The following is a 115,343-nucleotide window of genomic DNA, read 5'->3' as shown; positions in this document are numbered from 1 at the left end:
TGGATAATTCTACTTCATTAAAAGAAGAATTGATAGTGGCTTTAAAATCACCATTAATATTGTTAAAATCAAGTGTTTTTAAATCAATATCAGCATTTACATCGCCAAATGCTAAAACTTTTTGTCCAATTAAAGGGAAAAGTTGTTCTAATTTTATATTATCAACTTTCGCTTGCAAACTTTTTCCATTGGATTTTGCATTGATAAGCCCTTGCATGATTTTAATATTTGCATCAAGATTTTGAATTTGATTTGCCTTAAGATCAACTTTGGCATCTAAATTTAAAGGTCCATTGAGATTTTGCTTGGTTAAAGGTTTTAATTTGTTAAGATTATCTACAAAAGCACTAATTTGGGCTTTTAAATCTTTGTTTGTAAGATTATAAGAGCCTTTTAGTTGAGGTATTTTTGCTATGTTTGAATCAAGCAAAGCTTCATAATCAATCAAAGAATTTTTCACATTTGCTTTAGCTTGTAGATTAAAAGTTGTTTTTGGAAAATCAAGATTGCTTAGTTTTTTAAATTCTACAACATTTATATTTGCATTGTTTAACCTAGTATTTAGATTGAAATTTTTAAAATCAAGTCCTTGCGCTTTTAAATCTAAAATTAATTTAGAATTAATAAAAGCAGGCATAGAGATAGTCTTTAAAAGCTCTGCTACTTCTATATTGGTTGTGTTGATATTAAGATTATTATTTTCTAAAATAGCTTTTAAGCTACCACCAAATCCAAGCAAGTTAGCATCTAATTTTTGTAATTGATTGCTTGTAAAAAGTAAATTACCTTGAATTTGACTTTTGCCTTGGAGTTTTATTTTAGCTAAAGATGAAAATTGATTAAAATCATCTATTTTGATGTCAAAATCACTAGTTAAGCTTTGTTTTGCTATATCATAAATACTTTTTTGTGTATAAAGTTTGAAGAAGTTACTTAAAATTTCACTTTTAGATATAACTTCATTGTTTTGGATTAAAGATCTTATCTCGCCTTTTATATAGCTTTGTTTTGGTAGGCTTAGATTAAAATCTTTTTCAATTAGAGTATTGTTGATAGAACTTGTGTAAAAATTAATCAAAGCATTACCATTTGGTTTTAAATCTTTAGCTTGTATATCACTTATAATACTAATTTTTCCTTGAGCATATCTTGGTAAATTAGCAAAATCTAAAATTTGAGCTAAATCTATATTTTTTCCAATAAATTCAAGATTTATAGGAGAAAAATCAACAATTTTTGCATCTAAGCTAAGATTAGAATCAAATAAAAATCCATTACCTTTTACTAAAAAATCACTACTTTTACCTACAGCACTACCTTTAAATGTAAAATCTTTATCGCTTTTTAAGCCAAGATTTTGAATATAGTTTTGTTTAAGTCCTAAAAGATAGTTTAAATCAAATCCTAGTCTTAAAGGTGATATGCCACCTTCTATATTAGCAAAAAATTTATCATCAATATTTGCTTTAATGTCAAGTTGTGAAAAACTAATTTTAAAATTTTCAAATTTAACATTCATACCACTTTTTTGAGCAATAATCGTTTCGATTCTTGGCTTTAAAAAAGCATTGCCCATGCTTGTAAATAATAATGTATATATAGCTAGAAATGCTATACACGCTACACCTAAAAGAATGTAAAGAATTTTTTTCATGAGAAACCTTTATAATGATATATCATATAAATTTAGTGATATAGACTAAACTTATATGATATATTTTACTTAATTTATTGACAATTAACTTTCTTTAATGTATAATTCTATCACTCAAAAACAAAGAGTGCTAAAAATGGCACATTTTAGAAAGGATAAAAAATGAATTTTCAACCTCTAGGAAAGCGTATTTTAGTAAAACGCTTAGAAGAAATGAAAACTACTGCTTCTGGGATTATTATACCAGATAATGCCAAAGAAAAACCATTAAATGGTGAAGTTGTTGCAGTAAGCAAAGAAATAGAAGATATTAAGGTAAATGATAAAGTAATGTTTACAAAATACGGTGGAACTGAAATTAAACTTGATAATGAAGAGTATTTAGTTCTTAATGTTGAAGATGTTTTAGGGATTATTAAATAAAAAAGGATAAAAAATGGCAAAAGAAATATTTTTTTCAGATGAAGCGAGAAATAAACTTTATGAAGGCGTTAAAAAACTTAATGATGCTGTAAAAGTCACTATGGGACCACGCGGCCGTAATGTATTAATCCAAAAAAGTTTTGGTGCTCCAACTATCACAAAAGATGGTGTGAGTGTGGCTAAAGAAGTGGAATTAAAAGATTCTTTAGAAAATATGGGTGCTTCTTTAGTTAGGGAAGTAGCTAGTAAAACAGCTGATCAAGCAGGTGATGGAACAACAACGGCAACAGTTTTAGCGCATGCTATTTTTAAAGAAGGTTTGAGAAATATTACAGCAGGTGCTAATCCTATCGAAGTTAAAAGAGGTATGGATAAAGCTTGCGAAGCTATAGTAGCTGAACTTAAAAAACTTTCTCGTGAAGTTAAAGATAAAAAAGAAATAGCTCAAGTTGCGACAATTTCTGCAAATTCAGACGAGAAAATCGGAAATTTAATCGCTGATGCTATGGAAAAAGTTGGAAAAGATGGTGTTATTACTGTTGAAGAAGCAAAATCAATCAATGATGAATTAAATGTAGTTGAAGGTATGCAATTTGATAGAGGTTATTTAAGCCCATATTTCATCACAAATACTGAAAAAATGACAGCTGAATTGCAAAATCCTTTTATTTTGTTATTTGATAAAAAAATTGCTAATTTAAAAGATTTATTACCAATTTTAGAGCAAATTCAAAAAACAGGAAAACCACTTTTAATTATAGCTGAAGACATTGAAGGTGAAGCTTTAGCAACTTTAGTTGTAAATAAATTAAGAGGTGTTTTAAATATTTCAGCAGTTAAAGCTCCTGGATTTGGCGATAGAAGAAAAGCTATGCTTGAAGATATTGCTATTTTAACAGGTGGTGAAGTGATTTCTGAAGAGCTTGGAAGAACTTTAGAAAGTGCTAGTATCCAAGATTTAGGTCAAGCTTCAAGCGTGATTATTGATAAAGATAATACAACTATTGTAAATGGAGCAGGTGAGAAAGCAAATATTGATGCAAGAATCAACCAAATTAAAGCTCAAATTGCTGAAACAAGCTCAGATTATGATAGAGAAAAATTACAAGAAAGACTTGCTAAATTAAGTGGCGGTGTAGCTGTAATTAAAGTTGGTGCTGCTACGGAAACTGAAATGAAAGAGAAAAAAGATAGAGTTGATGATGCATTAAGCGCTACAAAAGCTGCTGTTGAAGAAGGTATAGTAATAGGCGGTGGTGCTGCATTAATCAAAGCAAAATCAAAAATCAGCTTGAATTTGCAAGGTGATGAGGCTATTGGTGCTGCTATTGTAGAAAGAGCTTTAAGAGCACCTTTAAGACAAATTGCTGAAAATGCTGGATTTGATGCTGGTGTAGTTGTTAATACAGTAGAAAATAGTAAAGAAGAAAATACCGGTTTTGATGCTGCAAAAGGTGAATATGTAAATATGCTTGAAAGCGGTATTATTGATCCTGTTAAAGTAGAAAGAGTGGCTTTACTTAATGCAGTTTCAGTAGCTAGTATGCTTTTAACAACTGAAGCTACAATTAGTGAAATCAAAGAGGATAAACCTGCTATGCCTGATATGAGTGGCATGGGCGGTATGGGAGGCATGGGTGGTATGATGTAATACCATCTTTTTGTTGCTTTTGAGTTGCTTTTTATATAAAGCAACTCACTCTTTTTTTATTTTTCTGCACTGATTTTTATTTTTGTTATAATAGATGTAAAATTATAAGGATTTTACATGAAAAACTTACAAGAAGAGCGATTTTCCAACTCAAAATACATTAAACCTAAAAGATATACTTATATAGGCAAAGATAATAAAAAATATACTTGGGATTTTATAGAAGCATTAGATAGTGTTTCTGTTTTTTTATATCATACTCAAAAAGATTCTTTTGTCTTTGTAAAACAATTTAGAATTCCTTTATGGGATTATCAAAAACGTAATGATTTAAAATTAGATGAGATGGGATTTAGCATAGAGCTTTGTTCAGGACTTGTTGATAAAAATTTGAGTTTAGAGGAAATAGCTAAAGAAGAATGTATTGAAGAGCTAGGTTATGCTCCTAGGGTTGTAGAAAAAATAGGAGAGTTTTATACAGGTTTTGGTTCAGGTGTAAGTAGACAGTTTTTATTTTATGCTGAAATTACCGAAGATGATAAAACTGGTCATGGTGGTGGAATTGATGGAGAGGATATTCAAGCAGTATGGATAAAAAGAAAAGACTTTGAAAAATTTTCTAAAGAAAATCCTATCAAAACCCCTTTACTTGAATATGCGTATTTGTGGTTTAAAGGTAAGAATTAATCTTACCTTTTATTTTTCTTCTTTATTTTCAATGTTTGGGTCTTTTTCATCAAGCATTTCTTTAAAGATTACAAATAAATCTTCAGAGGCTTTTTCAGCATTTGAGCATTTATCTAGAATTTGATTTTGAACTAATTCATTGCCTGTATTTTCATTATGTGCCAAGGCAACAGCTTGGTTGATATTTTCATGCACCTTTTGGTGTGGTAAATTTAACTTACCAAAAGCTCTTCCGCTAGAAAATCTTTCTTTGCCCACACCTGCAATCCATTTTGCAAGTCTACAACTTAAATGATCAGAGAGTGCTTTACCTGAAGCATGAATGATTTCATTATAACCATTTAATTTAAAAGCAACATGATCTAATTTTGCTAAGGAAACAAAAATTTCAGAAGCAATACGTTTAGCGTGCGAGCTAGTTGAATTTGCATTAGAGATTAATTGAGCAAAATTACTAGAGAATTTTATAATATGTTCATTTGATTCTAATGATACTTTTTCTACTTGTTCACTTTGTCCATACATTTCATCTGCATTTTGCTTTAATAGATTAATATTTAATTCTACTTCAGAGGTCGCTTTTTGTGTTTTTTCAGCAAGTTTTCTAACTTCATCAGCAACAACAGCAAAGCCTCTGCCGTGTTCTCCTGCTCTAGCAGCTTCAATTGCGGCATTTAGTGCTAAAAGATTAGTTTGATCAGATACATCTTTGATTAAGTTAATAACATTAGTGATTTCATCAACGCTACGGTGTAAATTACCCGCTGTATCTCTTGAACGGTTAGCTGATTCAATAATGCTTTGAAGTGAAGATATAATTGAATGCGTAATTGCATTTAATTCTTGCATATCTTTTAATGATGAGTCAGAATACTGGGAAATCATTTCAGCTTTATTTACATTTTCTTGCATATCGCCTTGTACATTTGAAATGCCTTTTAACACTCCAGTTAATAACATCTCCAAAAGACGAGTTTCAAGTGCAGTTTTCCCACAATCTTCTTGAAGTTGCTTTTCGTATTTTTCGATTAATTCTTGTTTTTCTAAAAGAAGTTTTTTGTTTTCTTCTTCTAGTTCTTTGATTTTATTTTGTAAATCTTCAAAGTCTTGTTTTGATTGACTTTTTTTTCCAAACATAGTTTTTCCTTGAAAGTTAAAATTAGAAAGAAATTATTTTTTATAATTTGATAAATAAGTGTTTAGCTCATCTTTTAATCTTAGTTTTTCTTTTTTAAGATTTGCAATTTCCAAGCTATCTAGATGAATTCTACCTTCTTCTGCGTCTTTGATTTTGTGATCAAGTTCATTGTGCTCTTCAAACAATTTATCAAAGTGCATGTCTTTACCTTTTAGCTCAGTGATTAAATCTCTAAATTCATGTAGCATATAAGCCTCCTTTTTAAAATTAATATTTGATTATAGCTTAAAATAAGTTAAATATATTTTAACTCATCGGGTTTTTGCTTGTTTTTTATAATCTTTTTGGCTATTTTTATGCTATCTGCTGTACCTACGATTAATAATTTTGCTCCAGTACCTATTAAAGTATCACCTCTTGGCATAGGTGTGAATTTTTTATTTTCTAAAATTCCTACTATACTTACGTTTGCCATATCTCTTAAATGAATTTCTTTTAATCTTTTAAATCTCACCCAGGATTCATCAGGAATTTTAACCTCTTCTAAATCAATAGGGCTATTTTTTTTATAAAGATAATTTTCTAATAAATTTTCCATATCTGGTCTTGCTGACATCGCACTAAGTCTTTGTGCGACTAATTTTGTAGCAGAAACAATAGAATTTGCTCCAAGTTTTTTAAGTTTTTCTGTTTCATCTTCGTTGCTTGAACTAGCTAGTATAAAATAAGGATTAATTCTTTGTAGTTCTTTTTCAAATAATCTTACTGAGGCAATGATAGCAATATTATCTGCTATGTTATTACTAAGGGTTATTACGCCTTTTGCGCTAGAAAGATTGGTTTTTAAAAAGGCTGTATTAGTATGAGGTGCGCTTTCTATATAATAAGGATAATTATATTTTTCAGCAATCTCGCTGAAATTTTCAACTTCATCAACCACAACAAAAGGAATATGATTTTCTCTAAATTGCTGTGCTAATTCTATGGTAAAATCATTATGGTAGCATATTACAAAATGATTTTTTAATCTTGCAACTTTATGCAGCATTCTTCTTTCCTTGATGATTTTAGACAAAACACCTTTTTTTACTATTTCTATTACTAAACCCATACAAAAAGTAAATATTGTAAAAGTTAATAGTACATATACAACAGTAAAAATTCTACCTGCTGTTGGTATGGGATTAACTTCAGTATAACCCAAAGTGGTAAAAGTCATACCGGCTTGATAAATAGCATCGTTAAGGTTATAATTACTTGTGAGCATATAACCAAAAGCCCCAATTAATGTCATAACAACAACGGCAATAAGAGGAATTCTTAAAAATTTAAGTTGCTCATAAAGCTCATCATTGAGATTAATTGGAGGTTTTGGAGAGGGAGACCAATTGAGGAATTTTTGTAGCTTTTTTAAAAAAGACATAGTAATTCCTCATTTACATTAAGGATTATTTACTACTTTGCTTTTTAAGTGTTCTTAAAGTTGAAGCAGCAACTCTAACTTTTCTAGTAGTTCCATCTTCTAAAGTAATACGAACTGTTCTTAAATTTGGCAAAAAGCGTCTTTTTGTTTTATTGTTAGCATGGCTAACATTGTTACCTACCATAGGTCCTTTTCCTGTAATTTGGCAAATTCTTGACATAAATTTTCCTTATGAAATAAAAATAATTTTTAGCATTGTATCTAAAACAAGCTTAAAAAAATCAAATATTATCAAAAATACATAAAGAAAATTTGATAATAAGTATGATAAAATTATTTTTTACTTTTATTGGAGATATAAAATGTATGTAGCACCAAGTTTATTGTCTGCAAATTTTTTAAATTTAGAAAATGAGATTAAAGAAGTGTGCGAAGCAGGGGCTGATTTATTGCATATTGATGTGATGGATGGACATTTTGTGCCAAATCTTACTTTTGGTCCTTGTGTGGTTGAAAATATTTCAAAAATTACTTCAGTGCCTTTAGATGTGCATTTAATGGTGCATAATGTTAGTAGTTTTGTAGATTTATTTATCCCAGTTAAACCAAAATTTATTAGCTTTCATTTGGAAGCTGAAAATCATCCTATTAGGGTATGTGAGTATATAAGAAAAAACGGTATTCATCCTGCTATTGTTTTAAATCCACATACTCCAGTTTCAAGCATAGAGCATATTTTAGAATTTGTAGATATGGTACTTTTAATGAGTGTTAATCCAGGCTTTGGTGGGCAAAGTTTTTTACCTTTAGTGTATGATAAAATTAGACAGTTAAGAGAAATGATAGATAGGAAAAATCTTAAAGTTTTTATAGAAGTAGATGGTGGGGTAAATGGTTTAAATGCACCTGATTTAGATGAAGCAGGAGCTGATATTTTAGTCGCAGGTAGTTATATCTTTTCCTCACAAGATAAAAAAACAGCAATTAATTCTTTAAAGCTTGAATTTTGAGTCAACAACAAATCGATGATTTGATCATCAAGCTAAGCAAAGAAAACAAACCTTTTCCTTGGGTTTTAAAAGAACTTGCAAAAATAGAAGAATTAAATCATTATGAGTTTGATTTATATATTTTTGAGCTTTTAGGACTAGGAGTGGAGCTTAATGCGCAAAATTGCTTGTGCTTAAAAAGTAAAAATACAAAAATAAAAGATGAGATTTTTTGTGTAGTAGATATCGAAAGCACTGGCGGGATAAAAAGTGGTCAAATTTTAGAAATAGGTGCGGTTAAAATTCAAAATTATAAAGAAATTGATAGATTTGAAAGTTTTGTAAAAGTAGAAAGCATACCTGAAAATATTACAGAATTAACTGGGATTAGTTTAGATATGGTAGAAAATGCTCCTTCTTTAAAAACTGTGTTAAATGATTTTAAATTATTTTTAAAAGATAGTATTTTTGTAGCACACAATGTGCGTTTTGATTATCATTTTATATCTAAAGCTATGTATGAAAATGATTTTGGGGTGCTTTTAAATAGAAGATTATGTACTATTGATTTAGCTAAAAAATGCATTGAAAGTCCAAAATACGGTCTTGATGCGCTAAAAGAGTTTTTGTGTATTGAAAGTAAGCATCATAGAGCCTTAAGTGATGCTTTGGCTGCAAGTGAAATTTTAAAATACTGTCTTAAAAAAATTCCTTTTTATATAAAAACTACCGAAGAATTGTTACATTTTAGCAAGCAAGCTAAAAATCAAATAAAAAAATAAACTTTGTTTTGTATTTATTGCTATACTTGCTTTGCATAAATGACGGGAGCTTGTGATACAGGCTGAGAGTAAGCTAAAAGCTTAGACCGCACCAGAACTAGGTAATGCTAGCGTTGGGATAATTTATCAACTACTCACATACCCTTCATTTATCCAAATTTTATTTTAAGGATAAATTTAAATGAAAACTCAAATGTCTTATGCAAAAGAAGGAATTTTTACAAAACAAATGCAAATTGTTGCACAAAAAGAGCAAGTAAGTGAAGATTTTTTGCTTGAAAATATAGCATGTGGAAAAATTATCATTCCTGCAAATATCAACCATAAAGCACTAGACCCAAATGGTATTGGCTATGGACTTAAAACAAAAGTAAATGTTAATTTAGGTGTTTCAAATGATTGTGTAGACTATAGTGAAGAAATTAAAAAGGTAGAGTTGGCTCATAAATTTAATATAGAAGCTATTATGGATCTTAGTAATTATGGTAAAACTAGTCGTTTTAGAGATGAGCTAATTGCTACTTCAAAAGCTATGATAGGCACTGTACCTGTTTATGATGCGGTTGGATTTTTAGAAAAAGATTTAAAAGATATTAAGGCAAAAGATTTTTTAGATGTAGTATATCATCATGCCAAAAGTGGAGTGGATTTTATGACAATTCATGCAGGGATAAATTCTCGTGCTGCTAGGGTTTTTAAAGAGTGTGATAGGATTACTAATATAGTTTCAAGAGGAGGCTCAGTTCTTTATGCTTGGATGCAAATGAATGATGCTGAAAATCCATTCTATGAATATTATGATGATTTACTCGCTATATGTAAGGAATTTGATGTGACACTTTCTTTGGGTGATGCGCTAAGACCTGGTTGCACTCATGATGCAAGTGATGCGGCTCAAATTACTGAACTTATAGAACTTTCATCGTTAACCAAAAGAGCATGGGCTCAAGATGTGCAAGTGATGATAGAAGGACCTGGTCATATGGCTATTAATGAAATAGAAGCTAATATGCAACTTGAAAAAAGAATTTGCAATGGAGCTCCATTTTATGTTTTAGGACCATTGGTTACTGATATAGGCGCAGGATATGATCATATAAGTGGAGCAATCGGCGGAGCAGTTGCAGCAGCAGCTGGTGCTGATATACTTTGCTATGTAACCCCTGCTGAGCATTTAAGACTTCCAAATTTAGAAGATGTAAGAGATGGTATAGTAGCAACTAAAATAGCAGCTCATGCAGGAGATATAGCTAAACTTCCTAAAGAAAGAAAAATAGATGATGCAATGAGTAAAGCTAGACAAGATATTGATTGGGAAAAAATGTTTAAATTGGCAATTGATGGAGAAAAGGCTAAGAAAATGTTTAATGAAAGAAAACCTGAAGAACTTAATTCTTGCTCAATGTGTGGAAAAATGTGTGCTATGAACACTATGAATAAAATTTTAAAAGGCGAAGATGTAAGTTTGATAAAAGAATAAACCCTCGATTGTGAGGGTTTATTTTGATTAATCTATTACTTTATAATTATAAGGTTTTAGATTTTTATCATCTTCAAGAAGTTTTGCTGGTGGATTACCATTTACTTCTTGATGTTTGTAGTAGCGATCGCCTGCTTTGTTGCCATTTAGATCTACTTTATAGTGAATTTCACCTGGATTTAATTTTTGAATATCTTCAAAACCTAAATTTGAAGTTTTGAAATCTTTAATACCATTTTTGGCCGCAATTTCTACTAATTTAGTTTGTCCTTGTCTTGACATATCAACTGATTGTAAAAGCATTCTTGAAGCTTCTCTAGGATTGTGGAATCCTGTTGAGTTTTCAGCGCCTACAAAGTCTGCTCTTACTTGAGATTTTCTATGAAGTTCTAATACTTCTTTTAATTCAGCTGAAATTTTAGCATCATCTGCTTTGCCATTAGTTTGGAATTTAGGCATTTTTCCAAGCTCTACGCGAATAGTTTCTACATCTTTAATCAAGCTTACTAAAGAATATTCAGCTGTTCTTAAATCATGAGCTACTGAATTTTGAATATCTTTTACTTGTTTAGCTAGATAGCTTTCGCTTTGAGTATGGCAAGTTTTACAAGCTGAATTAATATCAACTAAAGGCGAGGTGATGTTATGGTTGGTAACTTTTTTTGCACCTTTTCTAATATAAGGCATGTGACAATCTGCGCAACTTACACCATTTGCAGCATGTACTCCACCACTATAAAGTTCACTTTCTGGGTGTTGAATTTTTAGCATAGGTGCTTTAGTGATTTTATGAACCCAATCACTTGGGAAATTTTCTCTATTTTTTTCATAATAATCATCAAACATTTCTATTCTAAATGGCTCACCTTTTTTCCACTCACTCCATGGATAGGTTAACTCTATACCATCAACCTCAATTTCAATTGGTTTATTTCCATCTCTCCAAGAGTCAAATTCATCATAAGTTTTTTGTGTACCATTCCACCATTTTTTAGAACTATCATTAGCAATACTTTCACCGATAGTTTTTACTTTAGTACCTGTTGGTTTGAAATAATATTCAACGTGACATTGAGAGCATACTAAAGTTCTCATCTCGCTTCTTGAAGCTTTAATGCCTTGTTTTTTATCTGCCTCATAGCCTCTTGAAATTAATGCATTAATTAAAGCTGGTCTTGTAAGTCTTAAACTCATATCTGTTGGGTTGTGACAATCTGCACATGTTACACCCATTCTTTTTCCACCATGAGGTCCACTGTGCTCAGGCGAGTTTTCTTTAGCTCCATTTACCGCAGGAACTGTTTTAATCATAGTCCAATATTTTGCAGAGTTAAATGCCACCCAATCACCTTTTGCAGTGTTGTTTAAAAGCCAAGGAGTCCATCCGCTATGGCAATTCATACAAGCTGTTGGTTGACCACCAAATCCTGCAAAGCCATGTGCATTTAAGAAATCTTTGTTATTTCTAGCTGTATCCATTTGATCTACTTGAACCCAAAAGTGTCCTCTTTCTTCATTAGCATCAATGCTAAATGGATAACCCGCCCAAAGAACAGTTAGTTGTGGATAGCGGATTAGTTTTGAATAAGCTAAATTTCCACCAAATTCTGTTGCATTAGGTGCTTGTTTTTCCACTGCTGTATGCATATCTAAATAATCAGGAAAATTCTTTCCCCAATAATCAAAAGTAGGATTTTCATCGCCAAGTTTTACAATTTCTTGAGAAATGATTCCACCTACTGAATCATTTGTTTTAGCTGTGATATCTTGATTTAACCACAATACGCCCGCAATAGCTACTATAGTAGCACTTATAGCACTATATAAAATGCCTTTATTATTCATTAATTACTCCTTTCATTTAAAATCCTCTCTTATGGCCAACACCTTGGTGACAAGATACACAACTTAAGGAATTATCTTTATGTGGATCTAGAGTAGGGTTGATAGTGTTGCTCGCAATTTCTTTATGACATTCTATGCAGTTATTTTGGACTATTTCTTTACTTTTTGCATTTGCACTTAAATGTGTAGGTAAAGAATCAAGTTTAAAAGTAAATGCATAAGCATGTCCTAAACCACTTTGAGCTTTAGCAATCCATTTTTCAAAAAAGCTATGTGGTAAATGACAATCATTACAGGTTGCTCTTGGTTTACCATCAACTTCTTTAGAGTGTGAAGCTTTTAAATAATCATTATAAACTTCGTTCATAATATGACAATTATTACAGCTTTCACTGGCATCGCTAAAATAAGAAGTGCCTTTAGCATTATGGAAAGTATACATTCCAACTCCTGCTAAAATTACAAGCAAGAAGAGGAAAACAGCAAAAAGTTTTGAGTTTGCTTTTTTCAAAGTCTCTCCTTTGAATGAAGTTTAAGTTACAAGAACTTAAGTATAATTATATTGCATTATAAAACCTAAAAAGTAAATATAAATTTATTAATCATTTATTATTTTTTTAATAAGAGAAAAAAAGTATTATTTTTTTATATAATTTTATTTACTATTATAAAAATAAAATAAATTTTAATAAAAGAAATACTAAAATATTACATACTAGAAAATAAGGCAGGTGTATTATGCAAATTCAACCATCAATGTATATTAATAGAGAACTTTCTTGGCTTGCATTTAACTCCCGTGTTTTAGATCAATGTTCCAAAGATCTTCCTTTGCTTGAAAAACTTAAATTTATAGCTATATATTGTACAAATTTAGATGAGTTTTATATGATAAGAGTGGCTGGATTAAAACAGCTTTTTATAGCAGGAATAAGCACAGCAAGTAATGATGAAATGACCCCACTTGCACAGCTTAAAGCTATTAGAAATTATTTACATGAAGAAAAATATGTAGTAGAGCAGTATTTTACTAAAATAACTCAAGATTTAGAAAAAGAAAATTTGTTTATTCGTTTATATGAAGAACTTGATGAGGATTTAAAACAACAATGTAATGAGCATTTTTTCTCTAATATTTTTCCTGTAATAGTGCCTATTGCGGTTGATGCAACTCATCCTTTTCCGCATTTAAACAATCTTTCGTTTTCTTTAGCGGTAAAACTTTGCGATCCTATGCATCCTGAACTTTTAAAATTTGGTATGATACGCATACCTAGGGTTTTACCAAGATTTTATCAAGTAAGTTCGAATATTTATGTGCCTATAGAAAGTATAGTACGTCATCATACAGAGCATATTTTTCCTGGTTATAAGCTTTTATCTTCTGCTGCTTTTAGGGTAACTAGAAATGCAGATATGGAAATAGAAGAAGAAGAGGCTGATGATTTTATGTTGATTTTGGAGCAGGGTTTAAAGCTTCGTAGAAAAGGTGCTTTTATACGCTTACAAATAGAAAAAGGCGCAGATGAGCAGTTGATCGAATTTTTAAGCTCTCATATGAATATTTTTCATAAAGACATTTACGAATACAGCATACTTTTAAATTTACCATCATTGTGGCAAATCATTTCTAATAAAGAATTTACACACTTACTAAGCCCTGTATATACACCAAAGATTTTACCGCCTTTTGGAGATAATGTGTCTATTTTTAGTGCAATTGATAAACAAGATATATTGGCTATACAGCCTTATGAAAGTTTTGAGCCTGTGTATCAATTTATCAAAGAAGCAAGTAAAGATCCTAAGGTTGTTTCTATAAGAATGACTCTTTATAGGGTAGAAAAAAATTCAAACATAGTCCAAGCTTTAATTGATGCAGCCAGTGATGGCAAGCAAGTTACAGTAATGGTGGAATTAAAAGCACGCTTTGATGAGGAAAATAATTTGCACTGGGCAAAATCATTAGAAAATGCAGGGGCTCATGTGGTGTATGGAATCACTGGTTTTAAAGTGCATGCAAAAGTAGCCCAAGTGATTAGAAAAGAAGGGGATAAATTAAAAATTTATAATCATTTAAGTACAGGCAATTATAATGCAAGTTCAGCTAAAATTTATACTGATGTGAGTTATTTTACTTCTAAAGAAGAATACTCTCAAGATACTACAACTTTTTTTCATATACTTTCAGGATATAGCAAAAGCCGTCGTTTAAAGACTTTATCAATGAGTCCAAAGCAAATCAAAGAAAGAATTTTAGATATGATAGCTACTGAAGCAAATCATGGAAAAGATGGAGTAATCATAGCTAAAATGAATGCTTTAGTAGATGGTGATGTGATTAAAGCTTTATATGATGCTTCAAATAAGGGTGTTAAAATAGATCTTATTGTACGTGGAATTTGTTGTTTAAGACCTGGGGTAAAAGGGTATAGTGAAAATATAAAAGTTAGAAGTATAGTGGGAAAATATTTAGAACATGCTAGAATTTTATATTTTAAACACACTGAGCCAAATTATTTTATTTCAAGTGCTGATTGGATGCCAAGAAATTTAGAAAGAAGACTAGAATTAATGACTCCTATTTTTGATGAGCATTCGCGTGCAAAGTTAGCTCAAATTTTAAAATTACAATTAAGCGATAATGATTTGGCTTATGAGTTAGATAGCGAAGGAAGATATCGTAAGATTACTTTAAATGAAGCAGAAAAAATTAATAATTCTCAACAAATCTTAGAAGAATATATTAGTAGAATTTTTAATACCTTGAAAAAAGATACTGATCATAGTAGAGCAGCGCATTTAGCAACGAAACTTTTTAGGGATAGCTAATCCTTGCTTTTTAGCAAGGATTATTTCCAACCTTCTATGTAATTTTTAAGTTTTCTACCAACTTTTGGGTGTTTGAGTTTTTTTATGGCTGAGCTTTCTATTTGTCTTACCCTTTCTCTTGTGACATTTAGTTCTTTGCCGATTTCTTCTAAGGTTCTATCACTTTCATCATCCATTAAACCAAAACGCATTCTAATAACAGCTTTTTCTCTGTCATTAAGCTGATCTAAAACTTCATCAATTTGTTCTTTTAAATCATCTTTTAAGATGTGATCCATAGGTGAAATTGAAGTTCTATCTTCTACAAAATCTCCAAATTTACCATCATCTTCATTGCTAATAGGTGCTTCTAGAGAAATTGGTTCTTTAGTGATTTTAATCACTTGTTTTACTTTATCTACGCTAAGTCCTACTTCTTTAGCAATAATGCTTACATCAGGTTCTTTACCTTCTTTTTGTAAATATTCACGAATGATTTTATTGATTTGATTAATAGTTTCTATCATATGAATAGGAATTCTAATCGTTCTTGCTTGATCGGCAATTGCTCTTGAAATGGCTTGTCTAATCCACCAAGTTGCATAGGTTGAAAATTTATAACCGCGTTTATATTCAAATTTATCTACCGCTTTCATTAAGCCTATATTGCCCTCTTGGATTAAATCTAAAAATGGTAATCCGCGGTTAGTATATCTTTTAGCAATACTTACAACCAAGCGTAAATTTGATTTTGCCATTCTGGTTTTAGCCTCATCAGATATTTTTTTACCGCGTTTGATTTGCTCTAGAATTTCTTTTAATTGATCTTTTTCTAAATCAAAAGAATTTTGACTAGCTTCTTTGGTTTGAATGAGTTTTTTAATCTCCATATAAGTGCTTACCATGGTAGTTTCTAAAGCACGCTCGGCTATTTCTTCTTTGCTAAGTTTGGTAATATCTTTTAAAATATCTTGGTGTCTTTGTTTTAATTCTTCTGAAAACATCGGTAAGCGATATTCTAAGCGTTTTAATTCTTTGTCAAATTCCTCATCACTTTTTAATGCTGTTTCCATAGATTTTACTATTTCAGAAATAAGTTTTGATGTTGGACCTAGATCCATTAGTTTTTCTTTTAGTATATTTTTCTTAAAAGCAATTATGAGTTTATCTAATAGTTCATCATCATTTTTTTCTGCATTAATAGTAGATATAGTTTTTAACCATTCTTTTTTTGCTTTTTCTAATGCTTTAAAGCTTTCTATGACTTTTAAAGTTCTTTCGTCTTCTTTTTTACTTACTTTTTTGGGTTTTTTTTCACTTGAGTTTTCATTTTCCTCGTTTTCATTTTCCTCTTCAGAGTCTATTTCATCATCACTTTTATCATCATCACTTTTATCATCATCTTCAAAGCTTTTAAAAAGCTCTTTTACTCTTCTTTCTCTATTGATTAAAGGTTCTTTATAATCAAGTATAAAATCTATCAAATAAGGCACAGAACAAAAAGCATCGATGATAATGTCTTCGCCTAGCTCAATCTTTTTAGAAATTTCAATTTCTTCATCTTTGTTTAAAAGAGCAATTTGTCCCATTTCTCTTAAATACATTCTTACAGGAGAGTCTGATCTGCTCCACTCGAGTAAATCATTTTCATTGGCTAAATCAAATTCATTTTCCAAACTTGTATCTTGTAATTTTTGTTTTTCCTCTTGTAGCTTTTTTGCTTCTTCTAAATTTCTTTTTTTGGCAATTTCAGCTGAAGAGATTAATTCTACTTTATATTTATCCATTAGATCACGGATTTTTTTTGCACTTGTTGCGTTTGGAAGCTTTGCAAAATACTTGACAAGTTTTTCATATGTGATATAATCTTTAGAATTTTCTTTGAAAAGTTCTTCTAAAACATTAGTTTCATTAGCCATGGATACCCCTTGTATTTAAGTAATGAGTGTAAAACTAAATATTATGCCTAAAAATTAATTAAAAACAAATAAAAACATTTTGGAACAGCTTTTGCTTTGTTAGTGAAAAATTAAGATTTTAGTTAGGAAAAACAATGCAAAATGGGTATTATCAAGCCACTGGTGCTATGGTTACGCAGTTTAATCGCTTAGATGTTGTAACTAATAACCTAGCAAATGTAAATACAAGTGGCTATAAAAGAGATAATGTTGTTATTGCAGATTTTAAAAGGATTTTTAAAGAAACTCAAGATGAGTTGCCTATACAAAATCACACAAGAGATGCTGCAAGATTTGCAAATACAACTATAGATAGAGTTCCACAAGTTAATCACGTCTATACAAATTTTAGCGTAGGCTCTATGAAAATGACGCATAATCCTTTGGATTTAGCTCTTACTCGTGAAGATACTTTTTACTTAATTAAAACAAATAATGGCGAAGTAAGATTAAGCCAAGATGGAAATTTCCAGCTTGATGATGAGGGTTATTTGGTAAATCGTCAAGGGTATAGAGTTTTAAGCAGTGATTATTTTAACAATCCTGAAAATGATGGTATACGCATAGGAGATTCTACTTCTTTTATTAATGTGGATAAAAATGGAATCATCAGTGCGTCTAATCAAGATATAGCAAGATTATTCGTAGCGCAAGTTGATGACTTAAGAGATTTGCAAAAAGATGGCGATAATATGTATAAAATCGATAATTTAAACAAAATTAGAGATTTGCCAAATTCAAATGCCATTAAGCAAGGTTTTACTCAAGGATCAAATGTTAATCCAGTTACAGAAATGGTAGGATTAATCGAAGCAAATAGAATGGTTGAGATGTATCAAAAAGTTATGACATCTCATATGGATGATTTAAATCAAGAAGCTATTAACAAATTAGCAAGTACTAAATAAAACTAAGGATAGGTAAAATGTTAAGATCATTATATACAGCAGCATCAGGGATGGTATCACAACAAACACAAATTGATGTAACGTCAAATAATATTTCAAATGTTAATACAGTAGGTTATAAAAAATCGCGTGCAGAATTTGCAGATTTGATGTATCAAACGATGAAATACGCAGGTACTTCAACCTCAAGTACCACAAAACACCCAAGTGGTATAGAAGTGGGTCTTGGCTCAAGAGTGACAGCTGTGAGTAAAATTTTTAGTGAAGGTAGTTTAAAACAAACATCAACTTCAGGTCTTGATATGGCAATTGCTGGTAATAATGGCTTTTTTCAAATTCAAATGCCTGATGGAACTATAGCTTATACTAGAAATGGTCAATTTACTAAAGATGCTGAAGGAAATATAGTAAATTCAGATGGTTATAGACTTTTGCCGGAAATGACTATACCTGAAGATGCTACAGCTATTAACGTAGCAAGCGATGGAACAGTTTCTGTTATGCAACCAGGAAATACAGCAGAAACTCAAATAGGTCAAATTGAACTTGTTAATTTTATTAATCCCGCAGGTTTACATGCTTTAGGGGATAATCTTTTGGTAGAAACTGATGCAAGTGGAGCGCCTATTGCAGGTATAGCTGGAGAGAATGGATTTTCTGTAATCAAACATGGCTTTGTAGAGCTTAGTAATGTTCAGCTTGTAGAAGAAATGACAGATCTTATCACAGGGCAAAGAGCTTATGAAGCTGGCTCAAAAGCTATTACTACAAGTGATGATATGCTTGGAATTGTAAATCAATTAAAACGCTAGAATTAACTAGCGTTTTATAATATGCAAAAAATATTAAAAAATACTAAAAAACTCCTATTTATAAATACTTGTAAAATATTCTCTATTATAATTTAAATTTAAACTAATCATAGTAATATTTTATTTATGTATTCTTTATATACATAAATAAACAATAACGAGGGATATAATGAACAGAAGGGACTTCATTAAAAATACCGCTATTGCTAGTGCTTGTGGTGTTGCAGGCCTTAGTGTTCCAAGTAGTGTACTTGCAAATACTGAGAATAAATGGCGTTGGGATAAGGCTGTTTGTAGATTTTGTGGTACAGGCTGTGGAATTTTAGTTGCAAGTTTAGATGGTAAAATTGTCGCTGTAAAAGGAGACCCAGCAGCTCCGGTAAATCGTGGATTAAATTGTATTAAAGGTTATTTTAATGCAAAAATTATGTATGGAGAAGATCGCTTAGTAACACCTTTACTTCGTGTAAATGCAAAAGGTGAGTTTGATAAAAAAGGAAAATTTCAACAAGTTTCTTGGCAAAGAGCTTTTGATGAAATGGAAAAACAATTCAAAAAAGCCTACAAAGAAAAAGGTGTTGAGGGGATTGGAATTTTTGCAAGTGGTCAATATACTATACAAGAAGGATATGCTGCTGCAAAATTAGTAAAAGCTGGTTTTAGATCAAATAATATAGACCCAAATGCACGTCATTGTATGGCTAGTGCTGTTGTTGGTTTTATGCAAACTTTTGGGGTTGATGAGCCTTCTGGTTGTTATGATGATATAGAGCTTACTGATACTATTATTACTTGGGGTGCAAATATGGCAGAAATGCATCCGATTTTATGGTCAAGGGTAAGTGATAGAAAATTAAGTAATTTAGATAAAGTTAAAATCGTAAATTTATCTACTTTTTCTAATAGAACTTCTCATATAGCAGATACTGAAATCATTTTCAAACCAAATACTGATTTAGCTATTTGGAATTATATCGCTAGAGAGATTGTTTATAATCATCCTGAAGCTATGGATAAAGAATTTATTGAAAAACATTGTATTTTTACAACAGGTTATGCTGATATTGGTTATGGAATGAGAAATAATCCAAACCATCCTAAATTTAAAGCAAGTGAAAAAGATACCGTAGCAAAACAAAATGCTATTATTGTAGATGAAGAAGAAGCAGTATCTTTGGCTTATTTGGGTGTAAAAGCAGGCGATAAATTTGAAATGAAACACCAAAATGCTCCTGATGCGCATTGGGAAATTTCATTTGAAGATTTCAAAAAAGCTTTAGAGCCTTATACACTTGATTATGTTGCTAAAGTTGCTAAGGGTAATGAAGATGAAAGCATAGAAGAATTTAAGAAAAAACTTCAAGAATTAGCAAATTTATATATAGAAAAAAATAGAAAAGTTGTAAGCTTTTGGACTATGGGCTTTAATCAACACACAAGAGGTACTTGGGTAAATGAGCAAGCTTATATGGTGCATTTTTTACTTGGTAAACAAGCTAAGCCAGGAAGTGGTGCGTTTTCATTAACAGGACAACCAAGTGCTTGTGGAACTGCAAGAGAAGTAGGGACTTTTTCGCATCGTTTACCTGCTGATATGGTGGTTGCAAATCCTAAACACAGAGAAATTAGTGAAAAAATTTGGAAAGTTCCTGCAAAAACAATCAATCCTAAACCAGGTGCTCCATACTTAAAAATCATGAGAGATTTAGAAGATGGAAATATCAAATTTGCTTGGGTGCAAGTAAATAATCCTTGGCAAAATACAGCTAATGCAAATCACTGGATAGCAGCGGCTAGAGAAATGGATAATTTTATCGTTGTGAGTGATTGTTACCCAGGAATTAGTGCTAAGGTGGCAGATTTAATTTTACCAAGTGCTATGATTTATGAAAAATGGGGTGCTTATGGTAATGCTGAAAGAAGAACTCAACACTGGAAGCAACAAGTGCTGCCTGTAGGTGAAGCTATGAGTGATACTTGGCAAATCATGGAATTTGCAAAACGCTTTAAATTAAAAGAAGTTTGGGGCGAAACTAAGGTAAATGATAAGCTTACCTTGCCAAGTGTTTTAGAAGAAGCTAAAGCTATGGGTTATAGCGAAGATGATACTTTATATGATGTATTATTTGCTAATAAAGAAGCAAAATCTTTTAAAGCTAAAGATAATATTGCAAAAGGATTTGATAATTCTGAAGTATTTGGTGATGAGAGAAAAGTTATAGGTAGTGATGGTAAAGAATTTGAAGGTTATGGATTTTTTGTACAAAAATATCTATGGGAAGAATACCGCAAATTTGGTTTAGGTCATGGACATGATTTAGCTGATTTTGATACTTATCATAAAGTAAGAGGTTTAAGATGGCCTGTGGTAAATGGTAAAGAAACCCAATGGAGATTTAATACTAAATTTGACTATTATGCTAAAAAAGCTGCTCCAAATTCAGACTTTGCGTTTTATGGTGATTTTGCTAAAGAATTACCAAAAGGAGATTTACTAGCTCCACAAACTAAAGAAAAATACAGTTTAAAAAACAAAGTAAAAATTTTCTTTAGACCATTTATGAAAGCACCTGAAAAACCAAGCGAAGAATATCCATTCTGGTTATGTACTGGTAGGGTTTTAGAGCATTGGCATAGTGGAACTATGACTATGAGAGTTCCTGAGCTTTTCCGTGCAGTACCTGAAGCACTTTGTTATATGAATGAAGATGATGCTAAGGCTATGAAAATTAATCAAGGTGATATCGTATGGGTAGAATCACGTCGTGGTAAAGTAAAAGCTAGAGTAGATTTTCGTGGTAGAAATAAACCTTCTAAAGGCCTTGTGTATGTGCCTTGGTTTGATGAGAATGTATATATAAACAAAGTTACACTAGATGCAACTTGTCCGTTGTCTAATCAAACAGATTTCAAAAAATGTGCCGTAAAAATTACTAAAGCATAAAAATGAAAAATAGAAGAGAATTTTTAGCCTTTGCTTTTAAGCTTTTATGCATAGGAAGCGGAAGTGCATTTTTAGCAAGTTTAGCATTTAGCTCAAATCAGGAGTATTTTTTAAGACCTCCTGGGGCAGATGATGAAAAAGAATTTTTATCAAAATGTATACGATGCGGACTTTGTGTAAAAGCCTGTCCTTATGATGTTTTAAAGTTAGCAAATTTAGAAAATAGTGCTAAAAATGGTACGCCTTTTTTTGTAGCAAGAGAAAATCCTTGCAGGTTATGTGAGGATATACCTTGTATAAGAGATTGTCCTACAAATGCGCTAGATCATAAATATCTAGAGCAAAATAATGGAATTTATAAAACAAAAATGGGTATAGCTATAATTGATAGTGCAAGTTGTGTTGCTTATTGGGGAATTCAATGTGATGCTTGTTATAGAGCTTGTCCTTTAATGGATAAAGCATTAAAACTTGAAACAAAACGCAATGAAAGAACAGCAAAGCATGCATTTTTACTACCTGTGGTAGATCATGAAGTGTGTGTTGGATGTGGGATTTGTGAAAAAGCTTGTATAACACAAAAAGCAGCCATTAAAGTTTTACCTAGAGAATTTGTTTTAGGAAAAGCTGGGGATAATTACATCAAAGGTTGGGATGAAAAAGATGAAAAGCGTTTGCAAGATGTAAACACAGATAAAAATTTCAATAAAAATAAGGCTAAAGATTATCTTAATGATGGAGAATTGCTATGAAATATCTTATTTTAAGAAGGGTAATGCAATTGTCTATTTTAACTTTTTTTTCTTTTGGTGTATTTAATTTTATATTAAAAGGAAATTTAAGCTCTTCGGTTTTATTTTCTTCGGTGCCACTAAGTGATCCTTTTGCATTTATTCAACTTGCTTTAGCAAGTTTGCAAGTAGATTTAATGGCTTTAAGTGGTGCTTTGATAGTATTTTTGTTTTATGCTATTTTTGCTGGAAGAGCGTTTTGTGCTTGGGTTTGTCCTGTCAATATCATTACTGATTTTGCTTATTTTATTAGAAATAAATTAGGTTTTAATCAAGCAAGAGTTTTTAATGTAAATAAAAATTTGCGTTATTATGTTTTAGCTTTTGTTTTGATTTTTTCTTTTCTTTTTTCTTTTCCTGTTTTTGAGGAATTTTCTTATATAGGAATAATCCAAAGAGGGATTATTTTCGGTGGTGTTTCTTGGCTTTTTATGGCTTTGATCATTTTTTGTATAGATACATTTTTTAGTCCAAGATTTACTTGTTCGCATTTTTGTCCTTTAGGGGCTTTTTGGGCTTTAAGTTCGTATTTTTCATTGTTAAAAGTAAGATATAACTTACAAAAATGCACTAAGTGTTATAAATGTCTTGGAGTGTGCCCTGAAAAACAAGTGCTTTGGATGATAGGTAAAGAAAATCAAGATGTAAAATCAGGTGAATGTATAAGATGTGGAAAATGTATTGATATTTGCGGTGATGATGCTTTAGGTTTTAGTATAATAAATTTAAGGAGAGAAAATGAAAAATAAAATCTTTTTATCCTTAGCAGCAGCTGTTTTAATAAGTGCTTGTGGGCTTGCTGTTAAAAGTGTTGATTCAAAAGATATAGGTTTAAGAAAAACAAGTTTAGAAAGTGAAAATGTAGAATTATTGGATGCAAAATATTCTCAAGCAGTGGCTGGTGAGTCTGTTTTGATTGAAAGATCGTTTGAAAATGCTCCGCCATTAATCCCGCACACTTTAGAGGATATGCTTCCAATTACTAAAGATAATAATATTTGCTTAAGTTGTCATGATAAGACTATTGCTAAAGATGTTGGAGCTACGCCACTTCCAAGTAGTCATTATTTTGATTTAAGAAAAAACAAATCTACTAAAGATATGATAAGTGATGCAAGATTTAATTGTACACAATGTCATGTGCCACAAAGTGATGCTAAACCTTTGGTAGGAAATAGCTTTGAAGCAAAATTTAAAAGCGAAGAATCAAAGAAAAAATCTAATCTTTTAGATGTTTTAAATGAAGGTGTAAAATAAAATTATGAAAAAAATGTTTTTAATCTTACTAATGAGTATTTATGCATTGAGTTATGAGCTTAAGCTTGATTCAAATTTAAACGCTTTAAAGCTTGCTGATAATAGTTTGCTTATAGGACTTGATAATGGAGAGATAAAACAATATTTCCTTAAAGATAAAAAAATGCAAAAAATCACTCAGCTAGATAAGATTAAAAATTTTTACGAAGAAAATCTTAGCCCCAGAATTTATAGCATTGATTACTTAAATGGGGCTATTTTGATTTTAAGTGAAGGTGATTTTGGAAGTAAAAAATTATATGTTTATAAAAATAAACAACTTTTAAGCTATGATTTAGCTAATGATGGAGCAAAAAAAGCTTTGTTTTTAGATGATAATACTATTTTATTAGCCTTGCTAGGTTCTAATATAGAGCTTTTTGATCTAAAAACAAAAAGCGTTGTAAAAAATTTTACTTTTTCTAGTTCAAGCTTAAGTGATGTGGTTTTAAATGAAACTAAAACTCAATTAGTGGCAGGTTTTGAAAGTGGCGAGCTAATGCTTTTTGATGTGAAGAAATGGCAAAAAATAAAAAGTTATAAGAATATTCACAAGGATAATATTTATCAACTTGATTTTAAAAACACAATTATTGCAAGCTGTAGTACTGATAGAAAATTGGGCATAGTGCAAAATGATCAAGAAAAAAATATAGAAAGAGATTTTTTGATTTATACTTGTGCTTTAAATGAAAATGGTTCTATAGCGGCTTTTGGAGATAATGAAAAAAATATTATAGAACTTGTAAATACTAAAAACCTAAAAACAATAAAAAGATTCCAAAATAAAGATTTTTTGCTAGAATATCTTATATTTTTAAATGAACATGAGCTTATTAGTGCAGGTTATGAAGATAAAATTATATTTTGGAGTATAGATGAATCTTTCTAGTGTGTTGATTTTAACTAAAGAAGAAAAAGTAGAAAAACTCAAAGAGCAAATTCAAAAAACACCTTGTTGTAGTGTGGAATTAGCTCAGGATGAAAAAATTATAGTAGTAATAGAAAGTGAAAATTTAGATGATGAGTTAAAAGCATATAAACAATTAGAACAGCTTGATGGGGTAGTGAGTATTAATATGGTTTTTTCTTATCAGGATTTAGACGAAGAAAGAGAAAAAATTTTAAAAGCAAATTTTGAGGCAAATGTTTTTGATGAGAATTTAAAAAAAGATAATATAGAATACTATGGCAATGTCTTTAGAAAGTATTGATTATGGTTTTTTTGATTCCTTTGATTTTTATCATTTCTTCTGTTTTTATTATTGATCATTTTTATTTTTCTAAGGAAAATGAAGTAGTAAAACAACAAAAGCAAATAGAGCAAAAAAATATTAAGCAAGATAAACAAAAATACCTTGAAAATATATTAAATCAAAAATAATCATGTATACACAAATTTCATATAAAAAATTCTTTTGGATTAATATTTTAGTTGTAATTACCCTTGCTTTAAATTTAAGAGCACCTATAACCTCTATAGGTCCTATGATAGAATACATTCAAGAATATTATAAGATAAATTCAGCCCTAGCAGGAATGCTTACAACTTTACCTTTGATAGCCTTTGGGCTTATATCTTTTTTCGTGGCGTATTTTTCGCAAATTAAAGCTTTGTTTTTTGCTTTGTGTTTAATTGTTTTTGGAGAGTTTATTAGAAGTTATGGGGGTAATATAGGTTTATTTTCTGGGGTTTTTCTAATTGGGGCAGGCATTGCAATAGCTAATGTTTTATTACCTTCTTTTGTAAAAGAAAAATTTGCAAAAAATGCTTATAAAATTATGGGCTTATATGGATCAATTATAGGTTTATCTTCAATTGCTGGAGTGGCCTTATCGCTTCCTTTGCTTAAAATTTTTGAAGTGCCTCAAGCTATGTTTTTTTGGGTTGTTTTAGCTTTGATTGCTTTGATTTTTTATTTTCCACATTTGAAAAACAAAAGATTATTGCGTCCTAAGAAGAAAAACATCAATAAAATAAATCTTTTTTTGAATTTAACAGCTTGGAAAGTTACTATTGTAATGGGACTGCAAAGTTTTTTATCTTATAGTCTTTTTGCTTGGCTTAGTGTGATGATAAGTGAAAAAGGTTTTGGAATTGATTTTGGTTCTAATGTTTTATTACTTTCTCAAATCATAGGTATGCCTGTGGCGTTTTTATTACCTATTGTTTTAGGAAAACTAAGAGCTCATGCTAAGGGTTTTGTTATTATAACATTGGGTTTTTTATATGTTTTAAGTTTTATTTTGGTGTTTTTTTGTGATGTAAAATTAGTATTGTTATTAGCAGCTATTTTCTTAGGTTTTGCATCTAGTGGGGTTTTTACAATTTCATTATTGTTTATTGCTATAAAAAGTTCAACTTCTTTTATAGCAGCTAAACTTTCTGCCATGTCACAAGGCATAGGGTATTTAATAGCAGCTCAAGCACCTTGGATTATAGGTATGCTCCATGATAGTTTTGGAAATTTTACTTTAGGCTTTATCATGCTTATTACAGTAGCTATAATACTTAATATTTTTGTATTTTTAGCATATAAAGCTCCTGTGATTAAGTAAAAATTAAAATAAATTAAAGTCTTTTTTGTTAGAATTTTGACATTTTATTTTTTGTGAGTTGATAATGCGATATACAGTAACAGAAGCCTCTATTTATGAAGCACAAGGTTTAAAAGATGAAGCTTTGGAGATTTATAAAAATATATTAAAGCAAGATCCGCAAAATAAAAATGCTATTGATGCTATAAGGCGTTTAAGTGGTTTGCGTTCTAATCATGAAGATTTAAATTATGATATGCTTGATTTTTTTGTTAATATGAAAAGCGAAGAAGAAGTTAATGAATTTAAAAGGTGGTTAATAAAACTATGAATATAGAAGATTTAGCAAAAATGGCCATAAGTGAAGTTAATTCAGAGTTAGATAATAAAAAAAGTAAAAATGATGAATTTACTCCTATGGTAGAGGAAATTACTCAAGAAAAAAATATTAATATCCAAGAAGATGAAATAAAAAAAGAGATTAATCAAGTTGCACAAGAATTGATCCAAGAATTAGATGATTTAGAAGTAAAAGTTAAAGAAGATAAGCAAGCTATGGCTATTAAAGTTGAAGCTTTAGAGGAAAAAGAAGAAAGTATTATAAATAATGAAGAATTTTTCTTAAAAAATATCAGAGAGCGTATTTTGGTTTTATTTGAAGGATTAAAAAATACTAAAGATGAGCATATAGAAAAAAGACTAGATATAACAATTACTTTTTTAGAGTTTTTACTTGCAAAGATTGAAGATAGACTTAAAAAATGATCATGATTTTTTAAGAATTAAAAATATACTTAAACCTTACACTCAAAGAGCTTATTTAGTAGGTGGTTGTGTAAGGAATTCTTTTTTAGATTTATCTAGTGATGATTATGATATAGAAATTTATGATATTGAGCCTAAGTTTTTTGATGAGCTTATGCAAAAACTTGGTGCAAATGGAGTAGGAAGAAGTTTTTTTGTATATAAATACAAAAAATTTGATTTAGCTCTAGCACGTTATGAAAATAAAATTTCTACAGGTCATAGAGGTTTTGAAGTTAAAGTTTGTAATGATGAACAAGAAGGAGCTAAAAGAAGGGATTTTACCATTAATGCATTGATGGTAAATATTTTTGATTTTAAGTTTTTAGATTTTTTTAATGGTTTGCAAGATTTACAAGCAAAGATTATAAGACATATTGATGATATAAGTTTTGTTGAAGATAGTTTAAGAGTGCTTCGTGGAATTTCTTTTGCATGCAGGTTTGATTTAACAATTGCAAAAGAAAGTTTAAAATTAATGCAAACTATGGATATAAGTGATTTATCTAAAGAGCGTATTAATAATGAACTTTACAAAATTTTTAAAACTTCAAGACTAAATAAAGCTTATGAGTATTTTAAAATTTTAAATTTAGAAGAAAAAATATTTTTTTATCAAAGCTGTAATGAAGAATTTGAAAGACTTTTAGAGCGTAGTCAAAAATTAATTTATGATGAGGCTTTGTATTTATATTTGTATTTGAATTTTTTTCATATAAATAAAGAGGAATTTTTCAATAAAACAAAATTAAAAAAAGAACTATTAAAAAAATGTGAACAAGAGTTTATTTTAGGTAAAATTGATGATTTTAATTTAGCTAAAATTGCTTTGAAAATGCCACTTTGTAAATGGCTTGGGCTTTGGGATAATGAGCGTATAACACAAGCAAAGAAATTAAATTTATATCATCATGCTTTTGAAAGTAAAATAAGTGCAAATGATTTACTAAAGGAAGGATTTAGTGGGAAAGAGCTTGGGGTTGAGCTTGAAAAAAGAAGATTACAAGAATTAAAAAACTATATAAAGGAGTAAAAATGAATGAATATATTTTAAAAATTTCAAGTAGTGATGAAAAAGGATTGATTTATAGAATTTCAGATGTTATTTTTAAATATAGAATCAACATTATAAAAAATGATGAATTTGTTGGAGAAAATCGTTTCTTCTTTAGGGCGCATTTAGAAGGTGATCTTGATATAAAAGCTTTTAAGGGAACGCTTGAAGCTATGCTTCCTGATAATGCACAAATTGAAATTACACCAAAGAGAAAAAAAGATATTATTGTTTTAGCTACCAAAGAAACTCATTGTTTGGGCGAATTACTTATCCGCCAATTTAGTGGGGAATTTAACGCAAATATTAAAGCAGTTATTGCAAATTATGAGGTGTTAAAACCTTTAGTAGATAAATTTAACATACCTTTTCATACTATTTTAGCGCAGGATTTAAGTAGGCAAGAGCATGAAGAAAAATTACTAGAGTGTTTAAAACAATACGAGTTTGATTATATTGTTTTAGCAAAATATATGAGAATATTGTCTCCATCTTTTGTGGAGCATTTTGAAGGAAAGATTATTAATATCCACCATTCTTTTTTACCTGCATTTATAGGAGCTAATCCTTATAAGCAAGCTTATGAAAGAGGAGTGAAGATTATAGGCGCAACAGCACATTTTGTAAATAATAACCTAGATGAGGGACCAATTATCACTCAAGATGTTATACCAGTTACTCATGAATATTCTTGGCAGGCTATGCAGCAAGCAGGACGTAATGTGGAAAAAAATGTTTTTTCTAAGGCTTTGGATTTAGTGTTTGATGATAGGATTTTTATACACGAAAATAAAACGATAGTGTTTTAAATTTTTGATGCCAAAAAGGCATCAAAAATTAGCAAGAATAACAAGTTTTAAACTCATATGCAGTTGGTCTAGCTTCTACAGGCCATACTTGGGTTTCAAATTTCATATGTTGATAATCATCAATAAACACATCACTCATAACAGGTTTTAAGAAAGCATTTTTTCTAATGAGTGCTTCTAAAGATCCTCTTAAAGTGTGAGGTAATTGCTCTATACCTTTTTCTCTAATCTCATCTAGGGTTAGTGCAAATAAATTTTCATCCATAGGGCCAACCGGTATGGTTTTGTTTTTAATACCATCAAGTCCTGCCATAAGCAAGCTTGTAAAAGCCAAGTAAGGATTAGAAGTGCTATCAGGAAATCTAATTTCTACTCTTGCGCTTTTTTCGTTAATACCATAAGGAACGCGACAACTTGCAGAGCGATTTTGACAAGAATAAGTTAAAATGCAAGGTGCTTCAAAACCTGGAACTATTCTTTTATAGGAATTTGAGCTAGGATTGGTAAATGCGGCAACACTTCTTGCATTAGCTAAAATTCCACCGATGTAATTAATCGCACATTCGCTTAATTTTCCATAGCCTTCTTTATCATAGAATAAATTTACTCCATCTTTCCAAAGACTCATATGTACATGCATACCACTTCCATTATCTCCATAGAGTGGCTTTGGCATAAAGGTTGCTGTTTTTCCATTTAAATGTGCTACCATTTTTACTACATATTTGTAAATTTGTACATTATCAGCAGCTTCAACTAAATTTCCAAATTCTACACCAATCTCAGCTTGTCCTTGTGCTACTTCATGGTGATGTACGAAAGTTTTTAAACCCACTCTTTCTAAAACTTGCACCATTTCAGCTCTAATATCTACACTAGAATCAATAGGACTTACAGGAAAATATCCGCCTTTATTTCTTGGGCGATGTCCGCTATTGTAACTATCTGTGAAATCTTTATTATCATTCCATTCACCTTCTTCAGTATCTACTTCATATTTTGCACAATGAGAAGAATCAACTATTTTTACATTATCAAAAATAAAAAATTCATTTTCAGGACCAAAATAAGCTGTATCGGCGATATTGCTTGTACTTAAGTGTTGCATTGCTTTTTTGGCAATACTTCTTGGACATTTTTCATACATTTGATCTTTATAAATATCATATACATCACAAATTACTATGATAGTAGGATCTGCTGTAAATGGATCTAAGAATGCGCTTTCTACATCAGGTTTTAAAATCATATCCGATTTTTCTATAGGTTGCCAACCGTGTAAAGAGCTTGCATCAAAAGGAATTCCATTTTCAAAAGTTTTATCATCAATTGCTTTTATATTGTAAGTAATATGGTGCCAAGTGCCTATCATATCAGTAAATCTAAAATCAACAAATAAAACTTCATGTTCTTGACAATAACTAAAAAACTCACCAATGTTATTTACAAACTTACCCATTTCCTCTCCTTTTTAATAGGTATTAATTTATTTTTTAAGATTGTAGTATATTTTTATTAAATTAAGTTTAAATTAATATTTTTTTTATGGTCAAATACAAAAAAATATTAATTTATATAATTAATTAACAAAATTAATATTGGTTTATATTTTTTTATAATATAATTTCACATTAGTTTTTTATATTAAAAAGGTGTAAAAATGACTCAAGAAGAATTAGATGCTTTAATGAATAGCACTGAAGATTTAGATCTTGATTCTGTAGAAGAAACAGAAACAAAGCCTGAAACAGAGTATGAAGATGAGGAAAAAAATAAACAAATTGTTGATGCAATGATTAATGGTGATTATAAAGCAAGAGCAGATATGGCATGGCCACCACCACCACCTAGCAAAGAACATAAAGTTGTGCATCAGCTTGATGATGTTACAAGAGATAGTGAAATCAAAGCTACTGAAATGATGGAAAAGTTAGAAATTATTAATGATTTCTTTGCAAATTCAGAAAATGAGCTTTGTGTAATTAGTGATGCTCTGAATAAAAATATAGAAATTTTTGAAAAGCTAAATGCAAAATTTCCTAATGTTGTAAGCTTTAAAGAAGCCATAGAAACTAACAATAATGCTAAAAATATTATAGATGAGATTACAGGTTGTTTGCAAACTGGACAAGATGAAGTTATGATGGCAATGGATGCTATGCAATATCAAGATATTCATCGTCAAAAAATCGAACGTGTTATTAATGTTATGAGAGCTTTAAGTAGATATATGAGTAGTTTATTTGAAGGTAAAATTGATGATGAAAAACGCGTAGGATCGGCTGTGCATATTGAAGGTGATACAACTACAGATGTTGTAAGCAATGATGATATTGAGGCATTAATCGCAAGTTTAGGCAAAAAATGATTATTCCTGAAATAGTAGCTCCTGCGGGAAATTTTACAAAATTAAAAATAGCGTTGGCTTATGGAGCTGATGCTGTTTATGCGGGAGTGAGTAATTTTTCATTAAGAGCAAGAACTGCTAGGGATTTCAATTATGAAACTTTTAAAGAGGCTATTGATTATACTCATACAAGAGGAAAAAAAATTTATGTAACCATTAATGGTTTTCATTTTAGTTCACAAATTGAGGGTTTAAAAAGGCATATTTTAAAATTAAAAGAAATGAAACCTGATGCTTTTATAGTAGCTTCTGTAGGTGCTATGCGTTTAGTTAAAGAACTTGCACCTGAAATCAATCTTCATGTATCCACTCAAGCTAATATTTTAAACTATTTAGACGCTCAAGTCTATAAAGACATGGGAGCTAAGCGTGTTGTTATAGCAAGAGAGCTTGGCTTAAAAGATGCAAAAGATTTAAAAAATAATTGTGATATCGAGCTTGAAAGTTTTGTGCATGGCTCTATGTGCTTTGCATATTCTGGTAGATGTTTAATAAGCTCAGTACAAAGTGGACGCATGAGCAATCGTGGTTCTTGCGCAAATGATTGTAGATTTAATTATGAGCTTTATGCGAAAAATCCAGAGACAAATACACTTTTTAGATTAGAAGAAGATGAAAATGGCACACATGTATTTAATTCTAAAGATTTAAATTTAAGCTCATATATTCAAAAGATTATGCAAGAAAATTGTATTCATGCTTTTAAAATAGAAGGAAGAACAAAAAGTGAGTATTATGTAGCTTTAACTACAAGAACATATAAAATGGCAGTGCAAGATGTATTGGAAGACACTTTTGATGCTGCTAAATATGAAAAAGAAATCCATACTTTAAAACACAGAGGTTTTACGGATGGATATTTAGTCTCAAGAGCCTATGAAAAAACCGATTCTATTAATCACAATACAAGCATAGAAGAAGGAACTCATCAAGTGCATGCTATTAGTGAAGGTGGCGAGTTTTTTAAATGTAAAGGCAAGATAGAATTAAACAAAGAATATGAAATTTTAGCTCCGGTTAATTCTAATATAGAATTAGGAGAAAATAAACTAGGTTTAATCTATGAAAATGATGGTAAGAAATTTATAGTTTTTAAGCAATTATTGGCCAAAAATAATAAAGAATTTAGTGAAATTCATAGTGGTAATGAAAATGAAATTACTTTACCGTTTAAGCTTCCAGAATTTAGCTTTTTAAGAAGGAGTGTTGAATGAAATTTGTTTCTATATTGATGGGAAGTAAGAGTGATTATGATGTAGTGAAAGAAGCTTTGGGAATTTTGGAAAAATTTGATGTTAAATATGAAATTTTAATCACTTCAGCACACAGAAGTCCTCAAAGAACCCAAGAATACATCAAAAATGCCGAAGAAAAAGGTGCAAAAGTATTTATTGCAGCAGCAGGTATGGCAGCACATTTAGCAGGAGCTGTTGCAGCACATACAACAAAACCTGTTTTAGGCATACCTATGCCAGGAAGTAATTTAGCAAGTATGGATTCTTTATTTTCTACTGTGCAAATGCCAAGTGGAATTCCTGTAGCAACTTTGGCTATAGGTAAAGCAGGGGCTATTAATGCAGCTTATTTAGCTGTGCAAATTTTAGCTATAGAGGATGAATCTTTAGCACAAAAATTATTAGAAGATAGAAAAAAACAACAAGAAAAATTAATTCAAGATTCTAGTACAATTGAAGTTTTTCTTTAAGGAGTATTTATGCAAACTTACTTGAAGTTAAAAGAATTTTGTCAATTAGTGCATTTATCTGAAGATGTTGTAAAAGGAATGATGGCAAATGGTGCTTTAAATTTCAAAGAAGAAGAGGGTGAAATTTATATTGAGGCTAATCAAGGAACATTTAGTGTGGTTCCAACAAGCTCAAAGCAACCTGCTATGGTAAATTCTATGACTTTAGCAGGAGAAAGTTTTGTAGAAAAAACCATAGGAACTATTTTAAACTTACACGAAAAAGTTCTTGATGCTAAAGATGAGACCTTAGAAGCTTTAAAGGGTGAGAATAAATTTTTAAAAGATGCTCTTTATTCTATGCAAGAACTTTATGATGAAGATAGAAAAACCATAGAAAATCTTAACGAGCAACTCAAATATGCGCGCAATGAAGTGGAATTTCTAAAAAGAAAATATAAAATGATGTGGAATAAAACAGTAGAACTATATGCGAATTCACCTGAAAAGCCAGAAGAAATAAAGGAAGAAAAATGACTTTTTCTCAAATGATATTAAATTTACAAGAATTTTGGCAAAAGCAAGGTTGTGCTATTATGCAACCTTATGATTTTCCAGCAGGTGCAGGGACTTTTCACCCTGCAACTTTTTTAAGAAGTTTGGGTAAAAAACCTTGGGCAGCTGCTTATGTAGCACCAAGTAGAAGACCAACTGATGGAAGATATGGTGAAAATCCTAATAGACTAGGTGCTTATTATCAATTTCAAGTTTTGATTAAACCAAGCCCTGATAACATCCAAGAATTATATTTAAAAAGTTTAGAAAATTTAGGTTTTGATTTAAAATCACATGATATTCGTTTTGTTGAGGATAACTGGGAGAGTCCAAGTTTAGGTGCTTGGGGTCTGGGTTGGGAAGTTTGGCTTGATGGCATGGAAGTAACACAATTTACTTATTTTCAACAAGTTGGCGGTATAAGCGTAGATTTAGTAAGTGCTGAAATTACCTATGGCTTAGAAAGACTTGCAATGTATTTGCAAGATGTAGATAATGTATATGACATAGTTTGGAATGAATTTAACGGTGAAAAAATTACTTATAAAGATGTTCATAAGCAAGGTGAGTTTGAATTTAGTAAATATAATTTTGAAGTAAGTGATGTTAAAACTTTAAATGTGCAATTTGAAAATGCCTATAATGAGTGTAAAAATGCATTAGAAGCAAAGCTTGCTTTACCCGCGTATGATTATTGTATGTTAGCAGCGCACACTTTTAATTTGCTTGATGCAAGAGGAGCTATTTCAGTAACTCAAAGACAAGATTTTATGCTTAAAATTAGAGAATTATCTAAAAATTGTGCTTTGGTGTATAAAGAAAGTTTAGATGAAAATTAAAGAAATTTATGATTATTTGGATACTATTAGCCCATTTAGTACGCAAAGTTCATGGGATAATAGTGGCCTATTACTTGGAACTTTAGATCAAGAAATAAATCAAATTTATCTTGCTCTTGATGTGGATATGCATTTAATTGAAAATGCACGTGAAAATTCACTTTTTATAGTTCATCATCCTTTGATTTTTAAAGGTTTAAAAAACTTAAGCGGGGTGTTTTATCCGCAAAATATTCTTACTAAAATGATACAAAAAAACATAGCTTTAATTGCTATGCACACGAATTTTGACTTAAGTCATTTAAATGCTTATTTCGCTCGTGAAATTTTAGGTTTTAAGATTAAAGAACAAAATGAGTTTTTAATTTATTGTGATGTTGATTTTAAATTTAGTGATTTAATTACTCATGTGAAAAAAAGTTTAAAGCTTGATTGTATAAGAGTTGTAAATGCAGGTAATAAGAAAATTAAAACTTTAGCAATATGCACAGGCAGTGGAGGAGATTTAATTTCTAGTGTTAAGGCAGATTGCTTTTTAAGCGGAGATTTTAAATATCACCAAGCTTTGGAAAGTTATCATAATAAACTTAGTTTGATTGATATAGGACACTATGAAAGCGAATCTTGTTTTGGTAAAATTTTAGCAAAAGATTTGCAAAAATTTCATTTAGAAGTTATAATATCAGTTTCAAAAAATCCATTTCAATATTTTTAAGGAAAATTTCAATGAGTAAATATTTAGAACAACTTATAGCTTTATCGCAAATTGATAAAGAACTTGATGGTTTTGCAAATAAAGTAGAAGATGCTACAAAAGATTTAAAAGAAAAACGCAATTTACTTGATAAAACAGAAGAAGAAATTGCAGGTTTTGAGAAAGATATTAAAGATATAGAAAATCAAAAAATTCAAAACAACAACCATATTGCAGAATTTGGTGTAAAAATTAAAGAAATAGCTAAAAAAAGTGCTGCGGTAAAAACTGAAAAAGAAGCAAATGCTTTAAAAATTGAAGAGGATATAGCCAAAGAACAACTTGATGCAGCAAATGAAGAAATAGAAAGATTAGATAAAATTTTAGAAAATAAAGAAAAATTCATACAAGAATTGCAAGCTAAAAGAAGCGAACTTGAAAATGAAGTGGATCAAATCGATGCTCAAACTAAAACTGTTTTAGTGGATATTGAAAAAGAAAGATTACAAATTTATGATAAAAAGGTAAAATTAGTAGGTGAAATAAATCAAAAAGTTTTAACTTTTTATGAAAAAATTAGAAAATGGGCGGGAAATACTGCAGTAGTTCCTGTAAAAAAACATGCTTGTTATGGCTGTTTTATGAGAATTTATGATAAAACTTATTTGGCTGTTTTAAAAGGTGATGAAATCATAACTTGTCCACATTGTGGAAGAATTTTATACAAAGAAAAAGAAGAAAATCAAAATTGATTTTTTTTTATTATATTTTTGCTGTGATTATATATATAATTGCAGCTCCTTTTTTGTTGATTTTAAGTTTTTGTAAGGAAAAGTATAAAATATCATTAAAATCAAGATTCTTTCTTTACAAAAATTTAAGGCAAAAACAAGGTGACGTGTATTTTCATGCTTGTTCTTTTGGTGAAATTAAAAGCCTTATTCCTTTAATAAAACTTTTTCCAGCTTGTAAAATTTCAACCATAACTCAAACTGGTTTTAGTGAAGCTTTAAAATATTCTAAAAAAGTAAATTTTTTCCCTTTTGAGATTTTTGTACCTTTTTGGATGAGACCTTGTAAAGTTTTGGTTATTTTTGAAGCAGAGTTTTGGCTTATGCTTGTGTTTATGGCTAAATTTTATAATGCAAAAGTTGTTTTATTAAATGCTAGAATTAGCGATAGATCTTTAAAAAACTATAAGCGTTTTAGCTTTTTTTATCGTTTGATTTTTAAATATATTGATGTTGTGTTTGCGCAAAGTCAAAAAGACAAAGAAAGATTAGAATGCTTGGGCGCTAAAAATGTTATAGCATATAAAAATATCAAAGCTAATATAAAACAAGAACAAGTGAAAAACTATTCCAAGCCCAAAGCTAGGATTATTATATTTGCTAGTACACATGAAAATGAAGAACGATTATTACTTAATGAAATTAATTTAGAAGAAAACGATAAATTGATTATCGCCCCAAGACATCCAGAGCGTTTTGGTGAAGTTGAGAAAATTTTAAAAGATTTTTGTCAAAAAAACCACTATAATATGCAAAAATTTTCAGACTTTACTTTAAGCGAAAATAATTTTGCAAATTTTTTTAATGCCAAATGTTTATTGCTAGATACTTTGGGTGAGCTAGAGAATTTTTATAAGATTAGTGATGTGGTTTTTTTATGCGGCTCTTTCATAAATAATATAGGTGGGCATAATCCTATAGAGGCGGCTAGATGGAATAATGCTATTATCTCAGGGAAATATTATTTTAATCAAGAAAGTTTATATCAAGAAGTTGATGGTTTGTATATTTGTGAGAGTGCAAAAGATATAAATGTTTTTTTAAAGCAAAAATTATCACAAGCACAACTTAAAGAACAAAGTGACTTAAGTGAAGTTATATTAAGTATAAAAGAAGGTTTAGATGCAAGAAAAAGCTTATAAATTGCTTGCAATGCAAGAAAAAATTTCTAATAACGCAGCAAAAGATTTGATTGACAAAGGTTGTGTTTTTGCTATGGGTAAAAAGGTTGTTATAGCTAGAGCTTTGATGAGTTCTAAAACAAGATTTGTTGTGCAAAAAATAAAAAAAGCAAAAATACTTTTTGAAGATGATAAAATCATAGCCTTAAATAAGCCTTATGGAGAGATTAGTGAGAATTTAGAAAGTGTTTATAATGCTAAATTAATCAATAGACTTGATAAGGAAACAAGTGGAGTTTTACTTTTAAGTAAAGATGAGGAATTTAGACTAAAATGTATTCAAGAATATAAAAAGCAAAATGTTTATAAAAGTTATTTGGCTATTGTTGATGGGGTGATTGCTGAAGAACTTGAAATTTGTGAAAAAATAACTACTATAAAAAATAAATCCGGAGCTTTTAGTAAAATCGATAAATTTGGCTTAGAAGCTCATACTCAAGTTATACCTTTAATGGTAAATGCTAAAAAAACCTTAATAAAAGCAGTCATTAAAACAGGTAGAACACATCAAATTAGAGTACATTTAAATCATATAAAACATGGTATTATCGGTGATGAAAAATATGCAAAAATCAATTCATCAAGAATGTATTTACACTCTTATGAAACGCATATTTTTGATTATCAATTTAAAGCCTTGCTTGATGAGAGCTTCAATGCTTATGGTTTTGAAATAAAAAATTTAAATTTTTAAAGGCGTTTAAAGCTAAAAGGGTTTATAATTTAGCTTTTTAAAATTTTAATAAAGGGAAAATAAAGTGTTTGAAATAGTTGGTGAGTCATTTAAATCCGCAGTTAATAAACTTCGTTTTGTTGATGATGAAAAAGCTTTAAAAAATGCTCTTGACACTTTAAAAAAAGCCCTTTTAAAAGCAGATGTACATCATAAAGTTACTAAAGAATTACTTACTTTAGTAGAAAATGATGTAAAAACTAATGGCATAGGTCAAAAACAATTTTTAGACTCAATTAAGAAAAATTTAGAAGAAATTCTTAGTGTTAAAGGTAAAAATCAAGGTTTTGTATTTGCTAGTAAGCCGCCTACGGTTGTTTTGATGTGTGGTTTACAAGGTGGTGGTAAAACTACTACTACGGTAAAAATTGCTAATTACTTAAAACTAAGAAATAAAAAAGTACTAATTGCTGCATGTGATTTGCAAAGATTAGCTGCGGTAGAGCAATTAAGACAACTCACTCAAGCTAATGAGCTTGATTTATTTTTTATAGAAAATGAAAGTAATCCTTTAAATGTTGCTAAACAAGCTTTAGAAAAAGCAAAAAATTCTATGTATGATGTTTTGCTTGTAGATACTGCCGGCCGTTTAGCAATTGATACGGCTTTGATGAATGAGCTTAAAGAAGTAAAAGCTATTTTAAATCCTGATGAAGTATTTTATGTAGCTGATGCTATGAGTGGTCAAGATGGAGTTAAAACTGCAAGTAGTTTTAATGAGGCTTTAGAAATTACAGGGGTTATTTTAAGTAAATTTGATGCAGATACTAAAGGTGGTGTTGCGCTAGGTATAGCAAAACAAATTGGTGTGCCTTTAAGATTTATAGGTGTTGGTGAGAAAGTAGCTGATTTAGAAGTGTTTATCCCTGATAGGATTGTTAATCGTATCATGGGTGAGGGTGATTTAGCGACTTTGGCTGAAAAAACTGCTACCATTATTGATGAAAAAGAAGCAAAAAAACTTAATAAGAAAATTAAAAAAGGTGAATTTAATTTTAATGACTTTTTAAATCAAATGGAAAGTGTTAAAAAACTTGGTAGTATGAAATCAATCATTGGTATGATACCTGGTTTATCATCTATGGCAGCAAATATTAAAGATATTGACTTGGATAATTCTAAAGAAATTATTCATATTAAGGCAATGATTTCATCAATGACGCCAAAAGAAAGAGAAAATCCTGATTTGTTAAATAACGCAAGAAAGCGTCGTATTGCAGAGGGTGCTGGTTTATCTCAAATGGAAGTAAATCGCTTTTTAAAACAATTTAGTAATGCAGCTAAGTTGGCAAAGAAATTTTCAAACAAAAAAGGAATGGAAAACTTTATGAATATGTTGCAGCAAGCTAAAAGACCGCAATAATTAAAGCTTTTTTATGGATATATGAGTTAAAATATCTATAACAAAATTTTAATTTTTTTAGGAGTATTAAAATGACAGTAATCAGACTTACAAAAATGGGACGTAAAAAAAGACCATTTTATCGTATAGTTGTAACTGATAGTAGAAAAAGACGCGATGGTAGTTGGATAGAAAGCATTGGATATTACAATCCTATGGTTGAACCTGAAGTGGTAAAATTTGATGCTGAGCGTTTAGCTTATTGGAAAAGCGTAGGTGCTAAATTAAGCGATAGAGTAGCAGCTATTACAAGCAAATAAAAATGGTTGAAAATTTTTTAAGAGAATACGCAAAATTAATTGTTGATTTTCCTGAAAAAGTTGATATACAAAGACAAAATTTAGAAAACAATTTTGCTGAAATTATCATTTATGTCGATCCATCTGATACTGGTAAGTTGATCGGAAAAAATGGAAAATTAATCAACGCAATAAAAACAGTCATTATGGCTTATAAAGTTAAAGATGCAACTTCATATCGTATAACGGTAAAAGCCATTGAAGAATGATTTGATCCAGGTTGCTAAACTTGGGAAAAGTGTTGGTTTAAAAGGTTATGTAAAATTACATAATCTTAGTGATTTTTATGAGCAGTTTAAAATAGGTGCTAAATTTTTTGATATTAATCAAAAAATTTACACCATAAAGGCTTTTGATAAAACTAGATCTTTAGTTTTATTTGAAGGTTTTGAGAGTGTTGAAGCTGCCAAAACCTTAACTAATATTACTCTTTTTCAAACTATTGAAGCTACAAAAGAAACTTGTAAATTAAAAAAAGATGAGTATTTTTATTTTGACATAATTGGATGTGATATTATTGAAAATGAGCAAAAATTAGGTGTAGTTGAAGACATTTTAGAAAATGGAGCAGGATTTTTATTTTGTATAAAATGTGATGAAAAACTACAGACAAAGATTAAAAACTTTTATATTCCTTATGTTGATAAATATATTCAAAAAGTTGATGTAGAAAATAAAAAAATATTCACACAATCTGCTTTGGATATTTTAGAAAATTCATGAAATATACTTTTGTAAGTTTATTCCCAGAGCTTATTGAGCCTTATTTCCAAACTTCTATTTTAGCAAGAGCAAAAGAAAAGGGGATATTAGAATTTGCTTTTGTTAATCCTAGAAATTTTACCACAAACAAGCACTTTAAAGTAGATGATTATAAAATAGGAGGAGGCGCAGGGCTTTTATTACAAGCTCAGCCTTTGTATGATTGCTTAAGGCATATTAAAAAGCAAGATAAAAATGTTCATTTTGTTTTTCTTTTGCCTTGCGCTAAGACTTTTAAACAAGCTGATGCTAAAAGATTAAGTAAGAAAGATCATATTTGCTTTGTAAGTAGTAGATATGAGGGTTTGGATGAGCGCATTGTGGAAGAATTTGCTAATGAGGTATTTTCTATAGGTGATTTTATACTTACAGGTGGAGAGTTAGCGTCTTTAGTAATGTGTGATGCTATTAGCAGAAATATTCAAGATGTTCTTGGAAATAGCGAAAGCTTAAGTGAAGAAAGTTTTGAAAATGACTTATTGGAAGCCCCATCATTTTCTAAGCCATTTGTTTTTGAAAAGGAAAATAAAAAATTTTATGTGCCTTCAGAGTTTTTAAAGGGAAATCATGCTAAAATCACAGCTTTAAAAACTACTTTGGCGTCTTGCAAAACGAAATATTTTCGTCCTGATTTGTATCAAAAGCATGAACGCAAATTTTAAGGAATATCGTTATGAAAAATAAATACATTGAGCAATTTGAGCAAAAACAAATTGAAGGTAAAAATGTTCCAGAATTTCGTGCTGGAGATACTTTAAGACTTGCTATTCGCATTAAAGAAGGCGATAAAACAAGAATTCAAAATTTTGAAGGTATTTGTATAGCACGTAGAGGAAATGGTGTAGATGAAACTTTCATCGTACGTAAAATCGGTGCTAACAATGTAGGCGTTGAAAGAATTTTCCCTATTTATAGTGAAAGTTTAGAAAGTATTACAGTGTTAAGAAGAGGTCGTGTACGCCGTGCTAGATTATTCTACCTAAGAGATAGAAGAGGTAAGGCTGCTCGTATTAAAGAACTTAAAAAATAAAAGTGAAATTTAGAACTCAAATATATGAAGTAATTTCCTGGGAACAAGAAATTCAAAACGGCATAAATATATCTAAGAAAATAGAAAATGCTTATGCTAAAGAAATCTGCATAACTATGTCAAAAGATAGCTTTATGAAAGATCATAAAGCGCCTTTTGATATTACCATACAAGTATTAAAAGGCTCCATTGATTTTGGAGTTTTAAACCAAAAAATTCTACTTAAAACACTGGATAGTGTAAGTTTAAAAGCTCATGAAATCCATAATCTTTTAGCGTTAGAAGATTCTATAGTGCGCTTAACTTTATATAAGCAAGATAGTCTTGAACGTGTTGAAAGTGTTTTAAAATCTTAATTTAAGCCTCATTTTGTATAATTTTAGCTTACTAAAATGAGGAAGTTAAGCTATGAAATGGACTAAAGATTCTTGGAAAAATTATAAAATTCAGCAACAACCACAATATCCCGATGAAAATGAATTACAAGGTGTTGTTGAAAAATTAGAAAAATTACCACCGCTTGTTTTTGCAGGTGAGGTGGATAGATTAAAAAAATCCCTTGCTAATGTTGTAAATTCACAAGCATTTTTACTCCAAGGAGGAGATTGTGCGGAGAGTTTTGTAAATTTTGGCGCTGATAATATAAGAGATATGTTTAAAGTTATGCTTCAAATGGCTATAGTACTTACTTTTGCAGGATCTTGTCCCATCGTTAAAGTAGGGCGCGTTGCAGGACAATTTGCAAAGCCAAGAAGTAGTGATTTTGAAGAAATTGAAGGAGTAAAGCTTCCAAGTTATCGCGGGGATATTATTAATGGTTTTGAATTTAATGAAAAATCAAGAATAGCTGATCCTAAAAGAATGCTAGAAGCATATTATCAAAGTGCTACAACTTTAAATTTATTAAGAGCTTTTTCAAGAGGTGGTTTAGCGGATTTAAGAGTAGTGCATAAGTGGAATTTGGGTTTTTTAAAAAAGGCAGAACTTGGGAGAAAATATGATGAACTTAGTGAAAAAATCACTCAAGCTTTAGCTTTTATGCAAGCTTGTGGTATCACTGATACTCCAAATCTTTCTCAAACAGCCTTTTATACTTCTCATGAAGCCTTGCTTTTGCCTTATGAAGAAGCTTTAACTAGGGTAGATAGTTTAAGTGGGGAAATTTATGATTGTTCAGCACATATGCTTTGGATAGGTGAGCGTACTAGAAAAGCAGATGAAGCACATGTGCATTTTTTAAGTGGAGTGAAAAATCCACTTGGTGTTAAACTTAGTGCTAATTATGATTTAGATGAGATTAAAAAGTTAGTAAGTATTTTAAATCCACATAATGAAGCAGGAAGATTAAATTTTATCATTCGTATGGGATGTGATAAGATAGAAAATGCCTTGCCAAAATTATTTAAAGAGTTAAAACAAGAAGGATTTAATATACTTTATAGCATAGATCCTATGCATGCAAACACAGTTAAATCAGGTAATTTTAAAACAAGAGAATTTGATAAAATCATTCAAGAAGTGCGTGCATTTTTTGAAATAGCTATGAGTGAGGGAGTATATCCTGGTGGGGTACATTTGGAAATGACAGGGCAAAATGTAACAGAATGTGTAGGAGGCTCTTTAAATATCACTCAAGAAGAGCTTTCTAAACGCTATGAAACACAATGTGATCCAAGATTAAATGCTGACCAAGCTTTAGAATTAGCATTTATCATAGCAGACTTAGTTAAAAAGGCAAGAAAATGTTAAAATTTTATGGTATTAAAAATTGTAATAGTGTTAAAAAAGCTATGGATTATTTAAATTTTAAGAAAATTGAATTTGAATTTTTAGATATTAAAAAATTAGATGAGGAAACTTTAGATTTTTGGCTTAGCAAAAGGAGTGTTTTAGAGCTTGTAAATACAGCGGGTATGAGTGCTAGAAAATTAGGCTTAAATAAAGAAAAACTTCAAAATTTAAGCCAAGATGAGATTAAAGCGATGATTTTACAAAGTCCAACGCTCATAAAACGCCCATTGATTGTAAAAGATGATAAGGTTTTTATAGCCAAAGAATATGAGAGTTTTTAATTAAATTTTCTCTCTTTGGTAGATTTTTTTAATTTTCACATCTAAATTATGAGCAAATTTAAATAAAGCTGGCACTACTAAAAGTGTAAGTAAGGTTGAGCTAATAAGACCAAATATAATAGCAATGGCCATAGGAGAATTTCCTTCAAAACCAGAACCCCTTGAAAGTGCTAGTGGAAGCATGGAAAAAATCATCGCAAAAGTTGTCATTAAAATGGCTCTTAAACGACTTTTTCCTGCATAAATTAGTGCTTTTTCTACTTCCATACCTTCATCGCATTTTTTATTAGCTACATCTACTAATAATATAGCATTTTTTCCTACCATTCCAAAAAGCAAAATAATAGCCACAAGCACAAATAAAGAAAAGTGATTTCCTGTGATAAAAATTCCAAAACAAGCTCCACCAAAAGCCAAAGGCATGCTTATCATGATGATTAAAGGAAGTATTAAACTTGAATACAAAGAAGCAAGGATTAAATAAATCAAAATCATCCCCAAAGATATAGAAAACAAAAATCCACTAATGGTATCATCTAAAAAGTCCAAAAAACCAGAATAAGCAAAAGATAGGTTATTTTTTCCTAAAATATAAGCTAAATTGGACTCAAAAATTTTTCTTACTTCATCCAAAGAAATGTTTTCTATGCTTGAAGTGAGTTTTATACTAGTAGTTTTATTGTGTCTGTTAATTAAAGAAAGATCTTTTTTATAAGAAAAGCTAGCAATACTAGCAAGTTTTATACTTTCATTGTTATGATTTTTAAGTTCTATTAGCTCTAAACTAGTTGGATTTTGCTTAAAAGCTTCATCAAAGCTAAGGATAATTTCATCTTTAAAATTTTTATAATCCATATTTCCAACACTTAAATTTCCAAAGGAATAAGCCAAGACATAAGCAAGTTCTTGAGGGTTAATACCAAGTTTGGCAGCTTTTTCTCTATTGATATTAATAGCAATTTCTTCTTTTAAATCCCCTTCATTATCATCTATAGCAACAAAGCCTTCGTGTTTTGAAAACACTTCTTTCATTCTATTAATAGCTTCTTTTATTAGCTTTAAATCATCACCTAAAATTTGAATTTGAACTGGATCTTCAATGCCTGCTCCTTCTATTTTAGGGAGTTCTAAAACTTTTATCTTTAAGTCTTCATAGGAGTTTAATTTTTCTTGAAAAAGGCTAATAAGCTTAGGTTGTCTGAATTTTCTTTCATTTAAAGATTTTAATTTTACATAAATTTTTGCTTTTTTAATTTCTTTTGCGTCATTATATCCTATAAGTAAATATGCATAAGCAACACTTGGATCTTGCTTTATATTTTCATATACTTTTAAACTTTTTTCTTTCATAGCTTCTAAAGATAAGTCGTTTTTGCTTTCTAATAAAACTTGTATTTCACTATCTTCTTCTATAGGTAGAAAATCTAAGCCTATTTTAGGAGCTAAAGAAAAACATAAAACAATTACAACAAGCGTTGATAGGATAAATTTAATTTTATTAGCTAAAACTTTATAAAGTAGCTTTTTATAAAATAAGTCAAGTTTTATAAATAAAAATTCACTTTTTTTATAAAATGTGCTTTCGCTAGTATTTAAAAATCTAGCACTTAAGGTAGGTATTAAAAATACACTTACAAGATAGCTTATAATCACACCAGAAGCAACGCTAGTAGCTAATACATTAAAAAATAAACCAGGAACTGAATTCATATAAGCAATAGGTATAAACACACACAATAAAACCGCACTAATGCTTAAAACACTAAAGCCTATTTCTTTGATCCCTTCAAATGAAGCTTGTAAAGGAGGGAGTGTTTTTGCTTTTTTGGCTATACTTTCAATGATGACTATAGCATCATCTATAAAAATTCCTATACTTAAAGTAAGAGCTATAATGGTTAAGCGATTAATATCATAACCTAAAAGATTAATGAGAAAAAAACTAGAAATAATTGAAGTTGGTAAAACAATAAAAGCTAAAATAGTCGCGCTGATATTTCTTAAAAATACATACACTATTAAAAGTGTCAAAATCACGCCAAAAACCATATCAAAAATAACCTGATTGATATGTTTTAAGATGTTTTGGCTTTTATCATAAACTATTTTAATTTCTACCTCATTGCCTGCTATTGTTTGTAATGTTTTTAAAGAATTTTTGATATTTTCTATAACTTTTAAGGAGTTATAACCAGAAATTTTATTAAGCTCAAGTAATACCCCATCTTTTGTATCAAGTATTGCAAACTGCTTTTGATCTTCTAAGCCATAGCTAATATTTGCTATATCTTTTAAAAATATTCCACTAAAAATGCGTATATTTTCTAACTCTTTTAAATTTTGTGCTTCAAAATATCCTTTGATGGTGAAATTATCTTTTGAATTTTCAAACTCACCTAGATATTGTTTAAAATTATGACTTTGGATGATTTTAGCTACATCAAGTGCATTAATGTGGTATTTTTGCAAGGCATTAGGCAGGAGTTTGATTTGAACTTGTGGTTTTAAAAAGGCTATATCATTGATCGTTCCAACTCCTGAAATTTTTTGTAAAAATGGTTTTATATCATTGTCAATCTTACGCATAAGTTTTAAATGATCTTTGGAACTTAAAAATAATGATACAACAGATCCTGCATCAGGGGATATTTTTTCTAAGGTTGGCTTTGCTGGAAGATTAATAGTATTAAGTTTATCTCTAATATCATTTGCAGCTACTTCTAAGTTTTTGCCTAATTCAAATTCAACAACAGAAATAGAAAAATTATTATAACTTGTAGAATTGATATTTTTTATCCCCTGTACATCTGAAATTGCATTTTCTATTTCTTTGGTTATTTTAGATTCTATGAATTTTAAATCCCCATTAGCGGTTGTGGTGATTTTAATCAAAGGAATATCTACTTTTGGATAAAGATTAATGGGCATACTAAAAATAGAAAAAGTACCAAAAATCACTAAAGCGATAAAAAACATCAAAACAGCAATAGGATTATTAATAGCAAAACGATACAAGATTAATCCTTGGTGATGATTTTTCCTTCTCCAAAAGAACCTGGAGTAAAGTTTAAGGCCTCAACTTCTGCATAAATTTTTCGTGTTTTTATGTCTATACTTGGATAAATAAGTGTGATTTTGCCTTGGTATTCTTTTTCATTTGAGTCTATTTTATAAATAAAAATATCATCAATTTTTACCTTATCTTTAAATTTCTCATCAAAACTTAAAAGCAATTTTACTTTTGGATAAGAAAAAAAATCAAATAAAACATGAGAAATTCCCCTAGCTCCATCGCCTATGTCGATATATTTGTTAGAAATAATCCCATCATAAGGTGCTTTTAGAGTTTTTTTATCAATTAAGTCTTTGTAATGTTGTATATTTAAAAAGGCTTTTTGTTGCAAGCTTTGTGCTTTTTGAAACTCAAATAAAACATTTTCATAACTTTGCTTATCTATAACTTCTTGTACCTTTTTAAATTTTTCTAAAGAACTTTTAGCATGTTCTAGCGCAAGAGTGGCAAGTTTGTATTCATTTTGTGCTAATTTTAAGGCTATTTGCTCGCTAGAATCTTCAAGTTTAAGTAAAACTTGATCTTTTTTTACCTTATCATTAACATTCACATAAATTGCCTTAACTATACCAGCACTTTGCAAGGATAATTTTGATTGATTTTGTGCAAGCACATCAAAACTAGCATAAATTTCTTCAGCTTTTAAAGTGAGTAGAGAAAATAAAATTAAAAATACTAATTTCATTCTAAAACCTTTGTTTTTATATCAATTCCAGCTGTAAAATAATACCTTGCTTTCGTGATTTCATATTCATTTTTAGCTAGTTCAAGTTGACTTTGACTTTTGTATTTTAATTCTAATGCATTTAGGTATTCTACATATGAGCAAAGCCCTGCGGTGTATTTTTTCTCAATGGCCTCAAAAGCTAAATTAGCCGCCTTAAAACTTGCATTTAATGCTTTTATTTTAACTTTGGAAATTTCAATTTCTTGTAAAAGATTATCTAGTTCTATATCTACTTTTCTTTTAGTTTTTTCAAGCTCTAATTGAGTGATTTTGCTTGTATATTTTTGAGATTCTAGAGCTTTTTGATTAGCCCCAAAATCAAAAATTTTCCACTCAAAAGTTAAAATAAAACGATTACTTTGTCCATGCTCTTTTAAAAAGCTTTCGCTTGTTGATTTTAGCTCATGTGGTAATTTAGGATTGTAGTTCATATCATAAAAACTAAAACTATTTTGTAAAAATATTTTTGGAAACAACTCAGCTCTAGCAGAGTCTATTTTTAAATTTTCTAAATTTAATTTTTCTTGCATAAGGGCTATTTCATAGCTTTTGTTTTTTTCTGCACTTGGTTCTTGTAAAATATTTTGAAAAGAAGGCGTAAAATGCGTTTTGCTAAGATTATAAATTTCATTTTTTAATTCATATAGTTTTAATTCATTTTGAGCTAATTCATAAGAGCTTAACTCAAATTTTGCTTTTATGCTCTCAAGCTCACTTTGGCTAGCAAGTCCAGCTTGGTAAAAATTTTCTAAGCGCTTGAGTTGATTTTGCAGAGTGATTTCTTTTTGTTTATCACTTGCTATAATACTTTCTAAGCTAAGATAATTAAAATACAAAACACTAGCACTAAGTGCCATATAATTTGTCATGTTTTCTTTTTCAAGATGAGCAAGTTGTTTTAGACTTTGCATGCTAGCGATTTTTGCTTCTCTATTGCCCCCATCAAAAAGTAAAAATTTAAGCGAAAGAGTACTCATTAGACTTTCTTGGGGTTCTATGATAAAGCGATCTTTGTTTGAGCCAAGATAAGAAACACCTAAATGTAAACTTGGCAAATAAGCATTTTGCACACTTTCTTGTTCTAAAATACTTTTTGAAAATTGAAGTTGTTTTTGTAAGTAATTTTCATTGTTTAAACTTAAATCTATAAATTCTTTAAGATTATTAGCTAGCAAAAATAAAGGCAAGAAAAGTAAATATAAAATTTTCATTTTTAAACTTTTTGTTTTATTATAGAAAATATAACTTAAAGTAATTATAAAGCAAGAAAATTTTTAAGTAGCTTTTTACCATTTTGACTTAGTATGGCTTCTGGGTGAAATTGAACTCCATAAATGTCGTATTTTTTATGTTTTAAAGCCATGATAATATTATCTTCACTTTGGGCTAAAATTTCACATTTTTTACCTATATGGCTAACATAAAGAGAGTGATATAAACAAATTTTAAAATTTTGCTTAAGATTTTTAAAAAGTGGGTTTGGTTTAAATTTTATAGTTTTTACCTTACCATGAGTTGGATTTGGAAGTTTAGAAATTTTACCACCAAAAACATGTGCTATGCATTGGTGTCCTAAACAAATTCCAAGAATTTTTTTATCTTTTTTAAAATATTTTATAGCTTTTAAGCTTAGCTTTGATTCTTTTGGAGAATTTGGTCCAGGGGAGATTAAAAGATGGGTAAAACCATATTTTTTAAGCTTTTTTGGGTTTTTAAATTTATCGTTTTTGATGATTTTATAAGTAATATTTAATTCTTTTAAATAAAAGGCTATAGTGTAGGTAAAAGAATCATAATTATCTATAATTAAAACTCTCACAAAAACACCCTTTTTAAGCCTCTTAAAGAATTAATAGCATAAATTTCTTTAGCATTTAAAAGCGCATCTTTAGTGATATCTTTTTCTTTGATGAGCTTGTGTTTTAAGAGTGCTTGTCTATAAATGCCATTGAGGCAGTTTTTGGCATAAGGAGTAAAATACTCATCATTTAAATTTATGATAATATTAGTTCTTGAACCCTCACAAAGTATGCCTTTTTCATCAAAAAAAACTATGTCATAGCAAATATTTTCTTTCCATAGATATGAATTTGCTTCATATAAACTACGCAGAGAAGTTTTATGGTGTGTTAAAAGATTTACTTTTATGATATCTTTACTTATGAGTAGTTTTTTGCTTGAATTTTCTTGTATATTGCTAAAATCAAACTCATAAAGACCATTTTTGAAAAGTTTTAATTTAATAGCTTTTGAGCCTTTTTGAGTAAAATTACTTTTTGTAAAAAAATGATGATGATTGAAAACAAAATTATTAAAATTTTGTAAAGATTTAAAATGGAATTTTTTATCTTTACTCTCTAGTATATTTTTAAAATCATTTATTAATCTTTGAGTATCAAAGCCAAAAAATTTAGCTGAGTTTAAAATTCTTTGTAAATGTTCTTTGAAAAATAAAATAGAATGATTTTTATAATACATTGTTTCAAACAAGTAAAAGTTAGGTTCTAAAATTTTGCTTTTTAGTTTTAATTCTTCAAATTCATCTTGTTTTTGTGAGTCCCATACAAGCCCACTTCCCACACCATATCTTAAAAAATTATCATTATTTTTTTTCTCTAAAGTGCGTATGGCTACGCTAAATTTTGCTTTGTTTTTATGGATTAAACCTATTGCGCCACAATAAATTCCGCGTTTTCTTTGCTCTAAATTTTCTATGAGTTTGATGGTTTCTATTTTGGGTGCGCCTGTGATGGATCCACATGGAAAAAGGGCTTTGAAAATTTTAAAATAATCATTTCCTTGTTTTAATTTTCCGCTTATTTTTGAAATGAGTTGGTGTAAGGTAGGATAGGTTTTAACCTTAAAAAGTTTGCATTTTAAAGAATGCTTTTTAATAAGTTTTGAAACATCATTGCGTAATAAATCAACTATCATTACATTTTCGCTAATGGTTTTTTCATCGCATTTTAAAAAGTTTTTTAGAATTTCATCTTCTTTTGGATTATTTGAGCGTTTGATTGTGCCTTTCATGGGTTTTGTGATGATTTTTTTATTTTTGATTTTAAAAAAAAGCTCAGGTGAAAATGAAGCTAGTTCTAAAAAATCATTTTTCATATAAGCCTTATAAGGGGTATTTTGTTTAGGATAAAGGCTTAAAAAACTCTCATACACATTAAGATTTGATTGTAAATGTAATTCTTGAGTGAGATTAACTTGATAACTTTGACCTTTAGCTATAGCATCTTTAACTTTGTCAAAGTTTTCAAAATATTTTTCTTGATTTAAATTAGATGAAAAGTTTGGGTAAAAGTCTAAATTTTTTTCTTCACTTATAAAGATTTTTCTTGTTTTAAAAGCAAAAAAATATAAAAAAGGCTCTTTGCTTTTATAATTTTTATCATCTAGATATTTATAAAATTCATATTGAATATAACCTAAAAAATAATATTGACTTTTATATTTTTCTATAGCTTTAAAAGCTTTTTTGCTTTCTTTTTGAGTGTGAGCTTTAAGAGTAAAAGCAAGATCATCATAAAGATATTTTCCAAATATAGCAAATGCCATTTATATCCTTAGCTTAAAAAATATACCCAAATAGGTAAAGAAATAAAGGCAAAAACTATACCAAAAGCTACAGAACTAACCGCTAAATTCGTATCAAGTTTTGCTTTCATAATCATAGCTGCAACCATTGTCATAGTAGGCATAGCTGATTCAAGTAAAGCGATGATAGAGCTAGGGTTTAATTTGAAATTTAAAAGCTTTAAAAGCACTAAAAAGATTAAAGGTGTGAGTATCATTTTGCCAAAAATGACTATTATAGTTGCTTTATAAGAAGTTTTTATACTTAAAAAGCCTAAATTTAAACCTATGGCAAAAAGCGCTATAGGTGTGGCACTAGCTCCAAGCATACGCAAAGGTTCAAAGATAAAATCAGGAAGTGTAGTAAACTTAAAACAAAGTCCTAAAATTAAAGCAACAAAAGGTGGAAAAGTAAAAACTTTTTTAATATTTTGTAAAAAACTTACCTTTTGCTCGCTAGCTAAAGAGATGATAAAGGGAGCAAGTAAAGCTACGGGCAAAGAAGTAGCAAGCGCATCATAAAGGATAATCTCGCCCAAAAAATGAGGATCTTGATAAATTCCACTAATAATAGGTATACCTACAAATAAAGTATTTCCAAAGCTAGAAAGTAAAAAAATACTTACAAGAGTGCTTTTGCTAAATTTAAAGCAAAGAGCTAAAAATACACAACATAATGCTGAAACAATAGCACAACCCAACCCAAGCAATATAATAACAATCAAAGAAAAATCAAAATTTAAATGATAAGCACGCTCAAAAATCAAGCAAGGCAAGGCAAAAATAATAGCAAAATCTAAAAAAGCGCGCGCTTGTTTTTGTTTTAAAATTTTGATTTTTTTAGCAAAATATCCACCAAAAAGCAAACAAAATATACTAAATAAGGAAGAAAAAATATACATTTTATTCTACTAAGTTAAAAAGCTTTTGACTAAATTTTGTATGAGTAAATTCCATCCATCTACAAGCACAAATATCAAAAGTTTAAAAGGCATAGAAATCATAACAGGAGGTAGCATCATCATACCCATAGCCATTAATACCGAGCTTACCACCATATCAATAACCAAAAATGGCAAGAAAAGTAAAAAGCCTATTTCAAAAGCAGTTTTAAGCTCGCTTATCATAAAAGCCGGTACTAAAACTGTTAAAGGCACATCATCTATGGTTTTTGGATTTTCTAAATTTCTAATCCTATAAAAAAGCGCTAAGTCTTTTTCCCTAGTGTTTTTTAGCATAAAATCTTTAAAAGGCTTAACGCCTTTAGCAAAAGCTTCTTCATAACCTATTTGCTCAGCGATATAGGGCTTTATACCTTCATTGTATGATTTTGTAGCCACAGGCTCCATAATGAAAAAAGTTAAAATCAAAGCTAAGGTAACTAAAATAGTATTTGGTGGCATAGTTTGAGTACCAAGGGCTGTTCTTAAAAAAGAAAATACTACAACAAGTCTTAAAAAAGAAGTCATTACAAAAACAATGGTAGGTGCAAGAGCTAGTATGGTTAAAACTATAACTATATTTAGGGTTGTTACGAGTTGTTGTGGGCTATTTGGAGCACTAAGGCTTAAATTTACAGTTGGTATAGTTGCTTCAGCGCCTAAAAGAGCCAAGCTTGATAAAAATAAAGCTAGTAAAACCCTCAAAATATTTCCTTGGTTAAAATTAAAAGCATTATTTTAGCAATTTTACTCTTAAAAGAATAAAAATGATTTTATAAAAATAAGAATTTTTACTTTAGCTTGTTAAAATAAGCAATAATTTTTAAAACAAAGGTAAATTATGAAAATTTCTGTGCTTATTTTGGCTGCTGGACTTGGCACGCGTATGAAATCACAAAATCCAAAAGTGCTTCAAAAAATTTGCTCAAAAGCAATGATTTTACATATTTTAAAACAAGCATATAAGATTAGTGATGATGTGTGTGTGGTGCTTTCTCATCAAAAAGAAAAGGTTGAACAAGTTGTTTTAGAGCATTTCCCAAATACACGTTTTTTAGAACAAGACTTGCAAAATTTTCCAGGTACTGCAGGAGCTTTAAGGGGCTATGAGAGTAAGCATGAAAAAGTATTGATTTTATGTGGTGATATGCCTTTAGTTAAAGCAGATGATTTAGAAAAAATAGCTTTAAATGAAAGTGATTTTAATGTGGCGGTTTTTGAGGCAAAAGATCCAAAAAGTTACGGAAGAATAGTATTAAAAGAAAATAAAATTCAAAAAATAGTAGAAACAAAAGATGCAAATAAAGAAGAACTTGCTATAAATATTTGCAATAGTGGTGTTTATGCTATAAAAGCACAAATTTTAAAAGAAGTATTGCCTTTGATAGAAAATGATAATAAAGCTAAAGAGTATTATTTAACCGATGCGGTTTATTTAGCAAAAGAAAAGGGTTATGAAATCGATGCGGTGTTTGTAAATGAGCAAGATTTTATGGGGGTGAATGATAAAATTGAGCTTTGTCTAGCTCAAGATCTTATGCAAGAAGCGATTAAAAAAGAATGGATGAAGCAAGGCGTGATTTTTCACATGCCTGCGACAACTTTTATTTCAGATGAGGTTGAGTTTGTAGGTGAGTGTGAAGTATATGAAAATGTGCGTATAGAGGGAAAATCAAAAATCATTAATTCTATCATTAAAAGTTCAAGTGTGATTGAAGATAGTATAGTGGAAAATAGCGATGTAGGGCCTTTGGCGCATTTGCGTCCAAAATGCCAGCTCAAAAATACCCATATAGGAAATTTCGTAGAATGTAAAAATGCTTTATTAAATGGAGTTAAAGCAGGGCATTTGAGTTATTTGGGTGATTGTGAAATAGATGAGGGAACTAATATAGGTTGTGGTACTATCACTTGTAATTATGATGGGGTTAAAAAACATAAAACTAAAATAGGTAAAAATGTTTTTGTAGGTTCAGATACGCAATTTATCGCTCCGGTTGAAATAAAAGATGAGGTAATCATCGCAGCAGGAAGTACTGTGTGTAAGGATGTAGAAAAAGGCTCTTTACATATCAATAGGGCAAAAGTGCAAATCATAGAAGATTTTTACTATAAAAAACTAGGTAAAAAATGAAAACAATCTTACTAGCAGTAAGTGGAAGCATAGCCTTTTATAAAGCTTATGAGCTTATTTCTTTATTAAAAAAAGAAGGCTTTAGGGTTAAAGTTTTGCTAAGTCAAGGAGTTTTAAAATTTGGCACTAAGCTTAGCTTTGAAGCTTTAGCAGATGAAATTTTATGTGAAGATAATGAAAGTTGGCAAAATACTAATAATCATATAGCCTTTAGTAAGACTTGTGATTGTGTGCTTTTTGCGCCTGCTAGTATAAACTCTATTAATAAATTAAACTATGGTATAGCGGATAATTTATTTATTCAAACTTTAATAGCAGTAGATAAAAATAAACCATTTTTAATCGCACCCGCTGCAAATACAAACATGTATTTACATTTTAGCACTCAAAATTCTTTAAAAAATTTAAAAGAGCAAGGTTATATTATCATTGATCCTATAGTTAAAACTCTAGCTTGTAAAGATGAGGGCTTAGGAGCTTTGGCTGAGCTTGATAGTATTATAAATGCTTTAAAAAAAAGTCTAATGCAAGAAGATTTTTTTAAAGATAAAAGTTTTGTTATAAGCGGTGGTGGGACTAAAGAAAAAATTGATGATGTAAGATGTATTAGTAATTTTTCAAGTGGAAAAATGGCAAAGGCGGTTGCTGATGCTTTGTATTTTTTAGGTGCTAAAGTAGTGTTAGTTAGCTCAGTAGAGTTTAAAACACCTTATAAATTAGAAAAATTTAAATCTTCTTTAGAATTAAAAGAAAAATTGCAAAAATACAAAGAATTTGATGCTTTAATTATGGCTGCTGCTGTGAGTGATTTTACTCTAAAAGCTTATAAGGGTAAGATTAAGAAAAATGAGCATTTAAACGGACTTGATTTAAAATTAAAGTTGAATGAAGACATCTTAAAAAATTTAGATTTTAAAGGTAAAAAAATAGGCTTTAAGATGGAATTTGATGCGCAAAATGCTTTAGAAAATGCTAAAAAATCTTTAGTTAGTAAAAATCTAGATATGGTGTGTTTAAATGTCTTAAATGAGCAAATGAGCTTTGGAAGTGATGAAAATAGCATTTGTTTTATCACTAAAGATAGTATTTCTCAAAGTTCTAAACAAAGCAAAGAAAAACTTGGCTTTATTTTAGCACAAGAATTAAGGAAACTTTGGTGAATATCATCAACTCAACTTTACCTGTAAGAATGCAAATTTTGGAAAAACGCGCATATAATCGCTATGTATTGCTTTTAAATACTAAAAAGCTTGAAACAAAAAGTATGATAGAGCTTGAAGTAGGGGAGGAGTATTTAGCTGAAGTTTATGAAGATAAAGGTGTAATTTCTTTTAAAAATCTTTTGAAAAAGCCTAAAATTAGACTTTTTGAAGAAGGGACTGAACTTATAGAAAAGCTTTTGCAAGAAGGTGATGAAAAAGCTTGGTATAAAAAATTCATTATCCAAAGACTTATGGAAAGCAAAAGTGCGTATGAGTTTGAAATTTATAAGGAAATGTTTTTTGCATTTTTTGAAGGAATTTATCATATACCTTTTGTTTATGAGGGAAATAGGGCTTTGTTTGAAGCTAAGAAAAATGGAAATATTTTAGAAGTGTATTTGTATTTTGAAATTTTTGGTGCTTTAAAAATTATAATTGATAATGGTAAAATCACACGCATACAAACACCTTTTGCCAAAGTAGCACATTTTTTAAACGAGTATTTTAAATTTGAAGTAGTTAATACGCTTAATCCTATGTTTGTTTTTAAAAGATTGATGGATATAAAGGGATAGAATGAATGAATTAAAACATCTTGCTGTGGTAATGGATGGCAATAGAAGATGGGCTAGAAAAAATGGACTTTTAGAAAAAATTGGCTATAGTCAAGGTGCTAAAGTTGTTGAAAAAATCATAGAAGTATGTATAGATGAAAAAATTCAAAATTTAACCCTTTATGCTTTTAGTACAGAAAACTGGCAAAGACCAAAAGAAGAAGTGGAGTTTCTTTTTAAGCTATTAAATAAATATCTTGATGAGTCTTTAAATAAATTTGTAGCCAATGAAGTGCGTTTTAAGGCCATAGGAAATTTAAATCTTTTAGATGAATTAACCTTAAAAAAAATACAAAATTTTCAAGAACAAACTAAAAATTACACAAAATTATGCGTTAATTTAGCTATTTCTTACGGAGGCAAGGATGAAATAGTTAGAGCGGTTAAAAAGGTGATTGAAAAAAATCTTGAAATTAATGAAGCAAATATACAAGCAAATCTTGACTTAAGTGAGGATGTGGATTTGTTTTTAAGAGTAGGGAGCGCTAAAAGAATTTCAAATTTTTTATTATGGCAATCAAGTTATGCAGAAATTTATTTTAGTCAAACTTTATTTCCTGCACTTACTAAAAAGGAAATCGCAAATATTATTACTGAGTTTAAAAAACGCAAAAGAACCTTTGGTAAATGATATTTTTCTTTTTATTACTAGGACTTTGTGTAGGTTCTTTTGTTAATGTTTTGATTTTAAGAACGATTAATAAAGAAAGTATAATAAGTACAAGATCAAAATGTCCTAAGTGTCTTAAAACTTTGAAATTTTATCATCTTTTTCCTTTGTTATCTTTTGTATTTCTAAAAGGCGAATGTGCTTTTTGTAAGGAAAGAATTTCTTTGATTTATCCTTTTAATGAATTTCTTTGCGCGTGTTTGTTTGTCTTTGCTTTTTATTTAATCGAAGATGTTTTTCAAATTTTAATTTTTGCTTGTATGCTAGCTATATTTTTAGCACTTTCTTGGATGGATTATTATCTAAAAGCAGTGAGTGAGCTTTGGCTTTGGATTTTATTTATTTTAGCTTTTTGTTTTGATTTTTTACAAAATGGCTTAAATTTAGAGGATTTTCAAGATAGCTTTTTATTTAGAGTGTGTTTTGGGGCGGGGTTAGTTTTTATACTAAAAAGTGTGATTAATTTTATTAAAAATTTTAAAAAAAGAGATGAAATTTTAGAAAGTTTAGGGGAAGGTGATGTTATAATAATAGCTTTGATTTTTGGAATTTTTGGCTATGAAAAAGGCTTTTTGATTTTATTTATTGCAAGTTTTTTAAGTCTTTTGATGTTTATAAAAATAGCCAAGAAAGATTATCAAATGCCTATGATTCCTTTTTTGTTTTGTGGAATTTTGATTAATCTAAGTGTAGAAAGTATATTATGAAACTAGTTTATAAGTATTTGCTTAATCAGTTTTTAAGCACAATGTTATCTTTATTTTTTACTTTATTTATTATTGTTTCGATTATTTTTTTTATACAACTTGCTAAAATTACTGCTTATATTGAAATTACTTTTTTTGAATTAATCAAATTATATATTTTTCTTTTACCAAAGATATTAATTTTTACTCTACCCATATCTTTTTTCATAGCTTTGACTTTAGCCTTTTATAGGCTTTCTAGGGAAAATGAAAGCACAGTGTTATTTGCTTTGAGTATAGCTCCAAGCATGATAGCAAGTTTTTTTGCAAAAATTGCAGCTTTGGTAAGTGCTTTTATGCTTGTGGTGGTTTTGGTTTTTATACCTATATCTTTTGAACTTTTTGATAATTTTGTAGATTATAAAAAAATTAGTGCTAAAGTAAGTATAAAAACAGGGGAATTTGGACAAAGATATGGAGAATGGCTTGTTTTTATTGATGCTAAAAATTCTGATGAAACTTATAAAAATATCATAATGTATCATCCAAAGAAAAACCCACAAGATAAGGAACAAGTGATTTTAGCTAAAGAAGGAAAGTTAGAAACAAATGATGGTGTTATTACTTTTAAACTAGACGAAGGAAAAGCTTATGAGATTAAAGAAGAAGATTGGCATATTTCTAGTTTTAAAAATTTATTAATTAAAAGCAAACTTTCTTCTAAAGAATTAAATACTCAAAGTTTTTATGGGTATTGGTCTGATGTAACAAGCAATAAAGAAAAAGCAAAAGAATTTGTTATTTATATTCTTATAGCTTTATTTCCTTTAGCTAGCGTGCTTTTTGCACTCTCTTTTGGTATAGTAACTTATCGTTATGAAAAAGGTTTTGCTTATTTTGGAATTTTTGTGATTATTTTTGCTTATTTTACGCTTTTGATTAGTTTTTATAATCCTCCTTTTGTAGCTATTGCTGTGATTTTTTCAAGCTTTTTAATTACTTCTTTGTTTTATTTTAAAGCAAAAATTGCAAGTAAGTATTAATGCTTTTAAAATTAACTTTTTCTTATGATGGCTCTAAATTTCAAGGTTCAGCTACCCAGCCACATAAGTTTAGTGTCCAAGATACCTTAGCACAGGCTTTGTCGCATTTGGGTATTTATGAAAAGCCTTTATTTGCTTCAAGAACTGATAAAGGTGTGCATGCATTTAATGCAGTCGCTTGTGTAAAAGCGGGAGAACATTTTAAAGATTTTGTATATTTAAAAAATAAAATCAATCATTTTGCACACCCATTTATACATATAAAGCATATCCAAAGAGTGCAAGAAAATTTTCAAGTGCGTTTTGATGTGCAAAAAAGAACATATCGCTATATTATAAGTCATGAAAAATATAATCCTTTTTTAGCTTCTTATGTGCATTTTTATCCAAAAATAAATATTAAATTAGCCAAGGAAATTGCTTTTTTATTTGAAGGAGAGCATGATTTTAAACTCTTTCAAAAAGAAGGCTCTGATAATAAAACAAGCATAAGAAAAATGTATAAAACTAGAGTTTATGCTTATAAAAATTACACTGTGTTTTATTTTGAAGCAAATGGTTTTTTAAGATCGCAAATTAGAATGATGATGGCAAGCATTTTAAAAGTATTAGAAGGAAAAATGAGCCAAAATGAGCTTTTAGAACAAATCAACGCTAAAAAAGCTCATTGTAGATTTTTAGCTCCTGCTAGTGGTTTGTATTTGAGCAAGATTTCTTATTATAATAATGCATGATTTTTTTATGTATAAAAAATGAAAAAAGAATGATTAAAGTCCCCATGCAAAAAGGTAGCAGTTCTACATCTACTCCAAAAATACTCATGTTGATAAAAATACTTATAGGTATAATGGCATTATTCATCAAGGCTAAAACTCCACTATCTACTTCAGTAGAGCCTTTATTCCATAAAAAATATCCAAGTCCTGAAGCAATAGTCCCAAGATAAATCAAAGCTATCCAAGAGCTTAAATTGGATGGTAAATTATTATAATCTCCAAAAAATAAAAATGCAGGTAAGGTTATGCTGGTTGCGCCTAAATAAAAATAAGCAAAGGCTTCTTTTTGGCTTAAATTTGTATTTTTTTCTAATAAAATTTTATAAAAACTTTGTCCAGCTCCAAATACTAAATTAGCCCCTTGAATAAGTAAAAAGCCATATAAAAAATTAGAGTTAATATTATCAAATTTAACTACAAAAGCACCCATAATGCATATAAAAATACTTATGAAATATAAATATCTAAGATTTTTTGAAAAAAGCCCATAAAAAAGCACAACGTAAAAAGGTGTAAAAATCGTAAAAAGCGCTACTTCACTTACACTTAAATATAAAAAAGAATGATAATAAAATAAATTCATTATGCCAAGTTGCAAAGCTCCAATGCCTATGAGTTTTAGTTTTAAATGCAAATTTATCTTAAAATTTAAAAAAGGTAAAAATACCAATAAAGATAAAAAAACTTTTGCAAATGCTGCAAAAAAACTATCCATTTCTAAGGTAATAAAATGCCCAATTAATGGAAAAGAAAAAGCCCAAATAAAACTTGCTAGTAATAAACTTGGCATTTTAAAGCACGCCTTCTAATTTAAGTAAAGCCTCTTTGATAAATAAACCACCATTGTATCCACCTAAGTGATTTTTAGCTACCACTCTATGGCAAGGTATAAAAATTGCAAGTTTATTTTTAGAATTTGCATTGCCTACTGCTCTAAAAGATTTTGGATGATTGATAAAAGAAGCAATTTCTTGATAAGTTTTAGTTTGTCCATAAGGAATTTTTATCAAAGCTTTATATACCTTTTGTTCAAATTCGCTTCCCTGAAGAGTTAGAGGAGTGTTAAAAGCAAAAAGCTTTTTGTTAAAATAAAGGTCTAGCTCTTCTAAGGCTTGTTCTAAAACAGAGTGTTTATCTTTAGTAAAATCAGGCTTGTATATAGTAAAATCAACATTAATAAGCTTATCTTTATCACTTTGTAGAAGAATATAAGCAAAACTAGCTTTATAAAAACTTTGATACATATTTTTCCTTATTTAAAAGCAAGCATTGTATGAATTTTAAATTAATTAATTGTTATTAAAGCAAAAATTTAGTTAAAATAGTGATTTAATTTATATTCAAGGAAAATATTTGAAGATTTTATTATTTAGTTTGATTATAAGTTTAAATGCTTTAGCTTTGGATTATACTTGTGAGTATGTTAAGGAAAATAAGGCTGATTTTTTTAAAGAGTTTGAGCCAAAAAATACACAAGATTTTGCTCAAGTGGATTTAAATTGCGCTTTTTCTTTAAAAAATCATCAAATCACAAAAAGATTATATGAACTTGCTAATGAAATTAGAGGAAGCAATAGTGCTTGTATGGGTGGAGAATACTTTAGTGATTTGAGAAAATTTGATTTTAAATTATTAGAAATTGCACTTGATCCACAAGGCTATCAAAAGACTTTACAAGATCCTATAATACTTGAAGAAAAATTTGCAAAATTAAAAGCGTATTTTAGATTTTGGGCCTATCAAAGCATTGGAAATTTTAAACTTTTTAAGGAATTTTGGAAAGAATATAATAATGCGATTAATCCTTTAACAAGATATTTTCAAAAGGAATTTAATTTAGATAAAGCAAGTGCAATTTATTTTGCTAGTAATGCTTTGAATGAATTTTTAAACTGGGCAGTTGGCGAGACTAAAATCTTTAAAGATATTTCAGATTTTGAAAAATTTGTAGCTAATAAAAATAATTCTTTGGAGCAGATTAAAGAGTATATTTATACTAAAAAAATTAGTAATTTAGAATTAAACAATGGTTTTAAATCAGCCTTGTTAAATAATAGAGAAAGTGAGATTATAAGAGAATTTATCAAATTGGGTGTAAAAATAAATGAAGGTTATGAGTCTGCTTTATTTTTTGCACTAGATAATGCAGAAAATGTTAAGCTTTTGCTTGAAAATGAAGCGGTGGTTGATTATAAAAATTCTTTTGGAAAAACACCTTTGTTTTATGCTGTTGAATATAATAACTATAAGGTTGCCAAGCTTTTGCTTGAAAATGGTGCAAATGTAAATCAAAAATACATTAATGATAATGAAAAACTTTCTATTGCCAGTATGGGAAGCAATACGCCATATTTTATCACCTTATGCGCGCTTGAGCATACTTCTAAAAATATCTTTATGCATGGGGCAAATTATGCTGATGTAAAAATGCTTAAGTTACTTATAGATTATAAAGCTAATTATAAAGAAGTAGATGATTTGGGATTTAACGCTCTTGATTTTGCCATCATTGCAAAGAAAGAAGAAAATATTAAATTTTTAAAAAAACTTGGTTTAAAAGAAAATGAAAATTTGATGTTATATGAAGAGGCACAACCATGAAGATTGCTTTAATAACAGGGGTAAGTTCAGGTTTTGGATTAGAAAGTTTAAAAGCTTTGATAGAGCTTGATTATAAGGTTATAGCCATAGCAAGACGCAAAGAAAGGTTAGAAAAACTACAAGAGCTTTATGGGGATAAAATTTATCCTATCGTGCTTGATGTTAGGGATAAACAAGCGGTTTTTACAGCAATTGAAAATTTACCTCAAGATTTACAAAATATTTCTTTACTTGTTAATAACGCAGGTCTTGCCTTGGGTTTAAATGAGTTTGATTCTTTGGATATTGAAGATATTGAAGCTATGGTAGACACTAATATCAAAGGCTTTTTATATATAGCAAGAGCTACTTTACCTTTACTTAGAAAGGCAAAAAATGCTCATGTGATTAATCTTGGTTCAATTGCGGCAAATGTGCCTTATTATGGAGGTAATGTTTATTGTGGAACTAAGGCTTTTGTGGCACAATTTTCCAAAGCTTTAAGAACAGATTTGCGCGGAAGCAATATAAAAGTAACAAATATTGCTCCAGGACTTTGTAAAACTGAATTTAGTGAAGTGAGATTTAAAGGTGATATTAAAAAGGCCGATGAGGTTTATGAAAAGACTAAATATATTAAAGCTGAAGATATAGCAAAAATTATTACTTTTATTATTAGCTTGCCTGAGCATATTAATATTAACGAAATTGAACTTATGCCTGTGACTCAAACATGGGCAGGAACTTTTAGCGAGAAAATATAAAAACTTAAGGAAAAATATGAAAATTTTTTATTTATTATTAGCTCCTTTATTATTATTTGCTGATGCACAAGCAAATGCAGAACTTTTTGGAGTTTGGACGCTTTTACCACCGGTGATAGCTATTATTTTAGCTTTTATTACTAAAGATGTAGTGCTTTCGTTGTTTATTGGTGCATTAAGTGGTACTTTTATGCTAGGACTTATTGAAAATAGCATTTATCATGCTATTATTGCTTCTTTTACAGGCTTTATTTCTAAAGTGGTAAATGCCATGGCAAGTCCTGGTAATGCAGGAATTTTATTACAAGTTTTAACTATAGGTGGGGTTGTAGCTCTTATTACCAAAACAGGTGGTACTAAAGCTGTGGCTGTTTGGCTTTCTACTAAAGCTAAGCAGGCAAAAAGCTCACAATTTGCTACTTGGTGTATGGGGATTTTTATTTTCTTTGATGATTATGCCAATTCATTAATCGTAGGTCCTATCATGCGTCCAGTGACAGATAAATTTAGAGTAAGCCGTGAAAAACTTGCTTTTATTATGGATGCAACCGCAGCGCCAATTACTGGTCTTGCTATCATTTCTACTTGGATAGGACTTGAAATTTCTTTAATTCGTAGCGGATATGATTTAATCGATAATGCAACTTTTGCGCATTTAGGTATAGTAAAAGAAGAAATCAATGCTTTTGAAATCTTTGTACAAACCTTACCTTATAGATTTTATAATCTTTTTATGCTGATTTTTGTTGTTTTGACTATTTATACAGGTAGAGAATTTGGACCTATGTTAAAAGCTGAGCTTAGAGCTAGAGCGGGTAAATTTTCTCATGGTCATGAGCAAATTGATAATATAGAAGATAAGGTTTTAGAGCCAAAAGAGCATGTAAAATTACAAGCTTCTAATGCTATTATACCTCTAGCTGTTTTGATTGTATTTTCATTTATAGGTTTTTATTTTAGTGGTTATAATGCCCTAGATGATGCGAGTATTAAAGCACAAATTGATGCAGCACCATTTAGTTTATTTGCCTTTAGAGAAACTTTTGGCGCAGCTGATGCTTCGGTTGTATTATTTCAAGCAGCACTTTTAGCTACCATAGTAGCTATTATTTTAGGAATGTATAGAAAAATATTTACTTTAAAAGAAGCTATTGCAGTTTGGACCCATGGTTGGAGGACTATGATTATGACTGTGATTATTTTACTTTGTGCATGGTCATTAGCTTCTGTGATTAAGGATTTAGGAACTTCTAAATATTTAATTGATTTATTTTCAGATAAAACACCTATTTACTTGCTTCCTACGGCAATTTTCATTTTTGCTTCTATTATATCTTTTTCAACAGGAACTAGTTATGGGACTATGGGTATTTTAATGCCTTTAGCTATTCCTTTAGCTATGGCCGTTGGTGTTCATAATGAATTAAGCGGAGCAGAGTTGCACCAATATATGATTATTAATATTTCAGGGGTTTTAACAGGAGCTATTTTCGGAGATCATTGCTCGCCAATTTCTGATACAACTATACTTTCGTCTATGGGAAGTAAGTGCGATCTTTTAGCTCATGTTAGCACGCAAATGCCTTATGCTTTGAGTGTTTGTGCTATTAGTATACTTTGTGGTTATTTACCAGTAGCACTAGGACTTAATGTATGGCTAGGGCTTGTTTTTGGAATCTTAGCTATGATAGCTTTACTTTTTGTAGTTGGCAAAAAGGTAGATGCATAGATGCATTTTGAAGAAAAAATTGCTTTAAATAAAGCATTGTTTTCTTCTTTATATGATAAAGAAATTCAGTGCTTTAAATCACCTTTAAAAGCTTATAGAACTAGGGCAGAATTTTCTATATATCATCATGAAAATGGGGAAATTTCTTATGCAATGTTTGAAAACAAGAAAAAAATTCCTATTGAGAAATTTGATATAGCAGATGAAAAAATTCAAGACTGTATGCCTATTTTATTAAATAATCTAAATGAAAATTTAAAACATAAGCTTTTTGGAGTAGAGTTTTTAGCTACAAAATTAGATTTAAGTATAACTTTACTTTTCCATAAAAATATAGAGCTAATTATACAAGACTTACAAGAATTAGCAGAAAAATTAAATCTCAAACTCATAGCAAGAAGCAGGGGTAAAAAACTTGTATTTAATGGAGAAAATTTAAGACAAGCTTTAAAAATCAATACAAATGAATTTTTATATGAGTTTAATAATGATTGTTTTATCCAGCCTAATACTTTTATCAATGAAAAGATGATTGAATGGGTTGTATCTTGCATTGGAAGTGATTTTAAACAAGATTTATTAGAGCTTTATTGTGGTTATGGAAATTTTACCATAGCTTTAGCAAGAAACTTTAATAAAGTTTTAGCAACTGAAATTTCTAAAAAAAATATCGAATTTGCTTTAAAAAATTGTGTTTTAAATTCTATTGAAAATATAATTTTTACAAGACTTTCTAGTGAAGAGTTGAGTCAAGCTTTGAAAAAAGAAAGAGAATTTAACCGTTTAAAAAACATAGATTTAGATAGCTTTAAAATATCTCATGTCTTGGTTGATCCTCCAAGAGCAGGGCTTGATCTAAGCGTGATTGAACTTATTAAAAATTATGAAAATATCATTTATATTTCGTGTAATCCTATCACTTTAAAAGAAAATCTTGAAATCTTGTGTCAAAGTCATGAAATTTTAAATTTAGCCTTTTTTGATCAATTTGCTAATACTCCTCATCTTGAATGTGGGGTGCATTTAAAAATAAAAGCTTAGTATAAGTTAGAATTTATACAAGCTTTGTTATTATAAAAATAGTTGATTTAATCAATTAATTTTTATAAAGGATTTTTTATTTTATTTCAAAAAATTACTTATACAAATAGAAAAATACTCTATAAAGTCAATGAAATTTTAAAACCCTTTGGACTAAAATCAAGTGATTGGAGGGTTTTTGTATATTTAAATCAGCATGGCTATAGTACTTTAGCTCCAATATGTGAGTTTTATCAGATGGATAAAGCTATACTTTCTAGAGTTGTTTCTAAATTAGCAAAACTTGAATATATAGAGTTTTTAAAAGCAGATGATAAAAGAGAAAAAATCATTACTTTAAGCGCTAAAGGTAAGGAAATTTTTTTAGATGCAAATGCTTATATAAGAAAATATGAAAGAAATATTTTAGATATCTTAGATGTAAAAGATCAAGAAAGACTTTTAAAATTACTTGATTATATCAATGAGAAAATTTAAAAGGTTTTTTCATGGGATTAAGTAAAAAATATAATTTATTTAATATAAATTTTTTCTGTATTTTTGGGATAAATTTTGCTATTTGTCTTGTTTTTTATATGAGTACTATTTCTAGTACAGATTATGTTTTAGGTGTTTTAAACCTTCAAACTAGCACCGCAGGTCTTATTATGGGAGCTTTTGTTATAGGCGCTTTGCTATCTAGACTTTATTTTGGTTCTATAATTGATGATGTTAATATAAAAAAGGTTATAGTGTTTTCGCTTTTGTTTTATCTTTTTATTAATTTAATGTATTTGAAATTTTATAATGTATATTTTTTAATTTTAATACGCTTTTTAGCAGGGATTTGTTATGGAATTTGTTCTTGTGCTTGTGGGGCAGCTATTGCTAGGATAATACCTAGCAATAAAAGAGGAGTTGGTATAGGATATTATGCTACAAGCGTTGTTTTAACTTCAGCCTTAGGGCCTTTTTTGGCCATAAAACTTGACTCTATCAATCAATTTTGGCTTAGTTTTTTAATAGCTTGTTTGAGTATTGTCTTTGCGTTAATCTTATCTATTTTTTTAAAAGTAAGAAGATTTAAAAAACATCATCATATAAAAAGAAAATTTAGTATTTATAATTATTTTGAAAAATCAGTTTTAAATTTAGCCTTGATAACCTTTTTGCTTGCATGCCCTTTTGGTGCTATTATAGCTTATATGAGTGCTTATACCCAAAGTTTAAATTTAGCTTTTGCTGGATCTATGTTTTTTGTGGTATATGCTGGATTTTCTATGATTTTTAGACCACTTGCTGGTAAAGTGTTTGATAAATATGGTGCTAACATCGTGATGATTTTTTCCTTTTTGAGTTTTATAGTATGTTTGCTTTTGCTTGCTTTTGCATTAAATTTTTATATGATTATTTTGGCTGGAGTTTTTTGTGCGTTAGGTTATGCTAATGCTACTTCAAGCGCTCAAGCTTTAGCTATAAAACTTGCACCTAAAGAAAAAATGGGCTTGGCTAATTCTACATTTTTTATAGCCTTAGATTTTGGTATAGGAGTGAGTCCTTATTTGTTAGGCATTATAGAGCCAAGTATAGGTTTTGCTAATGTTTATGCTTTTTGTGCTTTATTAGTTGCAATGGCTTTGATTTTGTATTGTTTATTGGTTGTAAAAAAAAGCTTCTTATTAATTTGATTTTAGATACAATGCTTTAAAAAGGAAAAAGCATTGTGTGATAGTTATAAAATACTAAGTACTATGAAAAATATAGCCATCATAGGACTTAGCCCTAATCAAGATAAACCTTCCCATTTTGTAAGTAAATATTTACAAGATTTAGGTTATAAAATTTATCCCATCTATCCTAAAGAAGATTTTATTTTAAGTGAAAGAGTTTATAGAAATTTAAAAGAAATCCCTTTTGAAGTTGATACGGTTGTAATGTTTAGAAAAGCAAGTTTTGCAAATGAAATTTTTGAGGATCTTTTGAGTAAAAAGATTAAAAATTTTTGGATGCAACTTGGCATTATCAATGAAGAAATAATGCAAAAATGTAAAAAATATGGTATAAATTGCGTTCAAGATCGTTGCATTAAAATAGAACTACAAAAAGGATAATCATGGTTGAATTAAATAAAATTTATCAAGCAAAACAAAAAATCGCAGATTTTGTATTAAAAACCCCTTTTGTGCACTCTTCTTTTTTGAGTGAGTTTTTAGAAACTGATATTTTTTTAAAATGTGAAAATTTGCAAAAAACAGGTGCTTATAAAATCAGAGGAGCTTATAATACAATAGCTAATTTAACTAAAGAACAAAAGCAAGCAGGTGTAATAGCTGCAAGTGCAGGAAATCATGCACAAGGAGTAGCAATTAGTGCTAAAAAATTTGGCATAGAAGCTGTGATTGTTATGCCTGAAGCTACGCCTTTATTAAAAGTAAGTGCGACTAAAAATTTAGGTGCAAAAGTGATTTTAAAAGGAGATAATTTTGATGAGGCTTATGCTTATGCACTAAATTATGCTAAAGAGCATCATTTAAATTTCATTCATCCTTTTGAAAATGAAAGTATTATAGCAGGACAAGGCACTTTAATGCTTGAAATGCTTGATGAAATAAGTGATTTGGATATGATTTTAGCTCCAGTTGGTGGGGGAGGTTTGATTAGTGGAGTGGCAAGTGCTGCTAAGCAAATTAATCCTGCTATAAAAGTTATCGGAGTGAGTGCTAAGGGAGCTCCTGCGATGTATGAGAGTTTTAAAAGCAAAAAAATGATTAATTCAAAAGCTGTTAGAACTATAGCTGATGGCATAGCAGTACGTGATGTGAATAAAATTAATTTTGATATTATTCTTGAATGTGTTGATGATTTTATTCAAGTTGATGATGAAGAAATAGCTAATGCGGTATTGTATTTACTTGAAAAACACAAAATAACAGTTGAAGGAGCAGGAGCATCAGCAGTAGCTGCACTTTTGCATAAAAAAATAGATTTAAAAAATCATAAGAAAATCGGTGTGGTTTTAAGTGGTGGAAATATCGATGTGCAAATGTTAAATATCATTATAGAAAAAGGCTTATTTAAAGCTTTTAGAAAAATGCTTATTAATGTTACTTTAGTTGATAAACCAGGGGCTTTAAGTGCTTTAAGTGATGCAATTAAGGAAGCTCAGGCTAATATAGTTAAAATTGACTATGATAGATTTTCAACCAAGCTTGAATATGGTGATGCAATGATTTCAATTACCTTAGAAACTAAAGGAAAAGAACATCAAGAATTAGTTAGAAAGATACTTTATGATAAAGGTTTTAATTTTAACGAAATTTTATGATATATTAAATATAATATTTTTTAAATAAAATCAAAAAAAGGGTAGAAATGTCACAAGAAAAAATTTTAGAACCAGATACATTGATAACCTCTAAAACAGATTTAAAAGGAGATATTATTTATGCTAATGATGATTTTTTAAAATACGCTGGTTATAAAATGAATGAGATTTTGTATAAACCACATAATATTGTGCGTCATCCTGATATGCCAAAAACGGTTTTTAAATGTTTGTGGGATTATATACAAGATGGAAAAGAAATTTTTGCCTTTGTAAAAAATAAAACCAAACAAAATGATTATTATTGGGTTTTTACTAATGTTACAGCCTCATTTGATAATCAAGGAAATATTATAAATTATTATTCAGTAAGAAGAAAACCTAAAAGAGAGGCTATACCAGTTATAGAGCAAGTTTACAAGGTTTTATTAGAAGCTGAAAAAACTGGAGGTATAAAAGCTGGAGTGAATGAACTTATGAAGATAGTTAATTCTTATGGTATGAGTTATAACCAGTTAATTTTAGAGCTTCAAAAATAATTTTATAAAAATATTTAAAAAATGTTTTTATAAAAAAAGGTATAATCAGTCTGATTAATTTAAATTTAAGGAATTTATCTATGTCTTTGGAAAAAGTTCTAACTCCAGATGTTTTAATAACATCAAAAACTAATTTAAAAGGTGAAATTATCTATGCCAATGAGGATTTTTTAAAATACTCTGATTATAAAATTGATGAAATTTTATATAAACCTCATAGTATTATGCGTCATCCTGATATGCCAAGAACTGTTTTTAAATATTTATGGGATAATATTCAAATGAAAAGAGAGGTTTTTGCTTTTGTAAAAAATAAAACAAAATTTAATGATTATTATTGGGTTTTTGCAAACATAACAGCTTCTTGTGATTCTAATGAAAATATTTTAAATTATTATTCAGTAAGAAGAAAGCCTAAAGCAGAGGCTGTTAAAACAATAGAAGAAATTTATAAAGTTCTTATAAGAAAAGAAAAGGAAGGTGGTATAAAAGCAGGACTTGAAGAACTAAATGCTGTAGTAAAATCTTATGGGATGAGCTACAATGAATTAATAATGCAAATTCAAAAATAAAAGGATGTTGATGAAAAATATTGTATTAGTTGGTATTGGTCTGGGTATTTTATCTTGTGCAAATTCTATATATTTTATGGATTTTATTTCTTTTGGGTTTTCTTTGGCTTTGTTATTATTGTTTGCTTTTGCTTTTGTTGTTTTAAAAAAAGAAGATCAATTTAGTGATAAAATCTTAGATCTTAGCAGAGAATTAAAAAATGGTAATTTTGATTCAAGAATTGTATATATTAAATGTAGCAATAAAAAACTTAAAGAAATTGCGGATAATCTTAATAATACTATAGATGGCTTAGAAGCTTATTTGAGAGAAATTAATACCTCGATTGCTTGTTCTCAAAAGGGTGAGTATTTTAGAAGAGCTATTCCTGAAGGTTTAAAAGGAATTTTTGTTCATAATATTAACTTTATCAATAAAGCCTTAGATGATATAGAAAAAACAGGAAAATCTGTTTTTAAAAATGCTTTATCAAGAGAATTGATGGATTTGAGTTTAAATAGTCAAAATAAAAATTTAAATGACTTATCTTCTGCTTTAAATGGTATTATTAAGTTGATGAGGGAAGTTTTTGGTGATATTAAAATAATATCAGATACTGCTCAAAAGAATGGTTTAGAAGTGGGCAATTTGCAAGATTCGATTTCTTCTATGATGCAAGTGGCCGATGAGAGTAAAAATGCTGTTGATACTTTTGCCTCAAATGCTCAGAGTATTAATGCAATTGTAGAAGTTATTAGAGATATAGCAGATCAAACTAATCTTCTTGCGCTAAATGCAGCTATTGAGGCTGCTCGTGCGGGTGAACATGGAAGAGGTTTTGCTGTGGTTGCAGATGAGGTAAGACAACTTGCTGAAAAAACACAAAAAGCAACTGGCGAGATTACCTTGGCAATTCAAGTAATGAATCAAGAAATTGGCTCAATACAAGAAAATAGTGAAAAGGTATTTGATATCGCAAATTCTTCTAATAGCAAAATCGCTGATTTTAGCGAAGCATTTAGAGAATTAGAGGATAAAAGCTCTCATTTAGGAAAAGAATTTGTTAATTTTGCTTCTGATTTGACTTTATCGGCTATGAAAATAGATCATATTTTATATAAATCAGATGTTTATCTAACTCTTAATGGTTCTCAGCAAAATCTACAAAATCTTGATCCAATCTCTAGTCTATGTAAAGATGAAGATGCAAAAAGTATTTTCTGTCCTTTAATCTCTCAAAATGAAATGGATTCCAAGAGTGAAAAAATACAATACTCTGCAAATAAAGCTATAGAAATAGCTAAAAAAGAAAATATTTCAAAAGAAGATTATGATTCAATTATTAGTGACATAAGAGAGTTGGAAAAAGATAGTAAATTAATTATGGATAAACTAGAAGCTTAATAAGCTTCTAGTTTTTACACAAGAGCTATTTTTAATACTTCATTTAAAGTTTTTACCCCAATTATTTTCATATTTTTTATTACTTCCTCTGGGATATCTTTTAAATCTCTTTCGTAGTTTTTATGTGGAATAATAGCCGTTTTAATATCAGCTTTATAAGCAGCAATTAATTTTTCTTTTAAACCACCTATTGGTAAAACATTACCCATTAGGTCAATCTCTCCTGTCATTGCAACATCAGATCTTACTTTTTTGTCACTAAAAATAGAGGCAATAGCTGTAGTGATTGTTATACCTGCACTTGGCCCATCTTTTGGTGTTGCGCCATCTGGAACATGAATATGAAGATTGTATTGATTGTAAATGCTTTCATCTTTTTTATAAAAAAGATTTTTTGGTGTTTTGATTTGTTCTTCATCAATTAAATTTTTAATAAGACTTTGAGCAATTTTTGCTGATTCTTTCATAACATCACCCAAACTTCCTGTAAGAGTTAACTCACCTTTGCCTTTGATTTTAATAGCTTCTATTTTTAAAACATCTCCACCCACTGCAGTCCATGCAAGTCCATTTACTTGACCGATTTTATTTTCTTTTTCATGTTTTTCTATTTCAAAGACTTTTTTGTTTAAAAAATCTTTTAAATTTTCAGTATTAATTTGAATGTGTTTAGTATTTTCCTCTAAAAGAAGTTTTTTAACGCATTTTCTGCAAACTTCAGCAATCTTTCTTCTTAAATTTCTTACACCTGATTCTCTAGTATATTCACTGACTATTAATTCTATGGCTTCATCATCAAAGCTAATTTCTTTTTCTTTAAGACCATGTTTTTTTATTTCATCAGGTATGAGGTAGTTTTTAGCTATTTGGAATTTTTCTTGAGGGGTGTAAGAGCTAAGCTCTATAAATTCCATTCTATCTTTTAAAGCAGGTGGGATTAAACTTGCATCATTTGCTGTGGCTATGAAAATGATTTTACTTAAATCGATGTTGAAATTTAGGTAATAATCTCTAAATTTAGTATTTTGTTCAGGATCTAAGATTTCAAGCAAAACTGCACTTGGATCTCCTCTATGGTTGCGACTTAGTTTATCAATCTCATCAAGCACTACTACAGGATTACTTTGTTTAGCTTCTATAAGTCCTTGTATAATGCGTCCTGGCATAGCTCCTATATAGGTTCTTCTATGCCCTCTTAATTCATTTACATCTTCTAAACCGCCTAAAGCTATGCGTACTAATTCTCTTTTTAATGCTTTTGCGACTGAATTTGCCAAAGAAGTCTTACCAACACCTGGAGGTCCAACTAAACACAAGATAACTTTAGCACCATCTCTATCTTTAATTTTGCGTTTTTCTAAAAGCTCTTTTACTGCAAAATATTCTTCAATACGTTCTTTTGGTTTCTCTAGGGCATAGTGATCACTATTGAGTTGTAAAGATACATCTTTTAAATTTAGTTTTTTCTTTGAGGAGTGCTCAAAAGGTATATCTAAAACCGTTTCTATGTAAGTTTGCACCATAGAGGCTTCTGAGTTATCTTGATGAATTCTTTCATATTTTTGAATTTGTTTTTTGATTTCTTTATAAGCTTCTTCATACATAAAAGCTTTTTTCTTTTCTAATTTTTTATTATATTCTTCTACTTCGCTTTCTTTTTGTATGTCACTTCCAAGCTCTCTTTGAATTTGCTTGAGCTGTTCTTTTAGGAAATATTCTTTATTGACTTTATCTATTTTAGAATGAACTTTGTTTTTGATTTCTTTTTGAATTTTATTTGCTTCAATTTCTTTAGCTAAATAATCAATTAAATTTAAAAGCTTGGTTTCTAAATTAGTTTCGATGAAAAATTCATACGCTTGTTGTTTTTTGATTTTAATGGAATTTAGTATTAAATCACAAATTCTACCAGGCTCGACATCTTCTTCTATGGTTCTTAAAAGATCGGGTGGAAAATAATGACTCACGGTAGATAAAGCTTTAGCTTTTTCTCTTACTACTTCGATGATTGCTTCTTTTTTTGTGCTGCATAATGGTTCTTGGTGGATTAAATCAACTAGAGCAAGTAAGGGGTCATCTGAAATTTTTTCAACTATCTTAGCTTTGGCATAACCTTGAAATAAAATTTTAATTCTACCATCAGGCAATGGAACTTTTCTCATAATGGTTCCAATAACCCCACAATCATAAATTTCATCAAAACCACGTCCACCTTCAATCTTAGATGGTGCTACAAAAATCATACTTTCATTTTGTAAAGCAGTATCTAAGGCTTTGATATTTTGCATATCATTTAAAAAAATTGGTGTTATCATAAAAGGGTATAAAAAAAGCTCATCTTCCACAAGAACAGGAAGTTTTGTTGGATAGTTTTGAGTATTTTCTAATTTCATTACATTATACCTTCTTCAAATATTTTTCTATACCATGGAAGTTCTGGTTTAATCATATCGATTTTATTAAAATCGGAATTTTCTATTTTTTGCTTATAAATCTCATAGCTTTGCTCTCTATTTTTTTTATGATATAACTCTGCTATGCTGGTATCAAGATAAAAAACCGCAAGATTAAATTTAGTAAGCATGGTGTCAATTAAATCATTATATTGCACATTAGGATAGCTTTGATTGTATTCTTTGATTTCTTCTATTGTTTTTAACATTAGTGCTTGATTACGATTTGGAACAGCAAAAGAGTCAAATTTGGCTTTGATTTTTAAATATCTTATATAAGCTACATTTTGTGAATCACCAAATTTATTTAAGTATTCATCAAGATAAAAATTTGCCATTTCATACTCTTCTTCACTAATGTGAGCTTGAGCCAATATAAGCAAAGTCTGTTCTAATAATGGATCAGCTATATGTTCAGCTGCCATTGAAGTATAATGTTTATCAGCTGCTTCAAGATTTTTTTCTTGTAAATCTTTTATAATTTGTTGATACCATTCCATCGAACTTAGATTATACAAATCTTCGGCTTTTTTTGAGCTGCATGCCCCTAAAAATAAACCTGCAATAATAAGCGAAAAAATAAAAAGTTTTTTCATGATGTTACCTTGTAAATTTATATAGTTTATAATTATAGTGTTTTTATGTTTATGAAAATGTTAATTTTTGAATTAAAATTATAATCAAAAAGTTTTAATTAGCATAATTTAAAAAGTTGGAACTAAAATTGCTTTATGAGTTGTAATTTCTTAGTCAATAGATTTTAGGAGGCAAAATGAACTTAGAGGTTAAATGTCCTATTTTGGGGTTTGAAGATACCAAAAATATGAACTTTTATAAAATAGATGAGGTTTTTTATAGACTTAAAAGCCTTGATGGTAAAGATTTTTCTTTTGTGATGATTGATCCTTATATGATCCGTCCTGATTATGATTTTGAGGTACCTGATTATTATCAAGAATTATTAGCTTTAAATGAACAAACTAATTTTGGTGTGTTTGTTATTGTCGCTATTAATGAGCCATTAGAAGAATCTACAGTTAATTTTTTAGCACCTGTTGTGATGAATTATGATAATAATTCTTTAGTACAAGTGATTTTAGATACAAGCAAATATCCTAATTATTTTCAATCTGAAAAGATTTCAGCTTTTATTAAACAAGCAAAATAATGTCTGAAATTTATATTTTAGGAAATGGCGCTATGGCAAGTGCTATAGCTAAAGGTTTAAAAGATACTTATAAAGTAGTTGTTGTTGCTAGGGATTTAAAAAAAGCTAGTAGCTTAAATTTAGAAGTTTTATCTTATGAAGAATTTGATTTAGAAGATAAAAATGTTATTTTAGCATTTAAACCTTATGCTTTAGAAGAAGTAGCTGTTAAATTAAAAGGCAAGGCAAGATGGCTTATTTCAGTTTTAGCAAATACTACTTTTGAGCAACTTCATTGTGTTAATGCGCAAAATTATATAAAAATCATGCCAAATACAGCAGCTGAATTTAAAGCCTCAGCGACTGCGTATTTGATGGAAAATGATTTATATAAAGATGAAATTTTATCTTTGTTAAATACTTTTGGTAAAGCCATAGGTTTGCAAAATGAAAAAGAATTTGATGTGGCTATGGTTTTAAGTGGCTGTGCTCCTGCGTTTTTGGCTTTGGTAGCAGAAAGTTTAGCAAATGCAGGTGTGAAAAATGGTCTAAAAAATGAGCTTAGTTATGAGCTTACTCGTGCTTGTTTTGAAAGCTTTAGTGCTTTATTTAATCATACACATCCTGCTATTATTAAAGAAAAAATTTGTTCTCCAGCAGGAGTAACTATAAAAGGAATTGAAGCTTTGGAAAAAAGAGCTTTACGCGGTGCCTTTTTTGAAGCTTTTAATGCAAGTTTAAATAAATGAAGCAAGCTTTTAGTCTCCTAGAGCTTGCTTTTTGTATTGTAATTTTATCTCTTGTTTTTGGATCTTATTATCTTATATTTGCAAATAAATCTTTAAATGTTATATGGCAAAATCAAATCCTTTTTAATGAAGAAAAAGAATTATTTATGCAAAATCCTTCATATAAAGCAAAAGAAGTAAATATAAATACTTATAACTTTTTAGAATACACTAGTGATGAGTTTAAACTCAAATCTTTAAAAATAAAAGATTTATCCTATAAAGAAGCCTTTATAGATGAAAAAAGCTTTTAGTTTATTAGAGCTTGCGCTAAGCCTTGTTATCTTGGGTGTATTGATTGTTATCTTAAGCAATCCGGCCATACATCTTTATAATCATAGTTACAAAATTAAAAATTCCAACACAGTATTTTTAAATTTAAATCAAACTTTGCTTAGTATGGAAAAAATTTATCATTCTTGTTTAAATGCGACATTGACAAGTAGTTCTTTTGAGTGCTATATGAGTGCAAATGATGATATTTTTTATGATGTATCATTGAAAAAATTAAACTTTAGTGGCATTATTTTAGAAAACAATGAAAGTTTTTTTAGTCCAAAAAGCAATTTGCATTTTATAGAAAATGGAAGTTCTAAAGGAATTTTAAGTAATTATAAAGATATGCATAGTGAAAAAAAGTTAAAAATATATGCTAATGATTATATGTATTTTTATGATATAAAAAATTCAAAAATTTATAAAGCATTAGTGAATGATAGAGAGAAAATCCATTTTAATAATGAGAAATTTAGTGGATTTTATACTATTTTATATGCTTATGTTAGAGTATATTTAGAAAATGGAAATATTTATATGCAAATAGATGATTTAAATCATAACAAACGATCTTTTTTACTAGCTCAAAATATTTCAAAACTTATTTTCAAGCAAGATGATAAGGCGCTAAAAGTTTTAATATGCGATAAAAGTCAAAATGAATGTTTATTTAAGTGGATGTTTTTATGAAAAAATCATTTGCTATGGTTTATACAATATCTTTTATTTTATTTGTCTCTTTTGTTATGGTATTTATAATAAAAATTTCTTCATATTCTCCAAGAATTATGAAAGATTTAACTCTTTATACTCAAGGAAAGATTTTGCTTTATGATACAAAAGAGCTTTCTAAATATTTTTTATATCAAGCCTATTTAGAGGGTAAAGAATGTTTAAATGAATATAATTTTGAATATAATAATATAAAAATACGAATTGATTATGCTTATCCTTTGGGTGAGTGTAAAGGATATAAATTGATAGCAAATGATGCTAATGCAAAAAGCATTATAGCGGTAAATATTAGTGTGTTGCTAAATGATAATAAAGCGGTAAATGAAGAAGTGTTTTTACAAAAAAGTTTTTTTGTTTATCCTAAATTAGATTGAATGTAAGTTTGAACTCCAATGGCTATCATTTTTACCCCCATAGCCATAATAAAAACTAAAGCAATACGTGAAAAAACATAAAGTACAAGTTTTCCTATGACTTTTTCAATGGTAGCTGAAAAGTGAAATAAAGCAAAAATAAAAGCAAAAGTAAGTAGTACAGAAGCTATAGCTATAGTTAAATTTTGATCTTCTGAAATCACCACTATCGTTGAAAGTGTTCCAGGACCTACTAGCATAGGAAATGCCATTGGGACTATACTTTTTTTCAATAATTCTTTATGACTTAATCCTTGATAATGTTGAAATTGAGAACTTGATGGAGTAAAAAGTAAGTTTTTAGTACTCATAATGATTAAAATCAAACCACCCGCAACTCGTAAATCATTAATATCTATTTTAAATAAATATTTCATGATAAATGGTCCAGAAAGTAAAAAAACTAAAACAATACAAAATGCAGTATAAATGATATTTCTAAAAAGTTTTTTTCTCGTATCAGCATCTAGACCTTCAGTCATTGCGATAAATTGTGGAAGATTTCCAAAAGGATTTAAGACTGCTATAATAGCAACAGAAGCAAGTAAAATAGCATAAATTTCAGATTCTATATCTGAAAACATAAGACAACCTTTTATTTTCCCAAGCTTTTAAGCTTGGGATTGATTTAATAATTATAGTCCTTCAAAAGGATTAGTAACAACTTCTTTTCTATCTACGATATAAGGGATAAGTGCTACATGTCTTGCACGTTTAATAGCAACTTCAACCATTTCTTGGTGTTTTTTGCTAGTACCTGTTAAACGGCGTGGCATGATTTTAAATCTTTCTGATAAAGCATGTTTTAGCAATGCTGTATCTTTATAGTCTATAAAATCAACTTTAGCTTCTGTATATTTGCAATATTTACGTGAATATTTTCTTTTTTCTGCCATGTTTTTTCCTTTAAAATGGTAATTCTGTATCATCATCATATTTATCAATATCAATTTCCTTCATAGGAGCTTCCTTTTGAGGATTTTGATAAGTATTAGATGGGTTTATTCTAGTTTGTACTTGAGCATAAGGGTCAAAACTTTGTTGTTGGTTAAAATTTTGATTATAGCCATAATTTTGATTGTCAAAATTGTTTTGTTGGTTATTTTGTACAGTTGAACCTAGCATTTCTAAATTCTCAACTTGAATGCTGTGTTTTGATCTATTTTGTCCATTTTGATCGCTCCATTGCTCAAATCTCAAACGACCTTCAATTAAAACTTTACTACCTTTGTTAAGGTATTGATTAGCAATCTCTGCTGTTCTACCAAAAAAACTAATGTCGATAAAGCAGGTTTCTTCTCTTTTTTCTCCTGTATTTGTACTAAATCTTCTTGTTACAGCTATAGCAGAAGAGCCTATCGCGCTACCTGATGGAGCATAACGCATCTCTATATCCCTTGTAAGATTACCTACTAAAACGACTTTATTAAACATTAATTAGCCTTCTGTACTTTCACTAGCTTTGATTTCTTTTTTATTTTGTTTGATACCTTTGCTTAGTTTTTCCCAAGCTGCAATTTCTTTTTTATTTTCATATTTTACGATTAAAAATCTAATTACTTCTTCAGTGATTCTTAATACCCTTTCAAGCTCTGCTATTAAATTTGTAGGAGCTTTGAAATAAATCACAAAATAAGTTCCTCTTTCGTATTTTTTGATTTTATACGCAAGTTTTCTTGTTCCCATTGGAACTACGCTTTCAATTTCTGCGCCATTTTTTGTAAGGACTTCTTTTACGAATTCCAACTTAGCACTTACTTCTTCTTCTGTAAGTGTCGGTTTTAATATGAATAAAACTTCATAATGTCTCATTTAATTTCTCCTTATGGATATAAAGCCTAAAATTTTTAGGCAAGGATTTTGCATAAAATGCAAATTTTATTTTACCATAAGTTTTCTTAATTTAACTTTTTAATATGGAGCTAAGTTGTAAAAGTGTTGCGATTAAAAACTCTTTTTTTTCTATTTTAGAATTCTTTTTTAATTCATATTCGCAATTACAAAGTGTTAAAAAGATATGTTTATATTGTGATATTTTGATCACAAGAGCTTGTTTTTGAAGATTTTGTGCCACAGAAATAGGTGGGGCATAGCCTAAAATTTCTTTTAAGTCTAAATTTCCATAAATTTTAACATGTAAAGCAATTTTAAAAAGTCTATAAAAATTTGCATATAAGGCGTTAATCAGTGCTATTTCATTATAATTTTCTAAAATATTTTCAAGTTCGTTTCTTAAATCTTGTTTTTGCATTAATTTATCAAAAAAACTTTCAAAGCTAATAGTACTTAAGCTATAACAATGCTCTTGAATAATTTTTTCATCGATATTTAAACCGCTAAATTTATTTAACTCATTAGCTGCTAAATATAAATTCTCATTAAAATTATAAAAAAGAGCATAAAGGGCATTTTGAGTGATATTGATATTTAATTCCTTAGCTTTTAAAGCTAGTAACTCCATACCTTCTTTAGCTGAATTTACTTTATAAAATCTACAAAAATTATTAGCAAAAATTTTCTCCGCTTCACTTTGTTTGGAGCTTTCATCATAAATTTCAAGTAAAAAATAATTATCTTGCGAATTTTGACAAAGCTGTAAAAGTTGCTTGAGTTCTTTACTTGAGATTTTCTTTTGAGTTTTGATTTCTAGCAATTTTCTCTCACTAAATAAGGAAGCGCTAGATAAATAATCATAAGCTTGCTTAAAATCATATTCTTCAAAATAAAATCTTAAACTCTCATCAAAAGAGTATTTGTCTTTAATAAATTTAGCATAAAGTTCTATTTGGAAATTATCCGCTCCATAAAGCAAGAAATAATTGGGAAAACTATTACCATTAAGTAAGCTTTGGAGTTGATTTTTATACATTTTGGTTTCTTTCTAAACTAAAATGCTTGGTAATTTTGCCAAAAATTTTAGCACTAACAATATCTACTTCAGTGATTTCTACTTCTACATTTTCTAATAAATTTGCCCTTGAACCTATGATGGTAATCAAAGCTCCTTTAATTTCATCATTTAATTTTACTTGTAATGAACTTTGATTTTCTACCACTAAAGCCTTAAATCTTTTTCCTATATTTTCTTTTGCCCATCTTGCAAATTTTCTATCCATGAAATGCCAAGCAACTTTATCCGCCTCTCTTTCTAGTAAGCTTAATTCCTCACAAGTGCTTTGTATATTTAAAAGTAAATAATTAAACATTTTTTCATCATTGTTGATTTTGGCTTTTAAAAGTCTATGTAAAATAAGATCAGAATACCTTCTAATAGGACTTGTAAAATGGGTATATTTATCAAAACCTAAGCCAAAATGTCCAGCATTTTCACTAGAATATTCTGCCTTTTTTTGTGCTTTGATGATGAGCTTATCTACTTCTTCTCTTATATTTAGCTCATTTGCTAAGACTTGAATGTCTTTAAATAATTCTATGACATTATTTTTAGGATTAATATCTATACTAAGCGTTGAAAGATCAGCTAGTAATTGATCTATTTTTTTATAATCAGGACTTAAGTGGTTTCTAAAAACTCCTATATCAATGAGTTTTGCTGCAGCTTTATTAGCTAAAAGCATACAATCTTCGATTAAATTATGCGAGGCTGTGTCGTTTTCAAGGTGTGTTTTTATGAGTTTATTATTTTCATCTAAAGTCATTCTTAGCTCTTGGGTTTTAAACTCACAAGCATTTTTTAATCGTTTTTTTCGTAAATTTTGAGTGATTTTGAAAACCTCATAAAGCCAATTAATTGCACCTAAATCTTCTTGCGTTTGTAAATACTCATCAACTTCATCGTAATTAAAACGGCGTTTTGAGTTAATAATAGCCTCGAAAAGCTCTTCTTTAACCACTTCATTGTTTTGATCTAAGCTTATTTTAAAACAAAATACTAACCTATCTTCATTAGGTTTTAGTGAGCAAATATTTTCACTCAAAGCTCTTGGCAACATAGGTATGGCAATATGAGGAAAATAAATCGAAAAGCCTCTTGATTTTGCTTCTTTATCAATGGCGCTATAAGCATGCACATAAGCACTTACATCAGCTATGGCTACATAAATAGCATGCTCATTTTCATCATAATAAATTGCATCATCAAAATCTTTTGCATCAATTGGATCAATGGTGCAAAAATTTAAATTTCTAAGATCTTTTCTTGATGGATACATACTTGCATCAACTTTATCTCCATAAGCTTTTGCTTCATTTTCACATAAATTATCAAAAATTGCATTTTTATTAAAAAGTGCTAAGGAAATTTTTTCATCCACAAAATCATCATCAATATACCCTATCACTTCAGTGATATTGTTATCATGATTTTCTATTTTTAAAATAGTTCCTAAAGGCAGAGCTTTTAAGGATTTTTGAGAGGCTTTTAAAGCACATGTAAGTCCTGTTTGAATATTTACTCCAAGAACTGCTTCGCCGTATTTTTTAGTCATAACCAAAGAAGTTTCGTGGGCTCTTTTAAGTATTAAAATAACTTTAGCACTTGGTCGCTTTTTTTTAAGAGGGAGTAATTTTGCCACAACTATATCAGCATAATTTGCTCCTTTTAAATTTTTATTTTCTATGAGCAAATCACGCTTAAAAGCAGGATCAAAACTTTCTAAAAATCCCGTTCCATTAACAGAAATATCAATTTTACCAAAAGTAAAGCCATCTTTTAAATAGTATTTGTTTTTATAAAATTTAATGATATCACAAGTTAATAATTCTCTAATGATTTGCTTATTTTTATTGGTAATTTCATTAGCATTTAGACCATAACTTAGTTGATTAAATAATTCTTTCATAAGACTCTTTATAGTAATTTTTCAAAACTTAAATTTTATCATAAAAGGATTAAATTTATATTTTTTAGTTATAATCTTTGCTTTAATTTTAATTTTAGGAGTGCATAATGGCTGTATCAATTTATTATGATAAAGATTGCGATATTAATTTAATAAAATCAAAAAAAGTAGCTATTATAGGTTTTGGCTCTCAAGGTCATGCTCATGCTATGAATTTAAGAGATAGTGGTGTAGATGTTATCATAGGCTTAAAAGAGGGTGGGCAAAGTTGGGCAAAAGCTCAAAAAGCAAATTTTATAGTAAAAAGTGTAAAAGAAGCTACTAAAGAAGCAGATTTGATTATGATTTTAGCTCCTGATGAAATTCAAAGTGAAATTTTTAATGAGGAAATTAAACCTGAGTTAAAAGCAGGTAAAACTTTAGCATTTGCACATGGATTTAATATCCATTATGGACAAATTGTTGCTCCAAAAGGTATAGATGTGATTATGATAGCTCCTAAAGCTCCAGGTCATACTGTAAGGCATGAATTTAGTATAGGTGGGGGTACTCCTTGTTTAATTGCTATCCACCAAGATGAGAGTAAAAATGCTAAAAATTTAGCTTTAAGTTATGCTAGTGCTATAGGCGGTGGTAGAACAGGTATTATAGAAACAACTTTTAAAGCTGAAACTGAAACAGATTTATTTGGTGAGCAAGCAGTACTTTGTGGAGGACTTAGTGCTTTAATCCAAGCTGGTTTTGAAACCTTAGTTGAAGCAGGGTATGAGCCTGAAATGGCGTATTTTGAATGCTTACATGAAATGAAATTAATTGTGGATTTGATTTATCAAGGTGGTATTGCTGATATGAGATATTCTGTTTCTAATACTGCTGAATATGGAGATTATATCACAGGACCTAAGATTATTACCAAAGAAACTAAAGAGGCTATGAAAGGTGTTTTAAAAGACATACAAAATGGAAGTTTTGCTAAAGATTTTATCTTAGAAAGAAGAGCAAATTTTGCAAGAATGCACGCAGAGCGTAAATTAATGAATGATTCTTTGATAGAAAAAACAGGACGCGAACTTCGTGCTATGATGCCTTGGATTAGTGCTAAAAAATTAGTTGATAAAGATAAAAACTAACTTGAAAACTATAAATAAAAAACACAAAGTGCTTTTAGCACTTTGCTTGGTTGTGTTTGGAATTTTTCTTTTTGCATTTGGAGCTTTGTTTTTAAAAAAAGAAGAAAATAAAGTTTTAGATTTCAATCAAACCATAATTCAAAAAGAACCATTGTCACCTACAATAGAGCAAGAAAATAATTTTAGTTTTAATGATATAAATTTGACTTTAGAAAATGAAAAATTAGAATTTTTAGATAAAAATATTAGTGAAATTTTAAATTTAAACCCTGCAAATACAGAGTTAAATCAAACTAAAGAGGATAATCAAACTGTAATTTTAGAAGTAATAGATCAAAATACAAGCAAAGAATTAAACAACAAAGAGCAAAATATATCAGATAAAAACGAGGATAATAAAACTCAAATTCTAGTACAAAAAAATACCAAACCTCGTCTAGCAATTATTATAGATGATATGGCAAGTCACACTCATGTAGATATGCTTAAAAAAACAAATTTAAAATTAATCCCATCTTTTTTTCCACCTGATAAACGCCATCCTTATACAGCTGAGTTTGCAAAGGATTTTGACTTTTTTATGGTGCATTTGCCTCTTGCTGCTATAAAATATGACAAGGCAGAATTAAATACTTTACACCCTAGCGATGATATGCAAAAAATAAGCAAGCGTGTAGCTTTTGTAAAAGAACAATTTCCAAAAGTAAAATTTATTAACAACCATACAGGAAGTTTATTTACTGCAAATAAGCAGGCTATGGAAAAATTATTTAGCGCCTTTAAACAAAATGATTTTATTTTTGTAGATTCAAGAACCATAGGAAATTCTAAAGCTAAAAATTTAGTAAGTCATTTTGAACAACCTTATATAGCTAGAGATGTTTTTTTGGATAATGAAGATGATATAGCATATATTAAAAATCAACTCAAACAAGCAGTAGAAGAGGCAAGAAATAAAGGTTTTGCTATAGCTATTGGTCATCCAAGAGAAAAGACTTTTAAAGCTTTGGTGCAAAGTAAAGATTTGTTAAATTCAGTTGAACTTGTATATTTAAATGAAATTTATTGAGAATATTGAAGATTTTAAAAATCTTTTAAATCCACCTTCAAAGATTTATTATAAAGGTAATTTAGAGCTTTTAAATGCTAGAAAAGTAGCTGTTATAGGTTCTAGAAAAATGAGTGTTTATACCAAAAATTGTCTTGTTGAATTGGTGACTTTGTTAAAAAAAGCTAAGGTTTGTGTGGTAAGTGGCGGGGCTTTGGGGGTTGATATCCAAGCAGCTAAAATAGCTTACCCTCAAACCATAGCTATATTTGCTAATGGGCTTGATGAGATTTATCCAAAAGCAAACACAAATGAAATTTTAAATATTTATGAAAATGCTTTGGCTTTAAGTGAAAATGAAGGAAATTACAAGGCAAAACCCTATGATTTTTTATTAAGAAATAGACTTATTATTGCTTTAAGCGAGGTTGTTATAATAGCTCAAGCTGATTTAAAAAGTGGTTCTATGCAAAGTGCAAGACTTGCTTTAGGTATGAATAAACCTATATATGTATTACCTCATAGGAAAAATGAAAGCGAAGGAACAAATTTGCTTTTAGCTACAAAAAAGGCAAATTTAATTCATGATTTTGATGAATTTGCAAAAATGTTTGGAGAGCTTCATTATGAGCAAAGTGAAGATGATTTGTTAAGTTTTTTAAAACATGAAGACGATTTAGAAAAAGTTTTGAAAAAATTTGGCGATAGAGTTTATGAGTATGAACTTGAGGGTTTAGTAGAAATATCTGGAGTGAAAATAAGATCTTGCTTATGAAAACTTTAGCATTAGATATAGGCTTAAAGCGTATTGGTGTTGCACTGTGTATTAATAAAAGCATAGCTATGCCACTTGAAGCTATTATTAGAAAAAATCGCAATCAAGCAGCAAATGAGGTAAAAAAGTACATCAAAGAGTATGATGTAAATACTTTAGTAGTAGGAATTCCTTTAGGTGGATCTAGTGAAGATGAAATGCGAAAAAGGGTGGAACATTTCATATCTTTACTTGATTTTGGCAAAGAAGTTTTTTTTGTCGATGAGAGTTTTAGTTCTAAAAATGCACAAGAACTTGGTATGGTGAATTTAAAGAAAAAAGATGGCAAACTTGATTCTTTAGCTGCGTATTTGTTTTTAAAGGATTTTTATGGCCTTACTTGATTTAAATACAACTTTAGATGAAATTTATACAAAAGAGCAAAAAGAACAAATCCTTCAAAGTTTTAATCAAGAAAAATATGTCAATATTTTTAGAAATTCCTTGCTTGTTGATAATGATGAATTAGAAGAAATTTTAAATAATGAAAATATAGAATTTGAAAAAATTGATCTGAATTGTTATAAAATTCCAAGTATTTTCAAAAGCAAATTAAGTTCACTGAAAGCTTTTAATGAGGGTAAGTTTTATATACAAAATTATTCTTCGTATTTATGCGCTAAAACTTTGGGTGTTAAAGCTGGTGAGAGTGTGCTAGATATGTGTGCGGCTCCTGGTGGAAAAAGTCTAAATTTAGCTAATTTTATGCAAAATGAGGGTTATTTAGCAAGTTGTGAATTATCTAAAACACGTTTTTTTACCTTAAAAAAAACTATGGAAAATTATCAAGTTAAAATTGCAAAATGTTTCTTAAAAGACGCACGCATTATAGGCAAGGCTTGTCCTTTGAAATTTGATAAAATTTTACTTGATGCACCTTGCTCAACTTTTGCAAAAATGGGTTTTGAAATCCAAAAAAACACAAAAGAAATTAAGCAAATTGCAAATTTGCAAAAAAAGCTTTTGCATTCAGCATTATTAGCTTTAAAACATGGCGGAGAATTAGTGTATAGCACTTGTACATTTTTAAGAGAAGAAAATGAAGCAGTTTTAGAAAATGCATTAAGAAATGAAAATTTTAAATTAGAATTGCTTGATTTTAATTTGGTTAATGTTGATTTTATATGTGCAAAGAGTGATAAATTTGATTTATCATTTGCTAAAAGAGTTTTACCAGATGACTATGCAGATGGGTTTTTTATAGCAAAAGTGAAAAAATATTAAAAATCAATAAAATTAAATGTGAAAAATGTTTTTTAGTTTAAAACTTAAAGTGCTATTTTTAGGTGCTTAGAAGGTAAATTCACACTGTGAAACTCTTGTGAATAAAACGATGAAATTTTGAAAACTTAAATTAAAGTAGTAGTAAATAAACGTAATAAAAAATATATAAAGATAAATAAGCACGAAGCTTATTTATCTCTTAAGTTTAATTCGCTAATTAATTTAGAATAAGCTTGATAATCTTTTCTTTTTAGATAAGATAAAAGTCTTTTTCTTTGACCAACAAGCTTTAAAAGACCTAAGCGAGAAGAAAAATCTTTTTTGTAGATTTTTAAATGTTCTGTTAAATCTAAAATTCTTGCGCTTAAAAGTGCGATTTGAACTTCTGGAGAACCTGTATCTCCTTCTTTTCTAGCAAATTTTGCAACTATTTCTGCTTTTTTAGCCGAATCTAAAGCCATAATAGACCTCCTGAGCGGTATTAAAATAAAAAGTGTAATTATAACTAAAAAACCAAAAAGAATGCTGAAATTTAAAAAATATGAAATTTAATATTTATCGATACTTATTTTTGATATAATAAAAATTTTTATTAATAACCAATAATATATTTTATTTATAACTTGAAAGGAACAAATGTTATTTACCAAAGCTAGCGAATATGCTTTATTATCTTTAATTCATATAGCAAAATCCCAAGAACCACAAGATGTAGATACTATGTCAAATGTCTTAGATATACCTAAAAGTTTTTTAGCAAAAATTTTACAAGCTCTTGCTAAAGATGCACTTTTGAAGTCTTACAAGGGAGCTAAGGGTGGTTTTGCGCTTATTAAGCAGCCAAGTGAATACACTTTAAAAGAAATTATCAATAGCGTAGAGAAAAAATCTATTAATGTTTTTGAATGTAGTAATGGAATTTGTCCTTCTCAAAAAGAGGATAATTGCAAAATTATGCCAGTTTTAGTGAAACTTCAAAATAAAATCGATGATTTTTTAGTTTCTATTACCTTAGAGGATATTATTCAAAATAATGGCTAAAAGAGATATTTTTAGCTTAGTGTTGCCTTGGGTTGCTCCACTTGTTGCGCCTATTTTAAAGGCAAAAAGTTTAACTATAGTAGCCGTAATTATTGCAATTTTAGCAATTATTATAGTGCCTTTACCAAGTATAGTTTTAGACTTTTTTCTTGCTTTAAGTATTGCCATTTCAGTTTTAATTATTTTAATTTCTTTGTATATACCAAAGCCTACGGATTTAACAACTTTTCCAACGTTGATTTTGATCATCACACTTTTTAGGCTTTCACTTAATATTGCTACAACGCGTATGATTTTGAGTGAGGGTCATCAAGGTCCAGCAGCTGTTAGTGATATAGTGGCAAGTTTTGGTGAATTTGTTGTTGGTGGCAATTATGTTATAGGTATGGTTGTTTTTTGTATTTTGGTTTTGATTAATTTTATGGTTGTAACCAAAGGTAGTACAAGAGTTTCTGAGGTTCAAGCAAGATTTACCCTTGATGCAATGCCAGGTAAACAAATGGCTATTGATGCGGATTTAAATGCAGGTTTGATTGATGAAAAAACTGCACGCGCAAGACGCCAAGAAATTATAGCCGAAGCAAATTTTTATGGAGCAATGGATGGTTCTTCTAAATTTATAAAAGGGGACGCTGTTGCTGGGATTATTATCACCATTGTAAATTTAATTGGCGGGTTTATGATAGGTTATTTTCAGCATGATATGGAGCTTGGAGAATGTGCTTCAACTTATACTATATTAACAATAGGTGATGGACTTGTTTCTCAAATTCCTGGGCTTATCACTTCAACAGCAACTGCAATTATCATTACGCGTGCTAGTAAAGATGAGGATAATTTTGCTGAAGGTTCTATTAATCAGCTTTTAGGAGAATACAAAACACTATTAATTGTAGGTTTTGTTTTATTTATTTTTGCTTTAGTACCTGGTTTACCGCATTTTTCTTTGGGTTTTATGGCTTTGGTGTTTTTGGGTCTTGGTTATATGATAAAACAAGTGCAAGAAGGTAAAATTCAAATCAATACAATTTCGGCTAAAAAATCTCAAGAAGCTGATGAGCAAGAGCAAGCTAAACCTCAAAAACGCAGCGAGGAAGAAATTTTAAAAGAAGAAGAAAACAAAATCACAGATATTTTAAAATTAGAAATTTTAGAATTAGAATTAGGTTATGGACTTATTAAATTAGCAGAAAGTGAATTAACAGAGCGTATTAGATCAACAAGACGCAATATAGCTCAAAGTTTAGGTTTTTTAATGCCAAAAATTAGAATTAGAGATAATTTACAATTAAAGCCTAATGAATATACTTTCAAGCTCAAAGGTGTGGGTATAGCTAGTGCTGAAATTTATCCAGATAAATATCTGGCTATGGATAGTGGTTTTATAACTGAACCTATCGAAGGTATAGCTACTAAAGAACCTGCTTTTAATTCTGATGCTTTATGGATAGAATCATCTTTAAAAGATGAGGCAACGCTAAATGGTTATATTGTAATTGATCCAGCAAGTGTGATTTCAACCCATATGAGCGAGCTTATAAAAGCCAATGCTTCAGAACTTTTAACTAAACAAGAGGTTCAAAATTTATTAGATAAAATCAAAAATGATTATCCTATCGTAGTAGATGATTGTTTAAGAGTTGCTAGTATAGGTTTGATTCAAAAAGTTTTAAAAGCTTTACTTAAAGAGCATATTCCTATTAAAGATATGCTTACAATTTTAGAATCAATTAGTGATATAGCTGAAGTAAGTAAGAGTTTGGATATGATTATTGAGCATGTAAGAGCTTCTTTAGCAAGAGCAATTACAAATTTATATGTGGATGAAAAAGGGCAAATTAGCTTTTATATTTTTGATGCAGCTGCGGCTGCAAAATTAATGGAGCATGTGCAGTTTAAAGATGGTTCGTATCATTTAATGATAAATGTAGCTCAAACTGGCGCTTTAGTAGAAGCTTTAAAAGCTGAACTTGCAAGTGTAGCAAATACAAGAATTAAACCTTTCTTGCTTTGTGTTGAGCCGCAACTTAGAAAATTTATTGCTGATATTTGTTCTAATTTTGGTATTAATATTACGGTTTTGAGTTTTGCTGAGATTGCAGAAAATACCAAATTTGAAACAGAAGGTATCATAAAAGTTGATAATTTATAAAGGAAAAATATGAAAATTTATCATCTTTCACATACAGATTTAGACGGCTATGCTTGTCAGTATGTGCTAGATTTTTATTTTAAGAATTGTTATTTTTATAATTCTAATTATGGTAAAGAGATTAATGAAAATTTTAATGTGATTTTTAAAAATATAGAGGAAGATTTAAAACAAAATCCTAATGAAGAATTTGTGATTTTAATCACGGATTTAAATTTAACTTTAAGTCAATGTGAAGATTTTCAAAAAGCTATAGAAGGCAAAAAAATCAAACTGTTACTTTTAGATCATCATCAAAGTGGCTTAGAATGTATGCAAAAATATCCTTGGTATTTTTTAGATGATAAAAGATGTGCTACTAAGATTGTTTATGATTTTTTTAGTAAATGTTATGGCGAAAATAAGGCTTTGTCAGAATTTGTAGATGTGGTAAATGCAGTAGATATTTGGTTGAGTGAAGATGAGAATTTTGAACTTGGAAAAGTACTGCTTGGTATGGTTTCTGGAGCAAAAGAAATCAATAGAGTAATGTTTGCACAAGAAAATATCAAATATCTTTTTTATCTTTTTGATGTTTGTAGAAAATACATTCATCAAAAAAATGCTCATATTAATTTAGATGATGATTTGCATGGCTTAAAAAAATCTTTTTTCAAAAAAGAAAATGATGATACTTTAAGTAATTTAATTTCTAAATTCGTAGTAGAAAAACTAAGTGTAAATAAAGAAAAATTTAGTGTATTTTATAAAGGAAGTAAAGGTTTATTAACTTCAAATATAGGCAATACTTCCGTAATTGGAAATGATTTTTTAATGCAAAATCCTGATTTTGATTTTTTCGTTGATCTTAGTTCAAGAAAAACCTTAAGTTTTAGAGCAAATAATAAAATCGATGTGAGTTTGATGGCTAAGAGTTTGGTCAATGGAGGAGGGCATAAAAATGCTAGCGGTGGATTGTTCGCTGCGTATAAAGATAGCTCTAACTATGATTTTATAAAAGCACAATTTGTAGATTTAATTAAAAGCAAAGAATTAAAGGAAAATAATGAAAACAAATCATGATTTTAAAGAAGAAATAGAAAATTTACAATATGAATTAAGTATAGTTTTAGAGGCAATGCTTTTGTTTGCTGGGGTAAAAAGAGTAAAATTAGAAAAAGCAATTGGACTTTATATTGATTGTATTGATGAGGTTTGTCAAAATACTCAAAAAGAAGGAGTTGATGAGATCTTAGAAGTAGTAGAGTACTTAAAAAATCATCATAAAGATTTATTTGAATGAAAATTTTATTATTGCTTTTTGCGGGAATTTTTTCTTATGCAAATATCTATGAAGATTTAAGTGATTTTGCTTACAATAAACAAAACACGCTAAATTTAAGCTCAAGTCAAGCTTTATTTTTAGAATACAAACAAAATAAACAAGCTTGTGTGGATATAGTACTTGCTAAAGATAAGGCTTTTGTGGTTAAAATTTATCCATTATGTGAAAATTTAAACGAAAAAAGTCTAAATGAGTACTTAAATACGCAATTTATAAGCTTATACACTAAAGATTTATCAAAACTAAGAAAAGAAATTGCTGATATTAAAAACATAATGCGTGATTTTATGATTTATTATACCTTACATCAATCTTTTGCAAATGAAATTAAAAAAATGAGTAAAAATGATAAATTACAAGCGTATAAACTAGATGAGAAAAAAGGTGGAAAAATTCTTTACAAGGTTAATGATCAAGCTTGTGTAGTTTTTGATTTATATTTAGATGAAAATTTGCAAGCTAGTATGCAAATAAGCGGAATGGAAAATTTAGATAAAACTTGTATGGAGTTAATCTCATCTCCTGATTTTAAGGACTTATCTTTCACAAAAGAGGGTATGAAAAAATATAAATTAAAAAACTAATCTAAAAAATCTTAAATAATATAATTTTAAAATTCTACTTAAAGCCATTTTTTTTCTTTCTATATTAGAAAACACATAAGCTTCTAGATCTTGCTTTTCTCTTAAAGTAAGATTTTTCATTGTTATAAACCTTTTAAAAAATATTGCTAGATGCAATTATATTATCTTTTCTTTTAAAAAAACTGAAAAATAAATTTTTATATATTATATATAAATAGCTAAATAAACTTTAGTTATATAGACTAAATAATTTTAAATATTTTTATTTAAAAATAACTTGACATTATTATACTAAAGTTGTATAATTATCTTGTCACTTAAAAACATTGAGTGCTAAAATAAAAAATTTAAGGTTTTATAGTGAAGTCTTATAGTAAAAAAGATTTAATTTTAAAAACCATCATTGAGACCTATTTAGATGGTAATAATCCTGTGGGTTCTAATGAGTTAAATCATAAAGTTAGCATACCTGCTTCTACTATAAGAGTTTATTTTAAAAAATTAAGTGATGAGGGTGTATTAACACAACTTCACATTAGCAGTGGTCGCATACCAACTTTTACTGCTATGAAGGCTTATTGGTATGAACAACTTTGCGAAGATGAGATTGTGATTAACGATCTTGCATTGTTGGAGTTTTTACTTGATAAGTTTGAAATTTATACCTTAGTTTATGGTGGTGATGAGCTTATTTTACAAGATATTACTAAGGTTAATGATAAATTTATCATACTTGATTTTGGACAAAATGAGTTGGTTTTAAGATTTAGTCAAGATAGTTTAATTTTCTTACAAAGACTTATAGGGCTTGATCTAAAAAGTATTGAAAATTTAGCTTTTAGAGTTGAGTTTAAAGAGTTGTTAGAAAAAATTGCTATGTTAAAAGATGCTATGGTTTATTATAGATATAATGAGAGTAAAGCTTATCAAATTTATCAAAATGATGAATTTGCTAAGCTTTTATCTCCTCAAATTGGATTTTATTTTAACGATAAATTGCAATTTGATCCTTTATTTGAAGAGGGTTTTATGGGATTAAAGCTTAAGAGTACATTTTTAGGCAAAGAATCTAATGTGGTTTTTGCTGGTAGTGTGTATTCTGATTTTAAAACAATGTTAAATATTATAAAGGAGGCTGCGTGAGCGAAGAAAAGCAAAATGAGCAAATGCAAGAAGAAGCAGTGGAAAATTCAGAAAATCAAAACAATGAATTAGAAAAACTTCAAGCAGAGTATAATGAGTTAAAAGATACTTATTTAAGAGCAAATGCTGAATTTGAAAATATCAAAAAAAGAATGGAAAAAGAAAAAATTGCAGCAACAATTTATGCAAATGAAAGTTTTGCTAAAGATTTGCTTGATGTAGTTGATGCATTAGAGGCGGCTATTAATGTAGAAGCTAATGATGAATTAAGTTTGAAAATAAAAGAAGGGGTTCAAAACACTTTAGACTTGCTTTTGAAAAAACTTGAAAAACATATGGTTAAAGCAATAGAAGCAAATGGTGAGTTTGATCCAAATTTACATGAAGCGATGTTTCATGTTGAAAGCGCTGATCATGAAAGCAATCATATTGTCCAACTTTTACAAAAGGGCTATATGATGAATGATAGAGTAATTAGATCAGCAAAAGTTAGTGTTGCAAAATAAAATTTAATAAAAAGGATAAAAAATGGCAAAAGTTATAGGTATAGATTTGGGTACAACAAATTCTTGTGTGAGTGTATATGAAAGAGGTGAGAGTAAAGTTATCCCAAATAAAGAAGGTAAAAACACTACTCCTTCGGTAGTTGCTTTTACAGATAAGGGAGAAGTTTTGGTTGGAGATAGCGCTAAGCGTCAAGCTGTGACTAATCCTGAAAAAACTATTTATTCTATAAAAAGAATTATGGGTTTGATGATCAATGAAGAAGCAGCAAAAGAAGCTAAAAATCGCTTACCTTACCATATCACAGAAAGAAATGGAGCTTGTGCGATTGAAATAGCAGGTAAAATTTATACTCCACAAGAAATTTCAGCAAAAGTTTTAATGAAATTAAAAGAAGATGCAGAGGCTTTCTTGGGTGAAAAAGTAGAAGATGCGGTTATTACTGTTCCTGCGTATTTTAATGATGCGCAAAGAAAAGCTACAAAAGAAGCAGGACAAATTGCAGGATTGAATGTGTTAAGAATTATTAATGAACCAACTGCAGCAGCTTTGGCTTACGGACTTGATAAAAAAGAAAGTGAAAAAATTGTAGTTTATGATTTAGGTGGTGGTACATTTGATGTTACTGTGCTTGAAACAGGTGATAATGTTGTAGAAGTTTTAGCAACTGGCGGTAATGCATTTTTAGGCGGTGATGATTTTGATAATAAATTAATCGACTTTTTAGCAAATGAGTTTAAAGATGAAACAGGTATTGATCTTAAAAACGATGTAATGGCTTTACAGAGATTAAAAGAAGCAGCTGAAAATGCTAAAAAAGAATTAAGTTCAGCTAATGAAACTAATATTAATTTACCATTTATCACAGCTGATGCAAGTGGTCCAAAACACTTAACTAAAACTCTAACAAGAGCTAAATTTGAAAGTATGATTGATGGTTTAGTTGCTGAAACTATTAGTAAGATTAACGAAGTAGTAAAAGATGCAGGACTTGATAAAAGTGAAGTAAAAGAAATCGTTATGGTGGGTGGTTCTACTCGTGTTCCACTGGTACAAGAAGAAGTTAAAAAAGCCTTTGGAAAAGAGCTTAATAAATCAGTAAATCCTGATGAAGTTGTTGCAATAGGTGCGGCGATTCAAGGTGCGGTTATTAAAGGTGATGTTAAAGATGTATTATTGCTTGATGTTACTCCGCTTTCTTTAGGTATTGAAACTTTAGGTGGTGTGATGACTAAAATCATCGAAAAAGGTACAACTATACCAACTAAAAAAGAGCAAGTTTTCTCAACTGCCGAAGATAATCAAAGCGCGGTTACTATCAATGTTTTACAAGGTGAGAGAGAATTTAGCCGTGATAATAAATCTTTAGGAAATTTCAATCTTGAAGGAATTCCACCAGCACCTCGCGGTATGCCACAAATTGAAGTAACTTTTGATATTGATGCAAATGGTATTTTAACAGTTAGTGCAAAAGATAAAGCTACAGGTAAAGCTCAAGAGATTAAAATCACAGGTTCAAGCGGATTAAGTGAAGAAGAAATCAATAATATGGTAAAAGATGCAGAGCTTCACAAAGAAGAAGATAGAAAACGCAAAGAAGCAGTAGAAGCTAGAAATGCTGCTGATAGCTTAGTGCATCAAGTAGAAAAATCTTTAAGTGAGCTTGGAGATAAAGTAGGTGATGATGATAAAGTAAATATCCAAAAAGCCTTAGATGAGTTAAAAGAGACATTGAAAAATGCTAATGCTTCTAAAGAAGAAATCGAAGGTAAAATGAAAGCTTTAAGCGAAGTTTCTCATAAATTAGCAGAAAATATGTACAAAAAAGAAGAACCAAACGCTCAAAAGAAAAAAGACGATGATGTAATCGATGCTGAAGTTGAGTAAAAACTAAACTAGAAGCCTTGTTGCTTCTAGTTTAATCAATATATTTTTTGCAATCTTCCTTAAAATAATTTCTATCAAATCTTGCAAAATTATCATTATTTGGCACTTTATAACATTCACTGAAATTTTTAGCCTTAAGAATTTTGATATAAAAACTAGGAATGGCTATGTTGTTTTTAATGCGTTTTGGCTTATCATCATAAAGTACTAAATTTAAGACTTCTAATTCTTTATTTTTCTTTGCTAAATATCTTTCTCTTTGTTCGATTTCATTCCAAATTTCTGCATTGATATCTTTTTTTTGCGGAGTGATATTGCTCATTAAAAAAGTGCTAAGTTGGGCTTGTGGGGTTGCATTCATGGATTGATTTGGCACGACATGCCCTCTTGTATAGCCACTTCTTAGATAATCCTCCCAATAAGTTCTGTATTTTTTAGGTATATTGGTATCTTCTTGAAATCTTGGGCGTTTTTTGATGTGCCCTTGATTTAAAATTTTAGCTTCTAGTTTATAAGCAATTGCCTTAGTGCCTTTATAATTATAATCATAACAATTGATATAATAATACTTATCCATCAATAAAGAGCAGTCTTTAAAATACGGCTTAAAGCTAGGATGTAACTCATATTGGGTATAAGCAAAAGAACTTAAAGCTAAGGCACAAAGTGTTAAAACTTTTTTCATGCTAAAAGCTTTCTTACCATTTCATTAAGTCTTTTACCATCAACGCTTGCGCCAAAAGCTGCTTTAGCTTCTTTCATCAAAATACCTTGTTCTTTTAAAGAGCTAATTTGTAATTTATCTATAAGTTTTTTTAGCTCACTTTCTAATTCCTCATCGCTAAGTTGTTTTGGTAAATAAGCACTTAAAATAGCTACTTCTTGGAGTTCTTTTTGTGCTAAATCTTCTCTAGAGCCTTTAGAAAAAGCCAAAGCTGCTTCATTTCGTTTTTTAATCTCACTTGCAATGATTTTGTATATTCTTTCATCACTAAGCGTAATTCTCTCATCAACTTCTATTTGTTTAAAGCTAGCATTAAGCGTTCTTAAAGTGTTTCTTTTAAAATCATCTTTATTACGCATAGCTTCTTTAATGTCTTCTAAAATTTGATCTTTTAAACTCATTTTTTCTCCTTTAAAATTTGATATTTTTAAAATGTGCTATACACACACCTTCTCTAACACCATCATCAATCACAATGAGCTTTTGCTTATTAAATAAAGCAAAAAGTATCATTGAGCCTGCTATGAGGTATTTTTTTCTATTTTCTCCAAGATAAATTTTAGCTTTTTCTTGTTCTAAATTCCAAATTTTTAATGCAAAATCAAAAAAATCTTTGCGTTTGAGTATTTTACCATTAACACTTTCTTCTAGGTAATCTTTGTATTTTATGTTTTGTTTATAAGCACAAAGTGTGGTAGGTACTCCTGAATTTAGTATGAAAAAATTTCCTTTTAATTTTATATCTTTACTAAGATTAAAAGCTTTTAAGACAAGCTGCTTTAAATGTGCAGGGTAGGGGCTTAGATGAATTTTTAATTTTTCATCTTTAATGCGTGCAAGATTTTGCGGGTATTTTTTAAAAAATCTTACATAAGCACTTGGTTTTATAGCTTTAAAATGCATTCTTTCATAAAAACTAATAATTCCAAAATCATAACTTTTACTAAACTTATCATTTGAAATTTCACAAGAAGCACCACCCAAATCACAATAGTTTAAGTCTTTTCTAAAAAGTTTAAGAGTTTTAAGACGCTCTTGCATACCTAAAATGCTTAGTTTTGCTTCGGTTTTTGCATCGATTAATTTTATATCAAGTTTAAATTCTTTTTGAATTTTTTCAAAAATAAACTCAGTATTTTTTGCTTTTCTAAAAGCAGCTGTGGCGACTGCTTTGGCTTGACTTAAATCATAGTTTTTTTCTTTTAAGATTTTTAAAGCGTTAAAAATTCTTTCTATGGCTTCATCGCTAATGGTGTCATTTTGCATATTTTTAGCTGCGCCTATGATAAATTCTTCGCTTTTTAATTTATTAAAATTCTCATCCATTAAAACAGCTCTTAATGTATTTGAACCCATATCAATACCTAGCACTAGCTCTCCTTAAAAAATTTAAAGTATAATAGCAAAAAACTTATAAGGAAAACTTATGCTTTTAGGGGTTAATATCGATCATATAGCAGTTTTAAGAGAAGCTAGAAAAGTAAATGATCCTGATTTGCTTGAGGCTGCTTTTTTGAGTGCAAATTTAGCTGATCAAATCACTATCCATGTAAGAGAAGATCGTCGCCATGCTAATGAGTTTGATTTAGAAAATATCTTAAAATATTGCAAATGTGTAGTGAATTTAGAATGTTCTATTGATATGATAGAATATGCTTTAAAATACAAACCCTCGCGCGTTACTTTAGTGCCTGAAAAAAGACAAGAGCTTACAACAGAAGGTGGTTTAAATTTAGATAATGAAAAACTACAAGAAGCTATTAATGCTTTAAAGCAAGAGCAAATCGAAGTTTCTTTATTTATTGATCCAAATTTAGAAGATATTAAAAAATCATCTTCTTTAAATACTGATTTTATAGAGCTTCATACAGGTTTGTATGCTAATATTTATAATGCACTATATACTAATATCAATCAAACTTCTTATGCATTGCCTGAATTAATTTTAAGTAAAAATGAACTCAAAAAGTTTTTAGAAAATGAACTCCAAAGATTAAGACAAAGTGCAAGTTTGGCTAAGGATTTAAATTTAAGAGTGGCAGCTGGACATGGGCTTAATTATAAAAATGTAAAAAATATCGTAGATATTTTAGAAATAGAAGAGTTAAATATAGGCCAAAGTATAGTAGCAAGATCGGTTTTTGTGGGCTTAGAAAAAGCTATATTGCAAATGAAAGCTTTGATTAAAAGATGAAAAAAATTGCTATTAGCATAGGGGATTTAAATGGCATAGGTATGCAAATTTTATTAGCTTGTCATGATGAGCTAGTAAAAATTTGTGAGCCTTATTATTTTGTGCATTATGAATTATTTCAAAAAGCAAATAAACTTTTGAAAATAAATCCTAAATCTAAAATCAATTTAGTTGAAATTTCTAATGCTTCAAAACCACAATTTAGTTTTAAAGAAGAAAAAGAAAATTTTTTAATTTATGAGTTTTCATATCAAGCTAGCAAAATTATTGATTTTGATTTTGAGTTAAATCCTGCGAATTTAGACGCTAAAAGTGGGGTTTATTCTTTTTTAAGTTTTGAAGGAGCTAGTTATTGCACGCATTTGTTTTTAGATGCTTTGGTTACTTTACCGATTAATAAAAAGACTTGGCAAATGGGGGGAGTGAGTTATAAAGGTCATACTGAGGCACTAAGAGATTTTTTCAGACAAAATGCTATTATGATGTTAGGGTGTGATGAGCTTTTTGTGGCTTTATATACTGAACATATGGCTTTAAGAGATGTTTTTAAAGAGATTAAGGCTTTAAAACTTGCGCAATTTTTAATTAATTTTTATCAATGCACTTTATTTGAAAAAATTGGAGTTTTAAGTTTTAACCCTCATGCAAGTGATAATGGCGTAATAGGCGGAGAAGAAGAGCAGGAAATAAAAAAAGCTATAAGAATGGCAAATGTATTTTTAAAAGATTACACGTTGAATTTGCAAAATTTAGAAAATGAAGATTTTTTAAGTCAAAAAGAAAAAGAACTTTCTTGTAAGGAAAATACTTATTTAAGTGAGCCTTTGGTGGCTGATAGCGCTTTTACCCCTTTTGCGTTAAGTAAATGCAAGTATTTAGTGAGTATGTATCATGATGTAGGCTTAGCACCTTTAAAGGCTTTGTATTTTGAAAAAAGTATTAATGTGAGTTTAAATTTACCTATAATTCGTACTAGCGTTGATCATGGCACAGCTTATGATAGGGCTTATAAAAATGAAAAAATTAATTTACAAAGTTATATGCAAGCAGTGAAATCTGCTTTGCAATTTTTAAAAATCAAAGAAAAAACTAAGTAAAAGTTACTAAAATTAATTCATTAAAATAAATTCTTAAGGAGAATGCTTGAGTAAAGATAATGCTATTGCATTTTTTATTTTTATTGTGAGTGTTTTATGCTTTTTTGTTTGGGGATATAATTATATTCCTAATAATTCCATGATATTATTTATCCTTGCTAGTGTATTTGGTATTTTCATGGCCTTTAATGTCGGTGGTAATGATGTTGCAAATTCATTTGGCACTAGCGTTGGTGCTAAAACAGTTACTATAAAACAAGCTTTGATTATTGCAGCGGTATTTGAATTAAGCGGGGCTGTATTTGCAGGAGGAGAAGTAACAAATACTATAAGAAGTGGTATAGTAGTTTTACCTGATGGAATTAATCCCATGGTATTTGTATGTGTAATGCTCTCAGCTTTGTTAAGTTCAGGAATTTGGCTTTTTGTAGCGACTAAAAAAGGACTTCCAGTTTCTACTACTCATAGTATTATAGGAGGTATTGTAGGTTCAAGTATTGCTATGGGCTTTGTATTTTTTGATCAAGATCAAGCATTATCTATGGTAAATTGGAATGGTATTTATAAAATAGCTATGAGTTGGGTTATTTCACCTTTGCTTGGTGGGCTTGTGGCGTATTTAATTTATGCTTATATTTATAAAAAAATCCTAAAGCCATCAGAAGAAATAACTCTTGTGGTAAAAGAAATTAAAAAAGAAAAAAAAGCATTTAAAGAAGAATATTTTAAAAATTTAAAAAACAAAAGCCAAGAAGAGCAAATCAAAGAACTTAGTGCTATTGTTTTAGATGATGATGAAAAAAGAAGTGAATATAAGTTAAAAATCAAAGAATTAAAAGAAAAAGAAAAAAACATAGATGTTTTCTCAAGAATGAAATTTCACGTTCCTTTAATAGCAGGTGTAGGTGCATTGACTATTGCTTCTATGTTTTTATTTAAGGGTTTAAATAATGTTTCTACTTTAGATGTAATGCAAAATTTATGGATAGTTTCGATTATTTCTATTTTTGCTTATATTGTTACTTTAGCAGTCGTGAGGTTGATGAAAAAAACTCAGGTTAATAAGACCATAGAAAAGATTTTTTCATGGTTTCAAATTTTTACTGCTTCAAGTTTTGCTTTTTCACATGGAGCTAATGATATAGCTAATGCTCTTGGGCCATTTGCCGCTATTTTAGATGTACTTAAAAATAACACCATTAATCCTAGCTCGCCAGTACCTTTTGCTGTAATGCTTATGTTTGGTATAGCTTTGGTTATTGGACTTTGGTTTTTGGGTAAAGAAGTTATTCAAACTGTGGGTTCAAAACTTGCTGAAATTAAACCAACAACAGGCTTTAGTGCTGAACTTGGCGCAAGTATCGTTATACTTTTAGCTACCCAACTTGGAATTCCAGTTAGCTCAACCCATATTTTAATCGGTGCTATTTTGGGTATAGGAGTGTTTAATAAAGATGCTAAATGGGCTATGATGAAACCTATTGGTTTAGCATGGGTGATTACCTTACCAGTTGCTGGAATTCTTTCAAGTATTATTTTTATTATCTTTGTAAATACAATCTTATGAGTTTAAACTCATAAGATGTTTTTTAGCTTCATCTAAATTAGAACTATTGATAAAATAATCAATTTTTGCAGGTTTTTTATATACTTTATCATAGTATTCAAAAAGCATTTTTACACAAAGTTCTAAATTATTTTCTTCATAATTTTGACAAAGTCTTAATTTAAAATCCTTGCTGATATAAGGTGATATTTTTTCAACACATTGATAAAATACTTTTTTATCCATTGGAGTATAGTTTTTTAAAACTCTTTGAATGCGTAAATTCATATCACACTCACACCAAATTTTCTTAGCTTTTTGCATGCTATTGTATAAATTTAGCGGGATAGTTAAATTTCCAATTTGTCTGCTTTCAGCTTCTATAAAACAAGTTTTATAAGTATAATCTTTTAAAAAATAAAACAATTCATCTTCAAAGGCTTTTTGGCTTGGTTGTTCTCCATAAATTTTACCAAAACTAGATCCTTGGTGGTTGGCTAGTTTTTCTAAATTTAAAGCATTATCTAAAGTTTGGATTAAATCACTTTTACCACTTGCTGTATTACCACAAAGGCATAAAAACTCAATATTTAAATCTTTTCTAAAAAACTCACTCACATAGCTTCTATAAGCTTTATATCCACCTTCTAATCTTACAACTCTATAACCAAGTTCAGCTAAAACTAAAGCAATAGCTTTTGATCTTTTACCACCCCTTGCACAATAAATTCCCACCAAAGAGCCTATTTTATAATTTTGATAAATTTTATTAATATGCTCACTCATATTTTTGCAAATATAACTTACACCTTTTGCTTTAGCTAAGCCTTTATTTTTCTTATAAAGTGTGCCTATTTCTTCAAATTCATTATCATTGAGCGCGTAGTAATTTTGCGCAGATTTTATATGAGCAAGTTTGTATTCTTTAGGGCTTCTTGCGTCAATTAAAAGATCAAAATTAAATTTTAAAAAATTTTCAAAATCAACTTCTTTATACATAGTCTTTAAAAGCTTTGCATAAGGTGGTATAAACTTTTTCTAAATCACTCCCGCAAACTCTAGTTTGTCCTATGGTAGTGATAAAATTTGTATCGCCTTGCCATCTTGGGATTAAATGATAATGACAATGTGGTGCTATGCCAGCTCCTGCTGCACTGCCTAAATTCATACCTATATTAACACCCTTAGCGTGAAAGTTTTCTTTTAAAATTTTAACTCCAATACGCACAAAATGGCTAATTTCTAGCCATGTATCATCACTTAAATCTTCTATATTTTCTAAATGCTCATAAGGGATAATCATAAAATGACCCGGACTATAAGGGTACTTATTCATAATACCAAAACATTCTTTAGCTCTAAAAATCACCCCAAGTTTTTCATCTTCATTAGGTTCATGCTTACAATGACAAAAAGGGCAAAAATTTTTATCTTTATTGTTAAAATAAACATCCCTCCAAGGTGCGTATAAATACTCCATCAACTCTCCTTTATGCAAGCATGTAGATTTTTAATGTTTTTACTTATAAGAGCTTTATTTTTTGGTATCAAAGGTAATAGCTTTTCATCTTCTAATAAAAAAATTCTAGCTCCTGCTAAAATAGCATTATTAAGGTCATTTTTGCTTTCAAGATAAAAAATGGCCTCTAAACCAAGATGTATTGCAAAATTATAAAGTTTTTTTAGTTGCATGGTTTTTAGCATTTTAGGAAATACAATAAACGCATCAGCCCCATATACTAAGCTTTCTAAAATTTGATATTCATCAAAAATAAAATCAAATTGCACAATAGGTTTTTCATGATAGCGCCTAAAAAGGCTTAAATTTTGTATGTCTTGATTAAGCAAAGGACTTGTTGGCAAGATGATGGCATCAAAATTTTCATGATCAAAATTTAAATCTTTAGAATATAAAAAATGTGAAAGTTTTCCTTCAAGTAAAAGTGTATAAATATCTTTAGGATAAAAGGCATTAGAAGCTAGACTTCTACCTAACATATCATAAGGAAAAATTTCTTTTTTGCTTTCAAGAATTTTTTGTGTTTTTGAAAAATGATTTTTTAAATCTATTGTTTTAAACATTTTTCGATAGCCTTTAAATGCTCTTTGCTTTCATCTGAGCTTGAAAATTCTTTATCATGTAGTGTTTTTTGCAAAATTTCATAAGCCTTTTTGCAATTTTTAAGTTTATAATACCCCCAAGCTAAAGAGTCTAGATAGTAAAGATTTTGTGGTTCTTGTTCAAGTGCCCAGCCTACTAGCTCTATACCTTTGGCTATATCAATATCGTATTCAATTAAAGCATAGCCATAGTAGTTTTGATATAAAGCATCACTGCGCACATCTACGCTTTGTTCAAATTTTTTCATGATAGAGGCTAGAATTTTTGGATCCGTGACTTTTTTACTTTTAGGATCCATATGAATTTCAAATTCTAAAACACCTGCCATAGAAAGATATTTTTTATCTTTACTAAGTTCATAATGTTTTAAAGCTATTTCATAGGCTTTTTTATAATCTTTTGTTTGTGTGTATAAGAAAATTTTGGTATCAGGATCAATGTTGTATTTTTGGGTTAAATTTAGAGCCTGAGTATAATTTTTTTCTTGTACTAGTAATTCTATCATAGCGTAGATGTATTTAATATCATTGTTGAGTTTATATAGCTTTTCAAGGGTTTGAATACTTGCTTTATGATCTTTTTGTTCTTGGTAAATTTTTAAAAGTAGGGTGCATGTTTTAAGGGTGCATTGTGAACTTTTTACAAATTCTTCTAAGGCCCTTTTAGCTTGGTTGATATTTTTATTTTTGATATTCATTTCAACTATTTTAAGTAATAAATTTTCATGCTCAAAAAGCTTATAAGCAAGATTGTATTGTTCTAAAGCTTTAGTATATAAAGCTTTTTTGGCAAAAATATCGCCTAATATTTCATAATTTCTATAATCTTGTTCTTCTTTAATGAGTTTATAAAGTATAGCTTCAGCTTGTTTATAATCTCCTATTTCAAAAAAATATAAAGCATTTAATCTTGCAATAGCTGTGTGTTCTAAAAAGTCTTTAGAAGCTTTTAAAAGCTCATCTTTTTGTTTTAAATTAGCACTTAAAGCCAAAAGTAAAGCCTTTTGCAAATAAATACTTTCATTATTTTCATGAAATAAATTTGTATAAATATCACATGCTTTTTGAAATTGCCCATGCTCTTCATAAATAAGTGCTTGTAGGATTTTATCTTCACCTTTGGCTAAAGCAAGGCTTGTTAGGATAAAAACTATAATTAGTGAAAGCAAACCCCTATACATTCTTTTTTTAACTCCTCTTTGTGTGTTTTAAAATACTCCCAAAATGGAAAAGTTCTACATTGTTTTGGTCTATGCTTGTAAATTAAACATTTTTTATACATTGTATCAAAAAAAATACAACGGTAGCCATTTTCATACTTTGCTTCTTTAAAGCTATATTTAAATCCAACTTTGATGAGGTATTGTTCTTTAAAGGCTTCAAAGTTTAAATTTAAAAAACTAGCAATAGCTTCTAGTTCTTCTTTGCTAGCATAGATATACCCACTTTCTCCAGTGCAACACTTCCCACCACATTTTTCACAAGCACTTTCATCAAAAGAATAATCAAAACCTTTTTCACACATCATAGCTTATAGTTCCTGTATTTTCATAAATTTCACTAATTTTTGGATTTAAAACATCATTTTCATACATAAAAAGTGTAGGCATTATTGCGCAAGGACTTTTGCTATTTTTTTTAATATACATTAAAACAAGTCTTGCGTTAGTTTGTGCATTAGTATGAACACATTGAAGTGAAACTAGTTTTAATTTAAATTGTTTTAAAGAAGCGCAGATTTCATCTAAAAAACTTGCCTCATAGCACATAAAAAAACTACCATTTGGCTTGATTAAAGTATTTATTTTAGCAAACATTTTCTCAAGTGGCATAAATTCTTGATATCTTGATATACATAAATGTAAATCTTGGCTTTTTTGTGTATTTTTTTTATAAAATGGAGGATTAGAGATCAAAAAATCAAATTTTATGTCACTTTTATAGTTTAAAAAATCTTCACAAATGCCTTGAATTTCAAGTTTATTTTCTTTAGCATTTTTATAACTTAGTTTGATATTTTGCTCTTGGATATCTAGTAGATAAACATTTGAATTTGGAAATTTTTGCTTTATTAAAAGTCCTAAAATTCCACAACCACATCCTATATCAAGGATATTTCCTTTTAAATTATTTTTAGATAAAAAGTCAAAAAGCAAAAGGCTATCATTATTATAACGATAGCCTTTTGAGTATTGAAAGAGTTTTAGCATTTATAAAGATGATCGCAGATTTTAAATGAATCATTTAAACCCACTACAATAGAAGCTCCATTTTTACTCGCTATATCACCTGCTACGAATAATCCTTTTACATTGCTTTCTTTATTTTCATCAAAGCTTGGCACACCTTTTTCATCAACTTCTATAGAGCATTTTTGTAAGAAATCAAGTGGAGTTGAACCGCCAATAGCATAAATAATACGATCATAAATTTCATTTGTGTCATTAGTAAAATTTACTTTAGCTTTACCGCTTTCATCTTCAATGCTAGTTATATCTATGCCAAGTTTTGCTTTTACACTGCCTTGTTCAAAAGCTTTTTGAATATCACTAAGATTAATATCGTTTAATCTTGAGAAAGTTTCTCTTCTATAGCAAAGCGTCACATCATTATTTTTAGTTAAATCTATAGCGTATTCTGCTGCTGAATTTCCACCACCTACAACTAAGATTTTTTCACCTTGGCTTGCTGAATTTGCATTAAAATTGATGATTTTTGTTAAAGTTATAGGTAAAGTATAGCTTGGTTTATTTGGTTTACCCATTCTACCTATGGCAATAACTGCATTTTTGCAAATATAATTTTCATTTGCGGTGCTAACGATGAAATTTTCTCCATCTTTTTTAACACTTTCAACTTCACTAGAAAGCTTTACTTCAAGATTATACTCTTTGATAGCATTTTGGAAAGTTTCTATCGTACTTTCTCTAGTTCCATCTTCAAAATTTATATGCCCGTGATTTGTGCTATCACAACCTTTATAAGCTTTATCTACTCTTTTACCTTCTTTGTAAAATTTTACTAAGGTTTGACAAATCGCATCAGCTTTTTCTAAAACAATAACTTCTTTATTTTTTATTTTAGCTTCTACTCCCGCTGCAATACCTGCAGGGCCAGCACCAATAACTACCATATCAAAAATTTTCATTATTTCCCTTTTTAATATTTTTAATGTGTAAATGTATCAAAAAAATGATAATGAAATATAAAAACTTTAGTAAAATTCATTAATAAAATTTAAAAAAAGGCTAGCTTATGTATAAAATAAATAAAATAGAAAATTCTATTACAAAATTACCAGAAAAAAGTTTTAAAGATTTAAAATTTACAGAAAGAAACAATTTGCAAGAATGGATAGCAAAAAATCCTAGTTGTTTGGGTGAGGATTTGCTTATTATACAGAAAGAATTTCAAGACTTTGATGGCACTAATGAAAGATTGGATTTATTAGCTTTGGATAAAGAAGGCAATTTGGTAATCATAGAAAACAAACGAGATGATAGTGGAAAAGATGTAACTTGGCAAGCACTTAAATATGCTTCTTATTGTTCTACTTTTAGCAAGAGTGATATTGAAAAAATCTATCAACGGTTTTTAATAAATGAAAATTACAAGAAAAAATTATGCGAATTTTTTGGTGTTGATGAAGAAAATTATGATGATATAAGAATAGAAAATCAACATCAGCGCATTATTTTAGTAGCGGCAAATTTTAGAAAGGAAGTAACTTCAGCGGTTTTGTGGCTTATTAATCAAGGTTTGTTTATACAATGCTTTAGAGTTACACCTTATGAATTTAACCAAGAGTATTTTTTAAATGTAGAGCAAATAATACCTATAAAAGAAGCACAAGAATATATCGTAAAACTAGCAAAAAAAGAGCAAGAGCAAAATTTAATCAATAGTTCTCAAAAACAAAGACACAATATAAGATTTAAATTTTGGAATAAATTGTTAAATAAAATTAAAGAAGAAAAATTTGAACTATTTTCTAATACTAAACCATCAAAAGACAATTGGATTAATACAGGAAGTGGAGTGGGATTTTGCCATTATGCTTTTGTTTTTAATAAAGATTGTGCTAGAGTTGAGCTTTATATAGATAGTAAAGATAAAGAAAAAAACGAATGTATTTTTGATGGTTTTTTAGAATATAAAGAAAAAATAGAAAATCAATTTGGAAAAACATTGATTTGGGAAAGATTGGAAGAAAAAAGAGCTTGTAGAATAAAATATGAAAAAGAATTTGACTCTTATGATGAAGAAAATTGGGATGAGATTATAGAATTTATGATACAAAATATGCAAAAATTAGAAAAAAGCATGAAAGAAATCATTCGTAAGATTAATTTAGAATTAAAATAAGCCAAAGGCTTATTTTAATGAGTTTGCAAGATTTTAGCTAAATCTTTAGCACCTTTTAAATCCACTTTGCCAGAACCTAAAAGTGGAATTTGTTCTACTTTAAAATATCTACTTGGTTTAAAAATAGCAGGCATAGTAGAGTTTTTAATCGCTTCACAAATTCCTTCAAAATCTTGCTCTTGGCATTCTACTAATAAGCATACCATTTCACCTTTTTTATCATCATCTAGCGCAACTGCGCAAAATTTTACTATATCTGTATTGATAAATTTAGCAATTTCTTCTTCTAAAGCTCCTAAAGATATCATCTCGCCACCAATTTTTGCAAAACGAGAATAACGATCTACTATATATAAAAAGCCATCCTCATCTACATGACCTTTATCGCCGGTATTATACCAGCGTATACCATCGATTTCTTTGATAACTTCATCGGTTTTTTCTTTATTGTTTAAATAACCCACCATAACCTGATGGCCACCAATGAGTATTAACCCATCTTCTCCATGATTTAAACTTTCATAAGTAGATGGATCTACTATGCGTATAGCGCTTCCTGGTAAAGGCATACCTACACTACCTTCTTTATTTGCACGGTGTAAAATCCAATAGTCAGGATCAAATTTATTTGGTAAATTTACACTTGCAACTGGAGTGGTTTCAGTGGCTCCATAGCCTTCAAAAATAGGTTTTTTAAATTTCATTTCAAAGGCAGTTCTTACTTCGCTTTTGAGTTTTTCAGCACCTGAAACGATAATCCTTAAGCTTTCAAACATAATCGCATCAAGTTTTTTATTTCTTGCATAAATACCTAGAAAAGTTGAAGTAGCACACATAATACTAACATTATTTTTTACTATAGCTTTTGCTACACCTAGCGCATCTGTTGGATCAGCATGTGTTATGCTTTTAATCCCTTCTAATAAAGGCATAAAAGTAGTTACAGTTAATCCAAAAGCATGAAAAGGTGGCAAAGAAGATAAGACAACATCTTCATTTTTTGCACATAATACATCTGAAATTTGAGCTATATTGCTTAAAATATTACGATTATTTAGCATTACTCCTTTTGGTGTTCCCTCGCTACCACTACTAAATAATATAGCAGCTATGGCAAGGTTTTGTTTATTAGGTGCAAATAATGCTTTTATTAAACAAGTAGGTAAGATACTTACTAAAGCAAGCATAGAAAAGATTTTGAGTTTTTGTTTTTTAAAGCTTGCGATAATATCTTCCATAAAAATGATTCTAACATGCTCTTCAAATTCTAGTTTTATACCTTTATTTTCTAATTTTTCCATAAATTTTCTAGAAGTATAAATTTGTTGAATTTGAGAGCTTTGAATGGCTTGATTAATTGCTTTTACACCTGCTGTGAAGTTTAAATTTACTACGATTTTATTTGCAAGCAATACAGCTAGATTGCAAAGAGAACTAGCCATAGAAGCAGGGAGTAAAATTCCCACACATTCTTCTTTTGGAGCATAGCTTCCTTGGGTAGGTTGTATATTTAGCTCATGCGATATATTTTTTATGAAAGAGCTAAAAACTAAACTTAAAGCAAGCATTTTTCTATAGGTAATACCACCTATTAAAGGATCAACAATAGCTATTTGACTTAAATTTCTTTTAGCGCTATCTATCCAAGCTCTGGCTATAGTATGCATACTTTCACATTGAGATTTCCAAGCAATAAAAGAAAGTTCAAAAACTTTTGTTTTAACCACTTCTTTTTTAGTGTGTATTGGCAAGCTTTTTCCAAAAGCAATAGCGATTTTTCTTTTGCTTATTTTGCGGTTTCTTGCTGAAAATTCTTCATCACTTCTTGAAAAAGCACTTCCCCAAAGTCCTCTAATATAAAAAGGTAAAATCACTCCATCTTGTTCTTCTAATTTTGAGCAAACTAACTCAAATCCACCTTTAAATTCATTAAGCTGTCCATGGCGTGAAAGCACTCCTTCTGGGAAAAGGCAAACTAAATTTCCATTTTTAATATGCATAGCAATAAGCTCTAAGCTTGATTTGCTAGAAGCGCTTGAAACAGGAATAACTCCAAATTTATCAAGAAAAATTCTAATATACCACTTAGAATAAATGCTTTTTTCCATAACAAAATAAATTTTTCTTGGTATAGCCATTTGCACAATAGCCCAATCTATAAAAGATATATGATTACCAAGTAATAATGCTCCACCTTTTTCAGGAATATTTTCAAAACCTTCTACTAATAAACGATAGCGTTGAAAAAACGCTATACTTATTAATAAACGCACTAAAGAAAAAGGCAATTTACTTAACACATAAATGCTTCCAAAAAATGCCACAGCGATGATAAAATAAAACAAATTTATCACTTCAAATTCAGCATAAGCAGCAAAAGTAGCTAGTGCTAAAAAGCCTAACATAAAAATATTTTGTATGAAATTATTTCCTGCTAAGACTTTTCCTAGTTCATTTTCTTTTGCATGAAATTGTATGAGAGAATTTAAAGGTATGATAAAAAATGCCCCGCTTAAACCAAAAATAAAAAACACTACACTATAACTTAGTAAGTTTTCTAAAAACGGCATTAAAATACTCATTAGAAAAATTCCTAAGGCACCTAGTGGTATAAGACCTAATTCGATGTAATTTTTAGAGAATTTACCACTAATAAGCGATCCTATAATCACTCCTATGCCAGAAAAAGCTAAAGAGCATTGTACATAAAAGGTATTTTCTATGAAAAGATCATTTTTTGCATATACAGGAAAACTCACTAAGTAAAGTTGTGATATGGCCCAAAAAAGTGAAATTCCTACAATGCAAAGCCAAATGATTTTATGAGAAAATATTGTTTTTAAATTAGAGGCTAAAAGTTTTCCTTGGAAATATTGTTTTTTGTCAAAACTTAAACTTTTATCTTCTTCTTTTAAACAAGGAAGTTTATAAGCTAAAAAAAGTTCTAATAAAGCAAAAGCTATTAATACAAAACCCAAAGGTGCAATTTGTATTAAAATATCTGAAGGAGTGTTAAAATTTGGATCAAAAAGCATTTCAAAGCTTAGAGAAAATACTGCCATACCCGCTAAAATAGCCACAATACTTACTGCGTTTACAGCTCCATTTCCCATAGCTAAAAGCTCTTTTCCTACTAATTCTTTTATAAAACCATATTTTGCAGGAGAGTATAAGGCAGATTGTACTCCCATGATAAAAGTCATTACAAAAGCAAGCCAAAATGCTCCAAGATAATAACACAAACAAATAATACAAGTTAATATTACTGAAAATAATGCAGATATTTTCATGATTTTATTTTTAGGAAATTTATCTGCTAAAAATCCAGAAGGTGAAAGCATAAGGATAAAAGGTAAAAGCATCAAAGCATTAACAATAGCAGTTAGAAAAAGCTGAGTGCTATCTTCATAAAATTTATAAATGGTATTTTGTATGATGATCTTGTGTCCTAAATCCACAAAAGCGTTAATAAAAGCTACTGCTAAAAATGGCAATACGCCAAAAATCTTTAAGAAATTTCCTTGCATTTAAAACTCCATTTTATTTTAAAAATATTATTTTATTATATAAAATTTAAATGGAGTTTTGATATTTGATTAATCTTTAAATTCTACCACTTCATCAAATGCAAAACGAGCTTTTTCTACGCTAGTATTTTCTTGGGTATGTCCTAAAGTAATGAGCATAGAAACTCTTTGTTTAGTGGTGTCTAAATTTAAATATTGATTGATTTTATCTTTATCAAAGCCACCGATAATACATGAGCCTAAATTTAAACTATAAGCAGCATTGATAATATTTGCAATAGCAAGATAGCTTTGTTCTTTAGCATAAATAAAACTTTGTTCTAAATTCATTGCATCTAAAAACGGCTTATAAGTTTGCAAGCGTTTGTTTAATTCTTCTTGGTTTAAACCTCTTTTTTTTAGTTTTTCTTCAAAATAATCTTTAAAATCAGCCCTTGAAATTACAACTATAATAGCAGCGCAATTTGCTACATGGCTTTGATTATTAGCTATTTTGGCAATTTCTTTTTTATGTTCATCTTTTTGAAAAACTAAGAATTTCCAAGGTTCAAGTCCTAAGGAGCTAGGAGATAATCTAGCACATTCTAAGATATATTCTAAATTCTCTTTAGAAATTTTTTCTTGGGTGTAAGCTCTAATAGAAGAGCGATTTTGCATTAAATTTAAATAATCTTGCATTATTTTTCCTTTTTTTGGTTTATCTTATATCTTATAAGCTTTAAAATTGTTAAAATTATATTTTATTGTTACAATTTTATTTTTACTTCATACAAATGTTTTATTATATGATTTTTAAAGGATTAAAATGAAAAAAATAATTTATTTAAGCATATTTTTGATTTTACTCATTATAGGGGTGTATTTTTTCTTTTTTGCAAATAAGGAAGAATATAATTATCTAACTTATGAGGTTAAAAAACAAGACATCACTCAAAGTATAGAAGCAATTGGTGAAGTTTATGCAAAAACCCAAGTTGATGTTGGTGCACAAGTTAGTGGGCAAATTACTAAACTTTATGTAAAATTAGGTGATCATGTTAATGAGGGTGATTTAATCGCACAAATTGATAAAGATAAGCAACAAAATGATTTAGATATTACCAAAGCTCAGCTTGAAAGTGCAAAGGCAAATTTAGAAAGTAAGAAAATCGCTCTTGATATAGCTACTAAACAATACCAAAGAGAACAAAAGCTTTATGCTAAAAAGGCTACCTCTTTAGAAAATCTTGAAAATCTTAAAAATACTTTTTATGCCTTAAGAGCAAATGTGGCTGATTTAAAAGCTCAAACTACTCAACTTGAAATTTCTTTAAAAAATGCTCAAAAAGATTTAGCTTATACTACCATAACTGCACCTAGTAAGGGTGAGATTATTAATGTAGCAGTTGAAGAAGGGCAAACTGTAAATGCAAACCAAAATACACCAAGCATAGTGCGTTTGGCTGATTTAAGTGAAATGGAAATTCGTATGCAAATAGCTGAAGCTGATATTAATAAAATTAGTGTGGGAAAAAAGGTTAAATTTAGCATTTTAAATGAGCCTGATAAAAAATATGAAGCAACTATTTCAAGTATAGATCCAGCAAATACTACTATAAGCGATGCAACAAGTAATACAAATTTAAACTCAAACTCAAGTACTAGCGCTAGTGCTGTGTATTATTATGCAAGGGTTTTTGTAAAAAATGATAATAATTTTTTACGCATAGGTATGAGTACAGAAAATGAAATTGCTATTAAAACAGAAAATAATACTTTAGTTATACCAACTTTGGCTATAAAAAGTGATGCAAGTGGTTATTATGTAGAAATTTTAAAAGCCAATAATATAAGTGTAAAAACACCTGTTAAATTAGGTATTAAAGATAGTTTAAATACTCAAATTTTAGATGGTATTAATGAGGGTGATTTAGTTATCATAGGTAAAAATAAAAAATGATACGCTTAGAAAATATACAAAAAAAGATTAATAACACAACTATTTTAGAAAATATTAATCTTTATATTCAAAAAGGGGAATTTGTAGCTATTATAGGGCAATCAGGTAGTGGAAAAACCTCTCTTTTAAATATTATAGGCACACTTGATGAACCAAGTAGTGGAAAATATTTTTTAGATGCATATGAAGTTACAAATTTAAACAAGGATGAAAAAGCAAGGATTAGACGTGAAAAAATAGGTTTTATTTTCCAAAGATATAATTTGCTTAGTCTTTTAAATGCTAAAGATAATGTAGCCTTACCTGCTGTTTATGCAGGAAAAAACAAACAAGAAAGATCGCAAAAGGCTAAAGAATTACTTTCTTTTTTAGAGCTTGATCATAAAGAATTATCAAAGCCAAATGAACTAAGTGGTGGGCAACAGCAAAGAGTTTCTATAGCAAGAGCTTTGATGAATGGTGGTGAGCTTATTTTAGCAGATGAGCCAACGGGTGCGCTTGATTCTAAAAGCGGTAAGATAGTTTTAGAAATTTTAAATAAACTAAACGAGCAAGGACACACTGTAGTTTTAGTCACTCATGATAGAGAAATAGCTGCTAGAGCAAAAAGAGTTATAGAAATTAAAGATGGTAAGATTATAAGTGATAATGGTGCAAAAAAAGCAGACGAAATAAAAGCTAAGTTAATGCCAAAAGAGAAAAAAAGCTTTAATTTGCTTAAAAATCAGCTTTTTGAAAGCTTGAAAATGTCTGTAGCTTCCATTGTAGCACACAAGCTACGTTCTTTGCTTACTATGCTTGGTATTATCATAGGCATAGCTTCAGTAGTTTGCGTGGTTGCTTTAGGACTTGGAGCCCAACAAAACATACTTGCTTCTATTAGTTCTATTGGGACTAATACTATAGAAGTTGTTTCAGGACGAGGCTTGGGAGATATTCGATCAGGTAAAACAAGGCTAAATTTAAGTGATTTAAAAACCTTAAGTTCTTTGCCTTATTTAGAAGCAGTAGAAGCAGATGTGGGTAAAATAGGGGTAGTAACTTATAAGAATAATTCTTTACAAGCTAGAATTTATGGAGTAGGGCCAAATCATCTAAGACTTAGAGGTTTTGTAATGGTAGATGGTAGGTTTATTAATAATGAAGATATAAAAGATAATACTAATATTTGTATTATAGATGAAAATGCTTTGAGAATTTTATTTGATAATATCAGTGCTAAAGATGTTTTAGGTAAAAGTGTGATTTTTAACAAACAGCCTTTAACTATAGTTGGTGTTTTAAAAAAAGAAAGAGATAATAAAGGCTTTAGAGCTGATGAAAATACCATTAAAATTTACACTCCTTATTCTACTTTGATGAATAAAATCACAGGAGATAAGCAAATAAGAGCCATAGTAACCAAGGTAAAAGATGAGGTAAATCCTGCTTTAGCTGAAGAGGCTATGGTAAAAATTTTAGAGATTAAACGCGGAAAAAAAGATTTTTTCACTATAAATTCTGACGCGATTAAAAATGCTATTGAGGAAAATACTGCTACTTTGACTTTACTTATTTCTTCTATTGCGGTGGTATCTTTGATAGTAGGTGGTATTGGTGTGATGAATATCATGCTTGTTTCAGTAAGTGAGCGTACAAGGGAAATTGGAGTTAGAATGGCTATTGGAGCTAGAAAAGAAGATATTTTGATGCAGTTTTTAATTGAAGCTGTGTTGATTTGTTCTTTAGGAGCTATTTTTGGAGTAATGCTTTCTTTTATTATCATTGAAGTATTTAATTCTTTAAATTTTGGTTTTACGATGATACTTTCATTAAATTCAGTATTTTTAGGGCTTTTAAGTTCGGTTTTAATCGGAGTGGTTTTTGGATTTTTTCCGGCAAAAAATGCAGCAAATTTAAATCCTATTAGTGCTTTATCAAAGGAATGAGATGAGAATATTTTTATTATTTTTTATAGCCTTTTTTTTAAATGCTTGTGTAGGAGTAAAATTAGAACAAGTATCCCAAGATCAAATAAAAAAAGAATATTTTGAAGATTTTAATGCAAGCAAGGCTTGGTGGGAAAAATATAATAATCAAGATTTAAATAATATCTTAAAAGCTATTATTGACAATAACAAAGATCTAAATGTAGCAAGAGTTAATTTTTTAAGCACTTTAGCTAGATATAAGCTTTTAAATTTAGATCTTTATCCTATTTTGAGTGGAAATTTAGGTGCAAATATAAGAAAAAATTTAAACAATGGCGCAGAAATGCATAGTTTCTCAAATGGCATTATGTTAAATTATGAGCTTGATATATATGGAAAAATTTCAGATCAAGTTGCTAGTTCTGAATTTTTAGCAAAAGCAAGCGAATATGAGTTACGCTCTTTAGAACTTGATACGATTAATTTAGCGATTAATAGCATTTTTGAATTGATTTATTTTAATGATGTAGATCACTTGCTCAACAATCATTTAAAAAATCTTGAGCAAATGCTAGAAATTTATACTACTAAATTTAATTATGGTAAGGTTGAATATATTGATCTTTTAAATATCAAAAAGTCTTTATTAAACACTAAACAAAACATCATTACAAATTTGCAAAATAAAGACTTAACACTTAAAAATATAAAAGATTTGTTAGGTAAAGATGATGGATTTTTGATTAATAAAATGCTAAATTATACTCTTGAAGATTTTTCTTTGCAAAAAATTAATTTTGATATAGAGTTAAAAATGCTTGCTTATAGACCACAAGTTCAAGCAAAACTAAATCAACTTATGGCTTCTTATAAGGATTATGCAAGTGTGCAAAAAAGTATTTTGCCTAGTATAAAAATATTGGGAAATTTAGATGGGAGTGATAAGAATATTGAAGAGAGTTTTAAATTTTTAATCTTAGGAGGTAATGTTGTTATTGACTTACCATTTTTGGACTTTTATAGAGTAAGACAAAATGTAAAAATTTCTGAATTTGCATACCAAGCACGCTTATATGAGTATAAAGATGTATTACAAAGAGCTATTCATGAGTTTAAACTTTGTTATGAAAACGATAAATACTACAATGATTTGTTAAATTTAGTAAAAGATATCAATGCCAATCAAGCAAAAATTACACAATTATATTTTGAAAAATATGAATTAGGGCGTAATGAGCTAAAAGATTATCTTGATGCAGATGCTTTGCTTATTAATTCACTTCAAGAGCTTAGTAGAGCGAAACTGTCTTTGCTTAAAAATATTAATTTGTATCATAATATAGTATTGATTTCAGAGTAAAATAGACTTAAAAATGTTTCATTTTGTAATATCTTAGTAAAGAGTAGTGTTTATTTGCGTTGTTTTTAAAGTCATTTAGATTACAATTGATAAGTAAATCAAACAAAGGAGAGGTATGAAATTTGATTTTTATGCAACGCTAGTTACTATGGTTATAGTATTGCTTTTGGGCGTTTTTGTCATTAAAAGGGTAAAATTTCTTCGTGATTATAATATCCCTGAGCCAGTTGTTGGTGGTGGAATAGCTGCGATTATTCTTTTAATCTTACATAGTTCTTTTTCGCTAGACATTAAATTTGATGAATCTATGAAAGATCCGTTAATGCTTGCATTCTTTTCAAGTATTGGTTTGTTAGCTGATTTTGCTTCATTAAAAAAAGGTGGTAGAAAATTAGCAGTTTTTTTAGTTGTAGTTGTAGCTTTACTATTTGCGCAAAATATAGTTGGTATAGGTGTAGCAACCGCCATGGGACAAAATCCGCTTATGG

At 29.2% G+C, this 115,343-nt stretch carries 123 protein-coding genes and 1 riboswitch (2 of these 124 running past the window's edge); of the genes, 83 read left to right on the top strand and 40 right to left on the bottom strand.

All coding sequences use genetic code 11. The annotated features are described in order from the left end of the window. Positions 1 to 1,654, bottom strand: the 5' portion of a protein-coding gene (locus L8V77_RS01505) for a hypothetical protein (protein ID WP_263706363.1). The gene continues 890 nt to the left of window position 1, outside the view; 1,654 of the gene's 2,544 nt are visible here — the first part of the coding sequence; the start codon lies at positions 1,652 to 1,654; its stop codon lies off the left edge, out of view. A 162-nt stretch (positions 1,655 to 1,816) separates the two neighbouring features. Here L8V77_RS01505 and groES point away from each other — a divergent pair, with 162 nt between their 5' ends. The 3 genes from groES to L8V77_RS01490 all read left to right on the top strand — a co-directional run bounded on the left by groES (position 1,817) and on the right by L8V77_RS01490 (position 4,415). Further along, positions 1,817 to 2,077 (top strand): co-chaperone GroES, encoded by a 261-nt coding sequence (gene groES, locus L8V77_RS01500; protein ID WP_263706362.1) that lies wholly within the window; start codon positions 1,817 to 1,819, stop codon positions 2,075 to 2,077. A 13-nt stretch (positions 2,078 to 2,090) separates the two neighbouring features. Further along, positions 2,091 to 3,728: a chaperonin GroEL gene (gene groL, locus L8V77_RS01495; RefSeq protein ID WP_070256698.1), complete on the top strand. Its 1,638-nt coding sequence runs from the start codon at positions 2,091 to 2,093 to the stop codon at positions 3,726 to 3,728. 117 nt (positions 3,729 to 3,845) lie between these two features. Beyond that, complete coding sequence (locus L8V77_RS01490) at positions 3,846 to 4,415, top strand: NUDIX domain-containing protein (protein ID WP_263706360.1); 570 nt, start codon at positions 3,846 to 3,848, stop codon at positions 4,413 to 4,415. 9 nt (positions 4,416 to 4,424) lie between these two features. Here L8V77_RS01490 and L8V77_RS01485 read toward each other — a convergent pair whose 3' ends face one another. From L8V77_RS01485 to rpmB, 4 genes are read right to left on the bottom strand one after another with little or no spacing between them, the layout of a single operon-like run. Then, entirely contained in the window at positions 4,425 to 5,552 is a 1,128-nt protein-coding gene (locus L8V77_RS01485; protein ID WP_263663110.1) for a methyl-accepting chemotaxis protein, read from the bottom strand. A 33-nt stretch (positions 5,553 to 5,585) separates the two neighbouring features. Then, a complete protein-coding gene (locus L8V77_RS01480) occupies positions 5,586 to 5,801 on the bottom strand; it encodes a YdcH family protein (RefSeq protein WP_012661736.1) in 216 nt (71 codons plus the stop codon). Between the two features lie 47 nt (positions 5,802 to 5,848). Further along, positions 5,849 to 6,976, bottom strand: a complete 1,128-nt coding sequence (locus L8V77_RS01475) for a potassium channel family protein (RefSeq protein WP_263706359.1) — start codon at positions 6,974 to 6,976, stop codon at positions 5,849 to 5,851. 25 nt (positions 6,977 to 7,001) lie between these two features. Next, positions 7,002 to 7,196, bottom strand: a complete 195-nt coding sequence (rpmB, locus tag L8V77_RS01470; RefSeq protein WP_012661734.1) for a 50S ribosomal protein L28 — start codon at positions 7,194 to 7,196, stop codon at positions 7,002 to 7,004. A gap of 142 nt (positions 7,197 to 7,338) precedes the next feature. Here rpmB and rpe point away from each other — a divergent pair, with 142 nt between their 5' ends. From rpe to thiC, 3 genes are all read left to right on the top strand, one after another. After that, positions 7,339 to 7,986, top strand: coding sequence for a ribulose-phosphate 3-epimerase (gene rpe, locus L8V77_RS01465; RefSeq protein WP_263706358.1), 648 nt, complete (start codon positions 7,339 to 7,341; stop codon positions 7,984 to 7,986). After that, entirely contained in the window at positions 7,983 to 8,747 is a 765-nt protein-coding gene (locus L8V77_RS01460; protein WP_263706357.1) for a 3'-5' exonuclease, read from the top strand. The genes rpe and L8V77_RS01460 overlap by 4 nt, the downstream gene beginning before the upstream one ends. A 32-nt stretch (positions 8,748 to 8,779) precedes the next feature. Next, a riboswitch (TPP riboswitch) is annotated at positions 8,780 to 8,884 on the top strand. A gap of 44 nt (positions 8,885 to 8,928) precedes the next feature. After that, complete coding sequence (gene thiC, locus L8V77_RS01455; protein WP_263706356.1) at positions 8,929 to 10,227, top strand: phosphomethylpyrimidine synthase ThiC; 1,299 nt, start codon at positions 8,929 to 8,931, stop codon at positions 10,225 to 10,227. A gap of 27 nt (positions 10,228 to 10,254) precedes the next feature. Here thiC and L8V77_RS01450 read toward each other — a convergent pair whose 3' ends face one another. Continuing rightward, entirely contained in the window at positions 10,255 to 12,072 is a 1,818-nt protein-coding gene (locus L8V77_RS01450; RefSeq protein ID WP_263706354.1) for an ammonia-forming cytochrome c nitrite reductase subunit c552, read from the bottom strand. Between the two features lie 16 nt (positions 12,073 to 12,088). After that, positions 12,089 to 12,583, bottom strand: coding sequence for a cytochrome c nitrite reductase small subunit (gene nrfH, locus L8V77_RS01445; RefSeq protein ID WP_012661729.1), 495 nt, complete (start codon positions 12,581 to 12,583; stop codon positions 12,089 to 12,091). Positions 12,584 to 12,810: 227 nt separating this feature from the next. Here nrfH and L8V77_RS01440 point away from each other — a divergent pair, with 227 nt between their 5' ends. After that, a complete protein-coding gene (locus tag L8V77_RS01440) occupies positions 12,811 to 14,904 on the top strand; it encodes an RNA degradosome polyphosphate kinase (protein WP_263706353.1) in 2,094 nt (697 codons plus the stop codon). Between the two features lie 20 nt (positions 14,905 to 14,924). Here L8V77_RS01440 and rpoD read toward each other — a convergent pair whose 3' ends face one another. Beyond that, entirely contained in the window at positions 14,925 to 16,802 is a 1,878-nt protein-coding gene (gene rpoD / locus L8V77_RS01435) for an RNA polymerase sigma factor RpoD (RefSeq protein WP_263706352.1), read from the bottom strand. Positions 16,803 to 16,936: 134 nt separating this feature from the next. On the opposite strand from rpoD, the gene L8V77_RS01430 reads away from it, so the two are divergent. From L8V77_RS01430 to purU, 14 genes are all read left to right on the top strand, one after another. After that, on the top strand, positions 16,937 to 17,749 hold the full coding sequence (locus L8V77_RS01430; protein WP_263706351.1) for a flagellar hook-basal body protein: 813 nt from the start codon (positions 16,937 to 16,939) through the stop codon (positions 17,747 to 17,749). A 17-nt stretch (positions 17,750 to 17,766) separates the two neighbouring features. Next, the gene (flgG, locus tag L8V77_RS01425) at positions 17,767 to 18,561 is read left to right on the top strand and encodes a flagellar basal-body rod protein FlgG (protein ID WP_039626513.1); all 795 of its coding nucleotides are present in this window, start codon (positions 17,767 to 17,769) and stop codon (positions 18,559 to 18,561) included. 169 nt (positions 18,562 to 18,730) lie between these two features. Further along, on the top strand, positions 18,731 to 21,505 hold the full coding sequence (gene napA / locus L8V77_RS01420; protein WP_263663119.1) for a periplasmic nitrate reductase subunit alpha: 2,775 nt from the start codon (positions 18,731 to 18,733) through the stop codon (positions 21,503 to 21,505). A gap of 2 nt (positions 21,506 to 21,507) precedes the next feature. Next, positions 21,508 to 22,257 carry a ferredoxin-type protein NapG gene (gene napG, locus L8V77_RS01415; RefSeq protein ID WP_263682100.1) on the top strand — a complete coding sequence of 250 codons (750 nt, stop codon included), beginning with the start codon at positions 21,508 to 21,510 and terminating at the stop codon, positions 22,255 to 22,257. Further along, complete coding sequence (gene napH, locus L8V77_RS01410; protein ID WP_263682101.1) at positions 22,254 to 23,045, top strand: quinol dehydrogenase ferredoxin subunit NapH; 792 nt, start codon at positions 22,254 to 22,256, stop codon at positions 23,043 to 23,045. Before napG ends, napH begins: the two co-directional genes overlap by 4 nt. Next, positions 23,035 to 23,553 (top strand): nitrate reductase cytochrome c-type subunit, encoded by a 519-nt coding sequence (locus tag L8V77_RS01405; RefSeq protein ID WP_263663122.1) that lies wholly within the window; start codon positions 23,035 to 23,037, stop codon positions 23,551 to 23,553. Before napH ends, L8V77_RS01405 begins: the two co-directional genes overlap by 11 nt. Before the next feature lie 4 nt (positions 23,554 to 23,557). Next, positions 23,558 to 24,484, top strand: coding sequence for a WD40 repeat domain-containing protein (locus L8V77_RS01400; RefSeq protein ID WP_263678754.1), 927 nt, complete (start codon positions 23,558 to 23,560; stop codon positions 24,482 to 24,484). After that, complete coding sequence (locus tag L8V77_RS01395) at positions 24,471 to 24,806, top strand: chaperone NapD (RefSeq protein ID WP_263678753.1); 336 nt, start codon at positions 24,471 to 24,473, stop codon at positions 24,804 to 24,806. Before L8V77_RS01400 ends, L8V77_RS01395 begins: the two co-directional genes overlap by 14 nt. A 2-nt stretch (positions 24,807 to 24,808) precedes the next feature. Beyond that, positions 24,809 to 24,976, top strand: coding sequence for a hypothetical protein (locus L8V77_RS01390; RefSeq protein ID WP_257396760.1), 168 nt, complete (start codon positions 24,809 to 24,811; stop codon positions 24,974 to 24,976). Between the two features lie 2 nt (positions 24,977 to 24,978). Then, positions 24,979 to 26,151 (top strand): MFS transporter, encoded by a 1,173-nt coding sequence (locus L8V77_RS01385; RefSeq protein ID WP_263706349.1) that lies wholly within the window; start codon positions 24,979 to 24,981, stop codon positions 26,149 to 26,151. Between the two features lie 61 nt (positions 26,152 to 26,212). After that, positions 26,213 to 26,461, top strand: coding sequence for a hypothetical protein (locus L8V77_RS01380; protein WP_087699331.1), 249 nt, complete (start codon positions 26,213 to 26,215; stop codon positions 26,459 to 26,461). Then, a complete protein-coding gene (gene ciaD, locus L8V77_RS01375; protein WP_263706348.1) occupies positions 26,458 to 26,895 on the top strand; it encodes an effector protein CiaD in 438 nt (145 codons plus the stop codon). Before L8V77_RS01380 ends, ciaD begins: the two co-directional genes overlap by 4 nt. Beyond that, positions 26,864 to 27,967 carry a CCA tRNA nucleotidyltransferase gene (locus L8V77_RS01370; RefSeq protein WP_263706346.1) on the top strand — a complete coding sequence of 368 codons (1,104 nt, stop codon included), beginning with the start codon at positions 26,864 to 26,866 and terminating at the stop codon, positions 27,965 to 27,967. Before ciaD ends, L8V77_RS01370 begins: the two co-directional genes overlap by 32 nt. Positions 27,968 to 27,969: 2 nt before the next feature. Continuing rightward, on the top strand, positions 27,970 to 28,797 hold the full coding sequence (gene purU, locus L8V77_RS01365; RefSeq protein ID WP_263678747.1) for a formyltetrahydrofolate deformylase: 828 nt from the start codon (positions 27,970 to 27,972) through the stop codon (positions 28,795 to 28,797). Positions 28,798 to 28,825: 28 nt separating this feature from the next. Here the strand turns inward: purU and glnA are convergent, their stop codons facing one another. Beyond that, on the bottom strand, positions 28,826 to 30,256 hold the full coding sequence (gene glnA, locus L8V77_RS01360; protein WP_263663129.1) for a type I glutamate--ammonia ligase: 1,431 nt from the start codon (positions 30,254 to 30,256) through the stop codon (positions 28,826 to 28,828). A gap of 201 nt (positions 30,257 to 30,457) precedes the next feature. Here glnA and L8V77_RS01355 point away from each other — a divergent pair, with 201 nt between their 5' ends. The 18 genes from L8V77_RS01355 (at position 30,458) to L8V77_RS01270 (ending at position 43,246) form a co-directional block, all read left to right on the top strand. Next, entirely contained in the window at positions 30,458 to 31,165 is a 708-nt protein-coding gene (locus tag L8V77_RS01355; RefSeq protein ID WP_240379224.1) for a protein phosphatase CheZ, read from the top strand. After that, on the top strand, positions 31,162 to 32,418 hold the full coding sequence (locus L8V77_RS01350; RefSeq protein WP_263706345.1) for a peptidase U32 family protein: 1,257 nt from the start codon (positions 31,162 to 31,164) through the stop codon (positions 32,416 to 32,418). Before L8V77_RS01355 ends, L8V77_RS01350 begins: the two co-directional genes overlap by 4 nt. Beyond that, the gene (gene purE, locus L8V77_RS01345) at positions 32,415 to 32,909 is read left to right on the top strand and encodes a 5-(carboxyamino)imidazole ribonucleotide mutase (protein ID WP_263663130.1); all 495 of its coding nucleotides are present in this window, start codon (positions 32,415 to 32,417) and stop codon (positions 32,907 to 32,909) included. The genes L8V77_RS01350 and purE overlap by 4 nt, the downstream gene beginning before the upstream one ends. Positions 32,910 to 32,918: 9 nt before the next feature. Next, on the top strand, positions 32,919 to 33,425 hold the full coding sequence (locus L8V77_RS01340; protein ID WP_039668539.1) for a DUF3972 domain-containing protein: 507 nt from the start codon (positions 32,919 to 32,921) through the stop codon (positions 33,423 to 33,425). Next, complete coding sequence (glyQ, locus tag L8V77_RS01335) at positions 33,422 to 34,282, top strand: glycine--tRNA ligase subunit alpha (RefSeq protein ID WP_039668538.1); 861 nt, start codon at positions 33,422 to 33,424, stop codon at positions 34,280 to 34,282. Before L8V77_RS01340 ends, glyQ begins: the two co-directional genes overlap by 4 nt. After that, the gene (locus L8V77_RS01330) at positions 34,272 to 34,997 is read left to right on the top strand and encodes a Nif3-like dinuclear metal center hexameric protein (protein ID WP_263706344.1); all 726 of its coding nucleotides are present in this window, start codon (positions 34,272 to 34,274) and stop codon (positions 34,995 to 34,997) included. Before glyQ ends, L8V77_RS01330 begins: the two co-directional genes overlap by 11 nt. Positions 34,998 to 35,008: 11 nt before the next feature. Then, entirely contained in the window at positions 35,009 to 35,728 is a 720-nt protein-coding gene (locus tag L8V77_RS01325; RefSeq protein ID WP_149062431.1) for a zinc ribbon domain-containing protein, read from the top strand. Further along, the gene (gene waaA, locus L8V77_RS01320; protein ID WP_263706343.1) at positions 35,725 to 36,909 is read left to right on the top strand and encodes a lipid IV(A) 3-deoxy-D-manno-octulosonic acid transferase; all 1,185 of its coding nucleotides are present in this window, start codon (positions 35,725 to 35,727) and stop codon (positions 36,907 to 36,909) included. Before L8V77_RS01325 ends, waaA begins: the two co-directional genes overlap by 4 nt. Then, positions 36,890 to 37,642, top strand: coding sequence for a 23S RNA-specific pseudouridylate synthase (locus L8V77_RS01315; RefSeq protein ID WP_039618595.1), 753 nt, complete (start codon positions 36,890 to 36,892; stop codon positions 37,640 to 37,642). Before waaA ends, L8V77_RS01315 begins: the two co-directional genes overlap by 20 nt. 64 nt (positions 37,643 to 37,706) lie before the next feature. Then, positions 37,707 to 39,044 carry a signal recognition particle protein gene (ffh, locus tag L8V77_RS01310; RefSeq protein WP_263706342.1) on the top strand — a complete coding sequence of 446 codons (1,338 nt, stop codon included), beginning with the start codon at positions 37,707 to 37,709 and terminating at the stop codon, positions 39,042 to 39,044. Between the two features lie 71 nt (positions 39,045 to 39,115). Further along, positions 39,116 to 39,343, top strand: a complete 228-nt coding sequence (gene rpsP, locus L8V77_RS01305) for a 30S ribosomal protein S16 (RefSeq protein WP_012661702.1) — start codon at positions 39,116 to 39,118, stop codon at positions 39,341 to 39,343. 2 nt (positions 39,344 to 39,345) lie between these two features. Further along, positions 39,346 to 39,591: a KH domain-containing protein gene (locus L8V77_RS01300; protein WP_012661701.1), complete on the top strand. Its 246-nt coding sequence runs from the start codon at positions 39,346 to 39,348 to the stop codon at positions 39,589 to 39,591. Then, positions 39,581 to 40,105 carry a ribosome maturation factor RimM gene (rimM, locus tag L8V77_RS01295; protein ID WP_263706341.1) on the top strand — a complete coding sequence of 175 codons (525 nt, stop codon included), beginning with the start codon at positions 39,581 to 39,583 and terminating at the stop codon, positions 40,103 to 40,105. Before L8V77_RS01300 ends, rimM begins: the two co-directional genes overlap by 11 nt. Then, complete coding sequence (trmD, locus tag L8V77_RS01290; RefSeq protein ID WP_263706339.1) at positions 40,102 to 40,806, top strand: tRNA (guanosine(37)-N1)-methyltransferase TrmD; 705 nt, start codon at positions 40,102 to 40,104, stop codon at positions 40,804 to 40,806. Before rimM ends, trmD begins: the two co-directional genes overlap by 4 nt. 11 nt (positions 40,807 to 40,817) lie before the next feature. Then, positions 40,818 to 41,174, top strand: a complete 357-nt coding sequence (gene rplS / locus L8V77_RS01285) for a 50S ribosomal protein L19 (RefSeq protein WP_012661698.1) — start codon at positions 40,818 to 40,820, stop codon at positions 41,172 to 41,174. 2 nt (positions 41,175 to 41,176) lie between these two features. After that, the gene (locus L8V77_RS01280) at positions 41,177 to 41,530 is read left to right on the top strand and encodes a cupin domain-containing protein (RefSeq protein ID WP_263706337.1); all 354 of its coding nucleotides are present in this window, start codon (positions 41,177 to 41,179) and stop codon (positions 41,528 to 41,530) included. A gap of 52 nt (positions 41,531 to 41,582) precedes the next feature. Next, positions 41,583 to 42,923 (top strand): class II 3-deoxy-7-phosphoheptulonate synthase, encoded by a 1,341-nt coding sequence (locus tag L8V77_RS01275; protein WP_263706335.1) that lies wholly within the window; start codon positions 41,583 to 41,585, stop codon positions 42,921 to 42,923. Next, on the top strand, positions 42,917 to 43,246 hold the full coding sequence (locus L8V77_RS01270) for a Spx/MgsR family RNA polymerase-binding regulatory protein (protein WP_263706334.1): 330 nt from the start codon (positions 42,917 to 42,919) through the stop codon (positions 43,244 to 43,246). The genes L8V77_RS01275 and L8V77_RS01270 overlap by 7 nt, the downstream gene beginning before the upstream one ends. Here the strand turns inward: L8V77_RS01270 and L8V77_RS01265 are convergent, their stop codons facing one another. Genes L8V77_RS01265 through fliP form a run of 7 tightly spaced genes read right to left on the bottom strand, consistent with a single transcriptional unit; the run spans position 43,247 to position 52,274 of the window. After that, complete coding sequence (locus L8V77_RS01265; RefSeq protein WP_263706333.1) at positions 43,247 to 46,261, bottom strand: efflux RND transporter permease subunit; 3,015 nt, start codon at positions 46,259 to 46,261, stop codon at positions 43,247 to 43,249. It abuts the gene before it with no gap. Between the two features lie 2 nt (positions 46,262 to 46,263). Continuing rightward, positions 46,264 to 47,004, bottom strand: a complete 741-nt coding sequence (locus L8V77_RS01260) for an efflux RND transporter periplasmic adaptor subunit (RefSeq protein ID WP_257938476.1) — start codon at positions 47,002 to 47,004, stop codon at positions 46,264 to 46,266. Continuing rightward, positions 47,001 to 48,257: a TolC family protein gene (locus L8V77_RS01255; RefSeq protein ID WP_263706331.1), complete on the bottom strand. Its 1,257-nt coding sequence runs from the start codon at positions 48,255 to 48,257 to the stop codon at positions 47,001 to 47,003. The genes L8V77_RS01260 and L8V77_RS01255 overlap by 4 nt, the downstream gene beginning before the upstream one ends. Positions 48,258 to 48,301: 44 nt before the next feature. Continuing rightward, positions 48,302 to 48,865, bottom strand: coding sequence for an anthranilate synthase component II (locus tag L8V77_RS01250; protein WP_263706328.1), 564 nt, complete (start codon positions 48,863 to 48,865; stop codon positions 48,302 to 48,304). Then, on the bottom strand, positions 48,862 to 50,610 hold the full coding sequence (locus tag L8V77_RS01245) for a bifunctional anthranilate synthase component I family protein/class IV aminotransferase (protein ID WP_263706326.1): 1,749 nt from the start codon (positions 50,608 to 50,610) through the stop codon (positions 48,862 to 48,864). Before L8V77_RS01245 ends, L8V77_RS01250 begins: the two co-directional genes overlap by 4 nt. A gap of 8 nt (positions 50,611 to 50,618) precedes the next feature. Beyond that, positions 50,619 to 51,530, bottom strand: a complete 912-nt coding sequence (locus L8V77_RS01240; protein WP_263706325.1) for an AEC family transporter — start codon at positions 51,528 to 51,530, stop codon at positions 50,619 to 50,621. A 9-nt stretch (positions 51,531 to 51,539) separates the two neighbouring features. Further along, complete coding sequence (gene fliP, locus L8V77_RS01235; RefSeq protein ID WP_012661688.1) at positions 51,540 to 52,274, bottom strand: flagellar type III secretion system pore protein FliP; 735 nt, start codon at positions 52,272 to 52,274, stop codon at positions 51,540 to 51,542. A 136-nt stretch (positions 52,275 to 52,410) separates the two neighbouring features. On the opposite strand from fliP, the gene glmU reads away from it, so the two are divergent. From glmU to truA, 7 genes are read left to right on the top strand one after another with little or no spacing between them, the layout of a single operon-like run. Next, complete coding sequence (gene glmU / locus L8V77_RS01230) at positions 52,411 to 53,703, top strand: bifunctional UDP-N-acetylglucosamine diphosphorylase/glucosamine-1-phosphate N-acetyltransferase GlmU (RefSeq protein ID WP_263706324.1); 1,293 nt, start codon at positions 52,411 to 52,413, stop codon at positions 53,701 to 53,703. Next, on the top strand, positions 53,700 to 54,863 hold the full coding sequence (gene coaBC / locus L8V77_RS01225; protein ID WP_263706323.1) for a bifunctional phosphopantothenoylcysteine decarboxylase/phosphopantothenate--cysteine ligase CoaBC: 1,164 nt from the start codon (positions 53,700 to 53,702) through the stop codon (positions 54,861 to 54,863). Before glmU ends, coaBC begins: the two co-directional genes overlap by 4 nt. Next, the gene (locus tag L8V77_RS01220) at positions 54,860 to 55,480 is read left to right on the top strand and encodes a hypothetical protein (protein ID WP_047208387.1); all 621 of its coding nucleotides are present in this window, start codon (positions 54,860 to 54,862) and stop codon (positions 55,478 to 55,480) included. The genes coaBC and L8V77_RS01220 overlap by 4 nt, the downstream gene beginning before the upstream one ends. A 1-nt stretch (position 55,481) precedes the next feature. Then, entirely contained in the window at positions 55,482 to 56,150 is a 669-nt protein-coding gene (gene uppS, locus L8V77_RS01215; RefSeq protein WP_039668518.1) for a polyprenyl diphosphate synthase, read from the top strand. Continuing rightward, positions 56,147 to 56,896, top strand: a complete 750-nt coding sequence (locus L8V77_RS01210; RefSeq protein WP_263706322.1) for a prepilin peptidase — start codon at positions 56,147 to 56,149, stop codon at positions 56,894 to 56,896. The genes uppS and L8V77_RS01210 overlap by 4 nt, the downstream gene beginning before the upstream one ends. Next, a complete protein-coding gene (locus L8V77_RS01205) occupies positions 56,893 to 57,918 on the top strand; it encodes an LptF/LptG family permease (RefSeq protein ID WP_214100351.1) in 1,026 nt (341 codons plus the stop codon). The genes L8V77_RS01210 and L8V77_RS01205 overlap by 4 nt, the downstream gene beginning before the upstream one ends. Then, positions 57,918 to 58,652 carry a tRNA pseudouridine(38-40) synthase TruA gene (gene truA, locus L8V77_RS01200; RefSeq protein ID WP_263706321.1) on the top strand — a complete coding sequence of 245 codons (735 nt, stop codon included), beginning with the start codon at positions 57,918 to 57,920 and terminating at the stop codon, positions 58,650 to 58,652. The genes L8V77_RS01205 and truA overlap by 1 nt, the downstream gene beginning before the upstream one ends. On the opposite strand, the gene L8V77_RS01195 is transcribed toward truA, so the two are convergent. Both L8V77_RS01195 and L8V77_RS01190 read right to left on the bottom strand, forming a co-directional pair. Next, complete coding sequence (locus L8V77_RS01195) at positions 58,606 to 59,484, bottom strand: EamA family transporter (RefSeq protein WP_263706320.1); 879 nt, start codon at positions 59,482 to 59,484, stop codon at positions 58,606 to 58,608. The genes truA and L8V77_RS01195 overlap by 47 nt on opposite strands. A 1-nt stretch (position 59,485) precedes the next feature. Further along, the gene (locus L8V77_RS01190; RefSeq protein WP_263706319.1) at positions 59,486 to 59,938 is read right to left on the bottom strand and encodes a methylated-DNA--[protein]-cysteine S-methyltransferase; all 453 of its coding nucleotides are present in this window, start codon (positions 59,936 to 59,938) and stop codon (positions 59,486 to 59,488) included. A gap of 109 nt (positions 59,939 to 60,047) precedes the next feature. Here L8V77_RS01190 and L8V77_RS01185 point away from each other — a divergent pair, with 109 nt between their 5' ends. The 11 genes from L8V77_RS01185 (at position 60,048) to L8V77_RS07670 (ending at position 70,607) form a co-directional block, all read left to right on the top strand. Continuing rightward, positions 60,048 to 61,295 carry an ankyrin repeat domain-containing protein gene (locus L8V77_RS01185; protein ID WP_263706317.1) on the top strand — a complete coding sequence of 416 codons (1,248 nt, stop codon included), beginning with the start codon at positions 60,048 to 60,050 and terminating at the stop codon, positions 61,293 to 61,295. Beyond that, a complete protein-coding gene (locus L8V77_RS01180; protein ID WP_263706316.1) occupies positions 61,292 to 62,038 on the top strand; it encodes an SDR family NAD(P)-dependent oxidoreductase in 747 nt (248 codons plus the stop codon). Before L8V77_RS01185 ends, L8V77_RS01180 begins: the two co-directional genes overlap by 4 nt. A 16-nt stretch (positions 62,039 to 62,054) precedes the next feature. Beyond that, a complete protein-coding gene (locus L8V77_RS01175; protein ID WP_263706314.1) occupies positions 62,055 to 63,767 on the top strand; it encodes a Na+/H+ antiporter NhaC family protein in 1,713 nt (570 codons plus the stop codon). Further along, positions 63,768 to 64,808, top strand: a complete 1,041-nt coding sequence (gene trmA / locus L8V77_RS01170; protein ID WP_263706312.1) for a tRNA (uridine(54)-C5)-methyltransferase TrmA — start codon at positions 63,768 to 63,770, stop codon at positions 64,806 to 64,808. Positions 64,809 to 64,862: 54 nt separating this feature from the next. Continuing rightward, complete coding sequence (locus L8V77_RS01165; protein WP_318529529.1) at positions 64,863 to 65,285, top strand: MarR family winged helix-turn-helix transcriptional regulator; 423 nt, start codon at positions 64,863 to 64,865, stop codon at positions 65,283 to 65,285. A gap of 11 nt (positions 65,286 to 65,296) precedes the next feature. Next, on the top strand, positions 65,297 to 66,475 hold the full coding sequence (locus tag L8V77_RS01160) for an MFS transporter (RefSeq protein WP_263706311.1): 1,179 nt from the start codon (positions 65,297 to 65,299) through the stop codon (positions 66,473 to 66,475). 63 nt (positions 66,476 to 66,538) lie between these two features. Continuing rightward, the gene (locus L8V77_RS01155) at positions 66,539 to 66,898 is read left to right on the top strand and encodes a CoA-binding protein (RefSeq protein WP_263706392.1); all 360 of its coding nucleotides are present in this window, start codon (positions 66,539 to 66,541) and stop codon (positions 66,896 to 66,898) included. Between the two features lie 2 nt (positions 66,899 to 66,900). Further along, the gene (gene ilvA / locus L8V77_RS01150) at positions 66,901 to 68,112 is read left to right on the top strand and encodes a threonine ammonia-lyase (protein ID WP_263706310.1); all 1,212 of its coding nucleotides are present in this window, start codon (positions 66,901 to 66,903) and stop codon (positions 68,110 to 68,112) included. Positions 68,113 to 68,159: 47 nt separating this feature from the next. Continuing rightward, entirely contained in the window at positions 68,160 to 68,651 is a 492-nt protein-coding gene (locus L8V77_RS01145) for a PAS domain-containing protein (RefSeq protein WP_263663164.1), read from the top strand. Between the two features lie 80 nt (positions 68,652 to 68,731). Next, a complete protein-coding gene (locus L8V77_RS01140; RefSeq protein WP_263663165.1) occupies positions 68,732 to 69,223 on the top strand; it encodes a PAS domain-containing protein in 492 nt (163 codons plus the stop codon). A gap of 4 nt (positions 69,224 to 69,227) precedes the next feature. Beyond that, the gene (locus L8V77_RS07670) at positions 69,228 to 70,607 is read left to right on the top strand and encodes a methyl-accepting chemotaxis protein (protein WP_412174987.1); all 1,380 of its coding nucleotides are present in this window, start codon (positions 69,228 to 69,230) and stop codon (positions 70,605 to 70,607) included. Positions 70,608 to 70,621: 14 nt separating this feature from the next. Here L8V77_RS07670 and lon read toward each other — a convergent pair whose 3' ends face one another. Both lon and bamD read right to left on the bottom strand, forming a co-directional pair. Next, complete coding sequence (lon, locus tag L8V77_RS01130) at positions 70,622 to 73,000, bottom strand: endopeptidase La (RefSeq protein WP_263706309.1); 2,379 nt, start codon at positions 72,998 to 73,000, stop codon at positions 70,622 to 70,624. Then, the gene (bamD, locus tag L8V77_RS01125; protein ID WP_263663167.1) at positions 73,000 to 73,656 is read right to left on the bottom strand and encodes an outer membrane protein assembly factor BamD; all 657 of its coding nucleotides are present in this window, start codon (positions 73,654 to 73,656) and stop codon (positions 73,000 to 73,002) included. The genes lon and bamD overlap by 1 nt, the downstream gene beginning before the upstream one ends. Positions 73,657 to 73,832: 176 nt before the next feature. On the opposite strand from bamD, the gene fliW reads away from it, so the two are divergent. Genes fliW through L8V77_RS01100 form a run of 5 tightly spaced genes read left to right on the top strand, consistent with a single transcriptional unit; the run spans position 73,833 to position 76,380 of the window. Next, positions 73,833 to 74,228 carry a flagellar assembly protein FliW gene (gene fliW / locus L8V77_RS01120; RefSeq protein WP_263663168.1) on the top strand — a complete coding sequence of 132 codons (396 nt, stop codon included), beginning with the start codon at positions 73,833 to 73,835 and terminating at the stop codon, positions 74,226 to 74,228. Beyond that, positions 74,228 to 74,956, top strand: a complete 729-nt coding sequence (locus L8V77_RS01115) for a pyrroline-5-carboxylate reductase (protein WP_263706308.1) — start codon at positions 74,228 to 74,230, stop codon at positions 74,954 to 74,956. The genes fliW and L8V77_RS01115 overlap by 1 nt, the downstream gene beginning before the upstream one ends. After that, positions 74,953 to 75,249, top strand: coding sequence for a hypothetical protein (locus tag L8V77_RS01110; protein ID WP_263706307.1), 297 nt, complete (start codon positions 74,953 to 74,955; stop codon positions 75,247 to 75,249). The genes L8V77_RS01115 and L8V77_RS01110 overlap by 4 nt, the downstream gene beginning before the upstream one ends. Further along, positions 75,233 to 75,961 carry a type II secretion system protein gene (locus L8V77_RS01105; protein ID WP_263706305.1) on the top strand — a complete coding sequence of 243 codons (729 nt, stop codon included), beginning with the start codon at positions 75,233 to 75,235 and terminating at the stop codon, positions 75,959 to 75,961. The genes L8V77_RS01110 and L8V77_RS01105 overlap by 17 nt, the downstream gene beginning before the upstream one ends. After that, on the top strand, positions 75,958 to 76,380 hold the full coding sequence (locus tag L8V77_RS01100; RefSeq protein ID WP_263706304.1) for a hypothetical protein: 423 nt from the start codon (positions 75,958 to 75,960) through the stop codon (positions 76,378 to 76,380). The genes L8V77_RS01105 and L8V77_RS01100 overlap by 4 nt, the downstream gene beginning before the upstream one ends. On the opposite strand, the gene L8V77_RS01095 is transcribed toward L8V77_RS01100, so the two are convergent. From L8V77_RS01095 to L8V77_RS01070, 6 genes are all read right to left on the bottom strand, one after another. Beyond that, a complete protein-coding gene (locus L8V77_RS01095; protein WP_263702075.1) occupies positions 76,362 to 77,003 on the bottom strand; it encodes a MarC family protein in 642 nt (213 codons plus the stop codon). The two genes, L8V77_RS01100 and L8V77_RS01095, sit on opposite strands and share 19 nt — an antisense overlap. A gap of 51 nt (positions 77,004 to 77,054) precedes the next feature. Beyond that, complete coding sequence (rpsR, locus tag L8V77_RS01090) at positions 77,055 to 77,315, bottom strand: 30S ribosomal protein S18 (protein ID WP_039618521.1); 261 nt, start codon at positions 77,313 to 77,315, stop codon at positions 77,055 to 77,057. A gap of 10 nt (positions 77,316 to 77,325) precedes the next feature. Further along, complete coding sequence (locus tag L8V77_RS01085; RefSeq protein ID WP_263706303.1) at positions 77,326 to 77,853, bottom strand: single-stranded DNA-binding protein; 528 nt, start codon at positions 77,851 to 77,853, stop codon at positions 77,326 to 77,328. A 3-nt stretch (positions 77,854 to 77,856) separates the two neighbouring features. Next, the gene (gene rpsF, locus L8V77_RS01080; RefSeq protein ID WP_012661658.1) at positions 77,857 to 78,231 is read right to left on the bottom strand and encodes a 30S ribosomal protein S6; all 375 of its coding nucleotides are present in this window, start codon (positions 78,229 to 78,231) and stop codon (positions 77,857 to 77,859) included. A gap of 91 nt (positions 78,232 to 78,322) precedes the next feature. After that, entirely contained in the window at positions 78,323 to 79,288 is a 966-nt protein-coding gene (holA, locus tag L8V77_RS01075) for a DNA polymerase III subunit delta (RefSeq protein ID WP_263706301.1), read from the bottom strand. Further along, positions 79,281 to 81,221, bottom strand: coding sequence for a VacB/RNase II family 3'-5' exoribonuclease (locus L8V77_RS01070; protein WP_263706299.1), 1,941 nt, complete (start codon positions 81,219 to 81,221; stop codon positions 79,281 to 79,283). Before L8V77_RS01070 ends, holA begins: the two co-directional genes overlap by 8 nt. Before the next feature lie 107 nt (positions 81,222 to 81,328). Between L8V77_RS01070 and ilvC the strand changes: the two genes are divergently transcribed. Genes ilvC through L8V77_RS01045 form a run of 5 tightly spaced genes read left to right on the top strand, consistent with a single transcriptional unit; the run spans position 81,329 to position 85,437 of the window. After that, a complete protein-coding gene (gene ilvC / locus L8V77_RS01065) occupies positions 81,329 to 82,351 on the top strand; it encodes a ketol-acid reductoisomerase (protein WP_263678698.1) in 1,023 nt (340 codons plus the stop codon). Between the two features lie 10 nt (positions 82,352 to 82,361). After that, positions 82,362 to 83,420 carry a divergent polysaccharide deacetylase family protein gene (locus L8V77_RS01060; protein ID WP_412175126.1) on the top strand — a complete coding sequence of 353 codons (1,059 nt, stop codon included), beginning with the start codon at positions 82,362 to 82,364 and terminating at the stop codon, positions 83,418 to 83,420. Continuing rightward, complete coding sequence (locus L8V77_RS01055) at positions 83,407 to 84,174, top strand: DNA-protecting protein DprA (protein WP_263678695.1); 768 nt, start codon at positions 83,407 to 83,409, stop codon at positions 84,172 to 84,174. The genes L8V77_RS01060 and L8V77_RS01055 overlap by 14 nt, the downstream gene beginning before the upstream one ends. Next, positions 84,171 to 84,557, top strand: a complete 387-nt coding sequence (gene ruvX, locus L8V77_RS01050) for a Holliday junction resolvase RuvX (RefSeq protein ID WP_263706295.1) — start codon at positions 84,171 to 84,173, stop codon at positions 84,555 to 84,557. Before L8V77_RS01055 ends, ruvX begins: the two co-directional genes overlap by 4 nt. After that, positions 84,544 to 85,437, top strand: coding sequence for an RsmB/NOP family class I SAM-dependent RNA methyltransferase (locus L8V77_RS01045; RefSeq protein WP_263706293.1), 894 nt, complete (start codon positions 84,544 to 84,546; stop codon positions 85,435 to 85,437). Before ruvX ends, L8V77_RS01045 begins: the two co-directional genes overlap by 14 nt. A 188-nt stretch (positions 85,438 to 85,625) precedes the next feature. On the opposite strand, the gene rpsO is transcribed toward L8V77_RS01045, so the two are convergent. Next, the gene (gene rpsO, locus L8V77_RS01040) at positions 85,626 to 85,898 is read right to left on the bottom strand and encodes a 30S ribosomal protein S15 (RefSeq protein ID WP_263706291.1); all 273 of its coding nucleotides are present in this window, start codon (positions 85,896 to 85,898) and stop codon (positions 85,626 to 85,628) included. Between the two features lie 175 nt (positions 85,899 to 86,073). Here rpsO and L8V77_RS01035 point away from each other — a divergent pair, with 175 nt between their 5' ends. The 5 genes from L8V77_RS01035 to L8V77_RS01015 are packed head-to-tail and all read left to right on the top strand — an operon-like array spanning position 86,074 to position 90,538. Beyond that, on the top strand, positions 86,074 to 86,478 hold the full coding sequence (locus L8V77_RS01035; RefSeq protein WP_263663184.1) for an Rrf2 family transcriptional regulator: 405 nt from the start codon (positions 86,074 to 86,076) through the stop codon (positions 86,476 to 86,478). Then, positions 86,471 to 88,630: a flagellar biosynthesis protein FlhA gene (flhA, locus tag L8V77_RS01030; protein ID WP_263678690.1), complete on the top strand. Its 2,160-nt coding sequence runs from the start codon at positions 86,471 to 86,473 to the stop codon at positions 88,628 to 88,630. Before L8V77_RS01035 ends, flhA begins: the two co-directional genes overlap by 8 nt. A gap of 9 nt (positions 88,631 to 88,639) precedes the next feature. Beyond that, positions 88,640 to 89,692 (top strand): DHH family phosphoesterase, encoded by a 1,053-nt coding sequence (locus L8V77_RS01025; RefSeq protein WP_263706288.1) that lies wholly within the window; start codon positions 88,640 to 88,642, stop codon positions 89,690 to 89,692. Beyond that, entirely contained in the window at positions 89,676 to 89,912 is a 237-nt protein-coding gene (locus L8V77_RS01020) for a hypothetical protein (RefSeq protein ID WP_263692475.1), read from the top strand. The genes L8V77_RS01025 and L8V77_RS01020 overlap by 17 nt, the downstream gene beginning before the upstream one ends. After that, positions 89,909 to 90,538: a hypothetical protein gene (locus L8V77_RS01015; RefSeq protein WP_263706284.1), complete on the top strand. Its 630-nt coding sequence runs from the start codon at positions 89,909 to 89,911 to the stop codon at positions 90,536 to 90,538. The genes L8V77_RS01020 and L8V77_RS01015 overlap by 4 nt, the downstream gene beginning before the upstream one ends. Here L8V77_RS01015 and L8V77_RS01010 read toward each other — a convergent pair. Continuing rightward, positions 90,527 to 90,658: a hypothetical protein gene (locus L8V77_RS01010; RefSeq protein WP_256374638.1), complete on the bottom strand. Its 132-nt coding sequence runs from the start codon at positions 90,656 to 90,658 to the stop codon at positions 90,527 to 90,529. The two genes, L8V77_RS01015 and L8V77_RS01010, sit on opposite strands and share 12 nt — an antisense overlap. A gap of 240 nt (positions 90,659 to 90,898) precedes the next feature. Here L8V77_RS01010 and L8V77_RS01005 point away from each other — a divergent pair, with 240 nt between their 5' ends. From L8V77_RS01005 to dnaK, 3 genes are read left to right on the top strand one after another with little or no spacing between them, the layout of a single operon-like run. Then, positions 90,899 to 91,681 carry an HrcA family transcriptional regulator gene (locus L8V77_RS01005; RefSeq protein WP_263678687.1) on the top strand — a complete coding sequence of 261 codons (783 nt, stop codon included), beginning with the start codon at positions 90,899 to 90,901 and terminating at the stop codon, positions 91,679 to 91,681. Further along, positions 91,678 to 92,187 carry a nucleotide exchange factor GrpE gene (gene grpE, locus L8V77_RS01000; protein ID WP_263682148.1) on the top strand — a complete coding sequence of 170 codons (510 nt, stop codon included), beginning with the start codon at positions 91,678 to 91,680 and terminating at the stop codon, positions 92,185 to 92,187. The genes L8V77_RS01005 and grpE overlap by 4 nt, the downstream gene beginning before the upstream one ends. A gap of 22 nt (positions 92,188 to 92,209) precedes the next feature. After that, positions 92,210 to 94,072 (top strand): molecular chaperone DnaK, encoded by a 1,863-nt coding sequence (gene dnaK / locus L8V77_RS00995; protein ID WP_263706278.1) that lies wholly within the window; start codon positions 92,210 to 92,212, stop codon positions 94,070 to 94,072. Positions 94,073 to 94,103: 31 nt separating this feature from the next. Here dnaK and L8V77_RS00990 read toward each other — a convergent pair whose 3' ends face one another. Genes L8V77_RS00990 through L8V77_RS00980 form a run of 3 tightly spaced genes read right to left on the bottom strand, consistent with a single transcriptional unit; the run spans position 94,104 to position 96,167 of the window. Continuing rightward, positions 94,104 to 94,757, bottom strand: a complete 654-nt coding sequence (locus tag L8V77_RS00990) for a DNA/RNA non-specific endonuclease (protein WP_263706277.1) — start codon at positions 94,755 to 94,757, stop codon at positions 94,104 to 94,106. Continuing rightward, the gene (locus L8V77_RS00985) at positions 94,754 to 95,197 is read right to left on the bottom strand and encodes a GatB/YqeY domain-containing protein (RefSeq protein WP_263667172.1); all 444 of its coding nucleotides are present in this window, start codon (positions 95,195 to 95,197) and stop codon (positions 94,754 to 94,756) included. The genes L8V77_RS00990 and L8V77_RS00985 overlap by 4 nt, the downstream gene beginning before the upstream one ends. 10 nt (positions 95,198 to 95,207) lie before the next feature. Then, positions 95,208 to 96,167, bottom strand: a complete 960-nt coding sequence (locus L8V77_RS00980) for a Ppx/GppA family phosphatase (RefSeq protein ID WP_263706272.1) — start codon at positions 96,165 to 96,167, stop codon at positions 95,208 to 95,210. 55 nt (positions 96,168 to 96,222) lie between these two features. Between L8V77_RS00980 and L8V77_RS00975 the strand changes: the two genes are divergently transcribed. From L8V77_RS00975 to L8V77_RS00965, 3 genes are read left to right on the top strand one after another with little or no spacing between them, the layout of a single operon-like run. After that, the gene (locus tag L8V77_RS00975) at positions 96,223 to 96,990 is read left to right on the top strand and encodes a pyridoxine 5'-phosphate synthase (protein ID WP_263706270.1); all 768 of its coding nucleotides are present in this window, start codon (positions 96,223 to 96,225) and stop codon (positions 96,988 to 96,990) included. Next, on the top strand, positions 96,987 to 98,087 hold the full coding sequence (pdxA, locus tag L8V77_RS00970; RefSeq protein WP_263706269.1) for a 4-hydroxythreonine-4-phosphate dehydrogenase: 1,101 nt from the start codon (positions 96,987 to 96,989) through the stop codon (positions 98,085 to 98,087). Before L8V77_RS00975 ends, pdxA begins: the two co-directional genes overlap by 4 nt. 46 nt (positions 98,088 to 98,133) lie before the next feature. Continuing rightward, complete coding sequence (locus tag L8V77_RS00965) at positions 98,134 to 99,654, top strand: inorganic phosphate transporter (protein ID WP_039628409.1); 1,521 nt, start codon at positions 98,134 to 98,136, stop codon at positions 99,652 to 99,654. On the opposite strand, the gene mnmH is transcribed toward L8V77_RS00965, so the two are convergent. Genes mnmH through L8V77_RS00930 form a run of 7 tightly spaced genes read right to left on the bottom strand, consistent with a single transcriptional unit; the run spans position 99,649 to position 104,902 of the window. Next, positions 99,649 to 100,632 carry a tRNA 2-selenouridine(34) synthase MnmH gene (gene mnmH / locus L8V77_RS00960; protein ID WP_263706267.1) on the bottom strand — a complete coding sequence of 328 codons (984 nt, stop codon included), beginning with the start codon at positions 100,630 to 100,632 and terminating at the stop codon, positions 99,649 to 99,651. The genes L8V77_RS00965 and mnmH overlap by 6 nt on opposite strands. Then, positions 100,625 to 101,113: an HIT family protein gene (locus tag L8V77_RS00955; RefSeq protein ID WP_263706266.1), complete on the bottom strand. Its 489-nt coding sequence runs from the start codon at positions 101,111 to 101,113 to the stop codon at positions 100,625 to 100,627. Before L8V77_RS00955 ends, mnmH begins: the two co-directional genes overlap by 8 nt. Further along, complete coding sequence (locus L8V77_RS00950) at positions 101,113 to 101,715, bottom strand: indole-3-glycerol-phosphate synthase TrpC (RefSeq protein ID WP_263706264.1); 603 nt, start codon at positions 101,713 to 101,715, stop codon at positions 101,113 to 101,115. Before L8V77_RS00950 ends, L8V77_RS00955 begins: the two co-directional genes overlap by 1 nt. After that, positions 101,700 to 102,935, bottom strand: coding sequence for a tetratricopeptide repeat protein (locus tag L8V77_RS00945; protein WP_263706263.1), 1,236 nt, complete (start codon positions 102,933 to 102,935; stop codon positions 101,700 to 101,702). Before L8V77_RS00945 ends, L8V77_RS00950 begins: the two co-directional genes overlap by 16 nt. Beyond that, positions 102,911 to 103,282: a YkgJ family cysteine cluster protein gene (locus L8V77_RS00940; protein ID WP_263674548.1), complete on the bottom strand. Its 372-nt coding sequence runs from the start codon at positions 103,280 to 103,282 to the stop codon at positions 102,911 to 102,913. The genes L8V77_RS00945 and L8V77_RS00940 overlap by 25 nt, the downstream gene beginning before the upstream one ends. Beyond that, positions 103,272 to 103,964 carry a tRNA1(Val) (adenine(37)-N6)-methyltransferase gene (locus L8V77_RS00935; RefSeq protein ID WP_263706261.1) on the bottom strand — a complete coding sequence of 231 codons (693 nt, stop codon included), beginning with the start codon at positions 103,962 to 103,964 and terminating at the stop codon, positions 103,272 to 103,274. The genes L8V77_RS00940 and L8V77_RS00935 overlap by 11 nt, the downstream gene beginning before the upstream one ends. After that, positions 103,958 to 104,902, bottom strand: coding sequence for an NAD(P)-binding domain-containing protein (locus tag L8V77_RS00930; protein WP_263706260.1), 945 nt, complete (start codon positions 104,900 to 104,902; stop codon positions 103,958 to 103,960). Before L8V77_RS00930 ends, L8V77_RS00935 begins: the two co-directional genes overlap by 7 nt. Before the next feature lie 107 nt (positions 104,903 to 105,009). On the opposite strand from L8V77_RS00930, the gene L8V77_RS00925 reads away from it, so the two are divergent. Beyond that, complete coding sequence (locus L8V77_RS00925) at positions 105,010 to 106,119, top strand: DUF4268 domain-containing protein (protein ID WP_263706258.1); 1,110 nt, start codon at positions 105,010 to 105,012, stop codon at positions 106,117 to 106,119. Positions 106,120 to 106,133: 14 nt separating this feature from the next. Here the strand turns inward: L8V77_RS00925 and L8V77_RS00920 are convergent, their stop codons facing one another. Together L8V77_RS00920 and L8V77_RS00915 are read right to left on the bottom strand one after the other, a co-directional pair. After that, the gene (locus L8V77_RS00920; protein ID WP_263706256.1) at positions 106,134 to 109,646 is read right to left on the bottom strand and encodes an acyl-[ACP]--phospholipid O-acyltransferase; all 3,513 of its coding nucleotides are present in this window, start codon (positions 109,644 to 109,646) and stop codon (positions 106,134 to 106,136) included. A gap of 69 nt (positions 109,647 to 109,715) precedes the next feature. Next, positions 109,716 to 110,324, bottom strand: coding sequence for an NAD(P)H-dependent oxidoreductase (locus L8V77_RS00915; protein ID WP_214135075.1), 609 nt, complete (start codon positions 110,322 to 110,324; stop codon positions 109,716 to 109,718). Between the two features lie 127 nt (positions 110,325 to 110,451). Here L8V77_RS00915 and L8V77_RS00910 point away from each other — a divergent pair, with 127 nt between their 5' ends. The 4 genes from L8V77_RS00910 to gltS all read left to right on the top strand — a co-directional run. Further along, positions 110,452 to 111,585 carry an efflux RND transporter periplasmic adaptor subunit gene (locus tag L8V77_RS00910; RefSeq protein WP_263706255.1) on the top strand — a complete coding sequence of 378 codons (1,134 nt, stop codon included), beginning with the start codon at positions 110,452 to 110,454 and terminating at the stop codon, positions 111,583 to 111,585. Continuing rightward, positions 111,582 to 113,513, top strand: a complete 1,932-nt coding sequence (locus tag L8V77_RS00905) for an ABC transporter permease (protein WP_263706254.1) — start codon at positions 111,582 to 111,584, stop codon at positions 113,511 to 113,513. The genes L8V77_RS00910 and L8V77_RS00905 overlap by 4 nt, the downstream gene beginning before the upstream one ends. A 1-nt stretch (position 113,514) precedes the next feature. Continuing rightward, the gene (locus tag L8V77_RS00900) at positions 113,515 to 114,855 is read left to right on the top strand and encodes a TolC family protein (protein WP_263706252.1); all 1,341 of its coding nucleotides are present in this window, start codon (positions 113,515 to 113,517) and stop codon (positions 114,853 to 114,855) included. Positions 114,856 to 114,970: 115 nt separating this feature from the next. Continuing rightward, on the top strand, positions 114,971 to 115,343 hold the 5' end (the start) of the coding sequence (gene gltS / locus L8V77_RS00895; RefSeq protein WP_263663209.1) for a sodium/glutamate symporter. The gene runs 836 nt beyond the window's last position; only the first 373 of its 1,209 coding nucleotides appear in the window; its start codon is at positions 114,971 to 114,973; its stop codon lies beyond the right edge, outside the window.

Source organism: Campylobacter sp. IFREMER_LSEM_CL2127 (assembly GCF_025771745.1).
In the GTDB taxonomy this organism is placed as follows: domain Bacteria; phylum Campylobacterota; class Campylobacteria; order Campylobacterales; family Campylobacteraceae; genus Campylobacter_D.
This window is presented reverse-complemented; position numbering and strand designations above follow the sequence as displayed.

Coding starts and splice junctions, on each gene's coding strand:
- L8V77_RS01160 (WP_263706311.1), top strand. CDS start 65,297: ATGGGATTAAGTAAAAAATATAATTTATTTAATATAAATTTTTTCTGT.
- L8V77_RS01055 (WP_263678695.1), top strand. CDS start 83,407: ATGAAATTTATTGAGAATATTGAAGATTTTAAAAATCTTTTAAATCCA.
- L8V77_RS01045 (WP_263706293.1), top strand. CDS start 84,544: ATGGCCTTACTTGATTTAAATACAACTTTAGATGAAATTTATACAAAA.
- holA (WP_263706301.1), bottom strand. CDS start 79,288: ATGTATAAAAATCAACTCCAAAGCTTACTTAATGGTAATAGTTTTCCC.
- L8V77_RS01035 (WP_263663184.1), top strand. CDS start 86,074: ATGTTATTTACCAAAGCTAGCGAATATGCTTTATTATCTTTAATTCAT.
- rpmB (WP_012661734.1), bottom strand. CDS start 7,196: ATGTCAAGAATTTGCCAAATTACAGGAAAAGGACCTATGGTAGGTAAC.
- L8V77_RS01390 (WP_257396760.1), top strand. CDS start 24,809: ATGGTTTTTTTGATTCCTTTGATTTTTATCATTTCTTCTGTTTTTATT.
- L8V77_RS01270 (WP_263706334.1), top strand. CDS start 42,917: ATGTTAAAATTTTATGGTATTAAAAATTGTAATAGTGTTAAAAAAGCT.
- L8V77_RS01385 (WP_263706349.1), top strand. CDS start 24,979: ATGTATACACAAATTTCATATAAAAAATTCTTTTGGATTAATATTTTA.
- L8V77_RS00905 (WP_263706254.1), top strand. CDS start 111,582: ATGATACGCTTAGAAAATATACAAAAAAAGATTAATAACACAACTATT.
- L8V77_RS01145 (WP_263663164.1), top strand. CDS start 68,160: ATGTCACAAGAAAAAATTTTAGAACCAGATACATTGATAACCTCTAAA.
- L8V77_RS01440 (WP_263706353.1), top strand. CDS start 12,811: ATGCAAATTCAACCATCAATGTATATTAATAGAGAACTTTCTTGGCTT.
- rpsO (WP_263706291.1), bottom strand. CDS start 85,898: ATGGCTTTAGATTCGGCTAAAAAAGCAGAAATAGTTGCAAAATTTGCT.
- rpe (WP_263706358.1), top strand. CDS start 7,339: ATGTATGTAGCACCAAGTTTATTGTCTGCAAATTTTTTAAATTTAGAA.
- L8V77_RS01020 (WP_263692475.1), top strand. CDS start 89,676: ATGAAAACAAATCATGATTTTAAAGAAGAAATAGAAAATTTACAATAT.
- flhA (WP_263678690.1), top strand. CDS start 86,471: ATGGCTAAAAGAGATATTTTTAGCTTAGTGTTGCCTTGGGTTGCTCCA.
- L8V77_RS01330 (WP_263706344.1), top strand. CDS start 34,272: ATGAAAATTAAAGAAATTTATGATTATTTGGATACTATTAGCCCATTT.
- ciaD (WP_263706348.1), top strand. CDS start 26,458: ATGAATATAGAAGATTTAGCAAAAATGGCCATAAGTGAAGTTAATTCA.
- lon (WP_263706309.1), bottom strand. CDS start 73,000: ATGAAATTAGAAAATACTCAAAACTATCCAACAAAACTTCCTGTTCTT.
- truA (WP_263706321.1), top strand. CDS start 57,918: ATGCTTTTAAAATTAACTTTTTCTTATGATGGCTCTAAATTTCAAGGT.
- L8V77_RS01180 (WP_263706316.1), top strand. CDS start 61,292: ATGAAGATTGCTTTAATAACAGGGGTAAGTTCAGGTTTTGGATTAGAA.
- coaBC (WP_263706323.1), top strand. CDS start 53,700: ATGAAAACAATCTTACTAGCAGTAAGTGGAAGCATAGCCTTTTATAAA.
- thiC (WP_263706356.1), top strand. CDS start 8,929: ATGAAAACTCAAATGTCTTATGCAAAAGAAGGAATTTTTACAAAACAA.
- glmU (WP_263706324.1), top strand. CDS start 52,411: ATGAAAATTTCTGTGCTTATTTTGGCTGCTGGACTTGGCACGCGTATG.
- L8V77_RS00900 (WP_263706252.1), top strand. CDS start 113,515: ATGAGAATATTTTTATTATTTTTTATAGCCTTTTTTTTAAATGCTTGT.
- glyQ (WP_039668538.1), top strand. CDS start 33,422: ATGACTTTTTCTCAAATGATATTAAATTTACAAGAATTTTGGCAAAAG.
- L8V77_RS01430 (WP_263706351.1), top strand. CDS start 16,937: ATGCAAAATGGGTATTATCAAGCCACTGGTGCTATGGTTACGCAGTTT.
- L8V77_RS01205 (WP_214100351.1), top strand. CDS start 56,893: ATGAAACTAGTTTATAAGTATTTGCTTAATCAGTTTTTAAGCACAATG.
- rplS (WP_012661698.1), top strand. CDS start 40,818: ATGAAAAATAAATACATTGAGCAATTTGAGCAAAAACAAATTGAAGGT.
- L8V77_RS01070 (WP_263706299.1), bottom strand. CDS start 81,221: ATGAAAGAATTATTTAATCAACTAAGTTATGGTCTAAATGCTAATGAA.
- L8V77_RS01475 (WP_263706359.1), bottom strand. CDS start 6,976: ATGTCTTTTTTAAAAAAGCTACAAAAATTCCTCAATTGGTCTCCCTCT.
- L8V77_RS01100 (WP_263706304.1), top strand. CDS start 75,958: ATGAAAAAATCATTTGCTATGGTTTATACAATATCTTTTATTTTATTT.
- ruvX (WP_263706295.1), top strand. CDS start 84,171: ATGAAAACTTTAGCATTAGATATAGGCTTAAAGCGTATTGGTGTTGCA.
- purE (WP_263663130.1), top strand. CDS start 32,415: ATGAAATTTGTTTCTATATTGATGGGAAGTAAGAGTGATTATGATGTA.
- L8V77_RS00975 (WP_263706270.1), top strand. CDS start 96,223: ATGCTTTTAGGGGTTAATATCGATCATATAGCAGTTTTAAGAGAAGCT.
- L8V77_RS01025 (WP_263706288.1), top strand. CDS start 88,640: ATGAAAATTTATCATCTTTCACATACAGATTTAGACGGCTATGCTTGT.
- bamD (WP_263663167.1), bottom strand. CDS start 73,656: ATGAAAAAACTTTTTATTTTTTCGCTTATTATTGCAGGTTTATTTTTA.
- glnA (WP_263663129.1), bottom strand. CDS start 30,256: ATGGGTAAGTTTGTAAATAACATTGGTGAGTTTTTTAGTTATTGTCAA.
- trmA (WP_263706312.1), top strand. CDS start 63,768: ATGCATTTTGAAGAAAAAATTGCTTTAAATAAAGCATTGTTTTCTTCT.
- L8V77_RS00945 (WP_263706263.1), bottom strand. CDS start 102,935: ATGTATAGGGGTTTGCTTTCACTAATTATAGTTTTTATCCTAACAAGC.
- L8V77_RS01115 (WP_263706308.1), top strand. CDS start 74,228: ATGTCTGAAATTTATATTTTAGGAAATGGCGCTATGGCAAGTGCTATA.
- L8V77_RS00925 (WP_263706258.1), top strand. CDS start 105,010: ATGTATAAAATAAATAAAATAGAAAATTCTATTACAAAATTACCAGAA.
- L8V77_RS00950 (WP_263706264.1), bottom strand. CDS start 101,715: ATGTTTAAAACAATAGATTTAAAAAATCATTTTTCAAAAACACAAAAA.
- L8V77_RS01085 (WP_263706303.1), bottom strand. CDS start 77,853: ATGTTTAATAAAGTCGTTTTAGTAGGTAATCTTACAAGGGATATAGAG.
- L8V77_RS01400 (WP_263678754.1), top strand. CDS start 23,558: ATGAAAAAAATGTTTTTAATCTTACTAATGAGTATTTATGCATTGAGT.
- rpsR (WP_039618521.1), bottom strand. CDS start 77,315: ATGGCAGAAAAAAGAAAATATTCACGTAAATATTGCAAATATACAGAA.
- L8V77_RS01190 (WP_263706319.1), bottom strand. CDS start 59,938: ATGTATCAAAGTTTTTATAAAGCTAGTTTTGCTTATATTCTTCTACAA.
- napG (WP_263682100.1), top strand. CDS start 21,508: ATGAAAAATAGAAGAGAATTTTTAGCCTTTGCTTTTAAGCTTTTATGC.
- L8V77_RS01485 (WP_263663110.1), bottom strand. CDS start 5,552: ATGTTTGGAAAAAAAAGTCAATCAAAACAAGACTTTGAAGATTTACAA.
- L8V77_RS00915 (WP_214135075.1), bottom strand. CDS start 110,324: ATGCAAGATTATTTAAATTTAATGCAAAATCGCTCTTCTATTAGAGCT.
- L8V77_RS01395 (WP_263678753.1), top strand. CDS start 24,471: ATGAATCTTTCTAGTGTGTTGATTTTAACTAAAGAAGAAAAAGTAGAA.
- L8V77_RS01315 (WP_039618595.1), top strand. CDS start 36,890: ATGCAAGAAAAAGCTTATAAATTGCTTGCAATGCAAGAAAAAATTTCT.
- L8V77_RS01340 (WP_039668539.1), top strand. CDS start 32,919: ATGCAAACTTACTTGAAGTTAAAAGAATTTTGTCAATTAGTGCATTTA.
- L8V77_RS01175 (WP_263706314.1), top strand. CDS start 62,055: ATGAAAATTTTTTATTTATTATTAGCTCCTTTATTATTATTTGCTGAT.
- L8V77_RS00955 (WP_263706266.1), bottom strand. CDS start 101,113: ATGGAGTATTTATACGCACCTTGGAGGGATGTTTATTTTAACAATAAA.
- L8V77_RS01405 (WP_263663122.1), top strand. CDS start 23,035: ATGAAAAATAAAATCTTTTTATCCTTAGCAGCAGCTGTTTTAATAAGT.
- L8V77_RS01195 (WP_263706320.1), bottom strand. CDS start 59,484: ATGCCAAGTTTATTACTAGCAAGTTTTATTTGGGCTTTTTCTTTTCCA.
- L8V77_RS01155 (WP_263706392.1), top strand. CDS start 66,539: ATGAAAAATATAGCCATCATAGGACTTAGCCCTAATCAAGATAAACCT.
- napA (WP_263663119.1), top strand. CDS start 18,731: ATGAACAGAAGGGACTTCATTAAAAATACCGCTATTGCTAGTGCTTGT.
- L8V77_RS01490 (WP_263706360.1), top strand. CDS start 3,846: ATGAAAAACTTACAAGAAGAGCGATTTTCCAACTCAAAATACATTAAA.
- L8V77_RS01255 (WP_263706331.1), bottom strand. CDS start 48,257: ATGAAAATTTTATATTTACTTTTCTTGCCTTTATTTTTGCTAGCTAAT.
- L8V77_RS01350 (WP_263706345.1), top strand. CDS start 31,162: ATGATTATTCCTGAAATAGTAGCTCCTGCGGGAAATTTTACAAAATTA.
- L8V77_RS07670 (WP_412174987.1), top strand. CDS start 69,228: ATGTTGATGAAAAATATTGTATTAGTTGGTATTGGTCTGGGTATTTTA.
- uppS (WP_039668518.1), top strand. CDS start 55,482: ATGAATGAATTAAAACATCTTGCTGTGGTAATGGATGGCAATAGAAGA.
- L8V77_RS01015 (WP_263706284.1), top strand. CDS start 89,909: ATGAAAATTTTATTATTGCTTTTTGCGGGAATTTTTTCTTATGCAAAT.
- L8V77_RS01210 (WP_263706322.1), top strand. CDS start 56,147: ATGATATTTTTCTTTTTATTACTAGGACTTTGTGTAGGTTCTTTTGTT.
- L8V77_RS01260 (WP_257938476.1), bottom strand. CDS start 47,004: ATGAAATTAGTATTTTTAATTTTATTTTCTCTACTCACTTTAAAAGCT.
- ilvC (WP_263678698.1), top strand. CDS start 81,329: ATGGCTGTATCAATTTATTATGATAAAGATTGCGATATTAATTTAATA.
- dnaK (WP_263706278.1), top strand. CDS start 92,210: ATGGCAAAAGTTATAGGTATAGATTTGGGTACAACAAATTCTTGTGTG.
- L8V77_RS01010 (WP_256374638.1), bottom strand. CDS start 90,658: ATGAAAAATCTTACTTTAAGAGAAAAGCAAGATCTAGAAGCTTATGTG.
- rpoD (WP_263706352.1), bottom strand. CDS start 16,802: ATGGCTAATGAAACTAATGTTTTAGAAGAACTTTTCAAAGAAAATTCT.
- groL (WP_070256698.1), top strand. CDS start 2,091: ATGGCAAAAGAAATATTTTTTTCAGATGAAGCGAGAAATAAACTTTAT.
- L8V77_RS01110 (WP_263706307.1), top strand. CDS start 74,953: ATGAAGCAAGCTTTTAGTCTCCTAGAGCTTGCTTTTTGTATTGTAATT.
- L8V77_RS01300 (WP_012661701.1), top strand. CDS start 39,346: ATGGTTGAAAATTTTTTAAGAGAATACGCAAAATTAATTGTTGATTTT.
- mnmH (WP_263706267.1), bottom strand. CDS start 100,632: ATGTATAAAGAAGTTGATTTTGAAAATTTTTTAAAATTTAATTTTGAT.
- pdxA (WP_263706269.1), top strand. CDS start 96,987: ATGAAAAAAATTGCTATTAGCATAGGGGATTTAAATGGCATAGGTATG.
- ilvA (WP_263706310.1), top strand. CDS start 66,901: ATGGTTGAATTAAATAAAATTTATCAAGCAAAACAAAAAATCGCAGAT.
- L8V77_RS00930 (WP_263706260.1), bottom strand. CDS start 104,902: ATGAAAATTTTTGATATGGTAGTTATTGGTGCTGGCCCTGCAGGTATT.
- trmD (WP_263706339.1), top strand. CDS start 40,102: ATGAAATATACTTTTGTAAGTTTATTCCCAGAGCTTATTGAGCCTTAT.
- L8V77_RS01240 (WP_263706325.1), bottom strand. CDS start 51,530: ATGTATATTTTTTCTTCCTTATTTAGTATATTTTGTTTGCTTTTTGGT.
- L8V77_RS01355 (WP_240379224.1), top strand. CDS start 30,458: ATGACTCAAGAAGAATTAGATGCTTTAATGAATAGCACTGAAGATTTA.
- flgG (WP_039626513.1), top strand. CDS start 17,767: ATGTTAAGATCATTATATACAGCAGCATCAGGGATGGTATCACAACAA.
- L8V77_RS00990 (WP_263706277.1), bottom strand. CDS start 94,757: ATGAAAAAAGTTTTAACACTTTGTGCCTTAGCTTTAAGTTCTTTTGCT.
- L8V77_RS01275 (WP_263706335.1), top strand. CDS start 41,583: ATGAAATGGACTAAAGATTCTTGGAAAAATTATAAAATTCAGCAACAA.
- napH (WP_263682101.1), top strand. CDS start 22,254: ATGAAATATCTTATTTTAAGAAGGGTAATGCAATTGTCTATTTTAACT.
- L8V77_RS00985 (WP_263667172.1), bottom strand. CDS start 95,197: ATGAGTTTAAAAGATCAAATTTTAGAAGACATTAAAGAAGCTATGCGT.
- L8V77_RS01245 (WP_263706326.1), bottom strand. CDS start 50,610: ATGGCATTTGCTATATTTGGAAAATATCTTTATGATGATCTTGCTTTT.
- L8V77_RS00920 (WP_263706256.1), bottom strand. CDS start 109,646: ATGCAAGGAAATTTCTTAAAGATTTTTGGCGTATTGCCATTTTTAGCA.
- L8V77_RS00940 (WP_263674548.1), bottom strand. CDS start 103,282: ATGATGTGTGAAAAAGGTTTTGATTATTCTTTTGATGAAAGTGCTTGT.
- L8V77_RS01325 (WP_149062431.1), top strand. CDS start 35,009: ATGAGTAAATATTTAGAACAACTTATAGCTTTATCGCAAATTGATAAA.
- L8V77_RS01450 (WP_263706354.1), bottom strand. CDS start 12,072: ATGAATAATAAAGGCATTTTATATAGTGCTATAAGTGCTACTATAGTA.
- rpsP (WP_012661702.1), top strand. CDS start 39,116: ATGACAGTAATCAGACTTACAAAAATGGGACGTAAAAAAAGACCATTT.
- L8V77_RS01140 (WP_263663165.1), top strand. CDS start 68,732: ATGTCTTTGGAAAAAGTTCTAACTCCAGATGTTTTAATAACATCAAAA.
- purU (WP_263678747.1), top strand. CDS start 27,970: ATGAATGAATATATTTTAAAAATTTCAAGTAGTGATGAAAAAGGATTG.
- L8V77_RS01480 (WP_012661736.1), bottom strand. CDS start 5,801: ATGCTACATGAATTTAGAGATTTAATCACTGAGCTAAAAGGTAAAGAC.
- fliW (WP_263663168.1), top strand. CDS start 73,833: ATGAACTTAGAGGTTAAATGTCCTATTTTGGGGTTTGAAGATACCAAA.
- groES (WP_263706362.1), top strand. CDS start 1,817: ATGAATTTTCAACCTCTAGGAAAGCGTATTTTAGTAAAACGCTTAGAA.
- L8V77_RS00935 (WP_263706261.1), bottom strand. CDS start 103,964: ATGCTAAAACTCTTTCAATACTCAAAAGGCTATCGTTATAATAATGAT.
- rpsF (WP_012661658.1), bottom strand. CDS start 78,231: ATGAGACATTATGAAGTTTTATTCATATTAAAACCGACACTTACAGAA.
- L8V77_RS01095 (WP_263702075.1), bottom strand. CDS start 77,003: ATGTTTTCAGATATAGAATCTGAAATTTATGCTATTTTACTTGCTTCT.
- L8V77_RS00910 (WP_263706255.1), top strand. CDS start 110,452: ATGAAAAAAATAATTTATTTAAGCATATTTTTGATTTTACTCATTATA.
- L8V77_RS01105 (WP_263706305.1), top strand. CDS start 75,233: ATGAAAAAAGCTTTTAGTTTATTAGAGCTTGCGCTAAGCCTTGTTATC.